Source organism: Paraburkholderia terricola (assembly GCF_900142195.1).
Taxonomy (GTDB): domain Bacteria; phylum Pseudomonadota; class Gammaproteobacteria; order Burkholderiales; family Burkholderiaceae; genus Paraburkholderia; species Paraburkholderia terricola.
The window spans coordinates 113,283-228,625 of record NZ_FRAB01000005.1; the positions used below are offsets into that span (position 1 = coordinate 113,283).

Annotated in this window: 100 protein-coding genes, 2 tRNA genes, 1 pseudogene and 2 riboswitches (2 of these 105 cut by a window edge); of the genes and pseudogenes, 45 read left to right on the forward strand and 58 right to left on the reverse strand. The window is 63.0% G+C overall.

Annotation, left to right across the window (positions count from 1 at the left end):
- The 11 genes from BUE39_RS06370 to BUE39_RS06420 all read left to right on the forward strand — a co-directional run.
- Positions 1-305 carry the 3' portion of a transcriptional coactivator p15/PC4 family protein gene (locus BUE39_RS06370; protein WP_235004819.1) on the forward strand. 4 nt of this gene lie to the left of the window's left edge, so the window shows 305 of its 309 coding nt (coding positions 5-309); its start codon lies beyond the left edge, outside the window; it ends in the stop codon at positions 303-305.
- Between the two features lie 171 nt (positions 306-476).
- Positions 477-743 carry a hypothetical protein gene (locus BUE39_RS34805; protein WP_073427807.1) on the forward strand — a complete coding sequence of 89 codons (267 nt, stop codon included), beginning with the start codon at positions 477-479 and terminating at the stop codon, positions 741-743.
- 162 nt (positions 744-905) lie between these two features.
- The gene (locus tag BUE39_RS06380; RefSeq protein ID WP_073427808.1) at positions 906-1,136 is read left to right on the forward strand and encodes a hypothetical protein; all 231 of its coding nucleotides are present in this window, start codon (positions 906-908) and stop codon (positions 1,134-1,136) included.
- Entirely contained in the window at positions 1,133-1,465 is a 333-nt protein-coding gene (locus BUE39_RS34040; protein ID WP_143031910.1) for a hypothetical protein, read from the forward strand. Before BUE39_RS06380 ends, BUE39_RS34040 begins: the two co-directional genes overlap by 4 nt.
- Positions 1,462-1,797 (forward strand): hypothetical protein, encoded by a 336-nt coding sequence (locus tag BUE39_RS06390; RefSeq protein WP_073427810.1) that lies wholly within the window; start codon positions 1,462-1,464, stop codon positions 1,795-1,797. The genes BUE39_RS34040 and BUE39_RS06390 overlap by 4 nt, the downstream gene beginning before the upstream one ends.
- Positions 1,794-4,538: a DUF927 domain-containing protein gene (locus BUE39_RS06395; RefSeq protein ID WP_084561365.1), complete on the forward strand. Its 2,745-nt coding sequence runs from the start codon at positions 1,794-1,796 to the stop codon at positions 4,536-4,538. The genes BUE39_RS06390 and BUE39_RS06395 overlap by 4 nt, the downstream gene beginning before the upstream one ends.
- A gap of 442 nt (positions 4,539-4,980) precedes the next feature.
- Complete coding sequence (locus tag BUE39_RS06400) at positions 4,981-5,175, forward strand: hypothetical protein (RefSeq protein ID WP_073427811.1); 195 nt, start codon at positions 4,981-4,983, stop codon at positions 5,173-5,175.
- Between the two features lie 11 nt (positions 5,176-5,186).
- A complete protein-coding gene (locus tag BUE39_RS06405; RefSeq protein ID WP_073427812.1) occupies positions 5,187-5,744 on the forward strand; it encodes a hypothetical protein in 558 nt (185 codons plus the stop codon).
- Positions 5,745-5,897: 153 nt separating this feature from the next.
- Complete coding sequence (locus tag BUE39_RS06410) at positions 5,898-6,203, forward strand: hypothetical protein (RefSeq protein ID WP_073427813.1); 306 nt, start codon at positions 5,898-5,900, stop codon at positions 6,201-6,203.
- Positions 6,203-6,922: a hypothetical protein gene (locus BUE39_RS06415; protein ID WP_073427814.1), complete on the forward strand. Its 720-nt coding sequence runs from the start codon at positions 6,203-6,205 to the stop codon at positions 6,920-6,922. Before BUE39_RS06410 ends, BUE39_RS06415 begins: the two co-directional genes overlap by 1 nt.
- 131 nt (positions 6,923-7,053) lie before the next feature.
- Complete coding sequence (locus tag BUE39_RS06420; protein WP_143031911.1) at positions 7,054-7,854, forward strand: hypothetical protein; 801 nt, start codon at positions 7,054-7,056, stop codon at positions 7,852-7,854.
- Positions 7,855-7,922: 68 nt separating this feature from the next.
- Here the strand turns inward: BUE39_RS06420 and BUE39_RS06425 are convergent, their stop codons facing one another.
- Positions 7,923-8,195 (reverse strand): hypothetical protein, encoded by a 273-nt coding sequence (locus BUE39_RS06425; protein WP_073427816.1) that lies wholly within the window; start codon positions 8,193-8,195, stop codon positions 7,923-7,925.
- Positions 8,196-8,702: 507 nt separating this feature from the next.
- On the opposite strand from BUE39_RS06425, the gene BUE39_RS06430 reads away from it, so the two are divergent.
- The 3 genes from BUE39_RS06430 (at position 8,703) to BUE39_RS06440 (ending at position 11,870) form a co-directional block, all read left to right on the forward strand.
- Positions 8,703-11,045: a KAP family P-loop NTPase fold protein gene (locus BUE39_RS06430; protein ID WP_073427817.1), complete on the forward strand. Its 2,343-nt coding sequence runs from the start codon at positions 8,703-8,705 to the stop codon at positions 11,043-11,045.
- Between the two features lie 227 nt (positions 11,046-11,272).
- Positions 11,273-11,346, forward strand: a tRNA-Met gene (locus BUE39_RS06435).
- Between the two features lie 83 nt (positions 11,347-11,429).
- Positions 11,430-11,870: a hypothetical protein gene (locus BUE39_RS06440; protein WP_090518710.1), complete on the forward strand. Its 441-nt coding sequence runs from the start codon at positions 11,430-11,432 to the stop codon at positions 11,868-11,870.
- Between the two features lie 537 nt (positions 11,871-12,407).
- Here the strand turns inward: BUE39_RS06440 and BUE39_RS06445 are convergent.
- From BUE39_RS06445 to BUE39_RS06455, 3 genes are all read right to left on the reverse strand, one after another.
- Entirely contained in the window at positions 12,408-13,109 is a 702-nt protein-coding gene (locus tag BUE39_RS06445; protein WP_073427819.1) for a hypothetical protein, read from the reverse strand.
- Positions 13,109-14,041: a hypothetical protein gene (locus BUE39_RS06450; RefSeq protein WP_073427820.1), complete on the reverse strand. Its 933-nt coding sequence runs from the start codon at positions 14,039-14,041 to the stop codon at positions 13,109-13,111. Before BUE39_RS06450 ends, BUE39_RS06445 begins: the two co-directional genes overlap by 1 nt.
- 329 nt (positions 14,042-14,370) lie before the next feature.
- A tRNA-Arg gene (locus BUE39_RS06455) sits at positions 14,371-14,446 on the reverse strand.
- 271 nt (positions 14,447-14,717) lie between these two features.
- Here BUE39_RS06455 and BUE39_RS06460 point away from each other — a divergent pair.
- Positions 14,718-15,638 (forward strand): c-type cytochrome, encoded by a 921-nt coding sequence (locus tag BUE39_RS06460; protein ID WP_073427821.1) that lies wholly within the window; start codon positions 14,718-14,720, stop codon positions 15,636-15,638.
- Positions 15,639-15,726: 88 nt separating this feature from the next.
- Here BUE39_RS06460 and BUE39_RS06465 read toward each other — a convergent pair whose 3' ends face one another.
- Positions 15,727-16,308 carry a hypothetical protein gene (locus BUE39_RS06465; protein ID WP_073427822.1) on the reverse strand — a complete coding sequence of 194 codons (582 nt, stop codon included), beginning with the start codon at positions 16,306-16,308 and terminating at the stop codon, positions 15,727-15,729.
- Positions 16,309-16,485: 177 nt separating this feature from the next.
- On the reverse strand, positions 16,486-18,576 hold the full coding sequence (locus tag BUE39_RS06470) for a UvrD-helicase domain-containing protein (RefSeq protein WP_073427823.1): 2,091 nt from the start codon (positions 18,574-18,576) through the stop codon (positions 16,486-16,488).
- A gap of 351 nt (positions 18,577-18,927) precedes the next feature.
- On the opposite strand from BUE39_RS06470, the gene BUE39_RS06475 reads away from it, so the two are divergent.
- The 8 genes from BUE39_RS06475 (at position 18,928) to BUE39_RS06510 (ending at position 30,180) form a co-directional block, all read left to right on the forward strand.
- Positions 18,928-19,977, forward strand: coding sequence for an oxidoreductase (locus tag BUE39_RS06475; RefSeq protein ID WP_073427824.1), 1,050 nt, complete (start codon positions 18,928-18,930; stop codon positions 19,975-19,977).
- A gap of 156 nt (positions 19,978-20,133) precedes the next feature.
- Complete coding sequence (locus BUE39_RS06480; protein ID WP_073427825.1) at positions 20,134-20,484, forward strand: hypothetical protein; 351 nt, start codon at positions 20,134-20,136, stop codon at positions 20,482-20,484.
- 181 nt (positions 20,485-20,665) lie between these two features.
- Positions 20,666-20,750, forward strand: a riboswitch (glycine riboswitch).
- 42 nt (positions 20,751-20,792) lie between these two features.
- Positions 20,793-20,945: riboswitch (glycine riboswitch) on the forward strand.
- A 79-nt stretch (positions 20,946-21,024) separates the two neighbouring features.
- Positions 21,025-22,143 carry a glycine cleavage system aminomethyltransferase GcvT gene (gcvT, locus tag BUE39_RS06485; RefSeq protein WP_073427826.1) on the forward strand — a complete coding sequence of 373 codons (1,119 nt, stop codon included), beginning with the start codon at positions 21,025-21,027 and terminating at the stop codon, positions 22,141-22,143.
- A 63-nt stretch (positions 22,144-22,206) separates the two neighbouring features.
- Complete coding sequence (gene gcvH / locus BUE39_RS06490) at positions 22,207-22,587, forward strand: glycine cleavage system protein GcvH (RefSeq protein WP_073427827.1); 381 nt, start codon at positions 22,207-22,209, stop codon at positions 22,585-22,587.
- Between the two features lie 70 nt (positions 22,588-22,657).
- Positions 22,658-25,594, forward strand: coding sequence for an aminomethyl-transferring glycine dehydrogenase (gcvP, locus tag BUE39_RS06495; RefSeq protein WP_073427828.1), 2,937 nt, complete (start codon positions 22,658-22,660; stop codon positions 25,592-25,594).
- 127 nt (positions 25,595-25,721) lie between these two features.
- The gene (locus tag BUE39_RS06500) at positions 25,722-26,852 is read left to right on the forward strand and encodes an alginate lyase family protein (protein WP_073427829.1); all 1,131 of its coding nucleotides are present in this window, start codon (positions 25,722-25,724) and stop codon (positions 26,850-26,852) included.
- Between the two features lie 27 nt (positions 26,853-26,879).
- Positions 26,880-28,268 carry an L-serine ammonia-lyase gene (locus BUE39_RS06505; protein ID WP_073427830.1) on the forward strand — a complete coding sequence of 463 codons (1,389 nt, stop codon included), beginning with the start codon at positions 26,880-26,882 and terminating at the stop codon, positions 28,266-28,268.
- Between the two features lie 199 nt (positions 28,269-28,467).
- Entirely contained in the window at positions 28,468-30,180 is a 1,713-nt protein-coding gene (locus tag BUE39_RS06510) for a thiamine pyrophosphate-binding protein (protein ID WP_073427927.1), read from the forward strand.
- Between the two features lie 76 nt (positions 30,181-30,256).
- On the opposite strand, the gene BUE39_RS06515 is transcribed toward BUE39_RS06510, so the two are convergent.
- From BUE39_RS06515 to putA, 4 genes are all read right to left on the reverse strand, one after another.
- Entirely contained in the window at positions 30,257-30,877 is a 621-nt protein-coding gene (locus BUE39_RS06515; RefSeq protein ID WP_200799505.1) for a hypothetical protein, read from the reverse strand.
- An 8-nt stretch (positions 30,878-30,885) separates the two neighbouring features.
- A complete protein-coding gene (locus tag BUE39_RS06520) occupies positions 30,886-31,089 on the reverse strand; it encodes a hypothetical protein (RefSeq protein ID WP_227470911.1) in 204 nt (67 codons plus the stop codon).
- Between the two features lie 294 nt (positions 31,090-31,383).
- Complete coding sequence (locus BUE39_RS06525; protein ID WP_073427832.1) at positions 31,384-32,532, reverse strand: branched-chain amino acid ABC transporter substrate-binding protein; 1,149 nt, start codon at positions 32,530-32,532, stop codon at positions 31,384-31,386.
- Between the two features lie 87 nt (positions 32,533-32,619).
- The gene (putA, locus tag BUE39_RS06530; RefSeq protein WP_073427833.1) at positions 32,620-36,558 is read right to left on the reverse strand and encodes a trifunctional transcriptional regulator/proline dehydrogenase/L-glutamate gamma-semialdehyde dehydrogenase; all 3,939 of its coding nucleotides are present in this window, start codon (positions 36,556-36,558) and stop codon (positions 32,620-32,622) included.
- Positions 36,559-36,873: 315 nt separating this feature from the next.
- Between putA and BUE39_RS35115 the strand changes: the two genes are divergently transcribed.
- On the forward strand, positions 36,874-37,041 hold the full coding sequence (locus tag BUE39_RS35115; protein WP_167363269.1) for a hypothetical protein: 168 nt from the start codon (positions 36,874-36,876) through the stop codon (positions 37,039-37,041).
- A 459-nt stretch (positions 37,042-37,500) separates the two neighbouring features.
- On the opposite strand, the gene BUE39_RS06535 is transcribed toward BUE39_RS35115, so the two are convergent.
- Together BUE39_RS06535 and hemE are read right to left on the reverse strand one after the other, a co-directional pair.
- Positions 37,501-39,744, reverse strand: a complete 2,244-nt coding sequence (locus BUE39_RS06535) for a primosomal protein N' (RefSeq protein ID WP_176035752.1) — start codon at positions 39,742-39,744, stop codon at positions 37,501-37,503.
- A gap of 463 nt (positions 39,745-40,207) precedes the next feature.
- Positions 40,208-41,308: a uroporphyrinogen decarboxylase gene (gene hemE / locus BUE39_RS06540; RefSeq protein ID WP_073427930.1), complete on the reverse strand. Its 1,101-nt coding sequence runs from the start codon at positions 41,306-41,308 to the stop codon at positions 40,208-40,210.
- Positions 41,309-41,538: 230 nt separating this feature from the next.
- On the opposite strand from hemE, the gene BUE39_RS06545 reads away from it, so the two are divergent.
- Positions 41,539-42,336 (forward strand): transporter substrate-binding domain-containing protein, encoded by a 798-nt coding sequence (locus BUE39_RS06545; protein ID WP_073427834.1) that lies wholly within the window; start codon positions 41,539-41,541, stop codon positions 42,334-42,336.
- 802 nt (positions 42,337-43,138) lie between these two features.
- On the opposite strand, the gene BUE39_RS06555 is transcribed toward BUE39_RS06545, so the two are convergent.
- The 26 genes from BUE39_RS06555 to BUE39_RS06685 all read right to left on the reverse strand — a co-directional run bounded on the left by BUE39_RS06555 (position 43,139) and on the right by BUE39_RS06685 (position 73,450).
- Positions 43,139-44,869 (reverse strand): AMP-binding protein, encoded by a 1,731-nt coding sequence (locus BUE39_RS06555; RefSeq protein ID WP_073427835.1) that lies wholly within the window; start codon positions 44,867-44,869, stop codon positions 43,139-43,141.
- A 230-nt stretch (positions 44,870-45,099) separates the two neighbouring features.
- Positions 45,100-45,525, reverse strand: a complete 426-nt coding sequence (locus tag BUE39_RS06560) for a F0F1 ATP synthase subunit epsilon (protein ID WP_073427836.1) — start codon at positions 45,523-45,525, stop codon at positions 45,100-45,102.
- 109 nt (positions 45,526-45,634) lie between these two features.
- The gene (atpD, locus tag BUE39_RS06565) at positions 45,635-47,029 is read right to left on the reverse strand and encodes a F0F1 ATP synthase subunit beta (protein ID WP_073427837.1); all 1,395 of its coding nucleotides are present in this window, start codon (positions 47,027-47,029) and stop codon (positions 45,635-45,637) included.
- Between the two features lie 107 nt (positions 47,030-47,136).
- Entirely contained in the window at positions 47,137-48,021 is an 885-nt protein-coding gene (gene atpG, locus BUE39_RS06570) for a F0F1 ATP synthase subunit gamma (protein ID WP_073427838.1), read from the reverse strand.
- A gap of 91 nt (positions 48,022-48,112) precedes the next feature.
- A complete protein-coding gene (gene atpA / locus BUE39_RS06575) occupies positions 48,113-49,654 on the reverse strand; it encodes a F0F1 ATP synthase subunit alpha (RefSeq protein WP_073427839.1) in 1,542 nt (513 codons plus the stop codon).
- Between the two features lie 58 nt (positions 49,655-49,712).
- Positions 49,713-50,252 carry a F0F1 ATP synthase subunit delta gene (locus BUE39_RS06580; protein WP_073427840.1) on the reverse strand — a complete coding sequence of 180 codons (540 nt, stop codon included), beginning with the start codon at positions 50,250-50,252 and terminating at the stop codon, positions 49,713-49,715.
- A 2-nt stretch (positions 50,253-50,254) separates the two neighbouring features.
- Complete coding sequence (locus BUE39_RS06585; protein WP_073427841.1) at positions 50,255-50,725, reverse strand: F0F1 ATP synthase subunit B; 471 nt, start codon at positions 50,723-50,725, stop codon at positions 50,255-50,257.
- A gap of 139 nt (positions 50,726-50,864) precedes the next feature.
- Entirely contained in the window at positions 50,865-51,134 is a 270-nt protein-coding gene (gene atpE / locus BUE39_RS06590; protein WP_007180033.1) for a F0F1 ATP synthase subunit C, read from the reverse strand.
- Positions 51,135-51,214: 80 nt separating this feature from the next.
- Complete coding sequence (gene atpB, locus BUE39_RS06595; RefSeq protein WP_073427842.1) at positions 51,215-52,066, reverse strand: F0F1 ATP synthase subunit A; 852 nt, start codon at positions 52,064-52,066, stop codon at positions 51,215-51,217.
- 159 nt (positions 52,067-52,225) lie between these two features.
- Complete coding sequence (locus BUE39_RS06600) at positions 52,226-52,771, reverse strand: ATP synthase subunit I (RefSeq protein WP_073427843.1); 546 nt, start codon at positions 52,769-52,771, stop codon at positions 52,226-52,228.
- Positions 52,772-53,260: 489 nt separating this feature from the next.
- Positions 53,261-54,148 (reverse strand): ParB/RepB/Spo0J family partition protein, encoded by an 888-nt coding sequence (locus BUE39_RS06605; RefSeq protein WP_073427844.1) that lies wholly within the window; start codon positions 54,146-54,148, stop codon positions 53,261-53,263.
- Positions 54,149-54,165: 17 nt separating this feature from the next.
- A complete protein-coding gene (locus BUE39_RS06610) occupies positions 54,166-54,957 on the reverse strand; it encodes a ParA family protein (protein WP_073427845.1) in 792 nt (263 codons plus the stop codon).
- A gap of 78 nt (positions 54,958-55,035) precedes the next feature.
- On the reverse strand, positions 55,036-55,719 hold the full coding sequence (gene rsmG, locus BUE39_RS06615) for a 16S rRNA (guanine(527)-N(7))-methyltransferase RsmG (RefSeq protein ID WP_073427846.1): 684 nt from the start codon (positions 55,717-55,719) through the stop codon (positions 55,036-55,038).
- Positions 55,716-57,674 (reverse strand): tRNA uridine-5-carboxymethylaminomethyl(34) synthesis enzyme MnmG, encoded by a 1,959-nt coding sequence (mnmG, locus tag BUE39_RS06620; protein ID WP_073427847.1) that lies wholly within the window; start codon positions 57,672-57,674, stop codon positions 55,716-55,718. Before mnmG ends, rsmG begins: the two co-directional genes overlap by 4 nt.
- 173 nt (positions 57,675-57,847) lie before the next feature.
- Complete coding sequence (locus tag BUE39_RS06625) at positions 57,848-58,600, reverse strand: ABC transporter ATP-binding protein (RefSeq protein WP_176035758.1); 753 nt, start codon at positions 58,598-58,600, stop codon at positions 57,848-57,850.
- A gap of 11 nt (positions 58,601-58,611) precedes the next feature.
- Positions 58,612-60,396, reverse strand: coding sequence for a branched-chain amino acid ABC transporter ATP-binding protein/permease (locus BUE39_RS06630; RefSeq protein ID WP_073427848.1), 1,785 nt, complete (start codon positions 60,394-60,396; stop codon positions 58,612-58,614).
- A 4-nt stretch (positions 60,397-60,400) separates the two neighbouring features.
- Complete coding sequence (locus tag BUE39_RS06635) at positions 60,401-61,456, reverse strand: branched-chain amino acid ABC transporter permease (protein WP_073427849.1); 1,056 nt, start codon at positions 61,454-61,456, stop codon at positions 60,401-60,403.
- 211 nt (positions 61,457-61,667) lie between these two features.
- The gene (locus BUE39_RS06645) at positions 61,668-62,828 is read right to left on the reverse strand and encodes an ABC transporter substrate-binding protein (protein ID WP_073427851.1); all 1,161 of its coding nucleotides are present in this window, start codon (positions 62,826-62,828) and stop codon (positions 61,668-61,670) included.
- A 359-nt stretch (positions 62,829-63,187) separates the two neighbouring features.
- Positions 63,188-64,354 carry an ABC transporter substrate-binding protein gene (locus tag BUE39_RS06650; protein WP_073427852.1) on the reverse strand — a complete coding sequence of 389 codons (1,167 nt, stop codon included), beginning with the start codon at positions 64,352-64,354 and terminating at the stop codon, positions 63,188-63,190.
- A 522-nt stretch (positions 64,355-64,876) separates the two neighbouring features.
- Positions 64,877-65,848, reverse strand: a complete 972-nt coding sequence (locus BUE39_RS06655) for a branched-chain amino acid ABC transporter permease (RefSeq protein ID WP_073427853.1) — start codon at positions 65,846-65,848, stop codon at positions 64,877-64,879.
- Complete coding sequence (locus BUE39_RS06660; RefSeq protein ID WP_073427854.1) at positions 65,848-66,732, reverse strand: branched-chain amino acid ABC transporter permease; 885 nt, start codon at positions 66,730-66,732, stop codon at positions 65,848-65,850. Before BUE39_RS06660 ends, BUE39_RS06655 begins: the two co-directional genes overlap by 1 nt.
- A 222-nt stretch (positions 66,733-66,954) precedes the next feature.
- A complete protein-coding gene (locus tag BUE39_RS06665; protein ID WP_073427855.1) occupies positions 66,955-68,169 on the reverse strand; it encodes an ABC transporter substrate-binding protein in 1,215 nt (404 codons plus the stop codon).
- Positions 68,170-68,222: 53 nt separating this feature from the next.
- Positions 68,223-68,981, reverse strand: coding sequence for an ABC transporter ATP-binding protein (locus BUE39_RS06670; RefSeq protein ID WP_073427856.1), 759 nt, complete (start codon positions 68,979-68,981; stop codon positions 68,223-68,225).
- Positions 68,978-69,757: an ABC transporter ATP-binding protein gene (locus BUE39_RS06675; RefSeq protein ID WP_073427857.1), complete on the reverse strand. Its 780-nt coding sequence runs from the start codon at positions 69,755-69,757 to the stop codon at positions 68,978-68,980. Before BUE39_RS06675 ends, BUE39_RS06670 begins: the two co-directional genes overlap by 4 nt.
- Before the next feature lie 318 nt (positions 69,758-70,075).
- Positions 70,076-71,791, reverse strand: coding sequence for a GMC family oxidoreductase (locus BUE39_RS06680; protein ID WP_073427858.1), 1,716 nt, complete (start codon positions 71,789-71,791; stop codon positions 70,076-70,078).
- Between the two features lie 120 nt (positions 71,792-71,911).
- The gene (locus tag BUE39_RS06685; protein ID WP_073427859.1) at positions 71,912-73,450 is read right to left on the reverse strand and encodes a CoA-acylating methylmalonate-semialdehyde dehydrogenase; all 1,539 of its coding nucleotides are present in this window, start codon (positions 73,448-73,450) and stop codon (positions 71,912-71,914) included.
- Between the two features lie 131 nt (positions 73,451-73,581).
- On the opposite strand from BUE39_RS06685, the gene BUE39_RS06690 reads away from it, so the two are divergent.
- Together BUE39_RS06690 and BUE39_RS06695 are read left to right on the forward strand one after the other, a co-directional pair.
- Positions 73,582-74,481 carry a LysR family transcriptional regulator gene (locus BUE39_RS06690; protein WP_073427860.1) on the forward strand — a complete coding sequence of 300 codons (900 nt, stop codon included), beginning with the start codon at positions 73,582-73,584 and terminating at the stop codon, positions 74,479-74,481.
- 309 nt (positions 74,482-74,790) lie between these two features.
- On the forward strand, positions 74,791-75,327 hold the full coding sequence (locus tag BUE39_RS06695; protein ID WP_073427861.1) for a class IV adenylate cyclase: 537 nt from the start codon (positions 74,791-74,793) through the stop codon (positions 75,325-75,327).
- 45 nt (positions 75,328-75,372) lie between these two features.
- Here the strand turns inward: BUE39_RS06695 and BUE39_RS06700 are convergent, their stop codons facing one another.
- Positions 75,373-75,864 (reverse strand): Lrp/AsnC family transcriptional regulator, encoded by a 492-nt coding sequence (locus BUE39_RS06700; RefSeq protein ID WP_073427862.1) that lies wholly within the window; start codon positions 75,862-75,864, stop codon positions 75,373-75,375.
- Positions 75,865-76,091: 227 nt separating this feature from the next.
- Between BUE39_RS06700 and BUE39_RS06705 the strand changes: the two are divergent.
- Positions 76,092-76,385: pseudogene (locus BUE39_RS06705) on the forward strand (4a-hydroxytetrahydrobiopterin dehydratase); the annotation flags it as partial.
- Between the two features lie 106 nt (positions 76,386-76,491).
- Here BUE39_RS06705 and BUE39_RS06710 read toward each other — a convergent pair.
- Complete coding sequence (locus BUE39_RS06710; RefSeq protein WP_073427864.1) at positions 76,492-76,716, reverse strand: DUF3717 domain-containing protein; 225 nt, start codon at positions 76,714-76,716, stop codon at positions 76,492-76,494.
- 142 nt (positions 76,717-76,858) lie between these two features.
- Between BUE39_RS06710 and BUE39_RS06715 the strand changes: the two genes are divergently transcribed.
- Together BUE39_RS06715 and BUE39_RS06720 are read left to right on the forward strand one after the other, a co-directional pair.
- Positions 76,859-77,545, forward strand: a complete 687-nt coding sequence (locus BUE39_RS06715) for a response regulator (protein ID WP_073427865.1) — start codon at positions 76,859-76,861, stop codon at positions 77,543-77,545.
- A gap of 134 nt (positions 77,546-77,679) precedes the next feature.
- Positions 77,680-79,194 carry a sensor histidine kinase gene (locus BUE39_RS06720; RefSeq protein ID WP_073427866.1) on the forward strand — a complete coding sequence of 505 codons (1,515 nt, stop codon included), beginning with the start codon at positions 77,680-77,682 and terminating at the stop codon, positions 79,192-79,194.
- A 57-nt stretch (positions 79,195-79,251) separates the two neighbouring features.
- On the opposite strand, the gene BUE39_RS06725 is transcribed toward BUE39_RS06720, so the two are convergent.
- From BUE39_RS06725 to mnmC, 7 genes are all read right to left on the reverse strand, one after another.
- Positions 79,252-79,794: an SET domain-containing protein gene (locus BUE39_RS06725; protein ID WP_073427867.1), complete on the reverse strand. Its 543-nt coding sequence runs from the start codon at positions 79,792-79,794 to the stop codon at positions 79,252-79,254.
- 216 nt (positions 79,795-80,010) lie between these two features.
- Complete coding sequence (locus BUE39_RS06730) at positions 80,011-81,123, reverse strand: NADH:flavin oxidoreductase/NADH oxidase (protein ID WP_073427868.1); 1,113 nt, start codon at positions 81,121-81,123, stop codon at positions 80,011-80,013.
- A 73-nt stretch (positions 81,124-81,196) separates the two neighbouring features.
- Entirely contained in the window at positions 81,197-81,910 is a 714-nt protein-coding gene (locus tag BUE39_RS06735) for a glutamine amidotransferase (protein ID WP_073427869.1), read from the reverse strand.
- 128 nt (positions 81,911-82,038) lie between these two features.
- Positions 82,039-82,677: a MarR family winged helix-turn-helix transcriptional regulator gene (locus BUE39_RS06740; protein WP_073427870.1), complete on the reverse strand. Its 639-nt coding sequence runs from the start codon at positions 82,675-82,677 to the stop codon at positions 82,039-82,041.
- A 533-nt stretch (positions 82,678-83,210) separates the two neighbouring features.
- The gene (locus BUE39_RS06745) at positions 83,211-84,326 is read right to left on the reverse strand and encodes a YbdK family carboxylate-amine ligase (RefSeq protein ID WP_073427871.1); all 1,116 of its coding nucleotides are present in this window, start codon (positions 84,324-84,326) and stop codon (positions 83,211-83,213) included.
- A gap of 125 nt (positions 84,327-84,451) precedes the next feature.
- Positions 84,452-85,657, reverse strand: a complete 1,206-nt coding sequence (locus tag BUE39_RS06750) for a cation:proton antiporter (protein WP_073427932.1) — start codon at positions 85,655-85,657, stop codon at positions 84,452-84,454.
- An 825-nt stretch (positions 85,658-86,482) separates the two neighbouring features.
- Complete coding sequence (gene mnmC, locus BUE39_RS06755) at positions 86,483-88,459, reverse strand: bifunctional tRNA (5-methylaminomethyl-2-thiouridine)(34)-methyltransferase MnmD/FAD-dependent 5-carboxymethylaminomethyl-2-thiouridine(34) oxidoreductase MnmC (RefSeq protein ID WP_073427933.1); 1,977 nt, start codon at positions 88,457-88,459, stop codon at positions 86,483-86,485.
- 415 nt (positions 88,460-88,874) lie between these two features.
- Between mnmC and BUE39_RS06760 the strand changes: the two genes are divergently transcribed.
- Positions 88,875-89,153, forward strand: a complete 279-nt coding sequence (locus tag BUE39_RS06760; protein WP_006050811.1) for an HU family DNA-binding protein — start codon at positions 88,875-88,877, stop codon at positions 89,151-89,153.
- A 127-nt stretch (positions 89,154-89,280) separates the two neighbouring features.
- On the opposite strand, the gene BUE39_RS06765 is transcribed toward BUE39_RS06760, so the two are convergent.
- Positions 89,281-90,591, reverse strand: coding sequence for a GTP-binding protein (locus BUE39_RS06765; RefSeq protein ID WP_073427872.1), 1,311 nt, complete (start codon positions 90,589-90,591; stop codon positions 89,281-89,283).
- Between the two features lie 240 nt (positions 90,592-90,831).
- Positions 90,832-91,278, reverse strand: a complete 447-nt coding sequence (locus BUE39_RS06770; protein WP_073427873.1) for a lytic transglycosylase domain-containing protein — start codon at positions 91,276-91,278, stop codon at positions 90,832-90,834.
- Between the two features lie 513 nt (positions 91,279-91,791).
- Between BUE39_RS06770 and gspD the strand changes: the two genes are divergently transcribed.
- Genes gspD through gspF form a run of 3 tightly spaced genes read left to right on the forward strand, consistent with a single transcriptional unit; the run spans position 91,792 to position 96,927 of the window.
- The gene (gene gspD / locus BUE39_RS06775) at positions 91,792-94,158 is read left to right on the forward strand and encodes a type II secretion system secretin GspD (protein ID WP_073427874.1); all 2,367 of its coding nucleotides are present in this window, start codon (positions 91,792-91,794) and stop codon (positions 94,156-94,158) included.
- Positions 94,155-95,705, forward strand: coding sequence for a type II secretion system ATPase GspE (gene gspE / locus BUE39_RS06780; protein WP_073427875.1), 1,551 nt, complete (start codon positions 94,155-94,157; stop codon positions 95,703-95,705). Before gspD ends, gspE begins: the two co-directional genes overlap by 4 nt.
- Positions 95,706-95,709: 4 nt before the next feature.
- Positions 95,710-96,927 carry a type II secretion system inner membrane protein GspF gene (gene gspF, locus BUE39_RS06785; protein ID WP_073427876.1) on the forward strand — a complete coding sequence of 406 codons (1,218 nt, stop codon included), beginning with the start codon at positions 95,710-95,712 and terminating at the stop codon, positions 96,925-96,927.
- 68 nt (positions 96,928-96,995) lie between these two features.
- Here the strand turns inward: gspF and BUE39_RS06790 are convergent, their stop codons facing one another.
- Complete coding sequence (locus tag BUE39_RS06790; RefSeq protein ID WP_073427934.1) at positions 96,996-97,409, reverse strand: type II secretion system protein N; 414 nt, start codon at positions 97,407-97,409, stop codon at positions 96,996-96,998.
- Positions 97,410-97,579: 170 nt separating this feature from the next.
- Here BUE39_RS06790 and gspG point away from each other — a divergent pair, with 170 nt between their 5' ends.
- The 8 genes from gspG to BUE39_RS06830 all read left to right on the forward strand — a co-directional run bounded on the left by gspG (position 97,580) and on the right by BUE39_RS06830 (position 104,203).
- Positions 97,580-98,044, forward strand: a complete 465-nt coding sequence (gspG, locus tag BUE39_RS06795) for a type II secretion system major pseudopilin GspG (protein ID WP_073427877.1) — start codon at positions 97,580-97,582, stop codon at positions 98,042-98,044.
- Positions 98,045-98,223: 179 nt separating this feature from the next.
- Positions 98,224-98,733, forward strand: coding sequence for a GspH/FimT family pseudopilin (locus BUE39_RS06800; protein ID WP_235004822.1), 510 nt, complete (start codon positions 98,224-98,226; stop codon positions 98,731-98,733).
- A gap of 1 nt (position 98,734) precedes the next feature.
- Entirely contained in the window at positions 98,735-99,139 is a 405-nt protein-coding gene (gene gspI, locus BUE39_RS06805; protein ID WP_073427879.1) for a type II secretion system minor pseudopilin GspI, read from the forward strand.
- Positions 99,117-99,794, forward strand: a complete 678-nt coding sequence (locus BUE39_RS06810) for a PulJ/GspJ family protein (protein ID WP_073427880.1) — start codon at positions 99,117-99,119, stop codon at positions 99,792-99,794. The genes gspI and BUE39_RS06810 overlap by 23 nt, the downstream gene beginning before the upstream one ends.
- A gap of 634 nt (positions 99,795-100,428) precedes the next feature.
- Positions 100,429-101,469 (forward strand): type II secretion system minor pseudopilin GspK, encoded by a 1,041-nt coding sequence (gene gspK, locus BUE39_RS06815; protein WP_073427935.1) that lies wholly within the window; start codon positions 100,429-100,431, stop codon positions 101,467-101,469.
- A 28-nt stretch (positions 101,470-101,497) separates the two neighbouring features.
- Entirely contained in the window at positions 101,498-102,895 is a 1,398-nt protein-coding gene (gspL, locus tag BUE39_RS06820; RefSeq protein WP_073427881.1) for a type II secretion system protein GspL, read from the forward strand.
- Positions 102,892-103,395: a type II secretion system protein M gene (locus BUE39_RS06825; RefSeq protein ID WP_073427882.1), complete on the forward strand. Its 504-nt coding sequence runs from the start codon at positions 102,892-102,894 to the stop codon at positions 103,393-103,395. The genes gspL and BUE39_RS06825 overlap by 4 nt, the downstream gene beginning before the upstream one ends.
- A gap of 28 nt (positions 103,396-103,423) precedes the next feature.
- Positions 103,424-104,203 (forward strand): type II secretion system protein N, encoded by a 780-nt coding sequence (locus BUE39_RS06830; RefSeq protein ID WP_073427883.1) that lies wholly within the window; start codon positions 103,424-103,426, stop codon positions 104,201-104,203.
- A gap of 120 nt (positions 104,204-104,323) precedes the next feature.
- Here the strand turns inward: BUE39_RS06830 and BUE39_RS06835 are convergent, their stop codons facing one another.
- The 6 genes from BUE39_RS06835 to BUE39_RS34045 all read right to left on the reverse strand — a co-directional run bounded on the left by BUE39_RS06835 (position 104,324) and on the right by BUE39_RS34045 (position 111,161).
- Positions 104,324-105,901 (reverse strand): efflux transporter outer membrane subunit, encoded by a 1,578-nt coding sequence (locus tag BUE39_RS06835; RefSeq protein ID WP_073427884.1) that lies wholly within the window; start codon positions 105,899-105,901, stop codon positions 104,324-104,326.
- 259 nt (positions 105,902-106,160) lie between these two features.
- Positions 106,161-106,667, reverse strand: a complete 507-nt coding sequence (locus BUE39_RS06840; RefSeq protein ID WP_176035751.1) for a hypothetical protein — start codon at positions 106,665-106,667, stop codon at positions 106,161-106,163.
- Positions 106,668-106,878: 211 nt separating this feature from the next.
- Positions 106,879-108,495 carry a glutamate--cysteine ligase gene (gene gshA / locus BUE39_RS06845; RefSeq protein ID WP_073427937.1) on the reverse strand — a complete coding sequence of 539 codons (1,617 nt, stop codon included), beginning with the start codon at positions 108,493-108,495 and terminating at the stop codon, positions 106,879-106,881.
- Positions 108,496-108,760: 265 nt separating this feature from the next.
- Positions 108,761-109,678 carry a DNA-3-methyladenine glycosylase family protein gene (locus BUE39_RS06850; RefSeq protein WP_073427885.1) on the reverse strand — a complete coding sequence of 306 codons (918 nt, stop codon included), beginning with the start codon at positions 109,676-109,678 and terminating at the stop codon, positions 108,761-108,763.
- Positions 109,675-110,841: a bifunctional DNA-binding transcriptional regulator/O6-methylguanine-DNA methyltransferase Ada gene (gene ada, locus BUE39_RS06855; RefSeq protein ID WP_073427886.1), complete on the reverse strand. Its 1,167-nt coding sequence runs from the start codon at positions 110,839-110,841 to the stop codon at positions 109,675-109,677. Before ada ends, BUE39_RS06850 begins: the two co-directional genes overlap by 4 nt.
- Positions 110,842-110,918: 77 nt before the next feature.
- Entirely contained in the window at positions 110,919-111,161 is a 243-nt protein-coding gene (locus BUE39_RS34045) for a hypothetical protein (RefSeq protein ID WP_143031912.1), read from the reverse strand.
- A 63-nt stretch (positions 111,162-111,224) separates the two neighbouring features.
- On the opposite strand from BUE39_RS34045, the gene BUE39_RS06860 reads away from it, so the two are divergent.
- Complete coding sequence (locus BUE39_RS06860; protein WP_073427887.1) at positions 111,225-111,650, forward strand: VOC family protein; 426 nt, start codon at positions 111,225-111,227, stop codon at positions 111,648-111,650.
- A 46-nt stretch (positions 111,651-111,696) separates the two neighbouring features.
- Here the strand turns inward: BUE39_RS06860 and BUE39_RS06865 are convergent, their stop codons facing one another.
- A complete protein-coding gene (locus BUE39_RS06865; RefSeq protein WP_073427888.1) occupies positions 111,697-112,251 on the reverse strand; it encodes a YaeQ family protein in 555 nt (184 codons plus the stop codon).
- A 141-nt stretch (positions 112,252-112,392) separates the two neighbouring features.
- A complete protein-coding gene (locus BUE39_RS06870; RefSeq protein WP_073427889.1) occupies positions 112,393-113,370 on the reverse strand; it encodes a LysR family transcriptional regulator in 978 nt (325 codons plus the stop codon).
- Between the two features lie 176 nt (positions 113,371-113,546).
- Between BUE39_RS06870 and BUE39_RS06875 the strand changes: the two genes are divergently transcribed.
- Positions 113,547-114,995 (forward strand): aldehyde dehydrogenase family protein, encoded by a 1,449-nt coding sequence (locus tag BUE39_RS06875; RefSeq protein ID WP_073427890.1) that lies wholly within the window; start codon positions 113,547-113,549, stop codon positions 114,993-114,995.
- 174 nt (positions 114,996-115,169) lie between these two features.
- On the forward strand, positions 115,170-115,343 hold the beginning of the coding sequence (locus tag BUE39_RS06880; protein ID WP_073427891.1) for an arabinose ABC transporter substrate-binding protein. The gene runs 831 nt beyond the window's last position; the window shows 174 of its 1,005 coding nt (coding positions 1-174); the start codon lies at positions 115,170-115,172; its stop codon lies beyond the right edge, outside the window.

A 115,343-nucleotide genomic window follows, 5' to 3' on the forward strand; every position in this document is an offset into this window, starting at 1 on the left:
GCCAAAAAAATAGCGCCCCGCAGGGCGCCACAAAACAAAACCTCATCGGCGCAAATGTTAACACCGACACCGAATACCTGATGCGCTTTCTTGATGCGGTGAAGAACGTCAGCGAGCGTTTGCGCGTCGACGTAAAAACCTACCGCGGCAACACCTACATCGACATTCGCGTGTGGTACGTCGACGCCGGCGGCGAGTATCACCCTTCGAGCAAGGGCGTCATGCTCAAGCCGACCTTGGCGCCCGAGCTGCTGCGCGGCATCGCCCTGGCGGCCCAATCCTTCGATCCGAAGGGGGCTGCCTAATGTTGCACATCGCACTGTGCCACGCTGGAAATGATGGCTTGATGAATCACCCTAGGGGTGATATTGTTCGAAGCACAGGGCTATGCATTCCGCTGTGCCCAACATTCCGCAAGGATCCCTCCATGAAGCCGAAGCTTCGCGTTTCCGCACGCCCATACGAGACAAATTCGAATGAAATATCAGCCACCCAGCAGAGAAACGCTGCGCCAATTGAAGGAGCGCCTTGGGTACACCAACGGACAGATGGCGGACCTGTTCGGGGTATCAACCGGAAGGCAGTTTCACAAATACCTGTCGGACGAGGACAAGCGCGAGATGGGATTTCACGTGCTGATGTACGGCGCCATGCAGTTGGCCTTGATGGCCGGCCCGGTAACGAACATCCAGCAGGTATTCGACGCGGCTCAGTCGATCGGTGCAATGATCGAGATGCAGTAATCACCGCGGACCACTCGCCCGCATACCTCCCGCAAAACCTCACCCAGATCATAAATTGCGCTCTGCGCGCTGCTGCGCTTGAGCCGACGCCGAACGGCGCTATCGACGTTCTCGGCGCTGCACTCGTCCGCCTGGCCGAAATTGCTCGTGCGGAGGTGTCGCATGGCTGATAGCAAGCAAATCGCTATGCGTGCCGATACAGAACTGTCGGCAGCGGCGCAGGCCCTTCGCCACGCGAACGCCCTTTTCGACGCACTCCGTTACCTCATGTCGGCAGGCGATTTGAACCGGGTCGACACTAGTTCCCTCGCGGAGATCGGCGCCGAGCTTGTCGGCACGTACGCAGAACGCGCCGCAGGCGAAGCAGAGTTCTTTGAAGGAGCTGCACGGTGAACACGTCCAGCGAAAACTCGATTCTCAGCGTAACCGCCTTGCACCGCTTAATTGACAACGCAGCCGGTGAATTGGCAGTTGCCGAAGAAGTGCTTATTGACCTGTGCGCACTCTTTGAAGCGATCGTCGCAGCGACCAAGGGCCACGAACTGGCGCATCGACTTGCCGCCCTCGGTGTTCGAACGGCGGATGAATATCGCGAATCTTTCGAAGGATCGAAAGAAACGTACAACCATCACAGCCGCAAAATCATCGACGCTACAAACCCGGGCTCAGGTGAACGTCCGTGCATCTGCGGCGCGGAGCACTCCGCACGGGAGTTCGCATGACCCATCACCATGACTTGGGCGTACCCGTCGGCGATGGCGAATACGCGAGCCCAGCGAAGTTCCTGCTGATGTCCGCATTTCTAGTGTACGAGGCCAAGAAAGCCGGCAGCGATGTTCGCCTCGCAGCGCGCAACATCCTCGACGAGATTTTCGAGTCGGCAAAGGCTGGCGGCTTCATGAAAGGAGAGATCCTCGAAACGCTGATGTCGAGGTGCGAGAAGTCGCAGCGCGTATGGACCCTCGCCGTTGAGGCGACGGAAGCAATCGGCGATACGGAGGCGTTCATGTCTGCCTTGCGGCGCGCTGGAATTCGGACGGAGGGCGTTGAGTGAACGCGATCATTGACGACCACCAGCGAATCAGGGATGCGCTTTCGTTCATCCCTCCGACCATCGAACGCGAACAGTGGTTTCGCGTCGGCGCTGCGATCAAGCACGAAATGGGAGCCGACGGCTTCGAGCTATTCGATACCTGGAGCCGTGGCGACCCCGCCTACATCGAGGCGGATACGCACGACACATGGCGCTCGATTCAGGCCGGCCGGGGTATTACCGGGGCCACGCTGTTCGCCATAGCGAAGGAATACGGCTTTGACCCTCGCTCGCATAAAGCGATGGTGATCGACCCGGCAGAGATGGAGCGCCGCCGTACCGAGCGCGCCGCTCGCGCAAAGCGCGACGCAGAAGCGCGCGTAAAGCAGCACAAGCAGGCGGCGACGCTAGCCGCGGTCATTCTGAAAAAGACCAAGCCGGCTCGCGATGATCATCCGTATCTGATGCGCAAGGGGCTCGCCGCGATCTCCACATTGCGCGAGATCGATGTCGACCGCCTTCAGGCTTTGATCGGATACAAACCGCAGTCCGGTGGCGACGCTCTGACCGGCCGGATTCTTATCGCGCCGGTAACCATCGGCGCCGCCGTTACCACGGTTGAGATGATCGACGAGACGGGCCGCAAGTCGGCGTTAGCGGGCGGCGAGAAAGCCGGCGGCGCGTGGATCGCGTCGACGCCGGTTAAGACCGCCACGCGATACCTGATTGCGGAGGGCGTGGCGACAACGCTATCGGCGCACGTTTGCACGGGTATTCCGGCCGTTGCAGCGCTGTCGTCCGGCAACCTGATGAAAGTCGCAACGAAGCTGCGCGCACTTCATCCGGACGTTGAAATCATCATCTTGGGTGACTTGGGCAACGGGCAGCAAAAGGCAGTCGAGGCCGCCAAGGCAATCGGTGGCAGGCTGGCTCTGCCGGCATTCGGCGACGATCGACAGAATGATCAAACAGACTTTAACGACATGCACCTGCTGCTCGGGGCTGACGCCGTGAAGGACCGCATTGATGCGGCAGAAGTGCCGGTTGATCCGGCGCATGAACGGAACGCGCCGGCCAGTATGTCCGACGGCTGTGTTCCAAAGGGATTCACGGTTTTTCCCTATCGCGGCGTCTTCTATGAGGAGGATGACGGGACACCCCACTGGATCTGCTCGACGCTGCACGTCCGCGCGCTGGTGCGCGACCGGGCATCTGAAAACTGGGGGCGCCTGCTGGAATGGCAAGACGCCGACGGCCATCCGCACGTTTGGGCGATGCCGATGGAGATGCTTCGATCCGACGGCGCGGACATGCGCGGCGAGCTGGCGCGGCTCGGGCTCGACATCGCACCAGGCAACAAGGCACGCAATAAACTGACCGAGTACGTGACGACGGCGAAGCCGCAAGCTCGGGGGCGATGCGTTACACGCACCGGGTGGCATGCCGGCGCATTCGTGTTTCCGGACCGGACGATTGGCGAGTCGAAGGAGCGGGTCATTTTTCAGGCTGAGTCCGTAATGCGTGCGTACTCGCAGGCCGGCACGCTCGATGACTGGAAACAGAATGTCGCGCGTCTCTGCTCCGGTAATTCCCGGCTGCTGCTTGCTGTCTCCACAGCGTTCGCCGGCATGATGCTCAGTTACTCAGGTCAGGAGTCTGGCGGCTTGAACATCGTAGGCAACTCGTCGACCGGCAAGACGACAGCGCTCCGGGCGGCGTGTAGCGTTTTCGGTCCGCCGGAATACATGCAACGGTGGCGAGCCACGTCGAACGGGCTCGAGGGACTGGCGGCGCTGCACAACGATACGTTGCTGGTGCTCGACGAGCTCGCGCAAGTCGATCCTCGCGAGGCGGGCGAAATTGCCTACATGCTGGCAAACGGTAGTGGGAAGGCGCGGGCTGGGCGCACCGGAGCTGCGCGAACGCGGCAGACATGGCGCCTGCTGTTCCTGTCCGCCGGCGAGATCGGCCTCGCCCAGCACATGCAAGCCGGCGGGAAGACGGCGAAGGCGGGTCAGGAGGTCCGACTGGTCGAGATTCCCGCTGATGCCGGCGCGGGTTTCGGGCTCTTCGAAACGCTTCACGGTTTGACGGGCGGCGCGGAACTCTCGTCGACCATCAACGATGCATGCACGCGAAGCTACGGTACGGCCGCGATTGAATTCCTGACGGCGGTGACCGCAGAGCCCGGCATCATCGAGCAATGGCTCAAGACGCAGACTGCCGAATTTCTCGCGGCGAACCTGCCGGCGGATGCAAACGGGCAGGCTCACCGCGTCTGCCAGCGGCTCGCCCTGATCGGGCTTGCTGGGGAGTATGCGACCAACCGCGGCATCACCGGATGGACGGACGGAGAAGCCTTGCAGGCAGCGGCGAAGTGCTTCTCTGCATGGCTGGAAAACCGTGGCGGCGCCGGCAATCAGGAGCGCGCAAACGTGCTGGCAGCCGTCAAAGCGTTCTTCGAGTCGCATGAGGAATCGCGCTTCACCGACCTGGCGGCCATCAGCGATCGACCAACCATCAATCGGGCTGGTTACAAACGCTCCACCGATGGGACGGTGGAGTACCTGGTATTTCCGGAGGTATTCAAACGCGAGGTATGCGCCGGACACGACCCGAAAGCGGCGGCCAAGATGCTGATTGAAGCCGGATGGTTGAAGCCTGCATCCAACGGATGGGCTCAGAGAGCGGAGCGACTTCCGGGTAAAGGACCGACGAAGGTGTACGTCTTCACCTCTTCCATCTGGGAGGCGGCGCAATGATTTTCTTCCAGACACTCTCAAAAACGCGGTTACAACGGTTACGCGGTTACATGAGTCGCGAAACCCTTACTGCAGAGGCGTTTCGGCGTAACCACAACTCTGTAACCGCAACGCATCGTAACCGCAGCGCGAGAAGCATTGAGCATCTGTGTAACCGCAGTCGCGGTTACGGCGCCTCCCGGTTACGTTCGATCGGTTACGCGCAAACCCTTGCTGCACAAGCCTTTCACGGGAGCGTAACCGTAGTAACCGCAGTAACCGCGAAAAATGGCGATGCTCGCGGCGCTACTTGCATGCAGGTTTAACAGGTAAGCATCGAGCAAGCCTCGGCGGGACACCGCCAGATGTAAGCCGTGATGGCAGTTGCAGCGATCGAAATCAATGCACCCAGCATAGCCCTAAGTAGTACTAACGTGGCACAAGGCCACATTTGAGGAAACAGATGAAAGACGACACAACCAAGGCCGGAATCATCGGCCGACCGATGGGAATGCCGCGCAAGGTGCTCGAGCAGATGGGGAAGACCAACCCCGCGGCGAAGGCGGTGAGCGCACTGATGAACGGCAGCACAAGCCTTGACGAAAAGCGCCGGATCGTTCGCCGGATGCAGATGGACAACCTGAATAACGAGAAGTGAGGAAACAGACAATGCAGACCATTTACGAACTTTCGCCCGAGTACAAAGAAGCGTTCGATACAGTCAACAAGATGCGTGCGCGCATCGATGAGCTGAACCAGCTGGAGGGCGTCCAGCGGACCGCCCTCGCCGAGGGTCCCGTCAAAGTTCAACATGCGGCGACGCCGCGCGAGCTGGCGTTGAAAGTCATGAACGGCGAGACCGCAGACAATTCGCAGCGCGACGAATTCGAAAAGATGCGCACGGACCACGCTAAGACCAAGGCCGACATGGAGATTCTTCAGCGCGGCGTGACGCCGCACCACGAAGCTATGTTGATCTTGCGTGAACGCGTTAGCTCCAAGCGCATGAAGCAGGAGGACGTTCGCCGCGCGACAGAGAAGGTCGCCAAGGCAGCCCTTCAGATGGCGGCGGCGCAAAAGGAGATGGCCAATCTTTGCCGCGATTTGACGGCCGCCGGCTTTCAGGACTTCAGTGAATCCATGCTGTTCAGCGTCGAGCCCTATGTGACTGTGCCCGACGCCCTGGAGGTGTACGCGAAGCGCATTACCGGCGTCGCCTCGGCGTAGCGCACCGCGCTTTCTGATCGGCGGCTCGCGATGCTTGATGTCGCGCACGCCGTCGCTCCATACGGCTCGATCGCCGCCAGCGCGCTGCGATCGGATTCACTCCCATCCAGTCCGTCCTGAATTTCAGGCCGGACAATTTCACCGAGGGTAATCATGCCCGCAGGACTTCAAATATGGGATGCGTCAGGGAACCTGGTGCTTGACGGCACGCATCGCTTGGGCCGCATCAAGGGCAGTCACTACCTTGATGGCAATTCTGGCAATATCTCGATGGATTTATCCGACGGCACGCCGTTCTGGTCGTTCCAGCCGGACTTCCTCTTCGCGCACATCAACGGTAATTCACCGGTGCCCGTGGTCAGCATTTCGTCGACGGGCGTTGTGTGGACGTACACGTCCCCGCCATCGCAGAGCTACATCTACCCGATTACTGGCAACCTTTACTGGGGGTGCTACTGATGACTGCCGGTTTTCAGGCCTTCACCGATACCGGCGTTGTCCAGATCGACGGAATGACGCCGAACTACCAACTCATTGCAACGCTGGTTCAGGTAACGCAACAGGAGAGCATCCCCACCGTTTTCAACAACGTAAACACCCAGTTTTACGGGACGTTCTGGCATACGAAGTTCACGTTCAACGCGAGCAGTCCGTTTTTTGCGTTCAGGGCAGACGGCGGCGTGTTGGCCACGCCGTGGAAGTTTTCAAAATCCCAAGGCGGAAACACCTTTACCGCGGAATTCGTATCGGTTAGTCAGGCGACAATTCGCCTGTACATATTTGACCAGGTCCCGGTCACCAGTAGCAGGTTCGGTCTCCAAGTGTTCGATGCGGCAGGCGCTTTGATAGCTGACGCCGCCGTTCCGTTCGCGCGCATCATCGATGTTATCGAGGGTCAGTATCAGCCCGGCTCCGGATGGCAGGCCGTTGGGAATTCGATACCGGGACCAAATACGCAATCCAAGTCGTACGGCGTGCCGGTTGCATTCGGAGGTGCCCTTGCCGCGCATTTCTTTCTCAATACAAGCCCGTTCATCCTGTCGGCGTTCGGTGCGAACGGCGGCGCGATCAGTTGGGAATTTCACCAGTACATTGGCAATAACAGCGGGACTTTCGTCGGCTTTGCCGAAGCAACCCGGTATCGATTCATGGTGCTCGATATGACCGGCATTCCATAAGAGGCAAATACGGCGCGGCGGGCCGGGTCGCGCCGAATGCGCGGTGATGAGCGACAAAACTCGCGCGAGCGAAAGGGCCTGTAAACTTTAAGCGCGGGAAAGAATTAACAAGTCTGATACGGGGGCAAACGATGGTCAAAACAATTGCAGCATTAGCTTTTGCGACACTGGGTCTCGCTGCGTGCGGAGGCGGAGGAGATAGCGGCGCGGCACCGGTCGCAAAAACGATGAAGCTGTCGCTTTATGGTCAACCCTTCACGAAGAGCGGCACAGTGTCCCATGCCCAATGGGTGGCGAGAGCGGACACGCCGTCGAGCGACGCTGCGGCGACGGTTCAAACGTTGCAGGAAGCTCTGACAGCACGCGGCGTACCGGCGACCATTACCGCGCAGGTGATGGACGGGACGACGTTGCATCAAATTGTGATGGGGGAAAACAACGGCCTGCCGCCGACGCCTGACCAGTTCAAAACGGATCCGAGCGAGTACCTGATCGTCAATTTCCAGCTCGACGATATGGTGACGCCCTGGAGTGACCCGGCTCAAGGGGCCGCCGTTTCTCAGTTCGGGCACGACCTTGCTGTATTCACCCAGCGGGCGTCAGTGAGCGGCAAGTTAGTGTACGCCGTTCAACCCATCCAGACGTGCGACGTGCCTAACGGCGGCGGCGCTGCATTTGGTCTCATATCGGCCATTGCAGACGCGAAGAGCCATTCAAACCTCAACACCATGGGATCAATTCCGTTCGGGGTTTCCTTTGGCGGCTCTCAAGGAAATCCGATTCCGAGTCCGGATCTCGCCCACCTCGGCCCGGACTGCCGGACACCGGATGCATATCTGTTAAACATGCGCACGAATGCGATCGCCGATTACATCGCGGCCCTGTACAAGGAGACGGCGGCAACTCCAGTGCTGCAAGCGGCGCATCGGTGAGCGGAATCTAGGGACCAAAAACGCATGAATAAAAGCCCGCACGGTTCGCGCCGCGCGGGCTTTATGCCTTACGACGCCAGTTTCGCGCAAGTCTTCGGCTTATCCGTGGTGCTGCGGGACTGGTCAAGGGCATCATGACCAGCCCACGTAAGGCGTACTTTTTCTCCATCGCGGGCAACGAAGCCGCGATCGATGGCAAGCTTCGTGTGGTATTCGATGGCTCCCTCGGGGGCTCCGTCATCTCCGATGGCCGCCTCAATCTCGAAGATCAGCATCGCCGCGCTATCCGAAGACTCAAGAGTCTCAAGAATTTCTGAGATAACGGACTCAAGTCGCTTCATTTTTATAGGTCTCTCTCAACAAAAGGAACCGGTAGGATACCGCGCTTCTCTACCGACATCGAAGCGCCAGTAACTTCAAAGCCGTCAATCAGAGAAGAGCGCCTCTCGGTTCAGAACGCTCGCGACGAATATCAAGACACGTGAGGGTTCGCAATGAGTCGCAAGCTCGCAACGCGGAAGCCACGCAGACGCAGATGGCGTGTGATCTGCCGGACACCCAATGGACGCTAATGCACCTGAGCCTCCGTTCGCAGTCAATTCGCAATATTTACGCGATCTCGGCGTCAGCGGACGGGATGGGCTAGGATGCGCAAGCATGGCGGAATCTCGTCAAGCAATTACAAGGAAGATAACTATGTGTCGAGAGGGTATCGGGAGTGGTCGCGAAGAAAAACATCTCGGGCTAAGTTCGAGAGGTTGCATCACGATGAAGGGACCTCGTGCCCTCACGACACCAGTGCCTCGCGGGTTTGGCAGGACCGGCAGCCATTTGGGAATCACTGCGCGATGATCGGGCCACTGGACCGTCTGTCAAAGTGGTGCGTTCGTCGCCGCGCGAAGCTCAATGCGGAAGCCGCGAGGACTGAACCACCAGACGGAGGGATTGGAGCGGAGGCGCCGATCCGGACGACATCCCAAGATCGCCTGAGGAGGACCGACTTCGCGCACCGCATTGCCGGCGTCCTCTCGGAGCTCAGCCTGCGCGAGGGGAGGGTCTTTGCAATCCGGGGCGGATGGGGCTTTGGTAAATCATCCTTAAAGAACCTAGTCACGGAAAGACTTGATGCCATGAGCGATGGCGCGGAGTGGCTTGAGTTCAATCCTTGGCAGTGGGGTGACGGCGACGCGATCGCCCGCGCGCTATTCGGTCAGATCGCGGATCGTCTCGGGGGTGAACACTCGAAGGCAGCGCTCGCCCGTGCAGCGGCACTGCGACGTTACGGCGCAATCCTCACAGGAACCGGCGCCCCGCTCAAGGAGGCCAGCGGGTCAAGTCACCTCATCTCGATGGTCCTGACGAATGTTTCAGTGATCGCTGTTGCCTCGGCCATAGGCTTCGACCTCCCGACTGCAGCCAAGGCAGCCGTCGCCCTCGCCCTCCTCTCTGTCGGCGCGCCTCTATTTGGACGCTTGCTGACGCATCTGGGACGTGATCGTGGCGGCGAGCCGCTCGACAAGGTACGCGAAACGCTGGAGGTCCGTCTTCGCGAACTCAGCCGACCGCTCGTGGTCTTTGTCGACGACATAGACCGACTCGAGCCCGAGCAGATCAGGATGCTTCTTCGGCAGGTGAAGGCGAACGCCAACCTGCCGAACATCGTCTTTGTGCTCTTATTTCAGCCGAGCATCGTAGAGGGGGCACTCGACCCAGTCGCTGATGGCGATGGGCGCGCCTTCCTTGAGAAGATCGTGCAAGCTAGCTTCGACCTACCGGCGGTCCCAGTGTCGATCGTTCATCGTACATTCGCAGAGGAGCTAACACAGCTGGCGGCCCAGTACGCGACTGATGAAAACGGGTTCACGCAGACGCGCTGGGGTAATGCCTTCGTCGGCTGCATCCAGCCCATGCTGCGCAACATGCGTGACGCGCGCCGACTGATCTCGTCCATTGCCGTGCACCTGCCGTTGCATGCCGACGGCGACGTGTTCGAGGTGAACATCGTCGACTTTTTTCTTCTGGAGACGCTCCGGGTATTTGAACCGGACCTCCATGAGACGCTGTTCCGGCAGAGGGAGCTGGTCCTCCAAGAATGGCGCCCTTCGGGCTATGGTCGGCGGGATGCGGACAAGGATGCGGCAGAGAGACTTCTCGAGATCGTGTCGGAAGAGCGCCGCGCCATCGTTCGGGACGCACTCAAAGCCCTCTTCCCGCCTCTCGAATGGGCGTATGGAGGCACGAACTACGCAGACGGCTTCCATCTTACGTGGTTGACCTCAAAGCGGGTGTGCTCCCCGCGCTACTTCCCGCGCTACTTCGAATTACAAACCGCGCTCGGTGAAATATCGGAGCGCCGCTTCGTCGCGTTTCTCGATGCGACGGCGACGAAGGACGGTCTCGCTGCGGCGATCGCTGACATTGAGGCCGATCACCTGCTGCCCTCGCTCGTCGCCAGGTTAGACGAGTCCGTCGACCGCCTTCCGGTCGAGAACGCCGCAGTGCTACTGCCCGGGATGTTCAGGATAGCCCAGAAGCTTGCAGGATTGACCGACGGCGACCCCTTCAATTCGCCTTGGGTTTCAGCATGGCGAGCGACGAGCTGGTTTCTGAAACGGATCCCGGATGGCGTGCGAGGTGGTCTTGCAATCGATGCCCTCCGTCAGACCAAGGCGCTTTCCGTAGCCGCGATCCTGATCCATCTGAGCGATCCGGCTGATCGGAGAGAGGACGACGACGGCGCTTTCGATCCAACGCTCGACCTGCACACCATCAAGGCGATGAAGGCTGAATGGCTGCGGTTGATGAGGAGCCGGGCCGTGGATGGTGACGCACTAATCGCCGAACCCGATCTACTTGTCCAGCTCTACCGATGGAGGGACTATGTGGGTTCAATGGACGAGCCCCGCGAGTGGATGGCGAGGGCTATCCGGACTGACGAGGGATTCGCGAGCATGTCTACACGCATGATGAGCCGGGGCACAAGCTATTCGGTGGGCGATCGAGTCTCAACGCCTCGCAACACCTTCAACAGACAGACGATCGATGACTTCATTGGTATCGACGTGGCAAAGGCTAGGTGCGACGCGATCGATACCGCCGAATTCCCCGAGCACGAGGAGGCTCTGCGAACTTTGCATAGATCCCTTGAGATGTGGCTCGGGCTGAGAGAGCGCGACCCTTTCGATTTCTGACGGCAAACTCTATCGCTGACGAATCGTTCGGAAGCGTACCGCTCAGACGCTGGCAGTTAGCGTGAAACAGGATCGATGTGGCGAAGAAGTGGCGAGCGATACCTCGCAAGGCCATGCCAGCATTGACGATGCACATTCCTGTGAGTCATCCGGCAATTTGCAAAGCCGCGATGCTATCGCCCAAAGGTTTCGTTTGACGTGCGGCAGTAGCACCAGTGCACTCGCTCCGCGGGGTGGAGCAGTCTGGGAGCTCGTCGGGCTCATAACCCTAAGGTCACAGGCTCAAATCCAGTCCCCGCAACCGACAACGTAGTCCGCTGAGCGAAAACCAGCGGGCCTTTGCTTATGTCTACAATGCGTCTTCCTTCAACGTGGAGACCATAAATGAGCAGATACGCAAATTTTCTTGGGCGAGTGTCTAAAGCCGCTGAGAATCAGCAGCAAAATCAGGCAGAGGTGGACGCGGCAGTCGTTGCCTTTGCGGGCAGCCTAACTTCGCGATGGGGCGTGCCGGGTAGCGCTGTATTTGCTTTTCGGGACGGGAATGGCGTACTTGTTGCAGATCAGGCCGTGCCTCTCGACAATTTGAAGGCGGCAGACTACACGCTGATGGCCTCCTTCCCGGTCGCCGGAGCAACAACGGTTTATATCCACGTTTCATTCAAGCTCACTGCGGACGGCGTAAAGGTTGCGGTCGAGGGCGCCGAACACCCGAGGATGATCGGCTTTAAGTCTGGGTTCAACTTCGAGGGCGCTATCGAGGCGGTAGAGGATGCGGTCGAAGCGAAGGTTGCCGCTTTCGAGAAGCAGGTTCGCTTGAGTTAAGCCCCCCCGACGACGAGGTAAGCCCGGCATGAATAGTTCCTGCCGGGCTTTGTCAGTAAACCAAACGACGACAGCAACCTCCAACCTGCTGTGCTTCGACTGCCAAACGATCAAGACAGCAAGCGAAGCGAAAGGAAGATCAGCAGCAGGCGCGGTGTAGTGGGCTGCTTAGCGATGGGTTCGACGACGTGCATCAGGCGCAGCGCGGCAGGCCGTCACAGCCCCGCCCGGCGCGCCGCAGCAGCGTCGAGGGGTGGGGGCGTCAAAACTCTGGCGTTCCGCATGGCGGGAAACCGACCGTTCCCGCACGCGCAGAAAATTTTCCCTTTGACGATTTTGTTAAAGACTTTAACAAACAGGGAAATCGCTCAAAACCAAGCCACATAGGGCGTTGAGTCTGGCAGGTACGTGAGCAACGTGTTAATGAACTATGGGCAGCGCCACGCCATTAACATCGCGGCCTACGAGTCCGCTGGCGGCAAATAAAAAAGCCCCACTGACGCAGCGGGGCTTTCTTTGTGGCTCAAGCACTCAAATTTACGCGGTCAACGCTTCGCGACGGACCTTAACGATATTGGGCACGTACGCATCCTTCTCTTCAAGGCCTAAGCGGCTGTAGACGGACCCACCGATACCAGGCTCTACGATCTCTCCTGATTTTTGATCATCAATCGCGAACGTAAAGAACTCGAAGCGATTAGCAACGTCCGGCGCGAACTCCGAGGCCAACCGTTCCCGCGAGCCTTTGAACATAACGGGCGCGGCAACGAACACTCTTTCTGGCTCGATGTCATCAATGAGCGACGAAAGATTGGTTTTCACGACGCACGCGCCAGATATGATCGACTTGACTACGACAACGACAGAATGTCGGACGTCCATCGGCTCGCGATATTCTTTTACGATGGGCGCCACGTCAAAGCTATCGTCTTCGGTTCCGTCAAACCTTTTGACTCGCTTATTCCAGAAGCACGCAAGCTTTAAGCGGTCATCCGCCAAGCCTGCATCCCGGAACCCAGCGACGATGCCCGACGCCAAAAAGTCAGCATCTTCAACGGTGCAAGCCACGCAAACGTCGAGTGTTTTCGTCGGTGCCAACTGCGCAGCCATTTTCGCCGCCAGATCTCTACCTAGGGCATACATCGCATCGCGATAGACGCTCTCACTAGATAGTTTGTCTGCCAAGACGGACAGCATTGTCTTACTTGCATCAGACGCAAAGTCAGTGAACTGGCGCATTACAGCATCTCCTCAAGTTCGGAAAAACTCCGCGGCTTCTTTTCCAAAATTCTCCGTTGAAACTTTTGGAAGGAAGTCGAAAAGCAGTCGTACGGGAGCACACCGGTCGTAGTTCCTGTTGCATCACTCCACGCAAAGAACCCTCGCTTCACAGTGTATGTAAGCCCTTCTACGTTGTCTAGCACGTCTCGGGCCTCCTGTGATAGCTGGGCCACAGCGTCAGTATCACTTGCCAGACTACGTATTATGGTCGGCGACATCTGCCGAGCAAAATTCAAAACATCGCTAACCATCGCCTTCGGAGCCAGACTGCACCAAGCACCGATCAGCACGCCTGCAACCTGCTCGGCCTCCGTCCTTTTCGCATTCTCGCGGTTTGAGATGTAAGCGAAATCTTCACGCATCCACGAAAATTTACCTAACATCGGAAGGTACGGCTCGCTGTATGGAAAGTACAGGGCCTTGGAGTAATCTGCGATTGTTTCCGGCACCGCGGCACATAGAGCCTCGCGCATAGCATCATCGTTGCAGACCAACCGCACTCGTACTCGCTTGAACCCCTCGTGGGTGGAGAGCTTGTATTGGTCCGCAAAGTCCGAAGCGATTTGGCCGTTCTTTGCCGTCCACGATACCGCTTCTGCATTCTTCAGCTGATAGGCCTTCAAATCGGCGACGGCGGTCCGTCGAACGACAACGTCATCAACAAACCCGTCGGCCTGCCATTCAACTTCGGAATCGACGCCCGTCTCCAGCAGCTTGCGAGCCAACCGCGCGATTCTATGAGCCGCGAAAAATTGCTCATAACGAGTACCCTTGTACCCGTTATTTCCACCCGTGGTCTTCTTTTCGAGGTATTTGGCCTTCTCTTCGCCAAATAACTCCTGGATTTCCTGGGCAGTTGCAGCAGAAAACAGTTCGCGTTCGCTGGTCATCTCAGTCGTCGTTATCAACGATGCGCGCGATTCTAGCACATCGCATTTTTTCAATATTTTCCGCAGCTTACCTTACATCTCTAACCAATGTCCTTAAATCTGGCATAGCGGTTACCCTCGTTAACGGCCGCCTGCCCATTGGCTTTATGTCGCGTCGCAAATGCGAATGTCCGAAGACTCGCCGGTAAGTCCCAAATGCAAAAAAGCCCGCATCGAACTGTAGCGGGCTTGTTCATGTTCTCTGCGCGAATTCTGCCCTCTCAATGCCCTACTTGCAGGTCATCTCAAGCGGACGGCAGCAAAAAAATCATCGAAAAGCTTGTCCTGCTTGGTGCGCCCGGCTGGGATCGAACCAGCAACCCCTGCCTTCGGAGGGCAGTACTCTATCCATTGAGCTACGGGCGCTTCAACACGAAAGCGCGACAACCTGAACGGATGCGACGCCAAAGCGAGACCGAAAGAATACCCGGTTTCGGCCAAACCGTCCACCGGACGGCCCGTGAAGCGCTTTCCGGCGCCTTCGCGCCACTTCGTCCGATGCGGGTAAACGCCTGCTGAACACCTCGCCGCGGCCCTCGCCGTCGGCGAAAGCTTGCGTCTATAATCCTCCGTGGCCGATCAAGAAGAAGTTGCCGTCGCGCTGTACCGCTCACATACCCACGGAGACGAGACAAGCATGAGCGAAGCACCACACGGAGCCCCGATCAAAACCCCAGGACAGCTCATCGCCGCGGTCATCGCCGGGTTTGCTGTGCCGATCGTCATCATCGTCCTGCTGGCTTACTACGTCGACAATTCGACCCGCACCGGCGCCGGCACCGACAGTCTCTCCGAAGCCGAAGTCGCCTCCCGCATCAAACCCATCGCCCAGGTCGACATTCGCGACGCCAACGCGCCGCGCGTCTACAAGTCCGGCGAGGAAGTCTACAAGGCCGTGTGCGCCGCGTGTCACGCGTCGGGCACGGCGGGCGCGCCGAAATTCACCAATACCGCCGACTGGGCGCCGCGCATCGCTCAAGGCTTCGACACGCTGTTGCACACGGCGCTCGCCGGCAAGGGCGCGATGCCCGCGCGCGGCGGCACCAGTCCGGACGACTACAGCGACTTCGAAATCGCCCGCGCGGTGGCTTACATGGCGAACAATTCCGGCGCAAGCTTCCCCGAACCGGCGCAACCGGCAGCGGGTGCGGCCGCAGCCTCCGGCGCGGCCGCCACCTCGGACGCCACCGCCGCGGCAGCGGCTCCGGCAGGCGCTTCGGACGCAGCCGCGACCCAGGCCGCCGCCGCAATGGCGGCGCTGGCCAGCGTGCCGCAAACCGCCGCGCCGGCTGCAAGCGGCGCGCAAAGCGCGGACGCCTCGCAAGCGGGCAAGGCGCTCTATCAGCAGGTTTGCCAGGCGTGTCACGCGGCCGGCGTGCTGAACGCGCCGAAGTTCGGCGACAAGGAAGCCTGGGCGCCGCGCCTGAAAGAGCCGATGGACACCGTCTACAACTACGCGCTGCACGGCAAGGGCGCCATGCCGCCCAAGGGCGGTTCGACCGCACCCGACGCCGACGTGAAAGCCGCCGTCGACTACATGGTCAGTGCGGTGAAATAAGCGCTCTTCCAGCGCATATCGCCGATCGAAAAATCCCTGCTCCGTGGCGACACGGGCAGGGATTTTTTTATCCGCGAGGCGTCGGGATTCAAGCGCCGATATGCAACGCAACTGCGGCGGGAACGCTGAATCCCTCGACGAAAGCCAGCGCCGGCGTGGAACGAGCCAGCGCCGTGAAACGCGCATGCAGTTCAGCAGGAGCGAGCCACGGATAGCTCAACCCTTCCTGCAACGCATCGAGCAGGCCGCCATCGGCATCCGGCACCACGTCCATGCGCGCAATGTGAATGTGAAAGCCCGTAACAACCGGCGTCTGGTCGAAGCGCCATCGATACACGCCATGACCGACACGCAACGCGCCGCTCGTCCGCTCGCGCATCAGCACGAGCCACGGCAGCGCGTCGATCGCGCCGCCGTCCACCGTAAGCGCATCGCAGACGTAATAGGTGCGGCACCGCGCGTATTGCGCGCCGAAATCGCTGACGAGCGTTTGTGCAATCGCCCCCGCGCCGACGGTGCGCGCCGGAAACGCGATAGCTGAAGTGGCAAGCGAAATGGTGAGCACCGCGTCCGCGGCGAAAGCCTCGGCGATGCGCTGAGTACGCGTGTTGTCTTTCGCGTCGATGTAGGTTTCGAGTGCGCGGCGATAGGTTGCGAGCGGCGGCGTCATGCTAACGGTCTCCGGGTAACGGCCGTCAACGGTTCATTGACGAGCCGCGCCACTGTAGCGCGAGCGCCTAACAAAACCGCCGAAGCACCCGCCGCGCGCGGGGTCTTGCGAACGAAGCGAACGAAGCGAGCAAATCGAGCAAATCGAGCGCGGCGGCGTGCCCGCTCGCCGCCGCGCTCAAGGCTTCTGCAATAGCGCCTTCAAGCTCGCGAGCCGGTCTTTCGGCGACATCGGCGCTTCTTCCGCGGTGGGCGGCGGAGCATCGTCGAGCAGCATTTCGGGGATGAAGCGCGACGGCTCGCACACCACCGTCTCTCGCGCGCGCTTGCGCTTCTTGCACCAGTTCAGATGCAGGCTGCGCTGAGCCCGCGTGATCGCGACGTACATGAGGCGGCGTTCTTCCTCGATGCGCGCGTCGTCGATCGGTTCGTCCTCGGCGCCGCCACGGTGCGGCATGATGCCTTCCTCGACGCCGACCAGAAACACGTGCGGATACTCCAAACCCTTCGACGCGTGCACCGTCGACAGGCGCACCGCGTCGGGATCTTCCTCGCGGCCTTCGAGCATCGACATCAGCGCGACGGTCTGGATCAGGCCGAGCAGATTCTTGCCGGTGTCGCCGAGACCGTCGGCGGTGTCGTAGCCGGTGGCCTCGGCTTGCGCCGCGCCGTCCGGCTCGGCCTTGGTGCCCTTGCGCTTGAGCCATTCCATGAACTCCAGCACGTTCTGCCACTTGGACTGCGCCTGGCGTTCGTCGAAGGTGTCGTAGAGATACGCTTCGTAATGAATCGCGTCCATCAGTTCGTCGAGCAGCGGGCCGGCCGGATCTTTTTCCGCGCGATCGGTGAGGCGCTGCATGAAATCGCAGAACACGCGCATCGGCTCGATCTGGCGCGGCGACAGGCGCGCTTCGATCCCGCCCATGTAGACCGCTTCGAACAGCGACACCTTGGCCTGGCCCGCGAACGCGCCGAGCGCTTCGAGCGTCGTATTGCCGACGCCGCGCCGCGGCGTGGTGATCGCGCGGATGAACGCCGGGTCGTCGTTCGCGTTGGCGATCAGGCGCAGATACGCGCAGATGTCCTTGATCTCGGCTTTATCGAAGAACGACTGGCCGCCGGACAGCACATACGGAATGCGCTCGCGCCGCAGCACCTGTTCGAAGATGCGCGCCTGGAAATTGCCGCGATACAGGATCGCGTAGTCGCGGAAATTCGCGCGCCGTTCGAACTTGTGCGCCGACAGACGAAACACCACGGACTCGGCTTCGTGCTCTTCGTCGTTGCACGGCGTGACGGTGATCGAGTCGCCCATGCCGTGTTCGGACCACAGCTTCTTCTCGAACAGCTTGGGGTTGTTCGCGATCACGTTGTTCGCGGCAGTGAGAATGCGCACCGTCGAGCGGTAATTCTGCTCGAGCTTCACCAGATGCAGCTTCGGGAAATCCTTGCCGAGTTGCGCGAGGTTTTCCAGCGTCGCGCCGCGCCAGCCGTAGATGGCCTGGTCGTCGTCGCCCACCGCCGTGAATGCCGCGCGCGGTCCGGCCAGTTGCTTGAGCAATTCGTACTGGCACGCGTTGGTGTCCTGATACTCGTCGATCAGCAGATAGCGCAGCTTGTTCTGCCAGCGGTCGCGCACCGGCTCGTTGTTCGCGAAGAGCTCGGCGGGCAGGCGGATCAGATCGTCGAAATCCACTGCCTGATACGCGTGCAGCGTCGCCACGTAGTTGCGATAGACGATCGCGGCCTGATGCTCGTCCTCGTTCGCGGCGATCGCGATCGCTTCTTCCGGCATGATCAGGCCGTTTTTCCACAGCGAGATGATCGACTGGATCTTGCGGATGAAGCCCTTGTCCGTGGAGCCGACCTGCTCCTGGATCATGCCGAAGCAGTCGTCCGAATCCATGATCGAGAACTGCGGCTTCAGGCCGACGTGTTCCGCCTCCTGCCGCAGAATCTGCACGCCGAGCGAGTGGAAGGTGCACACCGTCAACTGGTTGACCGGCACTTTGCGGCCTTCCTTGCCGGGCGTGGTGAGCGTCTTGCCTTCGAGCAGTTTGCCCACGCGCTCGCGCATTTCCGCCGCGGCCTTGTTCGTGAACGTGACGGCGGCGATGTGGCGCGGCTCGAAGCCCTTGGCTTCGATCAGGTGCGCGATTTTCTGCGTGATCACGCGCGTCTTGCCGCTGCCTGCGCCGGCGAGCACGAGACACGGACCGTCGAGATAACGGACCGCTTCATTTTGAGCGGGGTTCAGGCCTGCGGACATCGTCTGTGGATGGGTAATGCGGTTGAGCGCGGCGGTTTGGGAGCGCTTGGCTGCGGAGTCGCCAGGACCGAGGCCCGGGGGCATGCCGCAGCGGCTGGAACGGGCGCCTCGTGTGGGACAGAGGGGCATTCCGGCTGGCAGCGATTCGCGCGAGAGGAGCGATGTTAACACGGAAGTCTCCGGCGGCTGAGTGCGATAAAAACAGCGACCAGGCACCCCGACGCGCATGCGCTCAGCCGGTCTTCCAGGCTCGCCGCCAACCGTCTCCCGGCAGCCCATGCCACAATTACGTCGTTGCGCGCCGCCGCCGCGGTGGCAAAGCGGCGCGCCGTTTTTTGCAGGAAGACACGCATGTCCGCATCGCTGAAGATTGGATTGATGGGTTACGGTTTTGCCGGCGCGACCTTTCATGCGCCGGTGATCGACCACTGCGGGCGCGCGAGCGTCGCGGCCATCGCCACGGGCCAGCCCGAGCGCGCGCTCGCCGATTATCCGCACGCCAAGGTGGTGGCCGATCTCGACGCGCTGCTGGCGCTCGACGAAATCGAGTGCGTCGTGATCGCGACGCCCAACGACACGCACTTCGACCTCGCGCGCCGCACGCTGGAAGCGGGCAAGCACGTGGTGGTCGACAAGCCGGTCACGTTGAGCGCCGCCGACGCCCATACGCTCGCCAACATCGCACTCGCTCACTGCAAGCTGTTCGTGCCATTTCACAACCGCCGCTGGGACGGCGATTTTCTGACTGTGCGAGACCTGCTCGCCAGCGGAAAGCTGGGCCGCGTCACGCAATACGAATCGCATTTCGACCGCTTCCGTCCGGAGGTGAGGCAGCGCTGGCGCGAGGAGGCTTCGCGCGGCGGCGGCCTGCTGTTCGACCTCGGCCCGCATCTGATCGACCAGGCGCTGGCGCTGTTCGGCCCGCCGCAAACCGTGTCGGCCACGGTGCGCACGCATCGCGACCAGGCGAGCGCGCCGGACTACGTGCACATTCAGTTGGGGTACGGCGGGTCCGAGGTGGTGCTGCATGCGAGCGCGTTGACCGCGCTGATCGCGCCGAGATTCGCGATCCACGGCACGCGCGGCAGCTATGTGAAATACGAGCTCGACACGCAGGAAGACCAGTTGAAGGCCGGCTTGCGGCCAGGCGAAGACGGCTTCGGCGCGGGCAACGCGGCAGGCATCATGCGTGTGCTGGAAGGCGATCAGGAAGTCGAGCGCGAAGTGCCGACGCGCAATGGCGATTACGTCGGTTTCTATGTCGCGTTGGCCGACGCGATCCAGAACGGCGTGAAGTTCCCCGTCAGCCCTCAGGACGCGGTCGACGTGATGACGATCATCGAGCTTGCGGCGCGCAGTTCGGAAGAAGGCATCCGGTTGCCGTTCGAGCGCATTCGTTGACTGGTTGCGTACGCAGCGCCGCGCGGACAGAAAACCTGACGGTCCCGAAAGGAACATAACGTTACAAATAACGCCGCGCGCCCGGTCAGCGCGAAGCTTCGGTGAGCCGTTGCTACTCCAGCAGTACGAGAAACGACAACGACTTCTGGAGAGCCCATGCCCCGTCTCATTCGCGCACTTGTCGCCTGCGCCTTGCTCAGTTCGCTCGCCGCCTGCGTGGTGGCGCCGCAACCCGCATCGGCGCCGCGTCCCAGCCCGCAGCAGATCGCGGACCAGCGTCTGCACCAGGTCGAAGGCCGCATCGACAACCTGGGCCGCCGCATCGACAACCGCGTGAATCAGGGCTACTACCCGCCACCGCAAGGCGGCGCGCTGCATCACCGGCTGGACGTGATCCGCCAGGAAGCGCGCGACATGGCCGCGCAACACGGCGGCGGCCTGTCCGGCGACGAACAGCGCGTGCTGAATCAGGAGCTGGACAACGCGGCGCGCGCCATCGGCGAATAGTCGCGCGATCGGCACCCGTCGCGCCGGCTCGGCTTCGAGCATGAAAACCGGCAGCAAGCGCGCGCGGCGCACGTCCCGCGCGCTTTTTTTTGATGCGCGGGATCCCGCCGCGTCAACCGCCACGCCCCTTGCGGGCCTTTATTTGACAAGCCCCCGGCCCTCGCGTACATTCGCCGCACGCGTCGGGAGAGCGCGCTGGCCGCTGAAAACCGCAGGCCGCGCCGCCGAAGGGGCACACCCGCAAACTCTCAGGCAAAAGGACCGACCGCGTCGAAAAACCCGCGTCCAGGCAACATCGAGGGCTAGGTTTTTCGCACTCTGGAGAGCGGCAGTAGCCGTCTGCATCGTCTAAAGCGTGCAGGTTCGGCAAGCTGCCCACCGAAGGGGCGCGCGTTCACCGTGATCCGGCAAGCCGGCCGCGGCAGCGCAATCTCTCAGGTATCGAGGACAGAGGGGTCATGCAGAACCACGCTCGCAGGCACACGCCGCGAGGCGTCGCGCCGCATGGCCTTTTTTGTTTCGCGAGATGCCAGAGGCCCCATGACCGAACTCAAACACACCCCGCTCAACGCCACCCATCGTGCGCTCAACGCCCGCATGGTCGATTTCGGCGGCTGGGACATGCCCGTCAACTACGGCTCGCAAATCGACGAACACCGCGCCGTGCGCACCGACGCCGGCATGTTCGACGTCTCGCACATGTGCGTCGTCGATTTCACCGGCGAGCGCGTGCGCGCCTTCTTCGAATATGCGCTGGCGAACAACGTCGGCAAGCTGCAAACGCCGGGCCGCGCGCTTTACTCCTGTCTGCTGAATCCGAATGGCGGCGTGATCGACGATCTGATCGTCTATTACTTCGGCGAGGACCACTTTCGCGTGGTCGTCAACGCGGGCACCGCCGACAAGGACATCGCCTGGTTCGGCCAGCTCAACGCCGAAGGCAGCTATGGCCTCACCATCACGCCGCGCCGCGATTACGCGATCGTCGCCGTGCAAGGCCCGAACGCGCGCGAAAAAGCCTGGCAAACCGTGCCGGCCGCGCGCGCCGCCACCGAAGCGCTGAAGCCCTTCAACGCCGCGCGCATCATGGAAACGCCGTTCGGCGAGCTGACCGTCGCGCGCACCGGCTACACCGGCGAAGACGGCTTCGAAATCATCGTTCCGGCCGATCACGTGATCGCGCTGTGGAACGCGCTGCAAGCGCAAGGCGTGCGCCCGGCCGGTCTCGGCGCGCGCGACACGCTGCGCCTCGAAGCCGGCATGAACCTGTACGGCCAGGACATGGACGACAACGTCTCGCCGCTCGACGCCGGCCTCGCCTGGACCGTCGACCTGGCCTCGCCGCGCGACTTCGTCGGCAAGGGCAAGCTGGAAGCCGAGGGCTCGAAGGCGGCGTTCGTCGGCCTGATCCTGCAAAAGGACAACGGCAAGGCGGCGGGCGTGCTGCGTGCTCACCAAAAAGTCGTCACGCCGCAGGGCGTTGGCGAAATCACCAGCGGCACTTTTTCCCCGACCATGCAGGAATCGATCGCCTTCGCGCGCGTGCCGAAAGGCGTGCAGCCAGGCGACACCGTTCACGTGCAGATCCGCGACAGAGCCCTCCCCGCAAGCGTGGTAAAACTGCCGTTCGTGCGCAACGGCAAAGTGCTCGCGGTTTAAGCAGCCGGCGCGTGCGTCATACCTTTTAAGCCCATACCGAATCACACCGCATAGGAGCATCCGATGAGCATCCCGGCCGATCTGAAATACACCGAATCGCACGAATGGGTCCGTACCGAAGCGGACGGCACGCTGACGGTCGGCATCACCGACCACGCGCAGGAAGCGCTCGGCGACATCGTCTTCTTCGAAGTCCAGGAACTGGGCAAGACCGTGACCGCCGGCGACACCGTCGCGGTGATCGAATCGGTGAAGGCCGCTTCCGATATCTACGCGCCGGTCTCGGGCGAGATCATCGAGGCGAATACGGCCGTGGCCGACACGCCGGATTCGGTCAACACCGCGCCGTACGAAAGCTGGCTCTTCAAGATCAAGCCCGCTTCGGACGCCGCGCAAGATCGTCTGATCGACGCCGACGCGTACTCAAAGTCCATCGGCGCCTGATACACCTACTCGTTTAAACCGTCAGGTGCGGCGGCCGCGAGGCGTGGCGCGCCGCACCGCCAGGAACACCATGAAGCTCGAACACCCGGATCGTCTGATGAACCGCACTCCTCTCTCGCTCGCCGCGCTCGAAGTGCACGACGCCTTCGCCGAACGGCACATCGGCCCGGATTCGGCCGACCAGCAGTCGATGCTGGAAGCCCTCGGCTTCGCGTCGCGCGCCGCGCTGATCGACGCCGTCATTCCGAAGACGATCCGCCGCACCGAAACGCTGCCGCTCGGCCCCTTCGCGCAACCGAAGAGCGAAGCCGAAGCGCTCGCCGCGCTGCGCGAACTCGCGGACAGGAACCAGGTGTTCCGCTCGTACATCGGGCAGGGCTATTACAACGCGCACACGCCGACGGTGATCTTGCGCAACGTGCTCGAAAATCCGGCGTGGTACACGGCTTACACGCCGTATCAGCCGGAAATCTCGCAAGGCCGTCTGGAAGCGCTGTTGAACTTCCAGCAGATGATCGTCGACCTGACGGGTCTCGCGATCTCGAACGCGTCGCTGCTCGATGAAGCGACCGCCGCCGCCGAAGCGATGACGCTGCTGCAACGCATCGGCAAGCCGAAGTCGAACGTGTTCTTCGTCGCCGACGACGTACTGCCGCAAACCATCGAAGTGGTGAAGACGCGCGCCACGCCGGTCGGCATCGAAGTGAAAGTGGGCCCGGCCGCCGAAGCCGCGAACGCCAACGCGTTCGGCGTGCTGCTGCAATATCCGGGCGTGAACGGCGACGTGCGCGACTACCGCGCGCTCACCGAGGCGATCCACGCGGCAGGCGGCCATGTGGTCGCCGCCGCCGATCTGCTCGCGCTCACCGTGCTCACGCCGCCGGGCGAATGGGGCGCGGACGTGGCCGTCGGCAATACGCAGCGCTTCGGCGTGCCGGTCGGCTTCGGCGGCCCGCATGCGGCTTACCTCGCGGTGCGCGATGAGTTCAAGCGTCAAATGCCGGGGCGTCTGGTCGGCGTGACGGTCGACGCGCAAGGCAATCCCGCGCTGCGTCTCGCGCTGCAAACGCGCGAGCAGCATATCCGCCGCGAGAAGGCGACCTCGAACGTCTGCACCGCGCAAGCGCTGCTCGCGATCATGGCCAGCATGTACGCGGTGTATCACGGGCCGCACGGTCTCAAGACGATCGCGCTGCGCGTGAACCGCATCGCCGCGCTGCTGGCTGCGGGCGCGAAGCAACTCGGCTACACGCTCGTCAACGAAACCTTCTTTGACACGCTGACGTTCGAAACCGGCGCGCGCACGCAAGCGCTGCACGACGCCGCAACCGCGAGGCGCATCAATCTGCGCCGCGTGAGCGACACGCAAGTCGGCCTGTCGATCGACGAAACCACTTCGCGCCGCGATCTGGCCGACCTGCTCGCGGTGTTCGCGCAAGCGGCCTTCGTCAGCGACGTACCGCAAATCGATGCGCTCGATGCGGCCCTCGCCGCGTCGAACGCCGCCTCGGTGCCGGCCGCGCTGGAACGCACTAGCGCGTATCTCACGCATCACGTGTTCAATCGCCATCATTCGGAAACGGAAATGCTGCGCTATCTGCGCAGCCTGGCGGACAAGGACCTCGCGCTCGACCGCTCGATGATCCCGCTCGGCTCGTGCACGATGAAGCTGAACGCGACCTCCGAAATGCTGCCGGTCACGTGGCCCGAATTCGGTCAGATTCATCCGTTCGCGCCGGCCGAGCAAACCGTCGGCTACCGCGAGATGATCGATCAGCTCGAAGCGATGCTGGTCGCGGCCACCGGTTACGCCGCGGTGTCGCTGCAACCGAATGCGGGTTCGCAAGGCGAGTACGCGGGTCTGTTGATCATCCACGCTTATCACGCGTCGCGCGGCGAAGCGCATCGCAACGTGTGCCTGATTCCGGCTTCGGCGCACGGCACCAACCCGGCATCGGCGCAAATGGCCGGCATGCAGGTCGTGGTGGTCGCCTGCGACGCGCAAGGCAACGTCGATATCGAAGACCTGAAGAAGAAGGCCGGTCAACACGCCGACAAGCTCGCGGCGATCATGATCACGTACCCGTCCACGCACGGCGTGTTCGAGCAGAACGTGCGTGAAATCTGCGAGATCGTGCACGCGCACGGCGGCCAGGTTTACGTGGACGGCGCGAACATGAACGCAATGGTCGGCTTGACCGCGCCGGGCCAGTTCGGCGGCGACGTCTCGCACCTGAACCTGCACAAGACTTTCTGCATTCCGCACGGCGGCGGCGGACCGGGCGTCGGTCCGGTCGCGGTCGGCGCGCATCTCGCGCAGTTTCTGCCGAACCAGATTTCGTCGGGCTATGAGCGCGCGCCGAACGGCATCGGCGCGGTGTCGGGTGCGCCGTACGGCTCCGCGTCGATTCTGCCGATCTCGTGGATGTACATCGCGATGATGGGCGCGAAGAATCTCACGGCCGCCACCGAAACTGCGATTCTCAATGCGAACTACGTCGCGAAGAAACTCGCGCCGCATTATCCGGTGCTGTATTCGGGCCCGGGTGGACTGGTCGCGCACGAGTGCATTCTCGATCTGCGTCCCATCAAGGAGACGAGCGGCATCACCGTCGACGACGTCGCCAAGCGCCTCGCCGACTACGGTTTCCACGCGCCGACCATGAGCTTCCCGGTGCCGGGCACGCTGATGGTCGAGCCGACCGAATCGGAGTCGAAGGAAGAACTCGACCGCTTCATCGAAGCGATGATCGCGATCCGCGAGGAAATCCGCGCGGTCGAAGACGGCCGCTCCGACCGCGAGGACAATCCGCTCAAGCACGCGCCGCATACGGCGGCGGTGGTCATCGCCAACGAATGGACGCATGCGTATGCGCGCGAAACCGCCGCATATCCGCTGCCCACGCTGATCGCGAAGAAGTACTGGCCGCCGGTGGGCCGCGCGGACAACGTGTACGGCGACCGCAATCTGTTCTGTTCGTGCGTGCCGGTCGCGGACTACGAGTAAGGGCGAGTGGCCCGCGCACTGTCCGCGGGCCGTAAGCGGGCGGTGCGCGGCGCCGTCCGCGGTTCTGTCGTTCATGGCCGCAAACGGCTAACATCACACACCGAATCAGCCTAACGAGGAGTTTCGCATGGCGCGAAAGGTGCGATTGATGCAAAGCCGGGCCGAAACAGGGCGAACCCACGCGCGGCGGCGAACATGGGCGATCTTGCTGGCTGGCGCAGCCGTGCTGCTGCCGCTCGGGCAAGCGCAGGCCGCGATGAATTTTTGTGCAGCGCCCGCGCTGCAAACCAGTGAACGCACGAACGCCGATCCTGGCGTGAAGGCGCTGGTGAGCAACGTGCAGGCGCATCTGAACGACCCGCCGCATGCGCAGGCCAGGCTGCACACCGAAGGTTCGCTGCCGCATGAAGGCATCTACGACCAAAGCGTCGAGGCGGAGAAAGATCTCGATCTTTTGCGCGACGCCGCGCTTGCATGGCGCGCCACCAGCGACGACCGTTATCTCAAGCTCGTCGATCGCTTGCTGTTCGCGTGGGTCACGACGTATCAACCGGGTTTCAACCCGATCGACGAAACGCGTTTCGAAGGCCTGATCCTCGCCTACGACATGACCGCGAGCGCGCTGCCCGTGAAAACGCGCAACGCGTCGATGGCCTTTCTGACGAAACTCGCGAACGGCTACATCGAGCAGATCGACGCGCAGCCGCGTCCGTTGAAGGGCACCTACCGGAACAACTGGCAGAGCCACCGGATCAAGCTGATCGCAATGGCCGCGTTCACGCTCGACAACCGCAAGATGATCAACGCGGCCCAGCGTCTGTTCGTCGAGCATATCGGCGACAACATCGCGCCGGACGGATCGACCGTCGATTTCGGCGAACGCGACGCGCTGCACTACGTCACCTACGACTTGCAGCCGCTCGTCACGGCCGCGCTGTCCGCCCGCCGCCACAACCGCAACTGGCTGCCGGAGAAGGGGCTGAACGGCGCGTCGCTGCAAGCCGCGCTTAACTGGCTCACGCCGTATGCGGACGGCAGCAAGACGCATGAGGAATTCGTGCGTTCGAGCGTCCCGTTCGATGCCAAACGTCGCGAGGCCGGCTTGCCGGGCTATTCGGGCCAGTGGGATCCGAAGAACGCGACGGAACTGTTTCACCTGGCGGCGCGTCTCGACGGACGCTATACGCCGATCGCGCTACAGCTCGCACCGACGCCGCCCGCATGGCTCGCCGTGTGTTTGCCGCTGTCGGCGCGCTAAACCAACTTTCCATCAGCAGGAGCAGTAATGGCAGTCAGCGTGTTCGACCTTTTCAAAATCGGCATTGGTCCGTCCAGCTCGCATACGGTCGGGCCGATGCGCGCGGCGCTGATGTTCGTTCAGGGGCTCGAACGCGATGGGCTGCTCGATGCGACCGCCTCGGTGAAAGTGGACTTGTATGGCTCGCTCGGCGCGACGGGCAAGGGCCACGGCACGGATCGCGGCGTGATGCTCGGCCTGATGGGCGACGCGCCCGACACCGTCGACCCGGAGACGATCGCACAGCGGCTCGACGCGGTGCGAAGCTCGCGCAAGCTCGCCTTGCTCGACACGCACGAGGTGCCGTTCGTGCAGAAAGACCATATTTCGTTTTATCGCCAGGCGCTGGCCGAGCATCCGAACGGCCTGACGCTGCGCGCGTTCGATGCGCAAGGCGAGACGTTGCGCGAGTCGACGTATCTGTCGGTGGGCGGCGGTTTCGTGGTGACGGCCGGCGCGCCGAATACCAAGGTGCTGAGCGCCGTCGATCAATTGCCACATTCGTTTCGCAGCGGCAACGAGTTGCTCGCGCTGTGCGAGTCGACCGGCAAGAGCATCGCGCAATTGATGTGGGAAAACGAACGCGTGTGGCACACGGAAGAAGAGACGCGCGCGGGCCTGCTGAAGATCTGGGACGTGATGCAGTCGTGCGTGGCGCGCGGTTGCGGCATCAACAACCCGGACGCCGACGGCAATCTGCCCGGCCCGTTCCAGGTGAAGCGCCGCGCGCCGCAGTTGTATCGCACGCTGTCCGGCAATCCCGAGCTTGCGCTGCGCGATCCGCTGTCGATGGTCGACTGGATCAATCTGTACGCGATCGCGGTGAACGAAGAAAACGCGGCGGGCGGGCGTGTCGTCACCGCGCCGACCAACGGCGCGGCCGGCATCATTCCGGCGGTGCTGCATTACTACACGCGCTTCATGCCAGGCTCGAATCAGCAGGGCGTGATCGACTTCCTGATGACGGCGGCGGCGATCGGCATTCTGTACAAGCTGAACGCGTCGATTTCGGGCGCGGAAGTGGGGTGCCAGGGCGAGGTCGGCGTCGCCTGTTCGATGGCGGCCGGCGCGCTCGCCGCCGTGATGGGCGGCACGCCCAGGCAGGTCGAGAACGCGGCGGAAATCGGCATGGAACACAACCTCGGGCTGACGTGCGATCCGGTCGGCGGCATGGTGCAGATTCCGTGTATCGAGCGCAATGCGATGGCCTCGGTGAAGGCGGTCAACGCGGCGCGCATGGCTTTGCGCGGCGACGGCAGTCATTATGTATCGCTCGATTCGGTGATCAAGACCATGCGCGAAACCGGCGCGGATATGAAGACCAAGTACAAGGAAACGTCGCGCGGCGGTTTGGCGGTGAATATCGTCGAGTGCTGAACGCGGCGCTTTAAGGCGAAGGACGACGCGGGCCACGGCCCGCGTTTTTATTGCCGTGCCGCCGGCGCTTCGCGCTTGCGCCGAATCGTGGCATCGCATGCGCGCTCGGCGTAAGCTGTCGGTTCGCGCATTTGGCTTGATCAAGCCGGATGCGGCAAACCCGATCGCACCCATCGCAATGCCTGGAGGCTTCATCGCAATGCCGCTCGCTTCTGACTCTTCCGCCGCCGCGCACGCCACCGGCGCGCGTCTCATCGTCGATGCCTTGCTGACGCACGGCGTCGAGCGTGTTTTCTGCGTACCAGGTGAGAGCTTTCTCGCTGTTCTCGATTCGCTGCACGACGAAACCGAGCGCATTCAAACCATCGTCTGCCGTCACGAAGCGGCCGCGGCGAACATGGCCGAGGCCGTCGGCAAATTGACCGGCCGCCCTGGCGTGGCGATCGTCACGCGCGGGCCGGGGGCGACGCATGCGTCGATCGGCGTGCACACCGCGTTTCAGGATTCCACGCCGATGATTCTGCTGATCGGCCAGTGCGCGCGCGGGCATCTGGACCGCGAGGCCTTTCAGGAGATCGACTACCGGCGCATGTTCGGTCAGATGGCGAAGTGGGTCGCGCAAATCGACGATGCCACGCGCATTCCCGAATATCTCAGTCATGCGTTCCATGCCGCGACATCGGGACGGCCCGGGCCGGTCGTACTGTCGTTGCCGGAAGACGTATTGAGCGATGCCTGTGCGGTCGTCGCCGGCGCGCCGGCTTATCAACGCGTGGCGGCGTCGCCGTCGGCCGCGCAAATCGAGAAGCTGCGCGAGTTGCTCGAACGCGCGCAACGGCCGATGCTGATCGCGGGCGGCAGCGGCTGGACACCTGAGGCATGTGCGGACCTGCAACGCTTCGTCGAGAACTGGCGGCTGCCGGTCGGCTTGGCGTTCCGCTTCCAGGACACGCTCGATAATGAGCACCCGAACTATGCCGGCGACGTCGGCCTCGGCATCAATCCGGCGCTGGCGCAGCGTATCCGCGATGCGGATTTGCTGCTCACGTTCGGTCCGCGTTTAGGCGAGGCAACGACGAACGGCTACACGCTGCTCGACATTCCCAAGACGAAGCAGACGCTGGTGCACGTGCATCAAGGCGCGGAAGAGCTGGGGCGTGTGTACGCCGCCGACTTGCCGATCGTCTCGGGCATGCCGGAACTGGCGGCGATGCTTGCGGCGTTGCTGCCTTCATCGGCGGATGCGTTGCCGTGGAGCGGAGCGGCGGAAGAAGCGCATCGCGCGTATCTGGAGTGGCGCAAGCCGCGCCCGATTCCCGGCGACGTGCAAATGGGCGAAGTGATCGAGCAATTGCGCGCGCATCTGCCGGAAGACGCGATTCTCACCAACGGCGCGGGCAATTACGCGACGTGGCTGCATCGGCATTTTTCGTATCGCCACTATCGCTCGCAACTCGCGCCGACGAGTGGCGCGATGGGCTACGGCGTGCCGGCGGCGATCGCGGCCAAGTCGATGTATCCACAGCGTGCCGTGGTGGCGCTTGCCGGCGACGGCTGCTTCATGATGTCCGCGCAGGAGTTGGCCACCGCGATGCAGTACGACCTGCATGTGATTTTCATCGTCGTGAACAATGGTCACTTCGGCACGATCCGCATGCATCAGGAACGGCACTATCCGAATCGCGTGCACGGCACGGGGCTGACGAACCCGGATTTCGCGGCGTTCGCGCGCTCGTTCGGCGCGCATGGCGAAACGGTGACGCGCACCGACGAATTCATTCCGGCGCTGCATCGTGCGATGGAGGCGAAACGCGCGGCGTTGATCGAGATTCGGATGCCGCAGGAGGCGAGCACGCCGGGCGCGACGTTGGAGCAGATTCGGGAGCAGGGGCGGAAGCTGCGCGGCGAGTGAGGGGCTGGGGCTTGTGGGGGATGCGCTGCGGCTCCACGTCCCGCTGGGCATTTCGCCCGGGCATACAGCACATGGGCTATGCGTATATCACCGACAACGCGCCCAGTTCCTTCATCAAGGCCGGCTTGTGCGATTCGATCACGTCGGCTTGAATTTGATAGATGACAGACTTGATGACTTCAGTCTGGCTCATGTCTGTGTCGTGCATCAATGTCTTCAAATCTTCGGCGATGCGAGGCGTCACCTTCATCGAAAGGCGCCGGCGTGCCGCGCCGCGGCGCTCCTTGAAACGTTCAGATGCCGACCGATGCGCCTTTATCAGCCTTGCGCGCGGATATTCGCCGGATGCAAACCGATGCAAGTAAAGCGTCATGAGCACCTTGCGAAACTCGGTTGAACTCGCGCCGTCCACCATATAAGCGGCCAGGTCGAGAATGTCCAGATAGATGGCCGGCAATTGGGCCTCGATCGGCCTGACTTCCTTCTGCCGCGCTTCCCGAATAGCCGGCGTGGACTGCGCGGGAACCGCCACGACCCGGTCGCACACGTTGCACACCGCCGCGAGGATGTTCTTCACCTCGCCTTTGCCGTCGCTGAATGGCACGTCACGCCGGGCGAACGTCGTGCTCACGAGCTGCTTGCAATGGCTGCAGATCGCCCTGCTTTTGTCGCCTTCCTCGTACAGTTTCATCTTCATGGCTTAACTCACTGATGCACGCTGATAAACACGGTTTCCGGATCGCCCACGAAGTAAAACTTCACGTACCAGCCGCCGGATTCGATGATATGGACATCAATCGACGCAATGCTGTGGTGAGGTGACGAGCGATATTGCGTGCCGTCGCTACGGGTGATGAGAGCCTCGACGAACTGAGCGCTGATTTGTCCAGTCGACAAAAGGTTTTTCACATTGATGCCAGATCGGGCCTCATGCTGAAACCGCCCCGACCTGAGTGCCGCAATGACTGCCCGCTTCACTTGCCTGTATTTGCCTGGTATCGACAACCGCGCCTCCCATTATACGACGCCTCTCGTACGAAACGCGCGGTGTTGATTTCGCGCCTCCCAACGCATTGTCGATGAACTTTTTTTCGGGAGAAGGCGACCTACGGGAACTCAAGCCCGTCATGTGTCCGGCCACCATAAAAAAACCCCGCCGAAGCGGGGTTCCCATGAACGTCGAAACAAGCAGCAAAACCGTGCTTACTTTCCGCCCACGCTTTGCAGCGTCGTCCACTTGCCGTCGACAACCTTGTACAGCGTGATGCCGCCGTTCTTCAGGTCGCCCTTGCTGTCGTACGCAAGATTCGCCGACGTCACCGCCGGCATCGAGGTCTTGGCGAGCACCGGCAGATACTTGGCCGGATCGGTCGAGTTCGCCTTCTTCATCGCGTCGAACATCGCCATTGCACCGTCGTAGGCGTACGGCGAATACGTTTGCACGTCTTCGTTGAAACGCTTCTTGTACTTCGCGACGTAGTCCTTGCCGCCCGGCATTTCTTCCAGCGGCAAGCCGGCGAGCGATGCCACCGTGCCGTTCGCCGCGTCGCCCGCGAGCTTGATGAAGGTCGGCGTGTGGACCATTTCACCGCCCATCAGCGGCGCCTTGATGCCGAGCGCCTTCATCTGCTTGACCATCGGCGCCGCTTGCGAATCCGCGCCGCCGTAATAGATCAGGTCGGGGTTGGCCGACTTCAGCTTGGTCAGGATCGACTTGAAGTCCACGGCCTTGTCGTTCGTGAACTCACGATCGACGATCGTGCCGCCGGCGGCCTTCGCGGCCTTTTCGAACTGATCGGCGAGACCTTGGCCGTAGGCCGTGCGGTCGTCGACGATCACGATCTTCTTCATGCCGAGGGTCTTCACCGCGAATGTGCCGGCGACCGAACCTTGCTGCGTGTCGGACGTCATCATGCGGAAGGTGGTCTTGAAGCCTTGCTGCGTGTATTCCGGCGCCGTCGCCATGGCGATTTCGGGGATGCCCGCGTTCGCGTAAATGCGCGAAGCCGGAATCGTGGTGCCCGAATTGAAGTGGCCGAGCATGCCCTTGATGCCGTCGTCCACCAGCTTCTGCGCGACGGTCGTGCCGGTGCGCGGATCGGCCTGGTCGTCGGCCGAATCGAGCACGAAGCGAACCTGCTTGCCGCCGATCACCGGCTTGGTCGCGTTCATGTCTTCCACCGCCAGCGTGATGCCGTTCTGGAAGTCCTTGCCGTAGTGCGCCTGCGCGCCCGTCATCGGACCGGCGAAACCGATCTTCACGTCTTCCGTCGATTGAGCGTTGGCCGTCCCCGCCAGCGACATTGCCGCAACCAGCGCTGCGCCTGCCAGCTGTTTCATCTTGTGTTGCATAGCTTCTCCTTGGTACCAGGTGTGGATGGAGCGGTTTCGGGGTCGCCGTACCGCTTCCGTTTTATTGAGGGAATCGACGAGGTTCGCTCAGCCGATCGTCATCAAATTCGCATTACCGCCGGCTGCCGCCGTATTCACGCTGACCGAGCGTTCCGTCAACAGACGCTCGAGCGCGTAGTCCTCGTCGCCGCTTTCCAGCGCGCCCGCCGCGACACCCTGCACCGAGACGATCGGCCCAGGACGCTTGGCGACCTCCTTCACCAGCGTCAGCAGTTCGTCGCTGTCGCCTTCGAACAGCACGGCGTCGAAAGGCGTCTCGGCGCTTTTCTTCACGCTCGCATACGGCTTGAGCGGCGCGGGCAGCCGCGACACCAATTGTTCACCAGCCGCGCCGTCGAACAAGGCGCGATTTCCCGTAGCCAGCGCCGCGGCGAACTGCACGCGCGCGCCGCTCGCCGTCGACGCGACACACAGCACCGTGCCGCGCGCGCCCAGCGTGTAGGTGTTGCGCTCGCCGGTGGGCCCCGACAATACCGCGGTCGCGCCCGCCGGCATATGCGACAGATAACCGTCGCAGCGTGCGGCCAGTTGCGGCTCGCGTTCGTCGATCAGCCAGTCGCGCAGCGCGGTCAATGCGGCGGACGGATTGTCGCTGTTTTCGGCAGCCTTCGGTGCATCCGCGACCAGCGCCTGCGCGAGCGACTTCGGCAAGCCGGCCGGACGCGTCGCCAGCAAACGCTGCAAATACAGCGCGCCGCCCGCCTTCGGTCCCGTTCCCGACAAGCCTTCGCCGCCGAACGGCTGCACGCCGACCACCGCGCCGATCACGTTACGGTTCACGTAGATGTTGCCGACATGCGCACGGCCGATCACGTGAGCGATGGTTTCGTCGATGCGCGTATGAATGCCGAGCGTGAGGCCATAACCCGTCGCGCGGATCTGTTCGAGCAGCTTGTCCAGTTGGCTGCGGCGGTAACGCACCACGTGCAGCACCGGGCCGAACACTTCGCGCTTGAGTTCGTCGATGCTGTCGAGCTCGATCAGCGTCGGCGGCACGAAAGTGCCTTGCGCGCCGCCTTCCGGCATCGGCAGTTGCTCGACCTTGCGGCCTTTCTCGCGCATCGCCGCGATATGCGCGTCGATGCCGCGCTTCGCGTCGAGGTCGATTACGGGCCCCACGTCGATCGACAGGCGATCGGGATTGCCCACGGCCAGTTCGCGCATCGCGCCGGTCAGCATCTCGAGCGTGCGGTCCGCGACGTCGTCTTGCAGACAAAGAACGCGTAGCGCGGAACACCGTTGACCGGCGGAGTCGAACGACGATTGCAGCACGTCCGCCACCACCTGCTCGGCGAGCGCCGACGAGTCGACGATCATCGCATTCTGGCCGCCGGTTTCGGCGATCAGCGGAATCGGCTTGCCTTCGGGATCGAGGCGATTCGACAGCGTCTTGTTGATCAGCCGCGCGACTTCGGTCGAGCCGGTGAACATCACGGCGCGCGTGCGCGGATCGGCGACCAGTGCAGCGCCGACCGTTTCGCCATCGCCCGGCAGCAGTTGCACCGCGCCCGTCGGCACGCCGGCTTCGCGCAGAATGCGCACGGCTTGCGCGGCGATCAGCGGCGTTTGCTCGGCCGGTTTCGCGAGCACCGTGTTGCCGGCGGCGAGCGCCGCGGCCACCTGGCCCATGAAAATCGCCAGCGGGAAGTTCCACGGGCTGATACAGACGACAGGACCGAGCGGACGGTGCGTGTCGTTGGAAAATTCGCTGCGGATCTGCGTGGAGTAATAGCGCAGGAAGTCGATCGCTTCCCGGATTTCCGACACCGCGTTCGCCAGCGATTTGCCCGCTTCGCGCACGACCAGGCCCATCAGCGTGTGCATCTGCGCTTCGAGCAGGTCGGCGGCACGCGCGAGGCAATCGGCGCGCGCGTCGACCGGCGTGGCCTGCCAGATCGGCGCGGCGGCAACCGCGTGCGCCAGGGCCGCGCTCACGTGTTCCGAGGTTGCTTCGATCACCGTGCCGACGAGATCGCGGTGATCCGCCGGATTGCGCACGTCGCGTGCGACACCACGGGTAGCCACGGCGATTTCGTTGTCGTCGAGCATCGGCGCGGCGCGCCACGGATGATGCGCGCTCGCGAGCAACGCCGAGGACAACGACGCCAGCCGATGCTCGTTCGACAGATCGAGGCCCATCGAATTGAGCCGCTCCGAACCGAACAGGTGGCGCGGCAGCGGAATCTTCGCGTGCGGCGCGCCGAGCGGCACGATCTTCGATGCTTCCTCGACGGGGTCGGCGATCAGGTCCTTGATCGCGACGTTTTCATCGGCGATGCGGTTCACGAACGACGTGTTCGCGCCGTTTTCAAGCAGACGGCGCACGAGGTACGCGAGCAGCGTTTCGTGCGTGCCGACCGGCGCATACACGCGGCACGGACGGTTCAGCTTGTCGCGGCCGGTGACTTCCTCGTAGAGCGGCTCGCCCATGCCGTGCAGGCATTGGAACTCGTACTGGCCGGGATAGTAGTTGTTGCCCGCGAGGTAATAGATCGCCGAAAGCGTATGCGCGTTGTGCGTGGCGAACTGCGGATAAACCGCGTCCGGCGCGCCGAGCAGCTTCTTCGCGCAGGCGAGATACGACACGTCCGTATAGATCTTGCGCGTGTAGACCGGATAGCCTTCGAGGCCGTCCACTTGCGCGCGCTTGATTTCGGTGTCCCAGTACGCGCCCTTCACGAGGCGCACCATGATCCGGTGACGGCTGCGGCGCGCCAGATCGACGATGTAGTCGATCACGAACGGGCAGCGCTTCTGATACGCCTGCACCACGAAACCGATGCCGTTCCAGCCGGCCAGTTCGGGATCGAAGCACAGCGCCTCAAGCAGATCGAGCGAGATTTCGAGGCGGTCGGCTTCTTCGGCGTCGATGTTCAGGCCGATGTCGTAGCGGCGCGCGAGGATCGCCAGCGAGCGCACGCGCGGCAGCAGTTCGCTCATCGTGCGCTCCTGCTGCGAGCGCGAGTAGCGTGCGTGCAGCGCCGAGAGCTTGATCGAGATGCCCGGGCCTTCGTAGATGCCGCGGCCGCCGGCGGCCTTGCCGATCGCGTGGATCGCCTGTTCGTACGACGCGTAGTAGCGCTGCGCGTCGGCTTCGGTGGTGGCGGCTTCGCCGAGCATGTCGTACGAGTAGCGAAAGCCGCGCGCTTCGTACTTGCGGCTGTTGGCGAGCGCCTCGGAAATGTTCTCGCCCGTGACGAATTGCTCGCCCATCAGACGCATCGCCATGTCGACGCCCTTTCGGATCAACGGCTCGCCGCCCTTGCCGATCAAACGGGTGAGCGCCGACGAAAGGTTCGTTTCGCTATTGGTCGTCACCAGCTTGCCGGTGATCATCAAGCCCCAGGTGGCGGCGTTGACGAACAGCGACGGCGCCTGGCCGACGTGCGATTTCCAGTCGCCCTTGCTGATCTTGTCGCGGATCAGCGCGTCGCGCGTGGCGCGGTCGGGAATGCGCAGCAGTGCTTCGGCGAGACACATCAGCGCCACGCCTTCCTGGCTCGACAGCGAGAATTCGTGGATCAGCCCTTCGACGCCGCCGCCCTTGCTTTTGGCGCGCAGCGCCTCGACGAGCTTGCCGGCCATGGCTTGCACGTCGCCCGCGAGATTGGCCGGCACGCGCGCCTGACCGAGCAGGAAGGGCACGCACTCCGGCTCGGGACGGCGGTACGCGGCGGTGATCGCCGCGCGCAGCACTGATTGCGGCTGCACGTTCTGCGCGAATTCGAGGAACGGGTGCGAGGCACCGTCTTCGTCGTTTTCGACCGCCACGCCGTCGGCCAGGTCGGCCGAACCGGTTGCGCCCGACAGTTCGGGGGGCAGCTGACCATGCTCGATCTTTTCGAGGTACGCGAAGATCGCCTGCTTGATCAGCCAGTGCGGAGTGCGTTCGAGGCGGGTGGCGGCATCTTTCAGCCGGGAACGCAGGAGGTCGTCGACCTTGACGCCAAGGGTGGTGCTAGCCATGTTTCCTTCTTCGGATACCAGACGAATCGCGCTGGCGAAAGACTAAAAGTTGAGCGAATCCTACGCTTCCCAAAAAAAAGGTGCAACCCTGCTCGATGGATGGTTGCACCTCTTTAAAAGCCCTGTACGGCGGGGGTTTCCGCGCGATGGGGCGGCGCGCGGCAACGGCGGTGGCGCTCAGTACTTTCCCTGGCGTGTTTCTTTTTGCATTTACCCTTATCAGAGTCACTGCGCGTGCCGTTATACAGGACACAGCGGACGCGGGCCTCACGGCACGCACACAAAAACAGTACGGGGTTTCAGAGGACTCGGGAAATGGAAAAGTGGCTGGTGGTATTGGGCATCTGGATGATGTGCGCGACTTGCGCGGTGCTGTTCATTCGCGGCGCGACGGGCGGCTCGGGCAAGCGGGTCTCCAACGCACGCACGCGCCCGGCTTCGCGTGCATCGGCGGGCGACGCGCGGGCCGCGCTGAACGATTAAGGGCTAAGCCGCCCGGCGACTCGCGATCGACATAGCGGCGCCGATCTTCCGAGTGACAGCGAAGCGAGCATGGAACGCACCGCCGGGTTGGCGTTTGGCTGCGAACGGGTGTGCGCGCCTCGGTTGGGACGACCGGCTTGAACTGGGCGAGCGCGTCGCCGGCCGACCCGGGCTGGTCATGCAGACGGCAACGCCGCCTGTCCTCCAGGCTCGCGCGATCCAGAACCCGAAACAGCGAGACCGGCATGCTCTGCTCGAGTGAATATCGATCTTCGGCGCGATACCGGCAGCTTGCGCAGCGGGGCGCACACGCCGCCTCGCGTGCGTCGGCGGTGCTGGCGAGGCGGACGGCCACGTCCGTTGCGAGCCCTGTCCCGAGCTATGCCAATACCGTGCGAACCCGTGCGCGGACCGCGCGCAGCCGCTGGCGATATTGACGACGACGCCGGCCGGCCGGCGTCAGATGTCGAGCGGGTCGACTTCGAGATTCCAGCGCAACACGCCTTTCATTCCGCGCAGCAGCGGCTGCCATGCGCGCAAGGTGGCCTGCAACGCGGCCCGCGATGCGCTTTCGATCAGCAACTGCGCGCGATGCACGTGCATCACCTTGACGATGGTGAGCGGCACGGCGTCATAAACCGTCACGCGTTCGGCCGCCGGAATCTCCGTGAGCGCCGCGGCGGCCTGTTGAAGAAACGCGAGCGCGGCTTCGAGCGTGCGCCCTTCGGCGCGCAGCAACGCCTGATAGACGAACGGCGGCAAGTGCGCGTCGCGCCGCTCGGCCAGCGTGGAATTGGCGAAGCCGACGTAGTCATGCCGCCCGAGCGCGTGGTACAGCGCATGGCGCGGATAGCGCGTTTGCACCAGCACCTCGCCGGGCAAACCGGCGCGGCCAGCGCGGCCGCTCACCTGCATCAACTGCGCGAAGAGGCGCTCGCTCGCACGGAAGTCGTGTGAGAACAGCGCGGTGTCGGCGTTCAACACGCCGACCAGCGACACGCGCTGGAAGTCGTGACCCTTCGCGATCATTTGCGTGCCGACGAGGATGTCGACTTCGCCCGCATGTACGTCGGAGAACAGCGCTTGGGCGCTGCCTTTGCGGCGCGTGCTGTCGGCGTCGATACGCAGCACACGGGCGCCGGGGACCGCGCTCGCCAGCGTTTCCTCGACGCGTTGCGTGCCGCGTCCCATCGGCGCGATGTCGACGTTGCCGCAATCCGGACACGAGCGCGGAATGCGCGATTCCCAGCCGCAATGATGGCAGCGCAGTGCGCGCTCGGGCTTGTGCAACACGACGTAGGCACTGCAACGCGGACAACCGGCGACCCAGCCGCAGGCGTCGCAGGCGAGTTGCGGCGCATAGCCGCGCCGGTTGAGAAACACGAGGCTTTGCTCGCCGCGCTCGAGCCGCGCCTTCAGGGCGGCGACCAGCGGCCCGGACAATCCCTCCACCGAGGCCCGCCCGCGGCGGCGCTCTTCTTCCAGATCGATTAGTTTGACGGTCGGCAGCACGGCGTCGGCGACCGCGCGGCGCGACAACGTGAGACGCTTGTAGCGGCCCTGATCGGCCTGCCACCAGCTCTCCAGCGACGGCGTGGCCGAACCGAGCACGACCGGCAAACCGAGTTGCTTGGCGCGATAGATCGCCAGATCGCGCGCCGAATAGCGCAAACCTTCCTGTTGCTTGTAGGCCGGATCGTGCTCCTCGTCGACGACGATGATCGCGAGCTTCGGCAACGACGCGAGCACCGCCAGCCGTGTGCCGAGCACGATGCGCGCGCGTCCGGTGTGCGCGGCGAACCAGTTGCGCGCGCGTTCGCCCTCGGCGAGACCGCTGTGCAGCGTGACGATCGACGTGCCTTCCAGGGCGGCGAAGCGCGCACGGAAAGCCGCCTCGAACTGCGGCGTCAGATTGATTTCGGGCACGAGGACGAGCGCCTGCGCGTCGGGCTTCGCGGCGAGAATCTCGGCGAGCGCACGCAGATACACCTCGGTCTTGCCGCTGCCCGTCACGCCGTGCAGCAGGAAGGGCGCAAAACCGTTCGCGTCGCGGATCGCGTCCACGGCGGCCGACTGTTCGTCGGTGAGGGTAGGCAGCAGGGGCGCCGGCGCGTCGGCGGAAGACGGCGCAAGCACCGCGGCGGCTTCGATAATGTCCAGCGCGACCCAGCCTTCCGCTTGCCATGCGTCCAGCGTGGCGATGGCCTTGGGATGAAGCGCGCGGGCATCCGCAGCAAGCAGGGATTCGGCGTCGGCCAGCGCCTGGGCCAACTTTCTCAGCGCGCTGGCGCGCGCGGGCAACGCATCGGGTAATGCGCGACGCCCCTCGGGCGTCATTCGGTAACGTTCCTCGGGCGCGAACAGGCGCGCCCAGCGTGAGGCGTCGCGGAGCGCCTGCGGCAGCGCGGGCAGCGCCACTTCGCCGAGGCCACGCTGGTAATAGTCGGCGGCGAAGGCGGCTAAACCCAGCCAGTGCGTCGACAACGGCGGGCAGGCGGTGCAGACGCCATGCAAATCCCGCAGACGGTCGGGCGGGACGTCGCTGTGAGCAGCCACTTCGCAAACGAGCCCCACCACATGACGCTTGCCGAACGGCACACTCACCAGCACGCCCGGCGCAACCGCCTCGGGTGTGTCGCAGCGATAGTCGAACAGGGTCGGCAGCGGATGATCCAGCGCGACGCGAACGAACACTTCGCTCACGCGGCTATGCAGAATGATTGAAGCGACGCGGCCGAATGCCGCATGGTCGGATCGCCTCGGCAGACAGCGAACTCTTCGAAGTTAAGGTAAAGCTTCAACTTCGCCGCTAAGTTTTGGATTCCGCAGAACAATTGCACCCGGCTCTCTGGCTGTGGATAACTTTGTTGAGAACTTTGCCTCGAAGGGCTGGAAGCCGCGTCGCAGCGGCCTTCTGTGGGATTCCGCACACTCCGCGGCGGCCCCGCGAAACCCTTGCCAGATAAGGCTTGGATCAAATGCGCCCGCGATGTGCAAGGGCTGCCGGGCGACGAAAGCTTCTACCGCGCCGCAGCGCAACGAATGTGTATAAGTCAAGTCTTGACAACCGCGAGATCGCCAACTGACGGCCTCTTGCCCCCGAACTTTCCCTTAGATCGAGAGCCCAGTTCATTGCGCTGCAACAAAAATGGCAACGATTACGGCTTCATGCTGGTGCATGAGCGCCACTGCGAATTGCACGGCTATGACGGTGCACTTCGTCCACGAGTTCGGCGACGTTTTCCGGCGGCGTGAACTGCGAGATGCCGTGGCCGAGGTTGAAAACGTGGCCCGGATGGTTGCCGAAACTGTCGAGCACGGCGCGGGCTTCCATGCGGATCGAAGCCGGCGGCGCGAACAGTACCGACGGATCGATATTGCCCTGAAGCGCGACCTTGCTGCCCACGCGCTCGCGTGCCTTGCGCAGGTTGACGGTCCAATCGAGCCCGACCGCGTCCACGCCGGTATCCGCGATTTCGTCGAGCCACAGACCGCCGCCTTTCGTGAAGGTGATTACCGGCACTTTCTCGCCGTCGTGCTCGCGCTTCAACTGGGCCACCACTTGCTGGATGTAATGCAGTGAAAAACGTTGATACGCACCGTCGGCCAGCGCTCCGCCCCACGTGTCGAAAATCATCACCGCCTGCGCGCCGGCTTCGATCTGCGCATTCAGATACGCCGCAACAGATTTTGCGTTGATGTCGAGAATGCGATGCATCAGGTCCGGGCGCGCATACAGCATCGACTTGACGGTGCGGAAGTCCGCCGAGCCGCTACCTTCGACCATGTAACACGCGAGCGTCCACGGGCTGCCGGAAAAGCCGATCAGCGGCACGCGTTGACGGCCTTGCGCGTCGGTGAGCGCGGTGCGGATTTCGCGCACGGCGTCGGTCACGTAGCGCAACGTGGCGTCGATATCCGGCACCGCGAGGCGCGCCACGTCGGCTTCCGTGCGCACCGGCCGGGCGAATTGCGGCCCTTCGCCGGTCACGAATTCGAGGCCGAGGCCCATTGCGTCGGGCACCGTGAGGATGTCGGAGAAGAGAATCGCGGCGTCGAGCGGATAACGCTCCAGCGGCTGCAGCGTGACTTCCGTCGCGAACGCCGGGTTCTTGGCGAGAGCCAGGAAACTGCCCGCGCGGCCGCGCGTGGCGTTGTATTCCGGCAGGTAGCGACCGGCTTGCCGCATCAGCCAGACAGGGGTGTAGTCGGTCGGCTGGCGCAGCAGCGCGCGCAGGAAGGTGTCGTTCAGGAGGGTATGGGCCACGTTGCGTACGACTGAGAGCAAAGGGGCATTTTACCGGAGCCGGCTCGCCGCATCGTGCTCGATGCGGGCAATAACTGTCGCCCGGATCGGTCGCGGCCGCTTATCCCGCGGTTGGGGGCCTATCGTCCGCCGCGTCATGACCTGGCCGAACGGCCGATGTTCAAGGGAAAATTGCCTGACTATCATCCGTCGGTCTTATCAAACAACGACGAAACAACCAAGGAGACTCAATGAACAAGGCAGCAATCGCATTGCTCGGCGCTCTGGCCGGCGCTCTGATTTGCGCAGGCGCGGCCAACGCGCAGACCAGCGCCCCCGCCGCGGCCGCTTCGCGACTCGACGACATTCTCGCTCGCGGCACGTTGCGCGCCTGCACGACCGGCGACTACAAGCCGTACTCCTTCTATAAGCCGGATGGCCAGTTCGAAGGTATCGACGTCGACATGACGGAGGCGCTAGCTAAATCGCTCGGCGTGAAGGTGGAGTACGTCAAAACGTCGTGGCCGAACCTGATGAACGACTTCGTGGCGAAATGCGATATCGGCGTCGGCGGGGTCTCGCCCACGCTCGAGCGGCAAAAACGTGCGTTCTTCACGCAGGCGTATATGGTGGACGGCAAGACGCCGATCGTTCGGTGCGACGACGTCAGCAAATATCAAACGGTGGCGCAAATCGATCAACCGGCAACGCGCGTGATCGTCAATCCAGGTGGCACGAACGAGCGTTTCGCGAAGCAGTATTTCACGCACGCGGCCGTCACCGTCTATCCGGACAACGTGACGATCTTCAAGCAGATTCTCGCGGGCAAGGCGGACGTCATGGTGACAGATGCATCCGAGACCCTGCTGCAGCAAAAGCTCAATCCAGGCCTTTGCTCGGTGCATCCAGACAAGCCGTTCCAGTACGGCGAGAAGGCGTGGCTGTTGCCGCGTGGCGATGTCGCGCTCCAGCAGTACGTGGATCAGTGGTTGCACCTGGCCCGCGCAACCGGCGAATATCAGACGATTGCGGATAAGTGGCTGAAATAGAGCTTTGCGCTCGGCCGCCCTTTCAATTCCGACGGAAAAGGCGGGATTAGAAGGCGCTGATGGTTCGATGTTCGTCGCACAATCGTGTAACGGCCCTCAGCGCGCTTAACCGTACGCAGAACGGCGCGGACGCTTGTCTTCGCAGCGAACCGGCCCTCTGCACCGGCCCGCCGGCTGGGTTCGGTGCTGCGATGCAATGTCGTTGCCATCGCACATGGGACGATTTTCGGGCGGTTTCGAAAAGCACCTGTAACAAAGGCGATCGGCGGCAAAAAGGTGAGTGTGCAACGAGTTCATGCGGAATCGACTTAACAATTTACGCCGCAATATGCTTCGCGAATAGCATCAATCGGGCGTATGAAATTGCCGTCGAGTCATAGGTAAAATTTACGTTTTAAAGGTTTCGTTTTGGCAATAAGTCCCGCAACGCCTTATCTGGCGGGCGTTACAACCTGAAACAATTTGTTACCGCGCTCAAAGGTTAATTCGCCCACAATGCCCTCAACGGTTTCAACACGGATGTGGCTGGGTGCGCGGTGTGAGCGGATACTTTGCACTTGCCGGTCGGCGTATGCCGAAGCCCTGTAAAGGGGCATCCCTGCTGGGGCCGTAGTCGACGCCGGGTCGTCGTCTCAGTCGGTTCCTACTTTGGTCTCCTCGCGCTAACCCCGTAGCGTGTGGTTTTTAGCGGGCTCCAGGCCCGCTTTTTTTTCGTCTTGCCAAACGTTTGCGAGTTGTTTTGCGAGCGTGCGCGGCGGCTGGTCCATCCAGCACAACGCGAGATTTGCGCCCGCGCTGAACCTCAAGCCGTTTTATCTTCCTTCACCTTCAATTCGCTAATCATGCGCTCCCGCATGACGAATTTCTGCACTTTGCCCGTCACCGTCATCGGCAGTTCGTCGACGAAGCGGATGTACTTCGGCACCTTGTAGTGCGCAATCTGGCCTTGGCAGAACTGCTGGATCTCTTCGGCGGTGGCCTGCTCGCCCGACCGCAATACGATCCACGCGCACACTTCCTCGCCGTATTTCGCATCGGGCACGCCGAACACCTGCACGCTTTGGATCTTCGGATGACGGAACAGAAATTCTTCGATTTCCCGCGGATAGATGTTCTCACCGCCACGGATCAGCATGTCCTTGAGGCGGCCGACGATGTTGCAATAGCCTTCCGCGTCGAGCGTCGCCAGATCGCCGGTATGCATCCAGCCGTCCACGATGCTTTCCCGCGTCTTCTCCTCATCCCCCCAGTAGCCCTGCATAACTGAATAGCCGCGAGTGCATAGCTCACCGGTCTCGCCAACCGGCACGATCGCACCGAGCGGATCGATGATCTTCACTTCGAGATGCGGCTGAATGCGGCCAACGGTCGTCGTGCGTTTGTCGAGCGGGTCGGTGGTCGAACTCTGAAACGACACCGGGCTTGTTTCCGTCATGCCGTAGGCGATCGTGATTTCGCTCAGATGCATCTTCGAAACGACCTTCTTCATCGTCTCAATCGGGCAGGGCGAGCCGGCCATGATCCCGGTGCGTAAATGCGAGAGGTCGTAATCGGCAAAGTTCGGATGATCGAGCTCGGCGATGAACATGGTAGGCACACCGTGCAGCGCGGTGCACTTTTCTTCCGCGACGGCGGCCAGCGTTGCGGCCGGATCGAAAGCTTCGCCCGGAAACACCATGTTCGCCCCGACCGACACGCACGCCAGCACCGCGAGCACCATGCCGAAACAGTGATAAAGCGGGACGGGGATGCACAGGCTATCCTGCTCGGTCAGCCGCATTGCCATCGCGATATAGCGCGCGTTGTTGACGACGTTGCTGTGCGTCAGCGTCGCGCCCTTCGGATTACCCGTCGTGCCGCTGGTGAACTGGATGTTAATCGGCTCGTGGCACGAAAGCGTGGCGCCGATTCCATCGAGCCTTGCGACGTCCAGCGTCGCGCGGCCCCGCTCGATCACATCCGAGAAGCTCAGCATGCCCGGCGTTTCCGTGTCGCACATGCGGATCACATAGCGCAAATCGGGCAGCCTCGCAGCATGCAGGTCGCCCGGCGCGTGTGTGGCCAACTCCGGGGCGAGCGCCTGCAGCATCTCCAGGTACATCGACGTCTTGAAACGCTCGGCCGCGATAATCGCCTTGCAGCCGACCTTGTTCAGCGCATATTCGAGTTCGGCGAGCCGATAGGCCGGGTTGATGTTGACGAGTACGGCGCCGATGCGCGCCGTCGCGAACTGCGTGAGCACCCATTCCACTCGATTCGGTGACCAGATACCGACGCGGTCGCCCTTCACGATGCCGAGCGCAAGCAATCCTGCGGCCAGCACGTCGACCTCTTCCGCAAACTCCTTCCACGTCCAGCGAATACCCTGCTCGCGAAACACCACGGCAGGACGGTCAGGAAAACGCGCTGCCGTGTCGCGCAGAAACTGACCGATCGTCGCCTCGCTCAACGGAATATCGGTCGATCCACGGACGTACGACAACCCGTCTCTGGGTTCGATAAGTGCGCCCTCGCCTGACACATGCGTTGCCATGGTGTTGTCTCCGTGAGCGAAAGCTCGCCCTATTGAAATGGATTTGAAATCGATTGTGCCACCGGCGCATCTCCATACGGCATCAAGTCTTACCCGCAGCGCATTCGGGGACCAGCACGGCAAAGCATCAATCGATGCTATTGCGCAATTTTGATTACCTTTCCGTAAACGTCAAGTGACGATCAAAAAAAAGCAGCCGAGGAGGCTGCTTTCTCTCTGATACGTATTGCCTAGTTCTGACCGCGCAGCTTACGCAGGCGCTGGATTGCAGCGAGTTGAGCCGTTGCGTACGCCAGTTCCGCTTGCGCGGTAGCGTATTCGAGGTTCGAGCCCGTGTTCTGCAGCGCTTCTTCCGCACGCTTGCGTGCATCTTCAGCTTTGGCTTCGTCGAGATCCTTGCCGCGAATTGCAGTGTCGGCGAGAACCGTGACAGCGCCCGGCTGAACTTCGAGAATACCGCCGGCGACGAACACAAACTCTTCTTCGCCGTTTTCAGCTTCGATGCGCACCGCACCCGGACGAATCCGCGTGATGAGCGGCGTGTGGCCCGGCAGGATGCCGAGTTCACCCGCCTCGCCCGGCAGCGCGACGAACTTCGCCTGGCCCGAGAAGATCTGCTCTTCCGCGCTGACGACGTCTACCTTGATAGTTGCCATAAATGTCGACTCCTGGGTTGAGCGTAGTAAGAGGCGCCGGCTTTGCGTTGCGCCACCGCGAAGGCAGCGATACGCGCGAGGCCGGCGCCCGCTTGGTTACACCCGACCTTTACTGGATCTTCTTGGCCTTTTCGAAGGCTTCGTCGATCGTGCCGACCATGTAGAACGCTTGTTCCGGCAGGTGGTCGCACTCGCCGTCGACGATCATCTTGAAGCCACGGATCGTTTCCTTCAGCGGCACGTACTTGCCCGGCGAACCCGTGAACACTTCCGCAACGTGGAACGGCTGCGACAGGAAACGCTGGATTTTACGAGCGCGCGCGACGGCGAGCTTGTCTTCCGGCGCGAGTTCGTCCATGCCCAGAATCGCGATGATGTCGCGCAGTTCCTTGTAGCGCTGCAGCGTTTGCTGCACGCCGCGCGTGATCGAGTAATGCTCTTCGCCGATCACGTTCGGGTCGATCTGACGCGAGGTCGAATCGAGCGGGTCCACAGCCGGATAGATACCCAGCGATGCGATGTCACGCGACAACACGACCGTTGCGTCGAGGTGGCCGAAAGTCGTAGCCGGCGACGGGTCGGTCAAGTCATCCGCAGGGACGTACACGGCCTGAACGGACGTGATCGAGCCGGTCTTGGTCGACGTAATACGCTCTTGCAACTTACCCATTTCTTCAGCCAGCGTCGGCTGATAGCCCACTGCCGACGGCATACGGCCGAGCAGTGCCGACACTTCCGTGCCTGCCAGCGTGAAACGGTAAATGTTGTCGACGAAGAACAGCACGTCGAGGCCTTCGTCGCGGAAGTGCTCGGCCATCGTCAGACCGGTCAGCGCGACGCGCAGACGGTTGCCCGGCGGCTCGTTCATCTGGCCGTACACCAGCGCGACCTTGTCGAGAACGTTCGAGTCCTTCATTTCATGATAGAAGTCGTTCCCTTCGCGGGTACGCTCGCCAACGCCGGCGAACACGGAGTAACCACCGTGTTCCTTCGCGATGTTGTTGATCAGTTCCATCATGTTCACGGTCTTGCCCACGCCGGCGCCGCCGAACAGACCCACCTTGCCGCCCTTCGCGAACGGGCAGATCAGGTCGATAACCTTGATGCCGGTTTCGAGCAGTTCCGTCGACGGCGACAGTTCGTCGAACGCCGGAGCCTTCTGGTGAATGCCGCGAACCACGTCCGAATTGATCGGGCCGGCTTCGTCGATCGGGCGACCCAACACGTCCATGATCCGGCCGAGGGTCGGCTTGCCGACCGGCACGCTGATCGGCTTGCCGGTGTTCTTCACCGTCGTGCCACGGCGCAGACCGTCGGATGCACCCAGACAGATGGTACGGACGACGCCGTCGCCCAGCTGTTGCTGGACTTCGAGGGTCAGTTCCGAACCTTCGAGAATGAGCGCGTCGTAAATCTTCGGCATGTCCGAACGCGGGAATTCCACGTCGATCACCGCGCCGATGCACTGTACGATCTTGCCTTCTACCAAAGCAGTAGTACTCATCGCTTTTCCTTTAGATACTCAATTCTTCACTCGCGCAAAGGCGCAGTTTCGGGGTGCCGCTCAGTTGGGCCCGCCTCACGGCGTTGGCCTGCCTGTCGTCTTGACGATCAGACCGCAGCGGCGCCACCGACGATTTCCGACAGTTCTTTCGTGATTGCGGCCTGGCGGCTCTTGTTGTACACGAGCTGCAGTTCATTGATGACCGTCTTCGCGTTATCGGAAGCGGCCTTCATCGCCACCATTCGTGCCGACTGTTCCGATGCCATGTTTTCCGCGACGGCCTGATAGACCAGCGCTTCGACATAACGCACCAGCAGTTCGTCCACCACGGCCTGCGCATCCGGCTCGTAGATGTAGTCCCACTGCGTGCTCGGCGTCGCGCCGTCTTCTTCCTTGCGCTCGAACTGGTCTGCCGACAGCGGCAGCAGTTGCTCGATCACCGGCTCCTGCTTCATCGTATTGACGAAGCGCGTGTACGCCAGGTACACCGCCGAAACCTTGCCTTCCGAGTACAGGTCGAGCTGAACCTTCACCGCGCCGATCAGCTTTTCCAGATGCGGCGTGTCGCCCAGATGCACGACATTCGACACCACCTTCGCGCGCAGACGGTTCAGGAAACCCAGACCCTTGGTGCCAATCGCGGTTGCCTCGATTGTCTTGCCCTGGCCTTCCAGTTCCTTGAACTTCTGCAGCGACGCACGCAGCACGTTGGTGTTCATGCCGCCGCACAGACCCTTGTCGGTCGTGACGAGGATGATGCCGGCCGTCTTCGCGCCCTCGTTCGACACCATGAACGGGTGACGATACTCGGGATTCGCACGGCTCATGTGTGCAGCGATATCGCGGACCTTGTCGGCGTACGGGCGAGCAGCGCGCATGCGCTCCTGAGCGCGGCGCATCTTCGATGCGGCCACCATCTCCATCGCTTTCGTGATCTTGCGCGTGTTCTGCACGCTCTTGATCTTGCCGCGAATTTCCTTCATTCCAGCCATTGCTTGCTCCTTGATCGAAGCAGCGCGGGTTCAGTTGCCTGCGGCCCGCGCCGCTTCAAGGTCCGTTTATGCCTTGCGGGTCACTCGCGGATCAATAAGCGCCGGACTTCTTGAAGTCTTTGACGGCCGTGTGCAGCAGGCCTTCGTCGTCCTTCGAGAGTTCCTTGGTGTCTTCGACGCGCTTGATCAGGTCAGCGTGGCTCGACTTCAGGTATTCGCGCAGGCCCTTTTCGAACGGCAGCACCTGTGCGACTTCCAGATCGTCGAGGTAGCCGTTGTTCGCGGCAAACAGCGAGATCGCCAGTTCCCACACTTGCAGCGGTTGATACTGCGGCTGCTTGAGCAGTTCCGTCACGCGGCGGCCGCGCTCCAGTTGCTTACGGGTGGCTTCGTCGAGGTCCGAGGCGAACTGCGCGAACGCAGCCAGTTCACGATACTGCGCGAGGTCGGTACGGATACCGCCCGACAGCTTCTTCACGACCTTGGTTTGAGCTGCACCACCGACGCGCGACACCGACACGCCGGCGTTGATCGCCGGGCGGATACCTGCGTTGAAAAGATCGGTTTCCAGGAAGATCTGGCCGTCGGTAATCGAAATCACGTTCGTCGGAACGAACGCCGTCACGTCACCTGCTTGCGTTTCGATGACCGGCAACGCCGTCAGCGAACCGCTCTTGCCCTTCACTTCGCCGTTGGTGAACTTCTCGACATACTCTTCCGAGACGCGAGCAGCACGCTCCAGCAGACGCGAGTGCAGGTAGAACACGTCGCCCGGATAAGCTTCACGACCCGGCGGGCGGCGCAGCAACAGCGAGATCTGGCGGTATGCCCAAGCTTGCTTGGTCAAGTCGTCGTAGACGATCAGCGCGTCCTGGCCGCGATCGCGGAAGTATTCGCCCATCGTGCAGCCCGCATAAGGCGCGAGGTATTGCATCGCAGCCGATTCCGAAGCCGAAGCTGCCACGACGATCGTGTATTCCAGCGCGCCGGTTTCTTCCAGCTTACGCACCACGTTCATGATCGACGAAGCCTTCTGGCCGATCGCGACGTAGATACAGAAGAGATTCTTGCCCTTCTGGTTGATGATCGCATCGACTGCGACCGCGGTCTTGCCGCACTGGCGGTCGCCGATGATCAGCTCGCGCTGGCCACGGCCAACCGGCACCATCGCGTCGATCGATTTCAGCCCGGTTTGGACCGGCTCGGAAACCGACTTACGCCAGATCACGCCCGGCGCGATCTTTTCGATTGCGTCAGTTTTCTTTGCATTGATCGGGCCCTTGCCGTCGATGGGATTGCCGAGTGCGTCGACCACGCGGCCGAGCAGTTCCGGACCCACCGGCACTTCCAGAATGCGGCCCGTCGTCTTGACGATGTCGCCTTCCGAAATGTGTTCGTATTCACCCAGAATCACGGCGCCGACCGAGTCGCGCTCGAGGTTCAGTGCGAGACCGAACGTGTTGCCCGGGAATTCGAGCATCTCGCCCTGCATCACTTCCGACAGGCCGTGAATACGCACGATGCCGTCGGTCACGGAGATCACAGTGCCCTGGTTGCGAACGTCCGCGCTCGCTTCAAGACCCTGGATCCGGCTCTTGATCAGCTCGCTGATCTCAGAGGGATTGAGTTGCATTATTCGCTCCTGATAGTCAATTCTGTTGCGTGCCAGCCGCTTCAGCGCAAGAGGCGCTTCAGGCCGTCAGAGCCGTTTGCATGCTGGCAAGCCGCGCGCGGACCGAGGTATCGAGCACTTCGTCGCCAACCGTCACGCGCACGCCGCCAATCAGCGACGAGTCGACTTCGACCGTCGGCTTCAGCTTGCGCTTGAACTTGCGTTCGAGACTTGCGACGAGGTCGTTCAACTGCGCGCCTTCGAGCGGGAATGCGCTGACGATCAGCACATCTGCCGCCCCTTCGCGGGCGTTCTTCAACTCTTCGAACTGCACGGCGATTTCCGGCAGCAATTGCAAGCGATGGTTATCGACCAGCATTTGCACCAGGTTCTTCGCTTGCGCGTTGTCCTTGAGCGGCGACTTGACCGCGGCCAGCAGCAGTTCGCTGACCTGGGCGCGGCTCACTTTCGGGCTCGAGGCGATCGACAGCACTTCGGGCAGACGCGCAACCTGTGCCAGCTCCTGCACGAGCGTGGACCAGGCGGCGATGTCACCAGCTTCGGCCACGCCAAACAGCGCTTCTGCGTACGGACGGGCGATGGTTGCAAGTTCGGCCATGATCAGAGCTCGGCTTTCAGTTGATTCAGCAGGTCAGCGTGAGCTGCCTGGTCGACTTCACGCTTCAGGATCTGTTCAGCGCCCTTCACAGCCAATGCGGCGACTTCACCGCGCAGCGTTTCGCGCGCCTTGACGACTTGCTGTTCCGCGTCGGCCTTCGCTTGCGCGATGATGCGGGCTGCTTCGGCTTGTGCTTGCGTCTTGATTTCGTCAGCGACTGCCACAGCGCGCTTTTCTGCGTCAGCAATACGTTGCTGACCGTCGTTGCGTGCCTGAGCCAGTTCCTGGTCGACGCGCTTGTGAGCGGCTTCGAGTTCAGCCTTGCCCTTTTCAGCGGCAGACAAACCGTCAGCAATCTTCTTTGAGCGCTCGTCGAGGGCATTGATCAGCGGCGGCCACACGAACTTCATCGTGAACCACGCGAGGATCAGGAACACGACCATTTGCGCAAACAGGGTTGCGTTGAGATTCACGGTGTTTCCTTAAACGTTGCTAGTTCGGAAAAGTGAAACGGCAAGGCGCTCATCGATTCTGTCTTCGATCAGCGCCCAAGTGCCCGTTCCGCCCTGCGCCTTCACCAGTTATAGCTCAGGCGCAAACTTCCGAGGAACCTTAGCCTGCCAGCTTCGACAGCAGCGGGTTCGCGAACGCAAACAGCATTGCCACACCAACGCCAATCAGGAACGCCGCATCGATCAGACCAGCCAGCAGGAACATCTTGGTTTGCAGCGGGTTCATCAGTTCCGGCTGGCGTGCACATGCTTCGATGTACTTGCCGCCCATCAGGCCGATACCGATACAGGCGCCGATTGCACCCAGGCCGATGATGATGCCGATACCGATGGCGGTCAGACCCTGGATGTTGGCGATGAAAGCTTGCATGATCACTCCTTTGTGAAAAGTCTTTTAGAACTGGTTGGAACTGGATTTGAAAACTGCGATTCTTTGGTCGACAGCGCGGGTTAGTGCGTGTCGTGTGCCTGGCCGATGTACACCAGCGTCAGCATCATGAAAATGAACGCCTGCAGCAGCACGATCAGGATGTGGAAGATGGCCCACACGCTGCCGGCGATCACGTGGCCGATGAAGCCAAGCACCGTCGTGTCCGCGCCGAAGCTCCAGATGCTGCCGAGCAGGGCAATCAGCAGGAACAACAGTTCGCCCGCGTACATGTTGCCGAACAGCCGCATGCCGAGCGAGACCGTCTTCGCGACGAACTCGATGATGTTCAGTGCAAGGTTCGGGATCCACAGCAGCGGATGCGCGCCGAACGGGGCGGACAGCAGTTCGTGCACGAAGCCGCCGGCGCCCTTGATCTTGAAGTTGTAGTAAATCATCAGCGCGAAGACACCGAGGGCGATGCCGAGCGTACCGTTCAGATCGGCGGTCGGCACGATGCGGTGATGCGAGATGACGCCGGAGAGGCCCAGCCAGTCGATCACGTGGCCCGGCAGGTCGACAGGGATAAAGTCGAGGGCGTTCATCAGCGCGACCCACACGAACACGGTCAACGCCAGCGGCGCGATGAAGGTGCGCGTGCCGTGGATCATCGACTTCGATTGATCCTCGACCATTTCGACCAGCATTTCAACTGCGCACTGGAATCGGCCCGGCACGCCGGACGTCGCCTTGCGGGCAGCGAAATGCAGAATCAAGATGGTGGCCAGACCGCAAACGATCGACCAGAAAAGGGTGTCCAGATTCCACACGTGGATGTCGAAAATCGACGTCTGGTGTCCGGTGGAAAAGTTCTGCAAGTGGTGCGCGATGTACTCGGACGGATCCATTGCGCGCGTGCCTTCGCTAGCTGCCATATCGTTAAAGCCACCCAAATTGTCGAAAATCGTCTTAGGCCGTTCCCGCGGCGATGCTCTCTTGCGGAAACGCGCCGGGTGCGGATCGTACCGTATCCGCACGCCTTACCAGCGCTGCGCGCCGGCCTGAATTTTTTGCTGCTACCTTGTTGCCGCGAACTAGCGCCAGGCGAGGGCGATCCAGTACGTCTTGAGCGCGATGAGGTAGGTCACGAGCAGCGGCACCCAGCGTACGTCGTGATACCAGAAGGCGATGGCCACAAACATCGCGATCGTTGTCCCCATCTTGAGCGCTTCGCCGATCATCCAGCTCATCACTGTTTCCGCGCCGCTCAACGTTCTCAGTCGTGCCGCGAACAACGCGCCCGGCAACCAGCAGATCGCTCCTCCCAGGAACGCGGACAGCGCAGCAGCGCCCGGCGGCTTGTAAAACAGCCACCACACCAGCGTAGCAACCAGGGACAAAACCATTTGCGCTGCCACAACCTTAAACGGCGTAACGCGCGACGGACGACTCACATTGGGACCAAACAGCTTCTCAGCCTCGGCCCGCGTGAGCGGAACGATATTGTTATCTTGTTGCTCGACATCCCACGCGTCGTCAGGTGCAACGTGCGGACCGGTGGACGCATCGGAAGCGGCGCGTTCAGCGCGGTGTTCGTCGTGCCCATTCTTCGGCGCTTGATTCGACGCTTTGACCGCCATCGCAGTGTTCCGAAAGTCTTGTTCCAGCCCGCGAGCTTTCGCTGCGCTTACGGGGTTGCCGTGCAATTAAATCCGGGCGATTGTAAGCGATAGTTGCAGGCAATTCAAGACTTTAGGCCGTTCAATAACCGGTATGAAAACGCTGCTCACGATGCGGGAACCACCTTCCGATGCATGAAAATACGGTGAATGTAAGGCGGCTTGGGGGACAATCAAATATACGCATTGAATCCGGCGCGCCTGCACTCATCGACAGGCGGCGCAGGCGCGGCGACAGACGTCTCTGAAATGCAACAGGCAGTGATTTTCGTCGCCTTGGGTGGACATCTGAGAAGTCGTCGCGGTGAAGGTATAGACGCGCACATTTCTCACAGTTCAACGATTCCGAACATCGGGCGCCGAATCAATTAGGAATCCAGCCGATCCCGCAGTCGCACTCCAGATCCGTCAACATCGTTCGATACTCAGATTCAGCGCACGTCACCCTGCTTACGCCGTGGCATTACCACGCAAGCGGATAAGAATGCCTTCCAGTGCGTCAAGGTCACCGAAATCCACCAGCACCTGCCCTCGACCACGTCGGCCGAGCTTGATCTTTACCGTTGCCGCGAGCAGGTCCGACAGTTCCTCTTCGAGTCGCCGCGTATCGCGGCCGCCATCGGGATTAGCGCGCGCCTTGACCGCCGGCGCCGCTTTGGTGGTCGACGTCACCAGCTTTTCGGTTTCGCGCACCGACATGCGCTTATTGACGACCTGATTGGCGAGCGTGATCTGCGTCGCGGCGTCGACAGCCAGTAATGCGCGAGCATGCCCCATGTCGAGGTCGCCGGCCAACAACATGGTCTGCACCGGCGTTGCGAGGTTGAGCAGGCGCAGCAGGTTTGACACCGCACTACGCGACCGACCGACCGACTCCGCCGCCTGCTCGTGCGTAAAGTTGAACTCATCGAGCAAGCGCTGAATGCCCTGCGCTTCTTCGAGCGGATTCAGATCCTCGCGCTGAATGTTCTCGATCAGCGCCATCGCCGCAGCGGCCTGGTCAGGCACGTCCTTCACCAGCACAGGCACTTCGTCGAGGCCCGCAAGGCGCGCCGCACGGAAACGACGCTCCCCGGCGATGATCTCGTACTTGTCCGCCGATACGGGGCGCACCAGGATCGGCTGCATCAGCCCCTGGGCACGGATGCTGGCCGCGAGCTCCTGCAATGCGCCCTCGTCCATGCGCGTGCGCGGCTGATACTTACCCGCCTGCAACTTGCTGAGCGGCAGCACGTGCGGCGCACCTTCGATCGTCACGGCCTCTGTAATGTCCGCACTGCCGCCAAGCAGCGCTTCCAGCCCGCGGCCCAGCCCCTTCTTTCTTGCTACTGCATTCATCGTGCTTCCTCGATCCCTTAGGACGCCTGGGGCGCGTTATTCAGTGCCCGCACCCGCTCAATCATTTCCGCGCCGAACTGCACATACGCCTGCGCGCCGCGCGACGCCTTGTCGAATACGACGCCCGGCAATCCATAGCTGGGCGCCTCGGCGAGACGAACATTGCGCGGGATCACCACATCGAATACCTTGTCGCCGAAATGCTCTTTCAGTTGATCCGAAACCTGCTGTTGCAAAGTGATGCGCGGATCGAACATCACGCGCAGCAGGCCGATCACCTTCAGGTCACGGTTCAGATTGGCGTGTACCTGCTTGATCGTGTTGACCAGATCCGACAAACCTTCGAGCGCGAAGTACTCGCATTGCATTGGAATGACGACGCCGTGTGCGGCGCACAGCCCGTTGAGCGTGAGCAGCGACAAAGCCGGCGGACAATCGATCAGCACGAAATCATATTCGCTCTCGACCGCGGCAAGCGCGAGCTTCAGTTGACGCTCGCGGTTCTGGACGCTGACCAGCTCGACCTCCGCTCCGGCCAGTTCGCGGTTCGCGGGCAGTACGTCATAGTCGACGGCTTCCGGCCGCACTCGCGCGTCGCTCACCGCCACGCCATCCACGAGCACCTCGTAGACGGTGTTCGCACACGCGCCCTTGTCGATGCCGCTGCCCATCGTGGCGTTGCCTTGCGGGTCCAGATCGATGAGAAGGACTCGCTGTTCCTGCGCTGCCAGGCTCGCGGCCAGATTGACTGCGGTCGTCGTCTTGCCGACGCCGCCTTTCTGGTTCGCAACGCAGAAGATTTTTGCCATCGTTGGAGTGTCCCTTTTGCTGCCTGGATGAAATAAAAAGCGCTATTGGTATCGGACGCGTGAGGCTAGCGGCGGTCGTCAGTTCCCGGCGTCCACGACAACCTTGATCAGATGCCGTTCGGCGTCCAGCGCCGGCACATTCAGCCGAATGATCTGTTCCACGTGGGCGCCCGCCGGCAAGCGTTCGATCTCATCGTCGGGACGCTGCCCTTTCATCGCCCAGATTGCACCGTGCTCGGCAACCAGATGACGGGCCAGTGTAACGAAATCCGTGAGCTCTGCGAATGCGCGCGAGACGATTACGTCGAACTTCGCCGGAACTTCGGCGCCCGGCCGCAGTGTTTCCACGCGGCCAGTCACCACCGAGAGATTCGCCAAGCCGAGTTCGGCCTTGGCCTGAGCCTGAAAAGCCGTCTTCTTATGAACGATGTCATTCACAGTGACGGTCCATTCAGGCAAAACTATCGCCAGCACGATACCCGGCAGACCACCGCCGGAACCCACGTCGAGCGCCGAGGACGGACCGCGCGGCGCCAGGTGCGGCACGATCGAGAGCGAATCCAGAATGTGCTGAATCAGCATTTGCCGCGGATCACGAATCGCCGTCAGGTTGTAGACGGCGTTCCACTTCGACAGCAAGGCGACGTAATCGAGCAGCTTGCCGAGTTGGGCGTCGCTCAGATCGAGGCCGAGTTCGCGCGCACCATCCGTCAGCAACGGCGCCAACGCTTCCCTACCGCCTCCCTTCTGGCTCACGGTCATTGCGTCACCGGCGTAGCGTCGGTGTCAGGCGCAGCCGGTTTCGCCGGACGGCGTCCCAAACCGCGCTTCAAATGCACCATCAGCAACGAGATCGCCGCCGGCGTGATGCCCGAAATGCGCGACGCCTGTCCAATGGTCTCGGGGCGGAACTGCGTCAGCTTCTGGCGCGCCTCGAACGACAGCCCGCGGACTTCGGCGTAATCCAGGCCGTCCGGCAACCTCGTGCTTTCGTGCGCCTCATTGCGCTCGATTTCACCGGCCTGGCGGTCGATATAGCCCTGATACTTAATGCCGATCTCGATCTGTTCCTTGATCTGAGCGCGCAGCACGTCGTCTTCGGCCAATAGGTCGGGCGCTGCGCATGTGCCTGTGCGCAAAGCGCAAACGCCGTCGTAGCTGATCCCCGGGCGACGCAGTAGATCGGCCAAGCTGTACTCGTGATCGATCGGCTTGCCGAGCAATGCCGTCGCTTCCTCCGCAGGTAACGTCTTAGGATTGACCCACGTTGTGCGGAGCCGCTCTGTTTCACGTGAAACCGCGTCGCGCTTACCGCTGAATGCGCTCCACCGGATATCGTCGACGACGCCGAGCTCGCGCCCGATTTCAGTCAGGCGCATATCGGCGTTGTCTTCACGCAAACTCAGACGATATTCCGCGCGGCTCGTGAACATCCGGTACGGCTCGGAGACGCCACGGGTCACGAGATCGTCGACCAACACGCCGAGATACGCCTGGTCGCGGCGAGGACACCAGGCTTCCTTGCCCTGCACGTGCAATCCGGCGTTGATGCCCGCGAGCAAACCTTGCGCGGCAGCTTCCTCGTAGCCGGTCGTGCCGTTGATTTGACCCGCAAAGAACAACCCGTCGATCACTTTCGTTTCCAGCGAGGCCTTGAGTCCTCGCGGGTCGAAATAGTCATATTCGATCGCGTAGCCTGGCCGCAGGATATGCGCGTGCTCCAAACCGCGCATCGACCGCACCAGTTCCAGTTGTACGTCGAACGGAAGGCTCGTGGAAATGCCGTTCGGATAGAACTCGTTCGTCGTCAGCCCTTCTGGTTCAAGGAAAATCTGGTGCGATTCCTTCGTCGCGAAGCGATGGATCTTGTCCTCGATGGATGGGCAATAGCGCGGCCCCACTCCCTCGATGACGCCCGTGTACATGGGCGAGCGGTCGAGCCCGCCGCGGATGATGTCGTGCGTACGCTCATTGGTGTGCGTGACCCAGCACGGCACTTGCCGCGGATGCTGCTCAACGCGCCCGAGAAACGAGAACACGGGCACCGGATCCAGGTCGCCCGGCTGTTCTTCGAGCTTGGAAAAATCGATCGTGCGTCCGTCGATGCGCGGCGGCGTCCCGGTCTTGAGCCGGCCTTGCGGCAGCTTCAATTCCTTGAGTCGCGCGGACAAGGACACCGCAGCGGGGTCACCGGCACGGCCGCCGGTATAGTTGTTTAACCCGACATGAATCTTGCCGTCGAGGAACGTCCCGGCCGTCAAGACCACTGCGCGCGAGCGAAAACGAATGCCCACCTGCGTAACCGCGCCGACTACTCGGTCGCCCTCGACCATCAAATCGTCGACGGCTTGCTGGAATAGCCATAAGTTCGGCTGATTCTCCAGGCGATGCCGGATTGCCTGCTTATAGAGCAGACGGTCTGCCTGAGCGCGCGTCGCGCGAACGGCCGGCCCCTTCGACGAATTGAGGATGCGGAACTGGATGCCGCCCTCGTCCGTCGCGGCCGCCATTGCACCGCCTAGCGCATCGACTTCCTTCACGAGATGGCCCTTGCCGATGCCGCCAATCGACGGATTGCAACTCATCTGTCCGAGGGTCTCGATGTTGTGCGTCAGCAGCAGCGTCGTATTGCCCATGCGCGCCGAAGCCAATGCAGCCTCGGTGCCGGCATGACCACCTCCGACGACGATTACGTCAAATTCTGTGGGAAAAAGCATGGCGGATCTCACGCCAGATCGTCGCGTGAGCCTTTAAAGGAAATGTATCGACGAATTATAACGGGTTCGGTTTAGGCCCGAATTTCGTCCGAACGGCCAATCAATAAAAAAGCGGCATGTTTCACGTGAAACACGCCGCTTCGAACAGCGAGAAAACGATGATGCGACCGACGCTAAGCCACTTTCTTAGCCAGCCCCAGATAGGTCTCGATCACCCGCGGATTCTGCGCAAGATCAGCCGCCGGACCTTCGAGCGCCAGCTCGCCCGTTTCAAGCACATAGCCATAATCGGAGATTTGCAGCGCTGCCCGGGCGTTCTGTTCGATCAACAGTGTGGCGACGCCCGTCTGGCGCAGCGCGCTAATGATGTGAAAAATCTCTTTCACGATCAACGGCGCGAGACCTAAACTCGGCTCGTCCAACATCAGTAGATCGGGCTTCCCCATCAGCGCTCGTCCTACCGCGAGCATTTGCCGCTCGCCCCCGGACAACGTCCCTGCCGCCTGCTTGCGGCGTTCCTTCAGCCGAGGAAACAGCGTAAAGACCGGCTCCAACTGGTCGAGGAAGTTACGCTCACCCGCGCGCTTGCGTCGATAAGCCCCGAGCACGAGGTTGTCCTCGACCGTCATCGACGCAAACAGCTCACGCTTTTCTGGCACGAGACACATGCCGCGCGCGACCCGCTTTTCAACCGGCACCGCGCTGACGTCTTCGCCCTGATACAGAATGGTGCCCTTCGCATGGCCCGTGGTCGGCAACGCGCCCATGATTGCATTCAGCAACGTAGACTTGCCCGCGCCGTTCGGCCCAATCACCGAGACGATCTGTCCAGCCCCCACTTTGATCGCCGCGCCGTGCAGTGCCTCAACCTTGCCATACCGGACCGACAAACCGGTCACGTCGAGAATCGGTGCAGCGGCATTCATCATGCTCTCCATCATTCCACCCCGCCGAGATACGCTTCGAGTACCGCCGGGTCCTGCTGTACCTCCAGCGGCAAACCTTCCGCGATACGCGTGCCGAACTCCATCACCACCAGCCGATCGGTGAGATTCATCACGAAATCCATGTCGTGTTCGACCAGCAGCACGCTCATGCCTTCAGCCTTGAGTCGGCGCAACAGATCAGCCAGTTGCAGCTTCTCCTGATATCGCAGACCTGCCGCCGGCTCATCCAGCAGCAGCAAGGTCGGATCGCAGCACAGCGCACGGGCGATTTCGAGAATCCGCTGCTGGCCCAACGCCAGACTGCCGGCCTCGTCGTACATGTGCTGCTCGAGTCCGACGCGGCGAATCTGGCGCGCGGCTTCAGCCATCAGCCGCGCTTCTTCCGCGCTGTTCAGGCGGGCGATGCTACGCCATACGCCGGCCTGTCCACGCAGATGCGCGCCAATCGCCACGTTCTCGAGCACGGTCATGCCCGGCAAGAGTTTGACGTGCTGAAACGTGCGGCCGATTCCGCGCTTGACGATTTCACGTGAATTCAGTGAATCAATGCGTTCGCCGCGGAAAGTAATCTCTCCACTGGTCGCTTGCAACACGCCGGTAACCAGATTGAACGTGGTCGACTTGCCCGCGCCGTTCGGACCGATCAGGCCGATGATCTGCCCTGCTTTCACCTCGAAGCTGACGTCGTTCACCGCCACGAGCCCGCCGAACTGCTTACGCGCCTTATTCACCGTCAGCAGACTTTCTCCCTCGACCGGCTTGCTGCGCTGCGGCAAGGGCTCAGCGTGATCCGGCAGATGCGCGCGTGGCCCGCGCGGGAAGAAACGTGCGACGAACGGCCATACGCCTTGGCGGGCGTATTGCAACAACAGCACCATCAAGATGCCGAATACGATTACTTCGAAGTTCCCGTTCTCCCCGAGCAACCTGGGCAGCAGCGTTTGAAGATAGTCTTGCAACACGGTCAGGATCGCCGCGCCGAGCACCGCGCCCCAAACATGCGACACGCCCCCCACCACCGCCATGAACAGAAACTCGATGCCGTGATTCAAGCCGAACGGCGTGGGATTCACCGCACGTTGAAGGTGGGCGTAGAGAAAGCCCGAAATCGACGCCAGCACAGCGGCATAGACGAAAATCACCACGCGCATCCAGCCTGTATTCACGCCCATGGCTTCGGCCATCATGCCGCCGCCGCGTAGCGCGCGGATCGCTCGGCCGGGCCGGCTATTAAGCAGATTTTGAACAGACACTACCGCGCCGAGCACCACCAGCCAGATCAGGTAATAGATATGGCGCCCCGATTCCAGGTTGATGCCAAAAACATTTAGCACCGGAATCCCGTTGATGCCGTCGTACTTGCCGAGCATTTCAAGATTGCCGAACAGATAGAACAGCGCGAGTCCCCATGCGATCGTGCCGAGCGGCAGAAAGTGACCGGAGAGGCGCATCGTCACGAGACCTAGCATCAGCGCGATCAAGGCGGTCACGATCACGCCGGCGATCAGCGCGAGCCACGGCGACACGCCGAACCGCGTCGTGAGATAGGCGGTCGCGTAGGCGCCGATACCGACGAACGCTGCCTGCCCGAAGCTCGTCATCCCACCAATGCCGGTCAGCAGGACAAGCCCGATCGCCACGATCGAGTACAAGCCGATGTAGTTGAGCAGCGTCACCCAGTACTCGGGCACATGGATCGGCTGCGGCAGCACCGGCAGCGCGAACAGCACGATCAGGAACAGCCAGAAGAACTTGTTTTGCATGATCCGTTTCATCGCGTCACTCCTCGTCTTCTTCGGCGTGCGGGCTGGCTAGACTGCGCCACAGCAGCACCGGGATGATCAGCGTGAACACGATCACTTCCTTGTACGCGCTCGCCCAGAACGACGAATACGACTCCAGCAGGCCGACCAGGATCGAGCCCGCCGCCGCCAGCGGATAGCTGACGAGGCCGCCGATAATCGCGCCCACGAAGCCCTTCAAACCGATCAGGAAGCCAGAGTCGTAATAAATGGTGGTCAGCGGTGCGACGAGAATGCCGCACAGCGCGCCGAGCCCTGCCGCGAGCGTGAACGCGAGGCGTCCCGCCTGCGTCGTGCCGATGCCGACGAGCCGCGCGCCGAGCCGGTTCACCGACGTGGCGCGCAACGCCTTGCCCGAGATCGAGCGGTCGAAATACAGGTAAAGCGCGCCGATCAATACCACCGCCGTGCCCACCACCCACAGGCTTTGCCCGGAGATCGAAAGGCTGCCGGCAGTGAAGGTCGCATCGGAAAACGCCGTGGTGCGCGAGCCTTCGGCGCCGAACATCACGAGCCCCAGGCCGACCATCGCGAAGTGCACCGCCACCGCCACGATGAGCAGCAACAACGTGGTCGCCTCCGCGATCGGCTCATACGCGAGCCGGTAGACGAACGGGCCCATCGGAATCACGATCAGTAGCGTCAATGCGATCTGCACGATCATCGGCAGAGGCTGAAGGAAAACGCCGCGCGTGAGCGCGTATACCGCGATCGGAAACAGCAGGTATTTGCCGACCAGCGTCACCAGCGTGCGTGCCGCATGCCGGCGCCGCTCGGGATGCCGCACCAACCCCGCCGTCTCGACGACGAAGCACGCAGCGCCCATCGCCATCAGCAGCCAGCAGGTGGCGGGAAATTTTTGTGTCTGCAAGGCGGCGAGTGTCAACGCGCCGTATGAAACAAACTCCCCCTGCGGGATGAAGATCACCCGCGTCACGGAGAACACCAGCACCAGCGCGAGCGCGAGCAGCGCGTAGATCGCGCCGGTGGTGATGCCGTCCTGCGCGAGGATCGCCGCAATTGATAGATCCATCTTCCTCGTCCTGAAGCGTCGAAATCGAAACCGGGAAACAATCGTGGCGGCAGCGGCAGAACTCGCAGCCGCGGCCGTCAGGCTGTCATGCCTGAAAAGGCGACCGCCGCGCCGGAACACGGCGCGGCGGTCGTTGCCATTGTCATCGAACAGAATGGCAATGCGGCGTCACAGGCCGCACATTGCGCGAGAGGCGCGTGCCGTTTTGTCGTTAGTCGTTCTGCAGCTTCCACTTGCCGTCGACGATCTGCACGATCACGCGTGCGCGCTTGTCGAGGCCGTTGTGGTCGGTCGTGGTCATGTTCATGATGCCGTGCGAGACCGGCAGCTCCTTGATGTTTTCGAGCGCGCCGCGCAGTGCCACGCGGAATGCCTCCGTGCCCGGTTGCGCGGTTTTCAGCGCTTCGGGAATCGCACGTTGCAGCATCTGGCCGGCGTCCCATGCGTGACCGCCGAAGGTCGCGACCGAACCTGCGCCATAGGCCTTCTCGTACGCAGCCTTATAGGCCAGCGAGGACTTCTTCACCGCATTCGAGTCCGGCAGTTGATCGGCAACGAGGATCGGACCAGCCGGCAGGATTTCGCCTTCGCAGTCCTTGCCGCACACGCGCAGGAAATCGTTGTTCGCGACGCCGTGCGTCTGATAGACCTTGCCCTTGTAGCCGCGCTCCTTGAGCGTCTTGGCCGGCAGCGCCGACGGCGTGCCCGAGCCCGCGATCAGCACCGCGTCGGGATTCGCGCCCATCGTCTTCAACACCTGGCCGGTAACTGAAGCGTCCGTGCGGTTGAATCGCTCGTTGGAAACGACCTTCAGATTGTGCGCGTTGGCCGCGGCGGTAAACACGTTGTTCCAGCTATCGCCGTAGGCATCCGCGAAGCCGATGAAGCCCACCGTCTTCACGCCGTGATGCTCCATGTAATCGGCAATCGCATCGGCCATCAGGCTGTCGTTTTGCGGCGGCTTGAAGGCCCATGCGCGCTTCGCGTCCATCGGCGAAATGATCGCGGCCGAGGCCGCCAGCGAGATCATCGGCGTCTTGCCTTCAGCCACCGCGTCGAGCATGGCCAGCGAATTCGGCGTGACGGTCGAGCCGACGATCGCGTCGACGTGGTCTTCGTCGATCAGCTTGCGCGTGTTCTGCACGGCCTTGCCGGTGTCCGATGCGTCATCGAGGATGATGTACTGCACGGTCTTGCCGCCGATCTCTTTCGGCAGCAGAGCGATCGTATTCTTTTCAGGAATTCCCAGCGACGCAGCCGGCCCCGTGGTGGACAGCGTCACGCCGATTTTCACCTGCGCGTAGGCCGCGCCCGCGCCGCACATCAATGCCATCGCGATGCTGGTGCATACCCACTGCTTTGTCTTTTTCATTGCAAGTCTCCGAACGCTTTGAAGCGCGTATCCGTAATCCGGCTCACCGGCCGGGTGTCTGAATCTAGTTATCGGGTCCAGGCATGCCAAGCATGGTTTTCCCTGCCGAGCATGAATGCCTTCGCCGCTCTCGTGCCACTCCCCTGCTGCGAACTGCTGCTGCGATTTCTATTCCGGACAAACCACTAACATGCTAGTGATATTGCGTTCTGCATCGGTCACGGTCAATAGACTGCAGCCCGAATGCGGGTTTGTCCTGAACCCGTGCGACCCCACCTTTCGCGTTGCGCGTGCAATAAAAAAGACGCGTCAACTGCACGCGTCTTTTTTAGGTGGGCTCCGTTTCGATTCGCCTTCGCTCAGTCGCCGGACAGCTTCCACTTGCCGCCGACGATCTCCACCATCACGCGTGCCCGCTGGTCGAGGCCGGCATGATCGTGCGCGCTCATGTTGAAGATGCCGTGCGCGGCGGGCGCGTCTTTCGTGCCTTCGAGCGCCGCGCGCAGCGCCTCGCGGAACGCGGGTGTGCCCGGCTGCCCCTTCTTCAACGCGAGAGGAATCGCGCGTTGCAAGAGCAAGCCCGCATCCCACGCGTGACCGCCGAATGTCGACACCGAGCCCGCGCCGTACGCGGCTTCATACGCGCGCTTGTAGGTGAGCGAGCTTTTCTTCACAGGGTTGGAGTCGGGCAATTGCTCGGCGACGAGCAGCGGGCCGGCGGGCAGATACGTGCCCTCGCAATCCTTGCCGCACACGCGCAGGAAGTCGTTATTGGCGACGCCATGCGTCTGATAATACTTGCCCTTGTAGCCACGCTCCCTGAGCGTTTTTTGCGGCAGCGCGGCCGGTGTGCCCGCGCCGGCGATCAGCACCGCGTCCGGATTCTGCGACATGATCTTCAGCACCTGGCCGGTCACCGACGCGTCGTTGCGCGCAAAGCGCTCGTTAGCGACGACCTTGATCTTCGCGAGATCCGCAGCCTTGCCGAATTCCTTGAACCAGCTCTCGCCATAGGCGTCCGCAAAGCCGATGAACGCGACCGTCTTCACACCGTGATTCGCCATGTGCTGCGCGATCGCGGTGGCCATCAGAATGTCGTTTTGCGGCGTCTTGAAGACCCACGCGCGCTTTGCATCCATCGGTTCGACGATGCTCGCCGCGGCGGCCATGGAAATCATCGGCGTGGTGCTTTCAGCGGCGACGTCGATCATCGCCAGCGAGTTCGGCACGACGGTCGAGCCGATGAGCGCATCCACGTGATCTTCGCTGGTGAGCTTGCGCGCGTTCTTGACGGCCTGGGTCGAATCCGTGGCGTCGTCGAGCACGATGTAGTCGATTTTCTGCCCCGCCACTTCCTTGGGCAGCAGCGCAATCGTGTTCTTTTCCGGAATACCGAGTGATGCGGCGGGCCCCGTTGCCGATACCGTTACGCCGATTTTCACGTCTGCGAACGCATGGCCGCTCCATGCCGCGCAAACTCCCGTGGCGACCCATGCCGCGCTGATCCATCGCAATGCCGACTTCATCCCGCTCCTCTATCTACCCCGTTATTCATTCGAGTTTAAATCCGCGGATTTAAACCCCGACCCAGCGGTCGGCGAATCGCGAGTGTAGCGGAGCAAAGCCGCACGCTCAAGCGTTTTACGGGCTTTACGCAGGCGAAACAGGAAGGGCTTCGGCGAATAAAAAGATCGCCGAATGAGTGGACGATTCGAATCGCGCATAAACGAAAAGACAAATAAAAAGCGCTGTTGGATATCAATCCAACAGCGCTTTCGTCTGGGCACTGAGTGCCTCATTGTCTCCTCGTTCTCCACCTGCAAATTTCGTGGTGCGTCAGAACTGCATGAAGGTTAAACGAGCACCTAGCATGCAACAACTAGCAATTACCCTAGTGGTGCAGTGCGGCACCGATTTGGGGCGGGTCTGCGCAAAGCTCGTCGCCCATGCCTTACGAGCATGCGATGCCGCAGCATTGCCGTCACCGCTTTCGACGGACGCGCCTATATCGGATCCCAAAGCAACGACGTGCTTTGCTTTGCCTCGCTTCAAGCCCGCAACGGCCGCACCCGCGCGATGATCTCGCCGACAATGCCGCGCCGGAACGCCAGCACGCAGGCGATAAAAATCACGCCGGTCACGATGGTCACCGACTCGCCCAGCGAGCGGAACCATTCGATGCCCGTCGTGGCAGCCAGCGTGCCGCCGATATCGCCGAGCCGGTCCTCGAGCGCGACGATCAGCGCCGCGCCGAGCAGCGGCCCGAAGAGCGTGCCCATGCCGCCGACGAGCGTCATCAGCACGACGAGACCCGACATGGTCCAGTAGGCGTCGCTCAGCGTCTCGAAGCCTTGCACCAGCACCTTCAGAGAACCCGCGAGGCCCGCGAGCCCCGCCGACAGAATGAACGCGAGCAGCTTGAAGCGATCGGTGTCATAGCCGAGCGATACCGCGCGCGGCTCGTTCTCCTTGATCGCCACCAGCACTTGCCCGAACGGCGAATGCACGATCCGCACGATCAGCAGGAACGCGAGCACCATCACGGTCAACACGACGAAATACAAGGTGCCGTCGGACGACAGATCCAGCAAGCCGAACAATTTGCCGCGCGGCACGCCTTGCAGTCCGTCCTCGCCGTGCGTGAAGGGCGCCTGCAGGAACACGAAGTAGACCATCTGCGCGAGCGCCAGCGTCACCATCGCGAAGTAGATGCCCTGACGGCGAATCGCGAAGATACCGACGATGAGGCCGAGCAAGGTCGCCGCCGCGGTGCCAGCGAATACGCCCAGCTCCGGCGAGAAGCCGAGCGTCTGCATCGCATAGCCGGTGACGTAGCCCGCCGAGGCGAGAAACATCGCGTGGCCGAACGACAGCAGGCCGGTGTAGCCGATCAACAGATTGAACGCCGCCGCGAACAGCGCGAAACACATCACCTTCATCACGAAGAGCGGATAGATGCCGAGCACGGGCACCGCGAGGAGCGCGACCAGCAGCAGGCCGTAGAGCACTTTTCTCTGCATCATTTTTCCTTGCCGAAGAGACCCGCCGGGCGCACCAGCAGCACGAGCGCCATGATCACGAAGACGACGGTCGCCGACGCCTCGGGGTAAAACACGCGCGTCAGCCCTTCGATCACGCCGAGCATCAGGCCGGTCAGAATCGAGCCCATGATCGAACCCATGCCGCCGATCACGACCACCGCGAACACGGTGATGATCATCGGCTGGCCCATTAGCGGCGAGACCTGGATCACGGGCGCCGCGAGCACGCCGGCGAACGCGGCCAGCGCGACGCCGAAGCCGTAGGTGAGCGTGATCATCAGCGGCACGTTGATGCCGAACGCTTCCACCAGTTTCGGGTTCTCGGTGCCCGCGCGCAAATAGGCGCCGAGGCGCGTCTTCTCGATCACGAACCACGTCGCGAAGCACACGATGAGCGAGGCCACCACCACCCAGGCACGATAGTTCGGCAGGAACATGAAGCCGAGATTGGTCGCGCCGGAGAGCGCCGAGGGCACGTCGTAAGGCTGGCCCGACGACCCGTAGATCGAGCGGAACACGCCTTCCACGACGAGCGTGAGGCCGAACGTCAGCAGCAGGCCGTAAAGATGGTCGAGCTTGTAGAGCCAGCGCAGCATCGAGCGCTCGATCGCCACGCCGAATAGCCCGACGATCAGCGGCGCCAGCACCAGCATCAGCCAATATGGCAGGCCGAAATACGAAAAGCCCATCCACGCGAGCATCGCGCCGAGCATGAACAACGCGCCATGCGCGAAGTTGATCACATTGAGCAAGCCGAAGATCACCGCCAGGCCGAGGCTGAGAATCGCATAGAACGAGCCGTTCACGAGCCCCAGCAGCAGCTGGCTCAGCATCGCCGGTAGCGGAATGCCAAAGATGTCCATTGAAGCCTTAACCCATCGCCAAGGTGAGATCGGCTGACGCACGATCCGGCCGGCGCGCGATCGGCAAGCACATCGCCAAACGCACGCGGCATGTGAAACGGTTTACCGCCTGCCTGCTTGTCCGCACGGCGCTCGCCTCGCCGCTCGACGTCGACTAACGTGCGAGCGCGCGGCAAGACGCCGGGCAGGCCGCCTTCAGGCTTTCAGGCGCTCAGTCCGCGCTTATTTCCACAGCGCGCAGCGCGTTTCAGCCTTGGTGGTAAACGCCTGCTCGCCGGGGATCGTCGCGGCGATCTTGTAGTAGTCCCACGGCTCTTTCGATTCAGCCGGCGTCTTCACCTGCATCAGGTACATGTCGTGGATCATGCTGCCGTCCTGACGGATGTAGCCCTTCGCGTAGAAGTCGTCGACCTTCGCCTTCTTCAGTTGCGCCATGACCTTCTCGGAGTCGGTCGAGCCGACGGCCTGCACGGCCTTCAGGTAGGTCATGGCCGCCGAGTAGTCGGCGGCCTGCAGGCTCGACGGCATCTTCCGCATCTTGTCGAAGTAACGCTGCGCCCACTTGCGCGTTGTCGCGTCCTTGTTCCAGTACCAGCTATCCGTCAGCACGAGGCCCTGGGTCGTTTCGAGCCCCAGGCTGTGGATGTCGTTGATGAACACCAGCAACGCGGCGAGCTTCATCGTCTTGGTGACGCCGAATTCCTTGGCGGCCTTGATCGAATTGATCGTGTCGCCGCCTGCGTTGGCAAGGCCCAGAATCTGCGCCTTCGACGATTGCGCCTGCAGCAGGAACGACGAGAAGTCCGACGCCGACAGCGGATGCCGCACTTCGCCCAGCACCTGGCCGCCGTTTGCCTTCACCACGTCCGCGGTGTTCTTTTCGAGCGCCTTGCCGAACGCGTAGTCGGCGGTCAGGAAGTACCACGTCTTGCCGCCCTGCTTCGTCACCGCGGAGCCGGTGCCCTTGGCGAGCGCGGTGGTGTCGTACGCATAGTGGATCGTGTACGGCGTGCATTGCTCGTTGGTCAGCGTGTCGGCGCCCGCGCCGATGCTGATATAGACCTTGTGCTTCTCGTTGGCCACCGTGTTCATCGACAAGGCGGTTGCCGAGTTCGTGCCGCCGATCAGCAGATCGACGCCTTCGCGATCGAACCACTCGCGTGCGCGCGACGCCGCGATATCCGCCTTGTTCTGGTGATCGGCGTAGACCACCGTGATCGGCTTGCCGTTGACCTTGCCGCCGAAGTCCGCCACCGCCATGCGAATCGCCTCGAGGCCGCCCGGGCCGTCGATGTCCGCGTACAGGCCGGACATGTCGGTAACGAAACCGATCTTCACCGCATCATCAGCCGCTTGCGCGGTGCCCATCGTCGAAGCGGCGCCGGCGGCGACCGCGAAACAGAGTGTGGCAAGCCGCGCGAGTGGGTTCTTTTTCATTCCTGTCTCCTGGGTTCTTCGCTTGTGGTTATCAGAGGCAATCAGGCGTGTTTCTACACGCCTAGTAAGTCATGCAGCACCGGCATCTTGCTTTCGAGTTCACTCGCCCCGAAGTGCTCGACAATCGCGCCGTGCTCCATCACATAGAAGCGATCGGCAAGTGGTGCCGCAAAACGGAAATTCTGTTCGACCATCACGACCGTATAGCCGCGCGCCTTGAGCGTGATGATCATGCGCGCGAGCGCCTGCACGATGACAGGCGCGAGCCCTTCCGAGATTTCGTCGAGCAGCAGCAGGCTCGCGCCGGTGCGCAGAATGCGCGCGACCGCCAGCATCTGCTGTTCGCCGCCCGAGAGCCGCGTGCCCTGGCTCATGCGGCGTTCCTGCAGATTCGGGAACATCGAATAGATTTCCTCGAGCGACATCATGTGCGCCTTGTCGCCGACGGGCGGCGGCAACAGCAGATTCTCCTCGCACGATAGACTCGAAAAAATACCGCGCTCTTCCGGGCAATAACCGATGCCGCAATGCGCGATGCGATGCGTGGGCAAGTTGATGGTTTCGCGTCCGCCGATGCGGATCGAACCCGTGCGCCGCCCGGTCAGCCCCATGATGGCGCGTAATGTCGTGGTGCGTCCCGCGCCATTGCGGCCAAGCAGCGTGACGACTTCGCCGCGGTTCACCGTCAGATCGACGCCGTGCAGGATATGGGATTCCCCGTACCACGCCTGCAAACCCGTGATCTCCAGCGCAGGCGCGGCGCCGCCCGTGTCGCTCACTTCGAGGCTTTCGCGCTCGGCAATCGTATTCATGCGTGGGCTCCGGCGAGCGCCGCGTCGGCGCTGCCCATGTAGGCTTGCATCACGAGCGGATTCTTGGACACTTCGGCGTAGCTGCCTTCGGCCAGCACCTCACCCCGTTGCAGCACGGTGATCGTGTCGGAGATGCCGGCGATCACGTTCATGTTGTGCTCGACCATCAGAATCGTGCGACCGCTCGATACTTTTTTGATCAGCGCCGTGACGCGATCGACGTCTTCGTGGCCCATGCCTTGCGTCGGTTCGTCGAGCAGCATCAGTTCAGGCTCCATCGCGAGGGTGGTGGCGATTTCCAGCGCGCGCTTGCGGCCGTATGAAAGTTCGACGGTCAACACATCGGCGAAATCGGTCAAGCCGACCTGCGTGAGCAGATCCATGGCGCGATCGTCGAGCTGGCGCAGCGTGCGCTCGCTCCTCCAGAAATGAAACGCGGTGCCGAGCGAGCGCTGCAAACCGATCCGCACATTCTGCAATGCCGTCAGATGCGGAAATACAGCGGAAATCTGGAATGACCGGATGATGCCGCGGCGCGCGATTTGCGCGGGACGCTCACCGGTAATGTCAATGCCGTTAAAGACGATCTGACCCGCGGTGGGTTCGAGAAACTTGGTGAGCAGATTGAAACAGGTGGTTTTGCCTGCCCCATTGGGCCCGATCAGCGCGTGAATCGAGCCGCGCCGAACGCGCAGGTTCACCCCGTTCACGGCGATGAAGCCTTTGAACTCGCGGGTAAGCCCCCGCGTTTCGAGAATCGTATCGCCGAGAATCATGTTCCCTTCCGTGACGGAGTAAGGCGAAGCACTACGATCTTCCGCGCGAATCCTTGCGCGACTTTTTTATATGGCGGCACCCCATGCCGCTCATTGGCGTGCTGCACCAATCGGGACGGTAATCCAAAGGCGGCACGCAGCATGGCTGCCATTGTCGCGCCAATGATGCAGCGCATTCATTGGGATTTGCACTTAGTGGATGACGCCGTCTCGCGCACGGTCGATGCGTGCACGTTGCTTGCTCAACCTTTCTTCATTGCACGACACATCTGTCCGACACATGCGGCGAGTCGCCTATGCGGCAAGCATTCTCGCCTGTCACAAAGCGGACATCGACGGCGTGGCGCTGATTTGCGCGGCCACGCTGCCGGCCACGCGCGCGCGGCGATCTTCGCGGATCATGTCGCTCGCACGCTCGGCGATCATCAACGTGGGCGAGTTGGTGTTGCCCGAAGTAATGGTGGGCATGACGGATGCATCGACGACGCGCAAGCCGTCAACACCGATAACTCGTAGCCGGTTATCGACCACCGCGCCCGGATCGTCGCTCGTACCCATGCGGCAGGTGCCGACCGGATGAAAGATCGTGGTGCCGACCGCGCCCGCGGCCTGCTGCAGTTCTTCCTCGGTCTGATACTGGAGACCGGGCAAAATTTCCCGCGGCCGATAGCGCGCGAGCGCGGGCGCCGCAGCAATGCGGCGCGTGAGACGCAGCGCGTTCGCGGCGACGTGCCGGTCGTAATCGGTGGAGAGATAGTTGGGCGCGATCAACGGCGGCGCCGACGCATCCGCCGATTCGATGTGAATGCTGCCGCGCGAAGTCGGCCGCAAATGACACACCGAAGCCGTGAACGCATTGAAGCGATGCAGCGGTTCGCCGAAGCGATCGAGCGAGAGCGGCTGCACGTGATACTCGAGGTCGGGGCGCGTGAGCGAGCGGTCATCCGGGTCGGACCTGGCGAACGCGCCGAGTTGCGACGGCGACATCGACATCGGCCCGCTTTGAAAGAGCGCATATTGCACGCCGATCATCAGCTTGCCCCACCAATGCGCGGACGCGGTATTGAGCGTGCGCACGCCGTCGACCTGATAAGCCATCCGCAATTGCAAATGGTCCTGCAGGTTTTCGCCGACGCCGCGCAGATCGTTCACGACGGCGATACCCAGATTTTGCAGACGCGCGCCGTTGCCGATGCCGGATAGCTCGAGCAGTTGCGGCGAATTGACCGCGCCCGCGCTGAGGATCACTTCGCAGCGCGCCTTGGCGAGATAGTCGGTGTTGTCGCCGCGATATTCGACGCCGGTGCAGCGGCGTCCTTCGAACACGACGCGCTGCGTGTGCGCGCCGGTGATGATCGTGAGATTCGGCCGCTTGAGCGCGGGACGCAGAAACGCCTTCGACGCGTTCCAACGAATGCCGCGTTTCTGATTGACGTCGAAGTAGCCGACGCCGGTGTTGTCGCCGCGATTGAAGTCATCGGTAGCGGGTATGCCGGTCTGTTGCGCGGCATTCGAAAACTCCTCGAGGATTTTCCATTTGAGCCGTTGCTTTTCGACGCGCCACGGCCCCCCCGCGCCATGCGATTCATTCGCGCCGGCGTGGTGGTCTTCGCTGCGCTTGAAGATGGGCAGGACCGCGTTCCAGGACCAGGACGCGTCGTTGGTCACGCGCGCCCACTCGTCGTAGTCTTCCCGCTGACCGCGCATGTAGATCATGCCGTTGATCGACGAACTGCCGCCTAGTACGCGCCCGCGTGGATAGGACAGCGCGCGGCCGTTGAGGCCGGGTTCCGCCTGGGTTTTATAAAGCCAGTCCGTGCGCGGATTGCCGATGCAATAGAGGTAGCCGACCGGCACGTGAATCCAGTGGTAGTCGTCTTTGCCGCCGGCTTCGAGCAGCAGCACCTGGATTTCCGGATCCTCAGTGAGGCGATTGGCGAGCACGCAACCCGCCGTGCCCGCGCCGACGATGATGTAATCGAATTCGCCTTCCAGGCGCCGGGCTGCCCGGGATGGGCTATCGGTGTCGCTCATTGTTTTGTCTCCTGGCTCTTTTTCCGCAAGGCGTCTGGTTGCTGTTTGCCTGCATGCGCCCGTTCATTTCGTGCCTTCGGCGCGCCGCGAAACAGCGCCGCCGAAGGCAAACGTCTCAAACTATTTGGCGACAGGCATCGTGAACTCGGCACCCTTCGCGATGCTGTCGGGCCATCTCTGCATGATGCTCTTATAGCGCGTGTAGAACCGCACGCCTTCCTCGCCATAAGCGTGATGATCGCCGAACAGCGACTTCTTCCAGCCGCCAAAGGAATGCCACGCCATCGGCACCGGAATCGGCACGTTGATCCCCACCATGCCGATCTGGATCTGACGGGAGAAAGCCCGCGCGACACCGCCGTCGGAAGTGAACAGCGACACGCCGTTGGCGAACTCGTTGGCGTTGATGAGCTCCACCGCGGAAGCGAAATCCGGCACCCGCACCACGCACAGCACCGGTCCGAAAATCTCCTCGCGGTAAATCTTCATGTCGGTCGAGACATCGTCGAACAAGGTGCCGCCGAGAAAGAAGCCCTGCTCGTGCCCGGGCACCTGATGACCACGTCCGTCGACCACCAGCTTCGCGCCCGCGGCGACACCCGCTTCGATATAGCCCGTCACTTTCTCGCGATGCGCGGCTGTGACCAGCGGTCCCATTTCGGCGGCCGATTCCATGCCGTTGAGAATCTTCAGGCTCTTCACGCGCGGTGTGAGCCGCTCGATCAATTCGTCGGCGATATGCCCCACTGCGACGGCCACCGAAATCGCCATGCAGCGCTCGCCCGCCGAACCGTAGGCCGCGCCGATCAATGCGTCGACAGCCTGATCGAGATCCGCGTCCGGCATCACCACCAGGTGATTCTTTGCGCCGCCCAACGCCTGCACGCGCTTGCCGTGCCTCGTGCCTTCCGTATAGATGTATTCGGCGATCGGCGTCGAGCCCACGAACGACAACGCGCTCACTTCGGGATGCACGAGCAAGGCGTCGACCGCGACCTTGTCGCCATGCACGACGTTGAGCACGCCATCCGGCAAGCCGGCCTCCTTGAACAATTCGGCGAGACGGATCGACGCGGACGGGTCACGCTCCGACGGCTTCAGCACGAACGTGTTGCCGCACGCGATCGCCACCGGGAACATCCAGCACGGCACCATCATCGGGAAATTGAACGGCGTGATTCCGGCGACCACGCCGAGCGGCTGCCGCAGATTCCAGTTGTCGATCCCGCCGCCGATCTGATCGGTGAAGTCGGTCTTCAGCAGATTGGGAATGCCGCACGCGAACTCGACGATCTCGATGCCGCGCATCACTTCGCCCTTCGCGTCCGAGAACACCTTGCCGTGTTCACGTGTGATCAATTCCGCCAGTTCGTCGTGGTGGCGATCGAGCAATTCCTTGAATTTGAACAGCACGCGCGCCCGTTTGATCGGCGCGGTTTCGCTCCATGCGGGGAACGCGTCGCGGGCGGCGGCGACCGCCGCGTCCACTTCGGCGACGCTCGCCAGCGGCACGCGGGCGCTCACGGCGCCGAGCGCGGGATTGAAGACGTCGCCGAAACGATGGCTGGTGCCGTCGACCGTCTTGCCGTTGATGAAATGGGTCAGCGCGCGGGCGCTCGTTTCGCTGCGGACGGTCTCGTCCTGATGTGTCTCGCTCATCTCGTTCCTCTTGGTGTGAAAGTCGTCCGCCCGACGCGACCGGCGTGATGAACGCAAGCGTAAGGCGCTTCGGGCGCACAAATCCAATGAGTAATGCTCAATTGCGCTATAAGCCGCGCTAATATCAGGATATGGATCTGACTCTGCTCCGGGCTTTCGTCATCGTCGCACGCGAGGGCAACCTCACGCGTGCCGCCGTGCAACTGCACCTGACCCAACCCGCCGTCAGCCTGCAAATCAAACATTTGCAGGAGACGCTGGGCGTCACGCTGTTCACGCGGACCTCGCACGGGCTCTCGCTCACGCGCGATGGTCAGGCGCTTCTGCCGCACGCCGAGCGGGCGCTCGCCGCCGCGAGCGACGTGCAGCGGGCGGCGGAGTCGCTGCGTCACGAAGTGCGCGGACGCTTGCAGATCGGCACGATTCTCGACCCGACGTTTCTGCGCCTGGGCGGCTTTCTGAAGCAACTGGTGGAGACCTGGCCGCGCATCGAGACGGCCTTGCGGCATGGCATGTCGGGCTGGGTGCTGGAGCAGGTTCGCGCGGGCGAACTGGACGTGGGTTACTACATCGGCCTGCCCTCCGACGACGATCCACGCGACGGCGCGGCCTTCCACGCCGTCACGCTCACGCATTTCCAGTATCGCGTGCTGGCGCCGCCCGGCTGGAAGGACCGCGTGAAGGGCGCGCGCGACTGGCGCTCGCTCGCGGCGCTGCCGTGGATCTGGACGCCGCCCGCCTCCGCTCACAACCGCTTGTTGTCGCGCTGCTTCGGCGAAGCGGGCGTGAAACCGCTCAAGGTGGCGGAAGTGGACCAGGAGCCGTCGATGCTCGATCTCGTCAAGTCGGGCGTCGGCCTGACGCTGGCGCGCGACGCCACCGCGATCGCCGAAGCGCATGCGCACGCGCTGACCATCGTGGAAGGCGTCACCGTGCCGACCCAGCTCAGTTTCATTACGCTCGCGGCGCGCAAGGACGAGCCGGCGATCGCGGCGGCATTGAAGCTGATCGAACAGCAATGGGCGACATGAGGGTGGACGTGGACGCGGCTGGAAGCGGCGCGGAACCGATATGAGCCGTTCTCATGACAGGCGCAGGTTCGATGCTCATGCTCGCTGCCAGTTCGTCCGCGCTTGGCCCGAGCGGCCGGCCAAGCGCAGTTCCGCGCGCCACCCTCTCATCTGAAACCACGCCGTCACGGACTTTTTGTTAGATTGACGCTTCGCGCTTACGCGCCGGCCCCGCATCGTTTTCTGTTCCGTCTGACTTCGTCCTTCCCGGCAGCTTCGCCGTCAACACCGGAAGCCGCCGACCACTCCATTCATCGACAGGAGCCTGACATGGCACGCAACATTGAAATCAAAGCCCGCGCCCAGCATTTCGAGCAACTGCGCGAACGCGCCGCGCAGCTCGCGCCCGACGCGCCGCTGATCTTCCGCCAGCAGGACTTTTTCTACGACGTGCCGCGCGGCCGCCTGAAACTGCGCCAGTTCGACGACGGCACGCCGGCCGAATTGATCTTCTATCAGCGCGACGACCGCGACGGCCCGAAGGCGTCGTATTACACGCGCAGCCCCGTCACGAACCCCGAAGCGATGCACGCGCTGCTCGCCACCGCGCTGACCACGCGCGGCATCGTCACGAAGGAACGTCATGTGTATCTGACCGGGCGCACGCGGATTCACCTGGACCGCGTGGACGGTCTCGGTGACTTCGTCGAACTCGAAGTCGTGCTCGCCCAGGATGACGACGAAGAAAGCGGCCACGCCGAAGCGCATGCGATGTTCGCGAGCCTCGGCGTGCCGGAAGCGGATCTGGTGGCGGTGGCCTACGTCGATTTGCTGAGCCCGGAGAGCGAGCCGAAGCAAGCGGCATGAATGATCGCTGCGCGGTCGCGGGCGAGCCCGTGCAACAACCGTTACTTAAGCCGCAGCCGCTCCGGGCGACAGATGGCCGAGCGGCAACGGCCCGTTACGCTTGAACGTGGTGAGCACGATATTCGAGCGCACGCTATCGACGCCCGGCACGCGCATCAGCTTCTTCATGACGAACGTCGACAGATAGTTCAGATCGGGCGCCACGATGCGCAACAAGTAGTCGGCGTCGCCGACTACCGCGTGACATTCCAGCACTTCAGGCAGCACCTCGATCTGCTGCTGGAATTGCTCGATGACCGAATCGCCGTGGTGCTTCAACTTCAAGCTCGTGAAGGCCGTGACGCCGAGCCCGAGCTTCTCCGGACGCAGCACGACACGATAGCCGTCCACCACCCCCAGTTGCTCCAGCCGCTGCAAACGCCGTCCGATCTGCGACGGCGACAGCGGCACTTGCTCCGCCAATTGCTGATGCGTGGCGCGGCCAAAGCGCTGAAGAACGTCCAGCAACGCGAGATCGAAGTGATCGAGTTCCAACATGATGAGTGTCCGCACGGAATCGCCGTTGAATGCGCGATTATTGCACGCGGGTTCTCAGACTCGAACACGGTCGCCCCGGCGGAAGCGGCTCACGCAAAGGCTGGCGGACGCACGGCGATATCTGAAGACAAACGCCGACGACACGCACGGCAAGCTCGCCGGATCCGTGAAAAGATAATGGACGCGCCCGGCTTTTTCGGCGCGCCTGTCCAGCTCAACGAGGTAGCGCCATGATTCATAAACTGACTTCCGAGCAACGTGCGACGCAGGTTGCGAAACTGCACGGCTGGCAAGCCGTGGCCGGCCGCGACGCAATCCAGCGGCAGTTCAGATTCGCCGACTTCAACGAAGCATTCGGCTTCATGACGCGCGTGGCGATCAAGGCGCAGGAGATGGACCACCACCCGGAATGGTTCAACGTCTACGACAAGGTGGAAATCACGTTGTCCACGCACGAGGTCGACGGCTTGAGCGAGCGTGACATCGAACTGGCCCGGTTCATCGACAGTATTACTTCGTAACACCTGCGCTCAGGTTGCGTGCCGGGGCGTTCGATCGAGGTTTATCGAACGATTCGGTCAGTACTGAAAGGGCATTGCAGGCTATCGGGCATCCAAACCTTCAGTTCTACAGGCTGTTCTTAAGGTACACGTAAGAATCCCACGCCTGCCGCGCAACCGCGTCCAAACGATCCCGCGATAGCGTCTGCTGACGCTGTACAATCATCAACGCATACGGCTTGGAGAGCGCGCTTGCCTCCTTGCACAGAACGAGTTCGTCGCCGCTCGAAGGTGAGCGGGCGCGCCAGAAGTTGATCGCGGCTTCCAGTTCGTGAATCGTTATCTCGGACATGACTTCGTGATCGCTCAGTGGCTGCTTCGCGGCGGTTCGTGCCGGTTATCGGCACGGCCGCGGCGCACGCCCCGGCTGTGCGGCAGGCGCCCCGGCGAACCGCTTGCCCACATGCCTAACCCATTGTAATTGAGCGAAACCCATGCGACTCCTTCTGATTGAAGATGACCGCCCCATCGCACGCGGCATCCAAAGCAGTCTCGAACAAGCCGGCTTCACCGTCGACATGGTCCATGACGGCATCTTCGCCGAGCAGGCCCTCACGCAAAACCGCCATGAACTGGTGATCCTCGATCTGGGTCTGCCCGGTATCGACGGCATGACGCTGCTGTCGCGTTTTCGTCAGAGCAATCGTCATACGCCGGTGATCATCCTCACCGCGCGCGACGAATTGAACGACCGCGTTCAAGGCCTGAATTCCGGTGCCGACGATTACCTGCTGAAGCCGTTCGAACCCGCGGAACTCGAAGCGCGCATTCGCGCGGTGATGCGCCGCAGCGGTCCGCACGGCGACATGCCGCGTCCGGAAGTGTCGCTCGGCGGCGTGCGCCTGTCGGGCGTCGATCGCCGCATTTTCAACGACGACAAGCCGCTCGAACTGTCGCCGCGTGAATTCGCCGTGCTCGAAATGCTGTTGCTGCGTCATGGCCGCGTGGTCAGCAAGGCGCAATTGCAAGACCATCTGACGCACTTCGGCGGCGATCTCGGCGACACCGCGATCGAGGTCTATGTGCACCGGGTGCGTAAAAAGCTCGAAAGCTGCCGCGTCGAAATCGTCACGGTGCGTGGCTTCGGTTATCTGTTGCAGGAAATCCGTCAGGCCGCATAATCGCCCTGAGGGCCGCGATCTTCGTCGCGGCCTGACGGCGCCGGGCCGGCGCCGCGCACCTGGTGCGCGATTCGCCGGCATCCGGCGGAATTTCACGGCGCCTTCGCCGTTGCCACTTTCCCGCGCGTTCGATCATGCCCCAGCCGGCCGCCAATAGTCTGCGCCGCACGCTGCTGCGGCGCCTCGCCGCTCCCCTTTCGCTGCTCGCGCTGATGAGCGGTCTGATCGCTTACTGGCTCGCGTGGCAGTACACGCAGCACGTGGTGGACCGCTCGCTCGCCGATCTCGCCACCGCCATCTCCAAACAGATCCAGATCGCCGGAGCGGATGCACGGTTCACCGTGCCGCCGCTCGCGCAAGCCATGTTCTCCGATCCGGTCGAGCACCTGGTCTACCGGATCAGCAACGGCGAAACCGAAATCGCCGGCGACCCTAAGCTGCCGCTGCAAGGCACCAGCGTGCGGCGCATGCACTACGCGTATGTGTTCGAAACGCAGCACGAAGGCGTGACGGTGCGCGTGGCGCAGGTGCGCGTCGACCAGCCGGTCGGCAATCCGATCGTCGTCGAAGTGGGTCAGCCGGTGCATCACCGTTTTCAAATCGCCGCCGAGTTTCTGGTCGCGATCATGATGCCGCTGCTGTTGTTGCTGCTGGCGGGGTGGATCATCGTGTGGCGCGTCGTCAATCAGCAGCTCAATCCGCTGACCGATCTTGCCGACTCGCTGAACCGGCAGACCCACACCTCCCTCGAACCGGTCGACGAAACCTACGTGCCGGTCGAAATCCGGCCCCTCACCGGCGCGCTGAACGCCCTGCTCGATCGCCTGAAAACCGCGCTCGACGGCCAGCGCAAATTCATCGCCGACGCCGCGCATCAACTGCGCACGCCGCTCACCGCCGTCAAGCTGCATGCGGAGCAAGCCGCTGTGGCGCGCGACCCGCAGCAAGCGCTGGCCGCGGTGCGCGAGCTGCGCGCCGCAGCCGACCGCGCGGTGCGGCTGTCGAATCAACTGCTGTCGCTCGCGCGCGCCGAGCCGGGCGAACAGGCGGCCCGCTTCGTCGATGTCGATATGGCCGCGCTCGCGTTCGACACGGGTGCGGAATGGGTGCCGCGCGCGCTGGCGTTTCACGTCGACCTCGGTTTCCAGCGGCTCGACGATCCCGCCAACGATCATCCGCTGATGGCACGCGGCAATCCCGTGCTGCTGCACGAAGTGATGGCGAATCTGCTGGATAACGCGCTGAAGTACGTGCCGCCTTCGCGCTTCGATGGCGGGCGCATCACGGTGACGGTGTCGCAAACGGTGATCGACCAGGTGCGCATGGCCGAGATCATCGTCGAGGACAACGGGCCGGGCGTGCCGCTCACGCAGCAGGCGGATCTGTTCAAACGATTCTTCCGCGGCGATGGCCAGAGCGACTCCGGCGTGGACGGCGGCGCCGGTCTCGGGCTCGCGATCGTTCACGACATCATGGTGCTGCATCACGGCAGCGTGCATTACGAAGACGCACCGGAAGGCGGAGCACGTTTTATCGTCCGCATTCCGCTCGTGCCCACCACTGCTCAGAGCAGCCCCGGTGCGCAGACAGAAGAAGGCCCCGGGCAGCCCGAAAAAAAATCGGCGCACTCGGCGCCGATCGATATGTGACGATGCGGGTCAACGCGGGCGGCCTGGACTTTATCGTCAATTCAGGCCGCCCGCGTTTCATTTCTTCTTCGCTTTTTTCGCTGGCGCCGCGGCCTTCTTCAACGACTTGACCGACTTCGCCGCCTTGTCCGATTTCCCCGCGCCCTTCTCTTTCTCCGGCAACGCCAGCATCGTGCCGCGGCACTTGCGCGCGCCGCAACGGCATTCGTATTCCTTCTTGAGCTTCTTGGTCTGACGCGCGTCGATCACGAGGCCATAGTCGTAAAAGACTTCCTCGCCCTCGGCAATGTCGCGCAACGCATGCACGTACACGTGACCGTCGATCTCCTCGGCTTCACAGTTCGGCGCGCATGAATGGTTGATCCATCGCGCACTATTGCCGTTCACCTTGCCGTCGATGACCTTGCCGCTGTCGAGCGCGAAATAGAACGTGTGATTCGGTTCCGCCGGATTATGCGGATGACGGCGCAACGCTTCTTTCCAAGAGATCCGCTCACCTTTGTATTCGATCAGCCGTTCGCCGGCCGCAATCGGTTCGAGGGCAAACACGCCTTTGCCGTGCACACCCGAACGACGCACGGCGATCCTGCGTGAACTCATTGAATGAATCCTTGTGAAGAACTGAAAGTGAAGTTCCGGTAGCCGTCAGCCATGCTCGCGTCTGACGCGCTGCTTTTGCTGACGCCGATAGCAAACGCGGCGCCTTGCGAGCGCCGCGAACCTTGGACGCCCATGCGCCACAACCGGCATCCTACACGCTCAAGACGGCTTCGTTCAACCGTCAATAAGCGCTCAGCGCAAGACGCGCCGGCGTCTTCACCGTTGTCCGAACGAAATCTCGCCGAACAGCGCTTTCTGCTCGCGCGGTTGCGAGCGCCAGTACTGCGGCGGCGCCTCGACCGTCGCACCGAGTTGCGCCGCGGCGTGCCAGGGCCAGCGCGGGTTGTACAGCAAGGCACGGGCCAATGCGATCAGATCGGCGTCGCCGGCTTCGATCAGTTGCTCGGCATGGACCGGATCGGTGATGAGTCCCACGCCGATGGTGGTGAGGCCGGTGGCCTGCTTGACCGCCCTGGCGAATGGAATCTGATAGCCCGGTTCGAGCGGGATCTTCTGCAACGGCGAGACACCGCCCGATGACACGTCGATCCAGTCGCAGCCGCGCTTTTTCAACTCGTCGGCAAACGCGATCGTATCTTCAAGTGTCCAGCCGCCTTCGACCCAGTCGGTCGCGGAAACCCGCACGCCCACCGGTTTGTCGGCGGGAAATGCGGCGCGCACGATGTCGAAGATTTCGAGTGGAAAACGCATGCGGTTGCCGAGCGAGCCGCCGTACTCGTCGCCGCGTTGATTGGCGATCGGCGAGAGGAACTGATGCAGCAGATAGCCGTGTGCCGCGTGCACTTCCAACGCATCGATACCCAGGCGCGCGGCGCGCCGCGCAGACGCCGCGAATGCTTCACGAATCCGGTTCAAGCCGGCTGTGTCGAGCGCGAGAGGCGGCTCTTCGCCCGCCTTATGCGGCAACGCGGACGGCGCGTGCGGCAGCCAGCCGCCTTGCGACACCGGAATCAGTTGCCCGCCTTCCCACGGCGCATGACTCGAGGCCTTGCGCCCGGCGTGCGCCAACTGCATCGTCACGCTGATGCGCGAATGCTTGCGGATAGCGGCCAGCACCGGCACGAGCGCGGCTTCGGTGGCGTCGTCCCACAGTCCAAGATCGCCGGGCGTGATGCGGCCATCGGGCTCGACCGCGGTCGCCTCGATGCACAACATGCCCGCGCCGGACAAGGCGAGACTGCCGAGATGGATCATGTGCCATGCAGTCGCCTCGCCGCGCTCGGCGGAGTACTGGCACATCGGGGACACGACGATACGGTTGGGAAGCGTCACGCTACGCAGCGTGAGCGGAGAAAAAAGCGCGCTCATGAATTCCGCCCAGTAAGAACCCGAGAGCGGTCGAGCATAGCATCGCGAGTGATTTACTGCAGTCAAGCCCTGGTCAGGGTGTCGCCTCGACCTGATCGAGCCATTCGCCGAACATGCGGCGCGCGGCGGCTTCCAGCGCCGGACCAAGACGCGCGGTCTCGGCGCGCAACTGACGGGCATCGATACCGTGACCGGCAATCTCGCCGGCATTGCCGATCAGCCAGGGCTCGAAGCGGTCGGCACGAATCTCCGGGTGACATTGCAGACCCAGAACGTGATCGCCAAAGGCGAACGCCTGGTTCTCGCAGGCCGGCGTCGAAGCAAGCCGCGTGGCGCCGTCGGGTAAATCGAAGGTGTCGCCGTGCCAATGCAACATGGACGTGTGCGCCCCATCCAGATGACGCACCGGCGAAGCGCGGCCCGCCTCGGTGAGGGTAAGCGGCGTCCAGCCGAGTTCCGTATGGCCTGCGGAATAGACGCGCGCGCCGAGCGCGCGCGCGATCAATTGAGCGCCGAGGCAGATGCCGAGCGTCGGCAAACCGGCCACGATGCGTTTTTCGATCTTGGACAGCAGTGGCCCGAGTGTCGGGTAAAGTGCGTCGTCGGTTGCGCTGATCGGACCGCCCAGCACCACCATCAACGACGCGGCAACCGGGTCGGGCGCCTCGATACGTGCGAAGCCGACGTCGAGATAGCGGACCGGGCGACCGCGCTCGCCGAGCACCAGCTCGAGACTGCCCAGATCCTCGAAGTACACGTGCCGAATGGCCAGAACTTCGCGATTCATCGGCTGCCCACCTTCAGATTGACTAAGGACTTGCCGCTATGCGGCGCTCGAACGGCTGGCGGTCGGCATGTGCGCCGACCGCCGTAGCCGGCTTGGCAGTGTAGCGGATTGTCGTGAAAGAAGCCGCCTTATTGGGCGTAGATCTTCCACGTCTTCTTTTGGGTGGCGGCGTCGGCGGTTTCATGCACCGAGCAATCGAGGCGCACATCCGTATCCGACAGCTTCAGGTCGAGCAGCGCGCAGTAATGCGGCGTCTTCTTCGGATTCTTGCTCGGCTCGAAGTGCGCGCAGCTCAGGCACATGCGGTGCGGCGGAATGGTGCCTTGCGCTTCCAGTTGATGAACGGTTTTCAGCAGCGTGCGATAGAACATGGTCTGCTCGTCGTCGCGCAGCGTGCCCACCGCCTTGGCCAAAAAGTCCGGCCATTGCGCGGCGCGCTTGGCGGCCGTGCGGCCACGCGCCGTCAGGCGAACCGCGAGTGCGCGGCCGTCGTCGAGCGCGCGGCGCTTTTCGACCAGACCCTTGCCTTCGAGCGTGCTCACCGCATCGCTGGTGGTCGCGGCGGTCAGCGCCGTTTCACGCGCGATCTCGCCCAGGCGCATCGGACCCTTGCGCTGCATCAACAAGACCAGGATCTCGCCCTGAGTCGGCGTGAGACCCGCGCCTTCGGCCCATTCCCAAGCCTGGCTTCGCATCGCCGTGCTCAATCGCAATAGGCTGTGGGTCACCCGCCCGGTCGCCTGTTCTCCGTATACGCCTTCGCTCATAATCTTCGATTGGTTTATTTACAGCCCTCGTGCAGGATCGGCGCCCCTTCTGCCGACCGTGCCCGTAGCCTTTGTGGGGTAGCCTCGTCCCAGTCGCGGGCGAGACCGTTTCGACTATCTCAAAAATTTACCGCCTGACTGGCCAAGGCGGCGAAAACGACATTCTATGCGAGAGCGGCGAATCGTACAGCTAACTTATCCAACGCGATCTGTGGATAACCGCGGGAAAACACGGGGACGACCTGTGCACCGATTCTTGATAAGCCGGCTGACCGCGCCGCCCGACTCTGAGTTGTCCTCGCGTCGCGGCATCGGCCCACCTTCGATCAGCCCGGTTATGGTTTACGTAGTGTCTTGACTTTGAACGACATTGGTCAGTTGTCCACAGGCGGATGCGATGCTTGTTAACTATTACTACTTTTGTATACGGGATTTCTAAAAACCCTTAAGCGCGCCGAGCTGGAAAATAAATTACAGAAAAAAAACCCGCTCGAGGCGGGTTTCCTTACGAATTCCCCGCAACGCGGGTCGAGCTAAGCGCGCCATTGCAGACACTGCTGCCGAACGGCTTCATGCAAGGACTTTTCCCGATCGACGACGCCGCGCAACCACGTCGCATCGTTCACCTGATTGCGAGCGATCGCGCCGATTTCGGCGAGCGCCTTGCCCGAACCCAATGCTTCGGCGTGCGGTGCGATCAGATCGAGCGTTTCGAGAATGTCTTCGGAGATCGTCTTGCGTTCACCGGTTTGCGGATTGATGCAGGTGCCGGCAAGCCCGAAACGGCATGCCTCGAAACGGTTGAACGTGTAGACGAGGTAATCGTCCTCGCGCGGCGTGATCGGTTTGTCGAGCAACAGATGGCGCGCCAGCGTCTGGATGTAGCAGGCAATCGCCGCGGCGCGATCCACCGAGAACGGCGTGTCCATCACGCGGACTTCGATCGTGCCGAAGCCCGGCTTCGGCCGGATGTCCCAGTAGAAATCCTTCATGCTGTTGACGACACCCGTGTGCACCATCTTCGAGAAATATTCCTCGAAGCTGTCCCACGTCAGCACGAACGGCGCACGGCCCGACAGCGGAAACGCGAACACGGAGTTCAGGCGCGCCGAATGAAAACCGGTATCCACGCCCTGCACGAACGGCGACGAGGCGGACAGCGCGATGAAATGCGGAATGAAGCGCGACATCGAATGCAGCAGGTAGAGCGCGCTATTCGGATCCGGGCAGCCAATGTGCACATGCTGGCCGAACACCGTGAATTGCTTGGCAAGATAGCCATACAACTCGGAAAGGTACTGGAAGCGCGGCGTGTCGACGATTTGCCGTTCGCTCCATTGCTGGAAAGCGTGCGTGCCGCCGCCGCACAACCCCACGTTCAGGCGGTCCGCCGCGGAAACCAGCGTGTCGCGAATCTTGCGCAAATCGGCGACGGCCTGTTCATGCGTCGTGCAAATGCCGGTCGACAACTCGATCATGCTTTCGGTGATTTCCGGCGTGATGTTGCCCGGAATCTTTTCGTCCTTGATGAGCCGCATCAGATCGGAGCCGGCTCGGGTCAGATCGTAGTCGTGCGTATTGACGATTTGCATCTCGAGTTCGACGCCGAATGTGAACGGTTTCGAATCGATGAAGGGTTCGAGTGACATGGCGTCCCCTGGGTCGGATCGGCCCGGTATGTGTCAGATGCCCGGCCGATTTTGAATCGAATAAGTTGGATCAGGCGCGTCGGGCCCGAACAGCGCACCGCGCGCTGACGTGCCTTTAGATACGCCTACTCTTCGCGCCGTTCGGCCACGAGCGCGAGGCTGCGATACACGAGCCACGGCCCGAGAATCTGCAGCACGAAAATCGAACACATCACGATGGCCCGCAGCTGCGGATCGAAATTCGGATAAAGGTTGTAGGTGTCGTCGACTAGCAGATAAGCCAGCGCCGACATCGGCGACAAGGACAAACCGAGCGCCATGCCCTGCTTCCAGTTCAAGCCGCTCGGCCTGGCGAACGCGAGGACGCCGACCAGTTTCGCGACGAGGCGCGCAACAATCAGACCCAGCGCCGCGACACCGCCGAGCGCGATGTGTTTCCATTCGAACGACGTGAGCGTCAGCACGAACAGAATCACGGTCAGGAGCCAGCCGGCCGTGCCGAAATGCTGCGGCCACAACTGCGGGCGCGCTTCGTGATTCTTGACGATGATGCCGGCGGCCAGCAGCGCGAGAATCGTCGACAGCTTGAACAGATGCGCGAGCGCGATCGCCAGCAGCACGAGACCGAACAGCGCGACGAACGAATGTTCGTCCTGCATGCTCAGCCGCCGATAAAAGAACGTGCAGGTGCGCGCGAGCAGATAGGCGAGCACGAGCGAGCCGACCAGCAGATACAGCGGCTGAAGAATCGTGGCGAAAACGTTGCCATAGACCTCCTGATGCAGCCAGCTCGACACGAGCTTTTCGATCACCACCGCATACATGCTGTTGAGCGCGGTGAGCGTCAACAGACGCTGGGTGACCTGGCCTTCCGCGCGCAATTCGGTCTTGAGCTGAATCACCATCGCGGGCGAAGTCGCCATGGCGATCGCCGCGAGCACGGTCGCCACCATGAGCGGCACGTTGAGGAACAGCAAGACCGGCAAAACCAGTGCAAAAGTAAGCGTGGCTTCGGCGACGCTCGACAGGATCAGCCAGGGATTGCGACGGATCCAGCGCAGATCGAGCCGGCTGCCGAGTTCGAACAGCAGCAAACCGAGCGCGACATCGAGCAATGGCCGCGCGGCGCTCGCGGAATCCGAGTCGATCACGCCCGAACCCGCCGCACCGGCTATCAAACCAATGACCGCATACCCGGAAATGCGCGGCAAACGCCACGCGCGATAGCAAAGTTCACCGCAGAGACCCGCGGCGAGCAAAGCCAGGCCAGCCCAAAAAATGGCGTCGGGTGCGAGAGGCCAGGCCGGAAAAAATGAAAACGCCGACTTCATCGTGATGGGTTCTCCTTTGCAGCAACGGCGGACGACACGAACCGGCGCAAACACCGGCGAGCGAGTGGCGCGCGAGGCGCTCACTATCGCGATCGCTTCGCGTGACCAGCGTTGCGAGTTTTCAACGATCGGATGATCGGAACGCGCCGCGGCCGCAGGGAGCTCGGCGCGTTCGGGGGTGCGGCCGCAGCAACCGGCACGGCACGGTGAAAGGAAGCCGTCGACTTGAATCAGATTCTGATTGACCGGCACCGTTCCGTGGTTGCGTGTGCCGTTCGAGGCGAGGCACGACGCGGAAAAGAACGGCGATTGTGCCATAGCTTTTTCTGCCTTGACCGAAAAGACACGAACGCGCCGTCAAAACGGTAAAAACGCACCTTATCTTCATGATGCCAGGAAAAAGCGACCGTTTTATGGCCGTGATTCGATCGCGATAGCGGATAACAAACCATCGTGGGACCTAGCTTCGGCGCATTCACACAGCAGGGGCCGTGCCGCGAAATTTTGAAGGCCTTGCCCAGCCGAATGCCTTCCGCTGCCCTAGGCCTTTCTGTTTACAGGTTTACTGTATGTATACGTAGTAACAGTTAACAAGCTGCCTCGGTTTCTGTGGATAACCCATTTTTACCGAAGCAAATCAGCAGCTTGCCGACGGCATAACCGGATGCACAGCATGTGCGGGAACAGCCGGGACTCAAGGGTAACTTTTGGCGATTTTCGACGGCGGCCAAGTTACCCCGTTTACGTCCACAACGGTTCCACACGAGTTGCGCCGGTAAACCACCTGCTTATCCACATCCCGCGGTGGATAAGTCCCGCGCGCGGTTAACCTACGACCCCTTGACGCAATGCCCGCAAAAGGAAGCGGGCGGGATCGATGTCCTCGGCCAGATCGCGTTCGAGCGGCCACGGCTCGCCTTCGATCTGCGAAGCGATCAGTTCCGCGCCGAGCGCGGCCCACACGAGCCCGCGCGACCCATAGGCGAACGCGCCGTACAAACCCTGGCTACGCGGCAGGTCGAGCGGCCATGCGCCACGCAGTTGGTGCGCGTCGAGCGCAGCCTGCGCTTCGTCGGCGAGATTGCCGATCATCGGCATGCGGTCGCTGGTGACGCAGCGGAACGCGACGCGTCCGGCGAACTCGGCCGACTGAGCGTTTCTGGCCTCGCCGGCGACGCCCGCGAAGGACGGCAGCATGAGCGCCACACGCTCGAGGTTTTCCAGATGACCGCCCGCGCGCAGCAGCGTATGCGGATCGTCGAGTTCGTAGGTGGCGCCGGTCAGCGTGACGCCGTTTGCGAGCGGTACCGCGTAGCCTTCCCCGATCACCGGCACCTGGAGTCGCGGCACGGCGCCGGCCGGCAACAAGGTCAACTGGCCGCGAATGCTGCGCGTCGGCGCATACCGCAAACCGGCGATGCGCGCGGCATCGTGGGCGCTCGCCACCACCACTACCGGCGCGCGGGCGACGGCTTGGCCCGCTGTGTCGAACACCGTCCATTGATCGCCGGAGCGCTCGATGCGCGCGACGTCGACGCCGAAGCGCCGGTCCAGCAAGCCGCCCGCCGCGGCGCATTGCGCGGCGCACAGCGACGCGGGGTCGATCCAGCCGCCGTGCGGAAAGAACCAGCCGCCGCGCGCGAGGGGCACGCCGGCGAGCCTGTGCGCTTCGCTCGAGCCGACCGGCGTCACGTACTCGGACGGATTACCGAACGCGGCGATCGCCTCGCTGATCGAGCGGGCTTCTTCGTCGTTCGTGGCGATTTGCAACAAGCCCCGGCCGCCGCGCAACGGCTGGTGACCCAACCGTTCGAGCGCGGCCCAGCGCCCAAGCGTGTACAGAAAGCCGGCACGCGTCACGCGCGAGGCGACGCTGTCGTCGCGCGAGATCATCGGATGGAAAACACCGGCCGGATTACCCGACGCATCTTGCGCGACCAATGCATGCCGTTCCAGCGAGGTAACGCGCCAGCCGCGCGCCGCGAGCCGTTCGATGACCGCGCAACCGGCGAGCCCCGCGCCGATCACGACCGCATGCCGTTCGTCGACTGCGAGCGGCGCGGGCGGCTCATGGCGGCGCACGCGCCAGCGCGGCGCGAAGTGGCCGGCCAGCATCGCTCGTTTCCAGCCGAAGCCGTCGATTTTTTGGTACACAAAGCCGCATTGCGTCAGCGCGCGCTTGACTTCGCCGGCGCTGCTGTAGGTGGCGAAAGTGGCGCCCTCGCCCGCCACGCGCGTGAGCGCCTTGAAGATCGCGGGGGTCCAGAGCTCGGGATTCCTGGCTGGCGCAAAGCCGTCGAGGTAAAACGCGTCGGCGCGCAGCCTCAAGGCTGGCAGCGTCTGTAGCGCGTCGCCGAACACGAGCGTGAGGACGACCTGGCCGCCCTCGAATTCGAGCCGATGCGTGCCGGGCACGAGCATCGGCCATGCGCTCGCAAGCGTGTCGGCCAGCGCCGCGATCGACGGATCGGAAACGGTGGCCGCATACACGCTGCGCAAGTCGGCGAGCGTAAACGGATGCTTTTCGGTCGACACGAAGTGCAGCCGCTCGCAGCGCGACGGATCGGCGCGCCACGTGGCCCAGGTCGTCAGAAAGTTGATGCCCATGCCGAAGCCTGTCTCGAGCACGGTGAAAACGCGCCGGTCGCGCCACCGCTCAGGCAGCGAGTTGCCGCGCAGAAAAACGTGGTGAGCCTGTTCGAGACCGCCGACGGCGCTGTGATAGATATCGTCGTAAAGCGGGGAAAAAGGCGTGCCGTTGTCGCGAAACGCGAGGACGGCGGGGATCAGCGGATCGGTCATGCGCGGCGAAAAATGACGCTCGAAAGAGCGGATCAAACGTTACCGCCAGCGCGGGCAGCTCGCCGGACGGCGAAAAAGACGCGCCGAACGTTGGCAAAAACCAACGTCAAGCCCCGTCCGTGCTGGGTTTCAGCCCTCGGTTGGCGCCCTCGAACAGCAAAAAGAGCGGTTTCCTTGCTGTCATGGCCCTGGAACCGCTGAAATCTTCGAAACCCTTATCCTGATTGGGTTTGCGCTGCGCTATCATAGCAAGCGCCGCGAAGGGAGCGGCAGCACGGCCGACGGACGGTTACCTGTCCGGCGCTATTGGTCCGGACGGGATCCGGAGCCGCAGCTGCTCGACGGCGCGGCCCGCGCACGTATAATCGGCGCGTTCGCGCTGTTCGTATCAACCTAAACTCAGAAAGGAACCTTAATGAACAAACAGGAACTGATCGACGCCGTCGCAGGACAGACGGGCGCCAGCAAGGCTCAAACCGGTGAGACGCTGGACACGTTGCTTGAAGTGATCAAGAAGTCCGTGTCGAAGGGCGACGCGGTCCAGTTGATCGGCTTCGGCAGCTTTGGTTCGGGCAAGCGCGCAGCACGTACGGGTCGTAATCCCAAGACCGGCGAGACCATCAAGATCCCGGCAGCCAAGACCGTCAAGTTCACGGCTGGCAAGGCGTTCAAGGACGCAGTCAACAAGCGCTAAGCAGATTACTGCCTGGCAGTTGACACCCGCCAACGGCGGGTTTTTTTTCGTCCGCAAGCTTTGCGCGGAATGGATTGGCCGCGGCGCCTCGCACGGCTAATCAGCGGCGACGGCGCGTCAGCAGCGCCTAGTCATGACGATGCACGATTTCGCCGTGGCCATGCCCGTCGTGGTCGTGGTCGTGATGGTCGTGATCGTCTTCGTCGAAGTCCCACGCCGGGAACGGATCGGTGAACTGCTGCCAACCTTGCGGCCCCAGCGCATATTCGTCGTCGGTCAGCAGGCAGGCGTCGAACTTCGCGGTCCACACGGCCGGATCGATGTCCACACCGATCATCACCAGTTCCTGGCGACGATCGCCGATCGTCAGATCGTCCGGGTCGCCGTACCAGTCCGCAGCGATTTCGGCGGCCAGTTCGTCGTCGCCGTCCGGCCATTCGCCGCGGTCCTGAGCCGCCCACCACATGCCCGCCGGACCATGCCGGCAAGCGCCGCCCGCCTGCGACAGCGAACCGGCGATGTCGTTGCGCGTGGCGAGCCAGAAGAAGCCCTTGCTGCGCAACACGCCCTTCCACTCCTGATGCAGCAGCGCCCACAGCCGCTCCGGGTGAAACGGCCGGCGTGCCCGGTAAATGAAATTGCCGATGCCGAATTCGTCGGCTTCACCGTGGTGAGCATGGCCGTGCTCGTGGTCATGCTCATGGTCGAGCGACGCGAGCCAGCCCGGCGCGCTCGACGCTTCGTCGAAATCGAAACGGCCGGTGTTCAGCACCTCGGCAAGCGGCACTTCGCCGAACCGGCTCACCACTTGCACCGCGCGCGGGTTGATGCGGGCAAGAATGCGTTGCAGGCGGGTGAGTTCGTCGGCGCTGACCAGGTCGGCCTTGTTCACCACCAGCACGTCGCAGAATTCGATCTGCTCGACCAGCAACTCGACCAGCGTGCGATCGTCCTCGTCGGTCGCGGCGATGCCGCGCTCGGCGAGCGCGTCGGCCGAACCATAGTCGCGCAGGAAGTTGAACGCGTCGACCACCGTCACCATCGTATCGAGCCGGGCGACGTCGGAGAGCGACGCGCCGTCATCGTCGACGAACGTGAAGGTTTCGGCGATCGGCATCGGCTCGGCCACGCCGGTCGACTCGATCAGGATCGCGTCGAAGCGTTTTTCCGCCGCGAGACGCTTGATCTCGACCAGCAGATCGTCGCGCAGCGTGCAGCAGATGCAGCCGTTCGACAGTTCGACGAGTTGCTCCTCGACGTGCGACAAGGCGGCGGCGTCGCGCACGAGGGTGGCGTCGATATTGACCGCGGCGAGGTCGTTGACGATCACGGCCACGCGCAAACCGGCCCGGTTCGCGAGGATGTGATTCAGGAGCGTGGTCTTGCCGGCGCCCAGAAAACCGGAGAGCACGGTGACGGGCAATAGCGGCTGGTTCATCGCGGTACGGAACAAACAAGAGGATTGGAAGGCGTGCCGGGCTTGAGGCCGCGTGACTGCAATGACAGACGGGCCTCGACGGCGGCACGAAGCCGCATTGTGCATCAAACGGGCAGCACCCGCGTGACGGAGCGGATCGGAAAGTCGGCGCGGACCACGCTCGGGAGCCCGAGGCCGAGCACTTGCGCGAGGAAAAATCAATGAGCGCGGCGCGGGTCAGCGCGCCAGCGGAAACACCGCTCAGCGCGCAGCCGGCATCAGATTCCACTTGCGCAGGATCGCGGCGATCTGCTGCGCATACTTGTCGCGTAGCGCCGGCGTCTCGGAGTGGTATGCGCCGATTGCCTGCCAGGTGTTGCCGTATTTGTTCATCTGACGGCGCAGATGCCATGCCGCGATATAAACGTTCTTGCAAGGCTCCATCAGCGTGCCTTGCGAGATGCCGTACTGAGCCAGCGTGGGCAGGTGAATCGAATTGATCTGCATGACGCCGTAGTCGGTCGAACCGTTAGCGTTCTTATGCCGCGCGTCCGGCCGGTTGTGCGACTCCTGCCAGGCAATCGCACGAAGGATCAGCGGATTGACCTTCTGATATTTGGCCGCCTCGTCGAAGCAATCGGCGCGTGCCTGCCCTGCTGCGGCTAGCACGGCAAATCCTGCGGCGACGGTGACCAGGGTGCGTCTCATCAGTCAAGATCACTAAACAAAAAGGCAAGAATAAAGTTTGCGAGGGCGATTCATCGGCCATACTTCAGTCACTGAAAGCCGCCGAGGCTTACGGGCCGGGGTTGCCGCGCATCGGGGAAACCCCGCATCGGCAAGATGCAACCGGCGACTCGAACGGCTCGTATCATACCGGCAGGTCTTGGGGCGTCAAGTTAGCTAACCGACATAAGACGGCGAAAAAGACGTGCTTTTGCTGCTCGCCTCAGCGCAAACTGTTGACATTCAATAGGTTGATTACCGGCGGTGGTCCTGCGAGGAATGGCACCGCGGTGTTTTGTTGTGACAAATCCGACATGAAAAACTGTTACTGTTCTTTTTTTTCGGACATCGGATGGCCGGCATCCGGGGCGGTGATCGCCTTTGAAGCTGGCTGGCAGACCGACAGGGCGGCGGCCTGCTCCTATGTCCGCACAGCGTGACCGTCGGCAGCTACGGCTGCCGACATCAATACCCTATTCCATGAAAAGAAATCGTATGGCTTTGCGTCGCATCGCAACGGCGCTGCTGGTGGTTGGACTGATCACCGCGCAGACAGCACAGGCGCAGGTGACACTCAATTTCGTGAACGCGGACATCGACCAGGTGGCGAAGGCGATCGGCGCGGCAACGGGCAAAACGATCATCGTCGACCCTCGCGTGAAGGGTCAACTGAACCTCGTGTCGGAAAATGCGGTACCTGAGGATCAGGCGCTGAAGACTCTCCAGTCGGCTTTGCGCATGCAGGGCTTCGCACTGGTGCAGGACCACGGCGTGTTGAAAGTCGTGCCCGAGGCCGACGCCAAGCTGCAGGGTGTGCCGACCTATGTCGGCAATACGCCCAGCGCGCGCGGCGACCAGGTGGTCACGCAGGTGTTCGTGCTGAAGAACGAATCGGCCAACAACCTGCTGCCGGTGCTGCGTCCGCTGATCTCGCCGAACAACACCGTGGCCGCTTATCCGGCCAACAATACGATCGTCGTCACCGATTACGCCGACAACGTACGCCGCATCGCGCAGATCATCGCAGGCGTGGATACGGCCGCGGGCCAGTCGGTGTCGGTCGTCCAGTTGAAGAACGCGAACGCGCTCGACATCGCCACGCAATTGAACAAGATGCTCGACCCGGGCGCGATCGGCAGTACCGACGCGACGCTGAAGGTATCCATCACCGCTGATCCGCGCACCAACTCGCTGCTGATCCGCGCGTCGAACGGTGCGCGTCTCGCCGCGGCGAAAGCGCTCGCCAAACAGCTCGATTCGCCGACCACCATGCCCGGCAACATGCACGTCGTGCCGCTGCGCAACGCGGAGGCGACGAAGCTTGCGAAGACCTTGCGCGGGATGCTCGGCAAGGGCGGCGACACCGGCTCGTCGAGCGGCTCGAACGAAGCGAACGCCTTCAACCAGGGCGGGGGCGGGGGCGGGGGTGGCCTGGGCGGCAACTCGACCGGCACCTCGGGCACGCCTCCGCTGCCCGGCGGCGGGCTCGGCAGCAGCTCGATGTCGTCGTCAATGGGCGGCGGCGGTGGTGGTGGCGGCGGCGGCGCATACGGCGCGGGCGGCGGTTCGGCCTCCGGCGGCCTGTTCGGCAGCGATAAGGAAAAGAGCGACGACAATCAGCCAGGCGGCATGATCCAGGCGGATTCAGCAACGAACTCGCTGATCATCACGGCGTCCGAGCCGGTGTATCGCAACCTGCGGGCGGTGATCGAGCAGCTCGACGCACGCCGCGCCCAGGTCTACATCGAGGCGCTGATCGTCGAACTCAACTCGAACACGAGCGGCAATCTCGGCATTCAGTGGCAAGTCGCGAACAATTCCGTATTCGCCGGCACCAATCTCGCCACCGGCTCCGGCAACAGCATCGTCAATCTGACGGCGGGCGCCGCCACGGCCGCGACCGGCGGTCTCGCCTCGGCGCTCGCAACCCAGGGGCTACAGCAGGGCCTCAACGTCGGCTGGATTCACAACATTTTCGGCGTGCAGGGTCTCGGCGCGCTGCTGCAGGCGCTGTCGCAAACCGCCGACGCGAACGTGCTGTCCACGCCTAACCTGATCACGCTGGACAACGAGGAAGCCAAGATCGTCGTCGGTACGAACGTGCCGATCCAGACGGGCTCGTATTCGAACCTGACGAGCGCCACCGCGACCTCGGCGTTCAATACCTTCGACCGCGTCGACGTCGGTCTGACGCTGCACATCAAGCCGCAGATCACCGATGGCGGGATTCTCAAGCTGCAGCTCTACACGGAAGACTCGGCGATCGTGAACGGCACGACCAACGCGGTGACCAACCCCGCCGGCCCGCAGTTCACCAAGCGTTCGATCCAATCGACGGTGCTCGCCGATAACGGCGAGATCATCGTGCTGGGCGGCCTGATGCAGGACAACTACCAGGTCAGCAACAGCAAGGTGCCGCTGCTGGGCGATATTCCGTGGATCGGCCAATTATTCCGCTCGGAACAGAAGACCCGCCAGAAGACGAATTTGATGGTGTTCCTGCGCCCGGTGATCATCAACGACCGCGATACCGCGCAGGCTGTGACCTCGAACCGTTACGACTATATTCAAGGCGTGCAAGGCGCATACAAGTCGGACAATAACGTGATGAAGGACAAGGACGACCCGGTGGTTCCGCCCATGCCGACCGGTCCCAGCCAGGGCGGCTCGCCCGCGATGAACCTGTTCGATCTCGACCAGATGCGTCGTCAGCAGCTAGCGCCGCAGCCGCAGCCTCAGTCGCAGCCGCAGCCGCGCTCGTCGACGCAGCCAGGCGTCGCCCCCCTGACAAACGGCGGCGCGGTGCAGTCCAACCCCGTGACGGTCGCGCCGTCCACCGCATCGCCAGGAGTTCAGCCGTGAGCACGCCGTCCACGCCGCCGTCATCCGCAAAGTCGCCTGCATCGGCGCGCGCTGCGACGGTTGCGCCCCCGGCGATGACCGAGCAAGCCGAGCGCGCGGCGCCCTCGGGGATTGCCGCACGCCTCGTCCCTTACGGCTTTGCCCGCAGCGGCCAGATCCTGGTCGCGCATCAGCATGCCGACAGTCTCGAAGTCTGGATCAGCGAGCGCACCAACGACGCCGCGCTCGCGGAAGTCGCGCGCAACTTCGGCGCGTTGTCGGTCACGCGTTTGCCCGCCGACGAGCTCGCGCAGGCGATCAACCAGGCGTATGCGCGCCACGACGGCAGCGCCGCGCAAGTGGTCGGCGAAGTGGAAGGCGAAGTCGATCTGTCGCGCCTGATGCAGGACATTCCCGAGGTCGAGGATCTGCTCGAGTCGGAAGACGATGCGCCGATCATCCGCATGATCAACGCGCTGCTCACGCAAGCCGCGCGCGAGCAGGCGTCGGATATTCACATCGAGCCGTTCGAGACTTCTTCCGTGGTGCGTTTTCGGGTCGACGGCACGCTGCGCGACGTCGTGCGGCCGAAGAAAGCGCTGCACGGCGCACTGATTTCGCGGATCAAGATCATGGCGCAGCTCGACATCGCGGAAAAGCGTCTGCCGCAAGACGGCCGTATCACGCTGCGCGTGGGCGGCCGTCCGGTCGACGTGCGCGTGTCGACGCTGCCCACCGGGCACGGCGAGCGCGCGGTGCTGCGTCTGCTGGAAAAAGACGCGTCGCGTCTGAACCTCGAAGCGCTCGGCATGGGGCCGGATACGCTCGTCAAGTTCGACAAGCTGATCGGCAAGCCGCACGGCATCGTGCTCGTGACCGGCCCGACCGGTTCGGGCAAGACGACCACGCTGTACGCGTCGATGTCGCGGCTCGAAACCGCGACCACCAACATTATGACGGTGGAAGACCCGATCGAATACGACCTGTCGGGCATCGGCCAGACGCAGGTCAACGAGCGGATCGGCATGACGTTCGCGCGGGCGCTGCGCTCGATTCTGCGGCAGGACCCGGACATCATCATGATCGGTGAAATCCGCGACCTCGAAACCGCGCAGATCGCGGTGCAGGCGTCGCTGACCGGCCACCTCGTTCTGGCAACGCTGCACACGAACGACGCGGCATCGGCGGTAACGCGTTTGACCGACATGGGCGTGGAGCCCTATCTGCTGGCGTCGTCGCTGCTCGGCGTGCTGGCGCAGCGGCTCGTGCGCCGCCTGTGCCCGGTGTGCCGCGAGGAGCGCGTCGAGGAAGACGGCCGCGTGCATTGGCATCCGGTGGGTTGCGACAAGTGCGGCCAGTCCGGCTACACGGGCCGCCGCGGCGTGTACGAACTGCTGCTGATCGACGACGAGATCCGCACGCTGGTCCACCGCAATGCGTCCGACGCCGAGATTCTCACCGCCGGCCGTGCGCAAGGCATGCGCACACTGCGTGAGGATGCGGACCGCTGGCTCGCCTCCGGGCTCACGTCGCTCGAGGAAGTCATCCGCGTGACGGGCGGAGCATAAGCGCATGCCGGCATTTCGTTTCGAGGCGATCGACGCGGCGGGCAAGGCGCAAAAAGGCGTGCTCGACGCGGACAGCGCGCGCGGCGCGCGGACCAATCTGCGCTCGCAAGGACTTACGCCGCTCGTCGTCGAACCCGCGGCGACGCGCACGCGCGGCGAGCGCAATCAACGCTTGTCGCTCGGGCGGCGCCTGTCGCAGCGCGAGCAGGCGATTCTCACGCGGCAACTCGCGAGCCTGCTGATCGCCGGCTTGCCGCTCGACGAAGCCCTTGCGGTGCTTACCGAGCAATCGGAGCGCGACTACATTCGCGAGCTGATGGCGTCGATTCGCGCGGAAGTGCTCGGCGGCCATTCGCTGGCCAATGCGCTGACGCAGCATCCGAAAGACTTCCCCGAGATTTATCGCGCGCTGGTGGCGGCCGGCGAGCACACCGGCAAGCTGGGTCTCGTGCTTTCGCGCCTCGCCGACTACATCGAGCAACGCAACGCGCTCAAGCAGAAGATCGTGCTCGCCTTCACGTATCCGGCGATCGTCACGCTGATTGCCTTCGGCATCGTCACGTTTCTGCTGAGCTACGTGGTGCCGCAAGTGGTGAACGTGTTCGCCAGCACCAAGCAGCAACTGCCCTTCCTCACCGTCATGATGATGGCGCTGTCGGGCTTCGTGCGGCACTGGTGGTGGGCGCTGATGATCGGGGTGGCCGTGCTGGTGTATCTGGTGCGCTCGATCCTGAAGCAGCCGGGCCCGCGCCTCGCGTTCGACCGCTGGCTTCTGACGGCGCCGCTGCTCGGCAAACTCGTGCGTGGCTATAACACGGTACGTTTCGCCAGCACGCTGGGCATTCTGACGGCGGCGGGTGTGCCGATTCTGCGCGCGCTGCAAGCGGCGGCCGAAACGCTCAGCAACAACGCGATGCGCGGCAACATCGACGACGCGATCGTGCGCGTGCGCGAAGGCACGTCGCTATCGCGCGCGCTCGGCAATACGAAGACGTTTCCGCCGGTGCTGGTTCACCTGATCCGCTCGGGCGAAGCGACCGGCGACGTCACCACCATGCTCGACCGTGCCGCCGACGGCGAAGCCCGCGAACTGGAGCGCCGCACGATGTTCCTCACGAGCCTGCTGGAGCCGTTGCTGATTCTGGCGATGGGGGGCGTGGTGCTGGTGATCGTGCTGGCGGTGATGCTGCCGATCATCGAGTTGAACAACCTGGTGCAGTAGCGCGGAAGTCTGGTCGGATCGCGCGGTGGCCGCGCAATCCGGTGAAGCCGGTCAGGACGCTCGACGCCTCAGCGCACGTAAATCGTAGGACCTGCCGCATTGGCCGGCAGGAACACTTCGGAATGCGCGCCGTTGCGGTCGATGATGATCGAACGGGCGCGCACTTCGGAGAGCTTGGCGCCTTGCATCAGCGCGCTGCCGAGCGAGACGGCGCGCGGCGGTTCACCGCCGACGCTGACGATGGCCGCGGCGCCTTCGCGCAAAGCGAGGATGCCGAACAGATGCACGTCCTGGTTGGCGGTGCGCGTGAGTTGCCCGCCGAACAGCGTGGCGGCCTGTTCGGTCGACACCTGAGGATGCGCGGCGGCCGCGGGCAACGGCGCACCGGACGTCGTGGCGAGCGTGATGACCCAGTAGGTCAATGTCGCGCAGAACACGGCGAACAGCGCGAGCGACAGAAGGCGGATTTGGATGGCGTTCATGCGCATCATTGTACGGACTATTGTGAAAATTGCGTTGGGTTGAAACCCTTCCACACCATGACATTAAAATGACCGGCCGGGCCTGTTCGATGGCACCCTGATTACTGACGCGCCCGCTGAAGCGCGAATTCCGTCCGATCGAAAATTCATCTGAAAAGAGGTAGCAAGTTATGCAACTGTCGACCACTCGCCGCGCTGAAATCGCGGGTTCGCGCAGCCGCCGTCAACGCGGTTTCACGCTGATCGAAATCATGGTCGTGATCGCGATTCTGGGCATTCTCGCCGCGTTGATCGTGCCGAAGATCATGAGCCGCCCGGACGAAGCGCGGCGCGTCGCCGCCAAGCAGGACATCGGCACGGTGATGCAGGCGCTCAAGCTGTACCGTCTCGACAACGGCCGTTACCCGACCCAGGAGCAAGGTCTGCGCTCGCTGATCGAAAAACCGGGCACGGACCCGGTGCCGAACAACTGGAAGGACGGCGGCTATCTCGAGCGTCTGCCGAATGATCCGTGGGGCAACAGCTATCAGTACCTGAATCCGGGCGTGCACGGCGAGATCGACGTGTTTAGTTATGGCGCCGACGGCAAGGCCGGCGGCGAAGGCAACGATTCCGACGTCGGCTCGTGGCAATAAGCTGCGGAGAAGCCGCTGATTTTGTCAGGTGCGCAGAGTCGTCCTTCTTTACGGTCGGCTCGCGCGTCCTGTCGATGTACCGTTTTTGACTTTTAGGTTGATCGTTCGTGGCCGGCACTATGCGTATGTCCGCTTGCAAGTCCCATGTGGACACTCCGTGTACGGCTTCGTTGCCGCGCATGGCGTGGGTCGGCGCGCGCGGGCGTGACCTGCCCCGTCCGCATGCGAGCGGCCGGAAGCGCGCAGCCGGTTTCACGCTGCTGGAAATGATGGTGGTGCTGGTGATCGCGGGTTTGCTGGTATCGCTGACCGCGTTGACGATGACGCGCAATCCGCGCACGGATCTGAACGAGGAAGCGCAACGTCTCGCGCTGCTGTTCGAATCGGCCGGCGACGAAGCGCAGGTGCGCGCGCGGCCGATCGCCTGGCAACCGTCCGAGAGCGGCTTTCGTTTCGACGTGCGTACCGAGGACGGCTGGCGCCCGCTGCGCGACGACCTGCTCGGACCGCGCCACTGGGAAGGCGGCGTGACCGGCGTGGCGATCAACTATCCCGGCTCGGATGCGCAGCCGGGCCGCATCGTGTTCGGCACTGAAGCGATCGACGTGCCGGTGCGGATTACGCTGTTTTCGGCGGCGGGGAGCGCGACGATCGTCGGCACCGGCAATGGCCGCTATGAGGTGCATTGAGATGTGGCGTTGCGGGAGCATGAGCGCGCGCGCGTCGCAGCGCGGTTTTACGATGATCGAAGTGCTGGTGGCGCTTGCGATCATCGCGGTGGCGTTGGGCGCGTCGTTGCGCGCGGTCGGCAGTCTCGCGACCGGCGAAGCCGATCTGCACCGGCGTTTGCTGGCGGGCTGGAGCGCGGACAACGCGTTGGCGCAATTGCGCCTGACGCATGCCTGGCCGAACGTCGGCTCGACGAGCTTCGACTGTTCGCAGGGCAACTTGCAACTGATTTGTACGCAGCAGGTGACGGCGACGCCGAATCCGGTATTTCGTCGGGTGGAAGTGATGGTGACGATGCCAGGGCGTTCCGGCAACTTGGCGCAGATGGTCACGGTGGTGGCGAATGAAACCAACCGTTCGCTCTAGGCGCCGCCGCCCGTCGGGCGCGCGTGGCTTCACGCTGATCGAGCTGCTGGTCGCGATTGCGATTCTGGCGGTGATCGCGGTGCTGTCGTGGCGCGGGCTCGACCAGATCATTCGCGGGCGGCAGACCATCACGAGCGCGATGGAAGAGGAGCGCGTGTTCGCGCAGTTATTCGACCAGATACGGATCGACGCGCGCCAGGCCGCGTCGGACGACGAATCCGGTCAGGCGGCCATTACGGTGTCCGGCAGCGTGTTGCAGATCGTGCGGCAAATGAACTTGCCGGCGACGGCGCCGCGCTTGCAGGTGGTTCGGTATCGGGTATCCGAGGGACGCGTGATTCGCTATGCGTCGCCGCCGTTGGGCAATGTCGGCGAGTTGCGGCGGGCGTTGCGTGGTGAGGAGGGTGAGGGGTGGGCAACGGTGCCGTTGATGGGCGGTGTGGGAGCGATTTCCGCGCGGGTTTATGTGCCCAAAGTTGGCTGGACCACGCAGATGAAGGACGTGCAGAGTGCGATTACCGAGAACGACAATAATCTTAAGGTGCCGCAGTTGGGGAATGCGCCGTTGCCGCGGTCTGTGACCGGGCTTGAGGTTCGTATCGGGGCTAAGGGGTTGGCGCGGCCTGTTACGCGGGTTTTTCTCGTCGGGGAATGATATGAGGTTCTCTTTTTTGTCTCCGCGACGCTCTGGGGTGTGGTTTTGTTGTTTTGGCCTTTCCTTGTTTTGTTGGCGGTCTATTAGTGTTGCCCCTGTGCGGGGCGGCACTTACTTTCTTTGCCGCCGCAAAGAAAGTAAGCAAAGAAAGCGGCTCGCACCGCCAGCTTTGAAGCGGGTCCCCTGGCTTGGAGGGGGCAGTGGTGCATCTGGAATCCGTGCCCTCGCACACTCCGCGCTCGTGACAAGGCAGTCATCCGTTCCGGCGGCGCTTCGCGCGCCGAGCGGCACTTCACAAAAACCATCGTTATCGCTATGTCCCATGCGAACCGTTCCGGCGAGCGCGCCGCGCGAGTCGGGAAGTATGACTGCCTTGTCACTGGGGGGTGAGGGTACGCGTGCACGGATTCCAGATGCACCACTGCCCCCTCCGAGCCAGGAGACCCGCTTGAAACCTAGCGGTGTAAGCCGCTTTCTTTTGCCTACTTTTCTTTGCGGCCGGCAAAGAAAAGTAGGTGCCGCCCCGCACAGGGGCAACGCTAATAGACCACTAGCAACACAAGAAAAGGCCAAAACAACAACAAAACCACACCCCAGAGCCTCGCGAAGACAACCCCATCAAGCCGGCGCAGCAATCATCAGCGCCCTCCTGGTAGTAGCCCTATCGGCCATACTGGTCTCCGGCATGCTCTGGCGCCAGCAAGTCCAAATCCGAAGAATAGAAAACCAGCGCCTCCTGTCTCAAGCCCAATGGGTCGCAAGAGGCGCCTTGGACTGGACGCGCCTGATCCTCCGCTCGGAGGGCGACACCTCGGCGGGCATCACCTACCTGGGCGGCCTATGGGGCGTGCCCATCGCCAAAACTCGCCTGTCGGATTTCCTGGGCCAAATCGGCGAAGTCCGAGCGGAACAAGGCGCGGAAACCTTCCTCTCAGGCTCGATCGAAGACGCCCAGTCGAAATTCAACCTCCGCAACCTGGTCTCGAGCCCGGCGCCCGGCGTCATGCAACTGAACCAGGAGCAGATCGGCGCCTATCAGCGCCTGCTCGTCTCGCTCGGCGTCAGCGGCCAACTGGCGAAAAACACCGCCGTGCAGATTCGCTCCAGCCTCGCGCAATCGGCGACGCGCTTTCAGACCACCACCTCTCCCACCGGCGCAACGGCGACGCCGGCGATTCAGGGCGGCGCGATGGGCGGCGGCTTCACCGACAAACCCGGCATCGAGGGCGGCGACGACAACGCGGCGCGCGCGCCGCTGCAACTGATCAGTGTCGATTCGCTGCTCGATATCCCCGGCTACACGCCGGAAATGGTCGCGCGCCTGCGCCCGTTCGTCACCGTGCTGCCGACCGCAACGGCGCTCAACATGAATACCGCTTCCGCCGAAGTGATCGCCGCGCTCGTGCCGGGCATGAACGTGTCGGCCGCTCAGGCCCTCGTCGCGCGCCGCAAGACGGTGTTTTTCCGTAACGCCGGCGACGTGCAACTCGCGTTGCGCGGCGCGGGCGTGCAACAGGTCTCGGTCGATCCGGCGCAGTTCGACGTCAACACGAACTATTTCCTGATTCACGGCCGCGTGCAGCACGAACGCGCCCAGGTGGACCGCACGACGCTCGTCTATCGCGACGCATTGACCCACACTACGCGTATCGTGCGGGTACAAGACCAACTATGAATAACGCCTTTCCCAGAGAGAGTGGACCTTGAGCACGCTGATCGTCCTATTGCCGCCGCGTGATCCGGCGGTGCCATCGCAGGAATGGCAACTGCCCGAGCTGCCGTTCGTGCTGCTCGACAAGTCGGGCCGCACCCAGCGCGCCGGCCGCTCGGCGCTCACGCTGCTGCCGCGCGCGGCGTCGACCGTGCTGATGGTCGCCGCCCGCGACCTGCTGATGATGCCCGCCGCGCTGCCGCCGCTGCGCGGCCCGCGGCTGCGTCAGGCGCTGCCCAACATCGTCGAGGATCAACTGATCCAGGACCCGCAAACCTGTCACATCGCCGTCGATCCGCAACCGCTCGCGGGCGGCCGGCAGTTGCTGGCGATCATCGACCGCGGCTGGTTCCGCTTCATCTGCGACGGATTTTCCGCGGCCGGCCACCGCAGCTTGCGCGCGGTGCCGGTGACGCGCTGTCTGCCGCAAGGCGTCGCGCTCGATACGCGCGTCGAAGTCGCCGAAACGGTCAACGCCGGCGAGCCGGTCGTCGCGGGTTCGTCCGATGTGACGACGGCATCGCCGGAGGCGGCGCCAGCGACGCCGATGGTGGCGGCGGTGCTCGGCGCGGTGGTCCAGACTGCCCCTGCGATGCTGCTGGAAGGCGCGGTTGAGCGCGCTCCGGAAAATGGCGTGCCGCGCGTCGAGCTGGCGATCGCGCGCGGCGTCCAGGGCGAAGGCCTGGCGGTGCCGGCCAGCACGGTGAATGCAACGCTCGGCGCGCTCGCCGGCGCGGCGCCCGTCTCGCTGTACATGCTGACCGAGGTGCCCGGCAACGAACCGAGCCTGGGCGCAAGCAGTCCGGCGCGGCTCGCCGCTTACGTGCATGGCGCCAGTCCGTTGCCGTTCGAGCAACTGGCGCGGCGCGCGCTGGAGTGCCGCCTCGATCTGTGCCAGTTCGAATTCGCCTCGCAGCCGTGGCGGCTCGACCGCGCGACGCTGCGGCGTCTGCGTCTGCCGGTGCTGTTGGCGGTCGGCGCGCTGGTGGTCGCGATCATCGGCGCGAACGTGCAGTGGCTGATGCTCGCGCGCCAACGCGACGCGATCAGCACGCAAATGACCGAACTGCTGCTCAACACCTTCCCCAAGACCACGGTCGTGCTCGATGCACCCGATCAGATGTCGCGCCAGTTGCAGCAGTTGCGCGTGGCTGCGGGCGAGTTGTCGCCGGACGATTTCCTGTCGCTCGCCGACCGCCTCGCGCGCTCGCTCGCGCCGGTGCCGCTCAACGGCATCGCAGGGCTCGACTATCACGACCGGCGGCTCGACGTGACCTTCAAGCCCGAGGTGAAGCTCGATCCCGACTTCGGCAAGCGCCTCGGGCGCAATGGGTTGAGCGGCGCGATCGACAGCAATACCGGCAAGTGGACCATCAGGAACGGACAATGAAAGCTCAACTCGCTCAAACATGGGCCGGCTTCTGGGACCAGCGCACGGAGCGCGAAAAAAATCTTCTGACGTGGGGCGGCGGCTTGCTCGCGGTGGTCATCGCGTGGTCGGTGCTGTGGGCGCCGGCGCAGGAGGGCCGCGCGCGTCTGCGTGAATCGCTGCCCACCTTGCAGCGCCAGTTGGCGCAGATGACCGCGCAATCGAGCGAAGCGCGGCAGTTGTCGGCGGCGGCTCAGGGCGTCGCGCCGACCGGCGCCGCGCTGAAGGACGCGCTCACCGCCTCGCTGGGCGATCACGGCCTCGCCGCCACCCAGGTGCAGGTGATCGGCAACGTGGTGCAGGTCCAGATGAAAAACGCGTCGTTCCCCACGTGGACGAGCTGGGTCGACGACGTGCGCAAGCAGTTCAAGGTGCAGGTGGCCGAGGCGCACGTGACCGCGCTCAAGGAAGACGGCCAGGTGGATCTGACGGCGTCGTTCCAGCCTTCGACCGCGAAATGAACATCACCGCGCCGTTACGGGATATCGCATGACTTACTGGATGCGGCGCTTGCGCGTCGCACTGCCCTGGCTGGCGATCGCGGTGCTGTCCGCCGCGGTCGTGATGCTCGCGTTGTTGCCGGCCGCGTGGATCACGCCGCAGTTCGCCAAACAGACGCGTGGTCACGTCAATCTGGTCGACCCGGCCGGCTCGCTGTGGCACGGCTCGGCCACGCTGATGCTGGCCGCCGGCTCCGACATGAGCGCGCCGACCCTCCTGCCTGGGCGGATCGAATGGCGCACGTCGTTCTGGCCGCTTTTCACCGGCCGCGTGCGCATGACCATGCGGCAGAGCGAAGCGATGCCCGAGCCGATCACCGTCGACGCCACGCCGCGCAGCGCCACGGTCACGCCGGGCGAACTCGCCGTGCCGGCGTCGCTGCTGAGCGGCCTGGGCGCGCCTTTCAATACGCTCGATTTGCAGGGCGAGGTGCGACTGTCGTGGTCGGACTGGCGCAGCTTCAACAAGGAGGCATTCGGGCAGCTCACCGTCACGCTGAACGACGTCAGCTCACGTGTGTCGCCGGTCAAGCCGCTGGGATCGTACCGGGTGCTGTTCCAGGCGCAAGGGGCTTCTTCGACAGTCGAACTGACGACGATCAAGGGCCCGCTGATGCTGGACGGCAGCGGCACGGTGTCGGCCGCTTCAACCTCGTTTCGAGGCACGGCCAGTGCCGCGCCGGAAGCGCGCGATATCCTCGCGGGATTGCTGAACCTGCTGGGGCGGCCGAGCGGACCGGGCACGGTGACGTTGAGCTTCGCGCACTGACGCGGGCGAACGCCTTTTGACGTCCAGACAACGCCGTTGAAAAAGAAGCGGCATGGTGCGTGCGCCATGCCGCTTCTTTTTCGCCCTTCTTTCCTGCCGGTTCGTTTGCGAGCCGCGCGTCTATTTGCTCTGCGTCTGCGTCTGCTGCTGCGACGGCGCCGGCGTGACTCCGTTTTGCGCCACGGGCGTGGCCGATGAAGCCGGCAGCGGCGCCGGCGCCGCCACGTCGCCCGTTTCACGATTCATTTGCGACGCGTCCCAACCGCCGCCCAGCGCCTTCACCAGACCCACCGACGACACCATCCGCTGTCCCGCGATGCTCTTCAACTTCTGCTCGGCGGTGAAGGCGGTGGTTTGCGCGGTCAGCACGTTGACGTAGCCGACCGTGCCCGCCTTGTATTCGTTCGTGACGATCGCGAGCGCCTGCCGGGCCGACTCCACCGCCTGCTGCTGCACGACGACTTCCCTTTCGAGGATGCGCTGCGACGCGAGGTTGTCCTCGACGTCCTGGAACGCGGTCAGCACCGTCAGGCGGTAAGTGGCGACATCGGCGTCGTAGGCCGCGCGAGCCGCTTCGGTCTGCGCCTTGCGCAAGCCGGCGTCGAAGATCGTCGCGGCGAGTTGCGGGCCGAGCGTCCAGAAGCGCGACGGCGCGGTCAGCAACTGCGAGAACACGGAATTTTCGAAGCCGCCGCTGGCCGACAACGTGAGCGACGGGAAAAACGCCGCAATCGCCACGCCGATCTGCTCGTTGGCCGCCGCGGCCTTGCGCTCCGCCGACGCGATATCCGGACGCCGTTCGAGCAGCGCCGACGGCATCTGCGCGGGCACGGCCGGCGGCGTGGCGGTGAGCGGCATCGGTGGAATCGAGAAGGTGGAGGCCGGTTCGCCGACCAATACCGCGATCGCGTGTTCGTCCTGCGCGCGCTGCACGCCGTTGTCGATCGCCGCCGCCTGGGCCGACTGCAATTGCGTTTGCGCCTGAATCACGTCGGAGCGCGCGGCGACGCCCGCCGCGTACTGGTTTTGCGTGAGTTGCAGCGAGCGCTGATAGGCCGCGACGGTCTCGTCGAGCAATTGTTGGGTGGCGTCGAGCGCGCGCAGCGAGAAATAGGTTTGCGCGAGCGTGGCCTGCGCGGAGAGCCGCGCGTTCGCCAGGTCCGCGGCGGCGCCTTGCTGGCCGGCTTTCTGCGCGTTGACCGAGCGGGTCACCGAGCCCCACAGATCCGGCTCCCAGCTCGCGTCGAGCTGTACGTTGAAACTGTTGCTGACGCCGGAGCGGCTGCTGGTGGAACCCGTGGACGATGAACCGGTGCCGGAACGTGTCGCGCCCGCCGACGCACCGATTGTGGGGAAATAGGCGGCACGCGCTTCGCCGACCAACGCGCGCGCCTGGCGATAGGCGGCGGCATATTGAGCGATGGTCTGGTTCGCGGTGTTCAGCTTCTCTTCGAGCGCATTAAGCTGCGGGTCCTGGTAGATGGTCCACCAGTCGCCGCGGTCTTGCTGATCGGCCGGTTGAGCGACTTTCCAGCCGGGCGCGGCTTCCTTGTAGGACGCGGGGATCTCGGCGGCGGGCCGCTTGTAGTCGGGGCCGACCGCGCAACCGGCCAGCAGGGTGGCAAGCGCCGCGGCAACCGCGAGAGTGAGGACGCGAGGCGCAAGCATCCGCGCGCGCGAGATTCGATCAGACTGCATGCAATGGATTCCTTCTGGACGCCGCGGTGCGGCCGATCACGGCGCTGCCGGCCTGGCGAGCTCGTGAGTCTGCCGGCATGTTAGCGTGAGTCCGCGCGAGGCGCGGCAAACCGAAAGGGTAATGCGGGGAGAAGTGCGGGTGTGTTACTTGGGGTATCGCGTTGGTTACTTGCTGTTACCGCGATGGGCGATTGATTCGTGGTTTTGCCCGGCGCCGCACTGTTGGTCATACGCGAGCGGCGTTCCCGCCGCCCTCCACTTACTGCGTCACCCCTTCGCCATTCGCTCCCGGGACCGATTGTCCCTGCGCGGCATCGGGATGCATCGCCGAAGATGCCGGCGCTGCCTGCGACGCTTTCCCCCCGCTCTGCGGCGCGACCGTCGCGCTGCCTCGCACATATTGCTTGAAGTCGGCGCCGGCTTCCCACGGGTTCGGCTTGCAACCGAGCGAGCCGTCGCAGTGCGCGGCGAAGCCGATCGTTGCCGTGCCGTCAGGGTTCGCGGCTCGCGTGATCTGATACGCCAACGCACGTTTGCCGCCGTCCGGACCCGCGGTCTGGATCAGCGTGTCGGTCGCGGATTCGACGCTGTACTTCGAATGGCTCGTCACCCACGTCTGCGCGCGTTGCCACCATGCGTCGCATTCGACCTTGTTCGAACACGTCAGCGGTGTCGTCGCGATCTGCATGACGTCCGGATCGACTTGCCCCTGTGTCGAACATCCCGCCGCCATGATGCACGCCACGGCCAACAGACTTTTTTTCACGTTGATTCCTCCCTGTTCGAAGCCTCTCCTTCAAGTTTCGACCGCGATGTCGGTACGGTGTTTCATCCAGATCAGGGAAGCGTCAAAACGCGCGGAGAATTTGCCGATGTCGTTTTATCCGCAACGCCGCGCGATGTAGACGTTACCTGCGCGCATGAAAAAAGCGGCCTCGCGGGCCGCTTTTCATCTCAGCGACATGCGTCGCTCAATCTCAAACGCTGAAGCGGTTCAACGTGTACGCGCGATAAGCCGCGACAAACGCATCGAATGAACCGACTTCTTCCTGTTCGAGCATGGCCTGTTCGGCAAGCGATTGTTCGGCGAGGTCTGTGAACGCCCTCGTCTCTTCGGCATTCAGCGGACGCGCGCGGAAATACTCGGCGTGCGCTTCGCTCTGCTCGAGTCCGAACGCGAGGAAACTCTGTTCCTTGTCACGCATGGTCCGCAGCACGCGCGCCGAGGGCGTGAGCGATGCGTCCGCCAGCTTCGCGCGTTGAACCGCCACGGCGCGCGCATGGGCGTCGCCGCCTTGCAACGCGTCGAGTGCGGCGGCCGCCGCGTCGATCTTCACGAAGATTTCGTTGGCCCAATCCGTCATCGCGACCGGACGGCCGTCGCGCGTGAGTTCGAGGCCGGGCTTGCGGCCCTCCATCGTCACGCGGCCGAAGTTCCGGTTCGCCTCGGCGTAGGCGTCAGGCGGCAGCGGCGCGCTGTCGTCCAGTGCGCAGACCAGCAGGTAGGCGTCGAGAAAGCGCGACGTTTCGAGCGAAATACCGGCCGGCTCGAACGGATCGATGTCCATGCAGCGCACCTCGACGTACTGCACGCCGCGCGCGGCCAGCGCATGCAGCGGACGCTCGCCCGGATGCGTGACGCGCTTCGGACGAATGGTCGAGTAGAACTCGTTTTCGATCTGCAGCACGTTCGTGTTGATCTGCACCCACTCGCCGTCGCGCTGTGTGCCGATCGCCTCGTAGGGCGGATACGGCTGGCTCACGGCTTTCCCGAGTGCGTCGAGGTAGCCCGGCAACGTGTCGTAGTCGGCGTGCAGCGCGGCTTGCGCCGTGGTGTTCGAATAGCCGAGGTCGCTCATGCGCAGGCTGGTTGCGTAGGGACGGTACAGCGTGTCGGCGTCGAACGTTTCGAGCGTGTGTTTGCGATCGCGCAGGAAGCGGCGATCCAGCGCCGGCGATGCGCCGAACAGGTACATCAGCAGCCAGTTGGTGCGGCGGAAATTGCGGATCAGCGCGAGGTAGCGGTCCGACTGAAAATCGACGGCGTTCGCGGTGGATCGCTGGTCCGCCTGCAACACGCGCCACACTTCCTCGCTCAGCGAATAGTTGTAGTGGATGCCCGCGATGCATTGCATCGTGCGACCGTAACGCAGCGCGAGGCCGATGCGGTACACGTACTTCAATTTGCCGATGTTCGACGTGCCGTAGCGCGCGATCGGGATGCCCTCGTCGGTGTCGGGCAGCAGGCCCGGCATCGAGTTGTTCCACAGAATTTCGTCGCCGAGTTCGGCGTAGACGAAACGATGCAGCGTGTCGAGTTTCTCGAGCGTGATCGCCACGTCGTGCTCGGCGGGCGTGATCAGTTCGAGCAGCGCTTCGGAATAGTCGGTGGTGAGCGATGGATGCGTGAGCGCCGAACCGAGCGCGCGCGGATGCGGCGTCAACGCGAGCTTGCCGTCCCGCGTCACGCGCAGGCTTTCTTTTTCGATGCCGCGCAGGCCGCTTACCAGCGCGTCGCGCCGAGGGCCGGAGGTCAGCACGGACAGGCGGTGCGAGAACACGTCGGTCGTGCGGGAAAGTGTGGTGTTTGGCATTGATGCGAGTCGGGCGTTGTCGGCCGCCATGTGCCGCTTCACTGCTCACAGGCAGCATGGCGCGGTTGACAACGTTCGGCGGAATTTTCAGGTAGCGGGCACTTTAACATCTCGCCACGGCGGCTGCTTGAGGCCGCCTCGGCGGGGCGTCGGCGCACTAGCGCTGTCTGTTTTCCCGACGATTCGGCTTGCCTTGCATCGCGTCGCTCTACGCCCACGCGCATTGCACGCGATGCGCGTTTCCCCTTCCGCATGAGGCGCGCGCCTAGCCCCCGCGCGCGGCGCCTGCGCGGTCCGCTACCTCGTTCCACAGATGCATCGCCGCATACGCGCGCCACGGCCGCCATGCGTCGGTGCGCACGCGCTGCTGCGTGGGCCGCACGAGCGACGGGTCGCGCGCGCAGATCGACTGCATCAGCACGAGGTCCCAGGCGGGCCACGCGTCGGCGTCGCGCCATGCGCGCATCGCGACGTATTCGACGGTCCAGGGGCCGATGCCGGGCAGTGCGAGCAAGGCGGCGCGCAGGCTGTTCGCATCGGTGACGCCGCTGTCGAGCGGCACGTCTCCCGAAGCGACCGCTCGTGCGAAGCCCTGCAACGCCGCTACGCGTTTACCCGGCATGCCGATCTGCGCAAGATCGACGACGGCGAGCGCAGCCGGTGTCGGAAAGCGCCAGGCGGTGTTCTCGTGCGGATGCCCTTCGATGCGCTCGCCGGCGCGCTGCACGAGACGTCCGATGATGGTGGTCGCCGCCTTCACGCTGACCTGCTGGCCGACGATCGCGCGCACCACCAGTTCGAAGCCCGACCACGCGCCCGGCACGCGCAAGCCCGGCACCGCCTCGATCAATGGCGCGAGCCACGGGTCGGCGGCGAGTTCCGCGCCGATCTTCTTCGGATCGGCGTGCAGATCGAACATCCGCGCGATCGGTGCGGCGAGCGCGTCGGCGTGACGGCTCACCGGGCCTTCGATGTTGGCGACGAGGCAGCGCTTGCGCGGATGCAGACGCACGCTCAGCGTGCCGCTGTCGCCGGTCCAGTCGATGGCGCGGCGATAGGCGCCGTCTTCCACCGCTTCGACGCCCGGCGTCGCGCGTCCGCCGAAAAAACGCAGCAGACGCGGCCAGTCGAAGGGTGGTTTGAACGGCAGTTCGAGCGTTGCGACGTGGTCGAGCGTGCTCACGCGGCGTGATCCAGATTGGTGGTGGTTTCGGTCATATCGGCTTTGCGGCGCTCGGATTGGTGTTGCGAAACATCGCCGGCATGCTGGGCCTCGTTGTCGAGCAGCGCGGCCTTGCGCGGCAGGCCCCAACGATACCCGGCCAGCGCCCCGCCCTTTTGCACCACGCGATGACAGGGAATCGCCAGCGCAACGGGGTTCGTCGCGCACGCGCTCGCGACCGCGCGCACGGCGCGAGGCGCGCCGACGGCTTCGGCGATCTGTGTATAGCTGCGCGTCTCGCCGTATGGAATGCGCCGCAGCGCGTCCCATACGCGCTGCCGGAACGCCGTTGCGGCGATATCCAGCGGCAGATCGAAGTCCTGGCGGGTGCCGCGCAGATACGCGTCGATCTGCGCGATGAACGGTGCGAGCCGTTCGGGATCTTCCCGCACATCGGCGTTGGCGAACTCGCTGCGCAGTTCGTCGGCGAGCAAGCCGGCGTCGTCGCCGAAACCGATCTTGCAGATGCCTTTTTCGGTGGCCGCGACCAGCACGAAGCCGAGCGAAGTGGGCGCGCCGGCGTAGCGCACGGTGAGCCCCGCGCCTTTGCGGCGAAACTCGGAGGGCGCCATGCCTAGTTCGGCCGACGCGCTGTCGTACATCCGCGACGGCGAGCCGAAGCCGGCGTCGAGCGTGGCGCGCGTGACGTCCGAGCCGCTTTGCAGCGCGTCGCGCAACGCTGCGCCCCGCTGCGCCGCCTGATATTGACGCGGCGTCACGCCCACCACGCGCTTGAACAGACGCTGCAGGTGAAACGGACTGACGTGCACGGCGTCGCTCAGTTGCGCGAGCGTGAGGCGCTGGTGCGGATCGGCGTCCAGCGCGGCACAGGCGCGATTGACGATTTCCAGTTCACGCGGCAGGCCGCCCGGCTGGCACCGCTTGCAATCGCGGAAACCCGCGGCGCGCGCGGCGGCGACGTCGGTGAAAAAAGCGACGTTCTCGCGGCGCGGCTGGCGCGATGCACACGACGGACGGCAGAACACGCCGGTCGTCTTGACGCCATAGAAGAACGCGCCGTCGGCTTGCGGTTCGCGGCGCGTGACGGCTTCCCAGCGCTCGTCGTCGGAGGTCCAGCCGGCGGCGTCGGGCGCGATGTCAGTACGGTAGAGGGTGCGGTTCATGATGATTCCCGAAGGCGGTGTCGATGCTCACCAATGTAGGCCGCCTGCCGACACACTACGCTCCGGTTCTTGCTCTGTCATTGCGCTTCCTCGTAGGGCTGGAAGCCGCGGCGGACGGTCTTTCCATGAAAAAGTGCGACAATTTGGCCCGATATCGGGTTTTCCCTTAAAAAGTTATTGCGTCGCACCAGGTGCATGTGTATATTAGTACCTGTCTCCTCCATGTCTCCTCCTGATATGGATTCAGCCCGCTCCACATAGAGCGGGCTTTTTTTCGCCTGTACGTTTCTAAACTGCCCCTTCGCGGCGCGTTCTCGCATCTGCCGAGCTTTCTTCTACACTGGGTATTCCACCCGTTTCGTCGACCGGCAAGGGCGTCTGAGATGAAAATCCACATTCGCGAGATCGATCACATCGTCATTCGAGCATCCGACGTCGAGAAGATGACGCGCTTTTACTGCGATGTCCTCGGATGCAGCGTGGAAAAGGAGCAGCGCGATCTGGGCTTGACGCAGTTGCGCGCGGGCCGCTCGCTGATCGACCTGCTGCAGGTGGGCGCGAAGCTCGATCGCGCGGAAAACGGCGCGCCCGGCGCCGGGCGGAATATGGACCACGTGTGTTTGCGCGTCGAACCGTTCGACGCCGAGGCGCTCAAGGCGCATCTCACCGGACACGGCGCACCGCTGGGCGAACATGCGCGGCGCTATGGCGCGGACGGCTTTGGGCCGTCGCTGTATCTGTTCGACCCCGAAGGCAATATGGTCGAACTCAAGGGCCCGCCTGACGCGGCGCGGTTGACGTCGCTCTAAGCCTGCCCGGAAGCCGTCAGGCCAAAGCCGAGCCTCAAGCCGAACCTCAAGCGCTGGCCGGCGCCTTCAACACCGTCCATTCGATCTTCACTGCATCGGATTCCGCGCTGCCGAGCCACGCTTCGCCGTCCTGCACCGTGCATTGCAGGCGCATGGTGCGTTCGGCGAGCGAGCCGAGCGCGTCGGCCACGCCTTCCGCGAGCGTCCAGACCGTCACGTTGCGCATGCGTTCGACCTTGTTCTTCACGCCTTGCCACCAGATGTCCGAGGCGCGGCCGCCATAGGCGATCACGATCACCTCGTTCGAGCGGCCGCTCGCCTTGGCGATGCGCCGTTCGTCCGGCTGGCCGACTTCGATCCAGGTTTCGATCGCGCCGGTGAGATCCTTTTGCCACAGATCCGGTTCGTCGACATCCGACAAGCCTTTGCAGAATTCGAGGCGTTCCTGCGCGAACAGCGCGAACGCGGCGACGCGAACCATCATTCGCTCGTCGGTTTCCGAGGGATGACGGGCGATCGTCAGCGAATGGTCGGCGTAATAGTGCCGGTCCATGTTGGCGATTTGCAGTTCCGCCTTGTAAATCGTCGATTTGAGAGCCATGCCGTTGCTAAACCAGGCGCTCGCTCCACCGGAGCGAACAGAAAAAGAGTCGTCGACGGCTCGCTGCCGTTTTCGGTGTTTGTTGTACATCGCCGTTCCTCCCGCGCGCCGTCAAACCGGCTTTTACAACGGAAGGAGCATTTATCGCGCCACCGCCAGCTCGAACGCCGTGCCGTAGACCTCGGCGGCCGCTTCCCGCAAGGCTTCGAGCACCAGGGCGGCCGCTGGCGAAAGCAGATGCGACTGGCGCGTGATGATACCGAATGTATCCATCCTGCACGGCAAATCGATCGGCAACCGCTTCAATACACCGTACTGTTGGTATTGACGCGCCACTTCGTCCGGCAAAACCGCCAACATGTCGCTTTGGAGTAGCAAGCTCGAAATCGCCAGAAAATTGTTGGTATTCACCACGTTTTGCGGCGGATTCAGCCCGATCTGCGAAAACATCAGATCGAAACGATGGCGCAAGACGCTGCCGGGCGGATGCAAAACCCAGCTCGCGTTGACGATTCCCCGCAGCGTCAAACCTGTCTCATTTTCGAGAGGATGGCCGGGGCGCGCGACCACGCAAAGCGGCTCGTCGGCGAGCGGTTCGTAGCGGACTTCGGCCTTGAACTGGTTTTGCCGCTCCAGTACGCGGCCGATCATGATGTCGAGTTCGCCTTCCGCGAGCCGCGGCAGCATCACGTCGGAGGTTTCGACCTCCGCCCAGATCTGCAACTGCGGATAGCGCTCCTTCACGTCGGCGATCGCGCGCGGCACCATCGTCGCGGCCGCCGCCGCGATCACGCCGATGCGCACCTGGCCCGCGAGACCGGCCCGCAGCGCGGAGATTTCGTCGTGCGCGTGGCTCAGATTAGAGAGCACCATGCGCGCGTGACGGATCATCACCTCGCCGTACAGCGTGGCGTGCATGCCGTGCGGCGTGCGGTCGAACAGGCTCACCTCGAGCATGTCCTCCAACTCCTTGAGCAGGCGCGACGCGGCGGGCTGCGTCATGCCGAGCACGTCGGCCGCGCGGCGCACGTTGCCCTCCTCCTCCATTGCCGCGAGCAGCAGCAACTGCCGCGTCTTGAGTCGCGCGCGCACGAACCAGTTCGAGTAGCTGCGTGTCATGGCTTGTCTCCTAAAGCGGCTTAAGCCGTCTGTCGCGGAAGTGTCAAGATTGAGACGCCATCATGCCATACCGGAATTGATATGGCAGTAGTGAAAAAAGGGATTGGAAAGTTATTGGGACGGCCCATACCATTCGTGGACTTTGTGAGCTTCCTCAAATTGGCGTCTTCCCGTCGATGAATCGCGATCCGCTCGTCCCGCTCGTTGCCAGCCCGTTCCGCCACTACATCAATGGCGGCTGGGAGACAGGCGCGACCACGGGCATTTCGCTGAATCCTTCCGACCTCGACGAACCGCTCGGCGAGTATGTGCGCGCCGACGCGCGGCAGACCGATACGGCGATCGAAGCGGCGAGCGCGGCCTTCCGCGAATGGTCGCTGGGTTCGGCGCAGCGCCGCGCGGATGCGCTCGACGCGATCGGCAGCGAGATGCTGGCGCGCCGCGACGAACTTGGCCGGTTGCTCGCGCGCGAGGTCGGCAAGACCTTGTCCGAGGCGTTGGCCGAAGCCACCCGCGCCGGGCAGATTTTCAAGCTGTTCGCGGCCGAGGCGTTGCGCGCGTTCGCCGAGCCCGTCGCCGCGCCGCGCGCGGGCGTCGAGATCGACGTGACGCGCGAACCGCTCGGCGTGATCGGCATCATCGCGCCGTGGAGCGCGCCGCTCGCGATTGCCGCCGCGAAGGTCGGCGCCGCGCTGGCGCACGGCAACTGCGTCGTCTTCAAGCCGGCCGAATCGGCGCCGGCTTGCGCCGCCGCATTGGCCTCGATCATCAATCGGGCCGGCTTGCCGGCGGGCGTGTTCAACCTCGTGATGGGTAGCGGCCGGCAGGTCGGCGCGCGGATCGCCGCGCATCCGCTGGTCGCGGCGGTCAGCTTCACCGGCTCGGCGGAAACCGGCACGCGCGTGCTGCAAGCCGCCGCCGCCCGCCAGGCGCGCGTGCAACTGGAGATGGGCGGCAAGAATCCGTTCGTGGTGCTGGCCGATGCCGAACTCGACGGCGCCGTGGATGCGGCCTTGACCGGCGCCTTTAGTTTCGCGGGGCAACGCGGTACGGCGGCCTCGCGGCTGATCGTCGAGCGGGCGGTGTTCGAGCCGTTCGTCGACGCACTGCGGACCAAACTCGCCCGGCTCTCGGTCGATCATGCGCTGAAGCACGGCACGGATATCGGGCCGCTCGCGAACGCCGCGCAACTGGCGCGCAATCTCGACTACGTGCGCATCGGCCAGGAAGAAGGCGCGCAATTGCTGCGCGGCGGTGTTCAACTGGAGCGCGCGACGCGCGGCTACTTTTTCGAACCCGCGCTGTTCGTTGCGGAGCCCGAACACCGCATCGCGCGAGAAGAGATTTTCGGGCCGCTCGCCGTGGTGCTGCGCGCCGACGACTACGACCACGCGCTGCATCTCGCGAACGATACGGCCTACGGTTTATGCGCCGGCATCTGCACGCGCTCGCTGAGCCGCGCGCGGCATTTCCGGCGCCATGCGCATAGCGGGGTCGTCACGATCAATCTGCCGACCACCGCCATCGAGCACCACGCGCCCGGCGGCGGCCGCAAGGCCTCCGCCTACGGCGCAACCGACGCGGCCTTCTGGACGGCCGTGAAAACGGCTTACGTCGCGGGCTGAGCGCCATGAGATACGCTTGCACCCCCGCTCATCCGATCGCGCCGCGCACGGCCCGCTCCGGCGCGCCTGCCACGCCCGATCGCCACGTCTATCCACGTCCCGGTTAACGCCGCCGTGCATACCCCGCTGCTACCAAACGAAATCAATGCAGCTTTTCAACCTCAGGAGACAGACATGACCAGCAAGCTTCGCCGTTTGACGCTAACCGCGATGGCCGCCGCCGTCCTCGCCGCGCCCTTTGCCGCGCAGCTTTCCGCCCATGCGGATCAGCCGCTCAAGGTCGGCTTCCTCGTGAAGATGCCGGAACAGGCGTGGTTCATCAACGAACAGAAAGCCGCGACCGCGCTC

Bases quoted from the DNA above. Each gene is read 5' to 3' on its own strand.
- BUE39_RS34805 (WP_073427807.1), top strand. From the start codon at position 477: ATGAAATATCAGCCACCCAGCAGAGAAACGCTGCGCCAATTGAAGGAG.
- BUE39_RS06380 (WP_073427808.1), top strand. From the start codon at position 906: ATGGCTGATAGCAAGCAAATCGCTATGCGTGCCGATACAGAACTGTCG.
- BUE39_RS06390 (WP_073427810.1), top strand. From the start codon at position 1,462: ATGACCCATCACCATGACTTGGGCGTACCCGTCGGCGATGGCGAATAC.
- BUE39_RS06400 (WP_073427811.1), top strand. From the start codon at position 4,981: ATGAAAGACGACACAACCAAGGCCGGAATCATCGGCCGACCGATGGGA.
- BUE39_RS06405 (WP_073427812.1), top strand. From the start codon at position 5,187: ATGCAGACCATTTACGAACTTTCGCCCGAGTACAAAGAAGCGTTCGAT.
- BUE39_RS06410 (WP_073427813.1), top strand. From the start codon at position 5,898: ATGCCCGCAGGACTTCAAATATGGGATGCGTCAGGGAACCTGGTGCTT.
- BUE39_RS06415 (WP_073427814.1), top strand. From the start codon at position 6,203: ATGACTGCCGGTTTTCAGGCCTTCACCGATACCGGCGTTGTCCAGATC.
- BUE39_RS06420 (WP_143031911.1), top strand. From the start codon at position 7,054: ATGGTCAAAACAATTGCAGCATTAGCTTTTGCGACACTGGGTCTCGCT.
- BUE39_RS06425 (WP_073427816.1), bottom strand. From the start codon at position 8,195: ATGAAGCGACTTGAGTCCGTTATCTCAGAAATTCTTGAGACTCTTGAG.
- BUE39_RS06430 (WP_073427817.1), top strand. From the start codon at position 8,703: ATGATCGGGCCACTGGACCGTCTGTCAAAGTGGTGCGTTCGTCGCCGC.
- BUE39_RS06440 (WP_090518710.1), top strand. From the start codon at position 11,430: ATGAGCAGATACGCAAATTTTCTTGGGCGAGTGTCTAAAGCCGCTGAG.
- BUE39_RS06445 (WP_073427819.1), bottom strand. From the start codon at position 13,109: ATGCGCCAGTTCACTGACTTTGCGTCTGATGCAAGTAAGACAATGCTG.
- BUE39_RS06450 (WP_073427820.1), bottom strand. From the start codon at position 14,041: ATGACCAGCGAACGCGAACTGTTTTCTGCTGCAACTGCCCAGGAAATC.
- BUE39_RS06460 (WP_073427821.1), top strand. From the start codon at position 14,718: ATGAGCGAAGCACCACACGGAGCCCCGATCAAAACCCCAGGACAGCTC.
- BUE39_RS06465 (WP_073427822.1), bottom strand. From the start codon at position 16,308: ATGACGCCGCCGCTCGCAACCTATCGCCGCGCACTCGAAACCTACATC.
- BUE39_RS06470 (WP_073427823.1), bottom strand. From the start codon at position 18,576: ATGTCCGCAGGCCTGAACCCCGCTCAAAATGAAGCGGTCCGTTATCTC.
- BUE39_RS06475 (WP_073427824.1), top strand. From the start codon at position 18,928: ATGTCCGCATCGCTGAAGATTGGATTGATGGGTTACGGTTTTGCCGGC.
- BUE39_RS06480 (WP_073427825.1), top strand. From the start codon at position 20,134: ATGCCCCGTCTCATTCGCGCACTTGTCGCCTGCGCCTTGCTCAGTTCG.
- gcvT (WP_073427826.1), top strand. From the start codon at position 21,025: ATGACCGAACTCAAACACACCCCGCTCAACGCCACCCATCGTGCGCTC.
- gcvH (WP_073427827.1), top strand. From the start codon at position 22,207: ATGAGCATCCCGGCCGATCTGAAATACACCGAATCGCACGAATGGGTC.
- gcvP (WP_073427828.1), top strand. From the start codon at position 22,658: ATGAAGCTCGAACACCCGGATCGTCTGATGAACCGCACTCCTCTCTCG.
- BUE39_RS06500 (WP_073427829.1), top strand. From the start codon at position 25,722: ATGGCGCGAAAGGTGCGATTGATGCAAAGCCGGGCCGAAACAGGGCGA.
- BUE39_RS06505 (WP_073427830.1), top strand. From the start codon at position 26,880: ATGGCAGTCAGCGTGTTCGACCTTTTCAAAATCGGCATTGGTCCGTCC.
- BUE39_RS06510 (WP_073427927.1), top strand. From the start codon at position 28,468: ATGCCGCTCGCTTCTGACTCTTCCGCCGCCGCGCACGCCACCGGCGCG.
- BUE39_RS06515 (WP_200799505.1), bottom strand. From the start codon at position 30,877: ATGAAGATGAAACTGTACGAGGAAGGCGACAAAAGCAGGGCGATCTGC.
- BUE39_RS06525 (WP_073427832.1), bottom strand. From the start codon at position 32,532: ATGCAACACAAGATGAAACAGCTGGCAGGCGCAGCGCTGGTTGCGGCA.
- putA (WP_073427833.1), bottom strand. From the start codon at position 36,558: ATGGCTAGCACCACCCTTGGCGTCAAGGTCGACGACCTCCTGCGTTCC.
- BUE39_RS35115 (WP_167363269.1), top strand. From the start codon at position 36,874: ATGGAAAAGTGGCTGGTGGTATTGGGCATCTGGATGATGTGCGCGACT.
- BUE39_RS06545 (WP_073427834.1), top strand. From the start codon at position 41,539: ATGAACAAGGCAGCAATCGCATTGCTCGGCGCTCTGGCCGGCGCTCTG.
- BUE39_RS06555 (WP_073427835.1), bottom strand. From the start codon at position 44,869: ATGGCAACGCATGTGTCAGGCGAGGGCGCACTTATCGAACCCAGAGAC.
- BUE39_RS06560 (WP_073427836.1), bottom strand. From the start codon at position 45,525: ATGGCAACTATCAAGGTAGACGTCGTCAGCGCGGAAGAGCAGATCTTC.
- atpD (WP_073427837.1), bottom strand. From the start codon at position 47,029: ATGAGTACTACTGCTTTGGTAGAAGGCAAGATCGTACAGTGCATCGGC.
- atpG (WP_073427838.1), bottom strand. From the start codon at position 48,021: ATGGCTGGAATGAAGGAAATTCGCGGCAAGATCAAGAGCGTGCAGAAC.
- atpA (WP_073427839.1), bottom strand. From the start codon at position 49,654: ATGCAACTCAATCCCTCTGAGATCAGCGAGCTGATCAAGAGCCGGATC.
- BUE39_RS06580 (WP_073427840.1), bottom strand. From the start codon at position 50,252: ATGGCCGAACTTGCAACCATCGCCCGTCCGTACGCAGAAGCGCTGTTT.
- atpE (WP_007180033.1), bottom strand. From the start codon at position 51,134: ATGCAAGCTTTCATCGCCAACATCCAGGGTCTGACCGCCATCGGTATC.
- atpB (WP_073427842.1), bottom strand. From the start codon at position 52,066: ATGGCAGCTAGCGAAGGCACGCGCGCAATGGATCCGTCCGAGTACATC.
- BUE39_RS06600 (WP_073427843.1), bottom strand. From the start codon at position 52,771: ATGGCGGTCAAAGCGTCGAATCAAGCGCCGAAGAATGGGCACGACGAA.
- BUE39_RS06605 (WP_073427844.1), bottom strand. From the start codon at position 54,148: ATGAATGCAGTAGCAAGAAAGAAGGGGCTGGGCCGCGGGCTGGAAGCG.
- BUE39_RS06610 (WP_073427845.1), bottom strand. From the start codon at position 54,957: ATGGCAAAAATCTTCTGCGTTGCGAACCAGAAAGGCGGCGTCGGCAAG.
- rsmG (WP_073427846.1), bottom strand. From the start codon at position 55,719: ATGACCGTGAGCCAGAAGGGAGGCGGTAGGGAAGCGTTGGCGCCGTTG.
- mnmG (WP_073427847.1), bottom strand. From the start codon at position 57,674: ATGCTTTTTCCCACAGAATTTGACGTAATCGTCGTCGGAGGTGGTCAT.
- BUE39_RS06625 (WP_176035758.1), bottom strand. From the start codon at position 58,600: ATGAATGCCGCTGCACCGATTCTCGACGTGACCGGTTTGTCGGTCCGG.
- BUE39_RS06630 (WP_073427848.1), bottom strand. From the start codon at position 60,396: ATGAAACGGATCATGCAAAACAAGTTCTTCTGGCTGTTCCTGATCGTG.
- BUE39_RS06635 (WP_073427849.1), bottom strand. From the start codon at position 61,456: ATGGATCTATCAATTGCGGCGATCCTCGCGCAGGACGGCATCACCACC.
- BUE39_RS06645 (WP_073427851.1), bottom strand. From the start codon at position 62,828: ATGAAAAAGACAAAGCAGTGGGTATGCACCAGCATCGCGATGGCATTG.
- BUE39_RS06650 (WP_073427852.1), bottom strand. From the start codon at position 64,354: ATGAAGTCGGCATTGCGATGGATCAGCGCGGCATGGGTCGCCACGGGA.
- BUE39_RS06655 (WP_073427853.1), bottom strand. From the start codon at position 65,848: ATGCAGAGAAAAGTGCTCTACGGCCTGCTGCTGGTCGCGCTCCTCGCG.
- BUE39_RS06660 (WP_073427854.1), bottom strand. From the start codon at position 66,732: ATGGACATCTTTGGCATTCCGCTACCGGCGATGCTGAGCCAGCTGCTG.
- BUE39_RS06665 (WP_073427855.1), bottom strand. From the start codon at position 68,169: ATGAAAAAGAACCCACTCGCGCGGCTTGCCACACTCTGTTTCGCGGTC.
- BUE39_RS06670 (WP_073427856.1), bottom strand. From the start codon at position 68,981: ATGAATACGATTGCCGAGCGCGAAAGCCTCGAAGTGAGCGACACGGGC.
- BUE39_RS06675 (WP_073427857.1), bottom strand. From the start codon at position 69,757: ATGATTCTCGGCGATACGATTCTCGAAACGCGGGGGCTTACCCGCGAG.
- BUE39_RS06680 (WP_073427858.1), bottom strand. From the start codon at position 71,791: ATGAGCGACACCGATAGCCCATCCCGGGCAGCCCGGCGCCTGGAAGGC.
- BUE39_RS06685 (WP_073427859.1), bottom strand. From the start codon at position 73,450: ATGAGCGAGACACATCAGGACGAGACCGTCCGCAGCGAAACGAGCGCC.
- BUE39_RS06690 (WP_073427860.1), top strand. From the start codon at position 73,582: ATGGATCTGACTCTGCTCCGGGCTTTCGTCATCGTCGCACGCGAGGGC.
- BUE39_RS06695 (WP_073427861.1), top strand. From the start codon at position 74,791: ATGGCACGCAACATTGAAATCAAAGCCCGCGCCCAGCATTTCGAGCAA.
- BUE39_RS06700 (WP_073427862.1), bottom strand. From the start codon at position 75,864: ATGTTGGAACTCGATCACTTCGATCTCGCGTTGCTGGACGTTCTTCAG.
- BUE39_RS06710 (WP_073427864.1), bottom strand. From the start codon at position 76,716: ATGTCCGAGATAACGATTCACGAACTGGAAGCCGCGATCAACTTCTGG.
- BUE39_RS06715 (WP_073427865.1), top strand. From the start codon at position 76,859: ATGCGACTCCTTCTGATTGAAGATGACCGCCCCATCGCACGCGGCATC.
- BUE39_RS06720 (WP_073427866.1), top strand. From the start codon at position 77,680: ATGCCCCAGCCGGCCGCCAATAGTCTGCGCCGCACGCTGCTGCGGCGC.
- BUE39_RS06725 (WP_073427867.1), bottom strand. From the start codon at position 79,794: ATGAGTTCACGCAGGATCGCCGTGCGTCGTTCGGGTGTGCACGGCAAA.
- BUE39_RS06730 (WP_073427868.1), bottom strand. From the start codon at position 81,123: ATGAGCGCGCTTTTTTCTCCGCTCACGCTGCGTAGCGTGACGCTTCCC.
- BUE39_RS06735 (WP_073427869.1), bottom strand. From the start codon at position 81,910: ATGAATCGCGAAGTTCTGGCCATTCGGCACGTGTACTTCGAGGATCTG.
- BUE39_RS06740 (WP_073427870.1), bottom strand. From the start codon at position 82,677: ATGAGCGAAGGCGTATACGGAGAACAGGCGACCGGGCGGGTGACCCAC.
- BUE39_RS06745 (WP_073427871.1), bottom strand. From the start codon at position 84,326: ATGTCACTCGAACCCTTCATCGATTCGAAACCGTTCACATTCGGCGTC.
- BUE39_RS06750 (WP_073427932.1), bottom strand. From the start codon at position 85,657: ATGAAGTCGGCGTTTTCATTTTTTCCGGCCTGGCCTCTCGCACCCGAC.
- mnmC (WP_073427933.1), bottom strand. From the start codon at position 88,459: ATGACCGATCCGCTGATCCCCGCCGTCCTCGCGTTTCGCGACAACGGC.
- BUE39_RS06760 (WP_006050811.1), top strand. From the start codon at position 88,875: ATGAACAAACAGGAACTGATCGACGCCGTCGCAGGACAGACGGGCGCC.
- BUE39_RS06765 (WP_073427872.1), bottom strand. From the start codon at position 90,591: ATGAACCAGCCGCTATTGCCCGTCACCGTGCTCTCCGGTTTTCTGGGC.
- BUE39_RS06770 (WP_073427873.1), bottom strand. From the start codon at position 91,278: ATGAGACGCACCCTGGTCACCGTCGCCGCAGGATTTGCCGTGCTAGCC.
- gspD (WP_073427874.1), top strand. From the start codon at position 91,792: ATGGCTTTGCGTCGCATCGCAACGGCGCTGCTGGTGGTTGGACTGATC.
- gspF (WP_073427876.1), top strand. From the start codon at position 95,710: ATGCCGGCATTTCGTTTCGAGGCGATCGACGCGGCGGGCAAGGCGCAA.
- BUE39_RS06790 (WP_073427934.1), bottom strand. From the start codon at position 97,409: ATGAACGCCATCCAAATCCGCCTTCTGTCGCTCGCGCTGTTCGCCGTG.
- gspG (WP_073427877.1), top strand. From the start codon at position 97,580: ATGCAACTGTCGACCACTCGCCGCGCTGAAATCGCGGGTTCGCGCAGC.
- BUE39_RS06800 (WP_235004822.1), top strand. From the start codon at position 98,224: ATGGCGTGGGTCGGCGCGCGCGGGCGTGACCTGCCCCGTCCGCATGCG.
- gspI (WP_073427879.1), top strand. From the start codon at position 98,735: ATGTGGCGTTGCGGGAGCATGAGCGCGCGCGCGTCGCAGCGCGGTTTT.
- BUE39_RS06810 (WP_073427880.1), top strand. From the start codon at position 99,117: ATGAAACCAACCGTTCGCTCTAGGCGCCGCCGCCCGTCGGGCGCGCGT.
- BUE39_RS06825 (WP_073427882.1), top strand. From the start codon at position 102,892: ATGAAAGCTCAACTCGCTCAAACATGGGCCGGCTTCTGGGACCAGCGC.
- BUE39_RS06830 (WP_073427883.1), top strand. From the start codon at position 103,424: ATGACTTACTGGATGCGGCGCTTGCGCGTCGCACTGCCCTGGCTGGCG.
- BUE39_RS06835 (WP_073427884.1), bottom strand. From the start codon at position 105,901: ATGCAGTCTGATCGAATCTCGCGCGCGCGGATGCTTGCGCCTCGCGTC.
- gshA (WP_073427937.1), bottom strand. From the start codon at position 108,495: ATGCCAAACACCACACTTTCCCGCACGACCGACGTGTTCTCGCACCGC.
- ada (WP_073427886.1), bottom strand. From the start codon at position 110,841: ATGAACCGCACCCTCTACCGTACTGACATCGCGCCCGACGCCGCCGGC.
- BUE39_RS34045 (WP_143031912.1), bottom strand. From the start codon at position 111,161: ATGCGAGAACGCGCCGCGAAGGGGCAGTTTAGAAACGTACAGGCGAAA.
- BUE39_RS06860 (WP_073427887.1), top strand. From the start codon at position 111,225: ATGAAAATCCACATTCGCGAGATCGATCACATCGTCATTCGAGCATCC.
- BUE39_RS06865 (WP_073427888.1), bottom strand. From the start codon at position 112,251: ATGGCTCTCAAATCGACGATTTACAAGGCGGAACTGCAAATCGCCAAC.
- BUE39_RS06870 (WP_073427889.1), bottom strand. From the start codon at position 113,370: ATGACACGCAGCTACTCGAACTGGTTCGTGCGCGCGCGACTCAAGACG.
- BUE39_RS06875 (WP_073427890.1), top strand. From the start codon at position 113,547: ATGAATCGCGATCCGCTCGTCCCGCTCGTTGCCAGCCCGTTCCGCCAC.